This is a genomic window from Bradyrhizobium sp. BR14999 (assembly GCF_056106085.1).
Map to the genome: position 1 here is coordinate 7,794,633 of NZ_CM148536.1, position 111,667 is coordinate 7,906,299.

Here is a 111,667-nt window from a genome sequence, read left to right on the forward strand (position 1 = left end):
CCGCTGTTCGGAGTCGATATCAAGACGGGCAAGAAGAAATGGGAATTCTTCACCGTCGCCGGCACCGAGGACGCCAAGGCCACCTGGGGTAATGAATCCTGGCGCACCGGCGGGGGTGGCGCATGGATGCCCGGCACCTACGATCCTGAAACCAACACCGTCTGGTGGGGAACGGCCAATCCTGCACCGCTTTACGACTGGTCCGGCGCGGACTGGAAGAACAGCGGACCGCGGCCAGGCACAAACCTCTACACAACTTCGGTCATCGCGCTCGATCCCGACACCGGCAAGCTGAAATTCTATCATCAGGAGCTGCCCCATGATGCATGGGATTTCGACTCGGCAGTCGGTGAGTTCGTCATGATCGACCGCGACGGCCGCAAGCTCGTCGTGCATCCGAACAAGGGGGGTTTTGTGTTCGTCTACGACCGCGCCGATGGGAAGGTGCAGAACGTGTGGCGGATCGCGAAGAATATCAATTTCGTCAAGGATATCGATCCGAAAACCGGCGAACTGATCGGCCGGCGCGACTTGACTCTCGGGAAAGCGAGCGAGCCGCTTTGTCCGGCGATTGCCGGCGGCGTCAGCTGGAACTCGGGCGCCTACAGCCCGAAGACAGGCCTGTGGTACAAGCTCGCCCAGGAATGGTGCATGGATGTGGACGTGATAAAGACCACGCCAATCACCGAGCCGATGGCGCAGCTCAATATCGGCGCGAATTTCAAGCTCGTTCCGCCGCCGGACGGAGCGGCGCGCGGTCATCTTGATGCACGTGATCCCGTGACTGGTGCGAAGAAATGGGAGGTCAATTTCGACGAGCCTCCGCTGGCGAACGTGCTTGCGACGGCCGGCAATCTGGTGTTCGTGCCTGACTCGCGTGGTGTGCTGCGCGCTTACAATGCGGAGACCGGACAGGAACTGTGGTCGCATTTTAATGGCGTCGGTCACAATGGCGGCATCATCAGCTACAGCGCCGGCGACAAGCAATACATCGCAGTGCCGGCTGGTTGGGGCGGCATGGTGGCGGACGAGTTCCCGGCCCTTTTCGGCGAACCTTTTACGAGCATGCCGAAGGATGCCGGTGCGCTCGTTGTCTTCACGCTGAAGCAATAAGAATGGTGAGGAGAGCCAGGGTGCAGTCGCCCCCTGCCTCTCCGGTCCGGATGCCAATGTTGAAGTCGATTCTTCTCATCGCCGGCATTGCGTTGTCATTGCCCTTCGGCCTCTCCGCGCAGCAGAGCCAGGCTCCCAAGCAGGATCAATCGGCCCGCGAAACCGATATCGAGGGCGGGACGATGTTCGCGACCTCGTGTGGCTTCTGTCACGAGAACGGCGGCCGCGCCGCCGGCAAAGGGCCGAAGCTCGCGGGTACGGCGCGCAGCGACGATTTTATCGTGGAGCGGATCAAGAAGGGTAAGCCCGGAGCCATGCCCGCCTTCGGAGGCGCCTTTTCGGAGAGCCAGATCATGGCGATCCTGGCCTACATCCGAAGTCTGGAAGAATGAGGCCGGAGATGCGCCAAAGCGTTTTCGTAGGCCTTTTGATCCTGCTCGGAGCCACCGGTGCCAGCGCGCGCTCGCTGGAGGCGATTCGTACACGTGGGGCGCTCACGCTTTGCGCACACCCCAATGCGTTGCCGTTTGCCAGCAAGCGCAATGTCGACCCCGGATTCCAGGTCGAGATCGCCCGTGAACTGGCGAAGCAGTTGAAGGTCGCGCTGGAGCAGCACTGGGTCGTCAACAGCTTTCAGTACCGCCGTGCGGACTGCGACATCATCATGGATGCGATCGCGAACCCGGCGGCGCTGGCGGAGGTGGGATTGCGCATGTCGCGGCCCTATCAGCGCAGCGGGGTCGCGTTGGCCGTCCGGGCCGACTCTGGCGCGGCGTCACTGGCGGATTTGAGGCCTGGTCAGCGCGTCGGGGTGCAGGTCGGCTCGATCGCCTCCATGACACTCAGCAAGCGAGGCGTCCAAACCTCACCGTTTGTCTTTGAAGATGAAATCATGGACGCGCTTGCCAAGAACGAGATCGACGCCGCGGCAGTTACACCCGCCGCAATTGGTTGGTTCAACCAAGTTCATCCCGATGCGCACGTGCGCCGCATTCCTGCTTTCGAAGACGATCCCGACTTGAACTGGAATGTCGCTGTTGGGATGCTCAGCCCAGACGAGAAGCTCAGGGAAGGACTCGACGCAGCCCTTGAAGCATTGCTCGCCGACGGCACCCTCGCGCGGATCTACGCGCATTACAATGTCGAATTGCGGTCGCCAAAATGAGCAGGGCTCCCGGCGCAAGAACTGGCGGAGCAGCCGGAATTCATTGGATGATGTTCACCATATCTTGACGTTCAACTTCGTCTCAAACAGCCTCGTGCACAAAGGCGTGCCAGCCTTCGGCATCGCACCCCCGGGGATTTTGTTGGCCCGATTGCTCTGGCCTCGGCAGGTCGTCTCTGGGGCATTCGCGTCGGTTTGGCCGGTGCCGACGACTTCCGCCCTCCCCCTATAAACAGACATCGTTACCGCGCGTCGGCTCGTCTCAAACGGGCCATATTGCACTTGCCATTCCCAAGGATGGAAATTCACTGGCTTTCCGCTATTTTGTGTTGAGCCGCAGTTCTGTAGCGGCGATCTCGAAACGAGGTTCGCGATGACCTCCAGGTCCTCGATCAGGCGGCTCGGCGCGCCGCTCGTCGCTTTTTTTCTGACCATCTGGCCGTTGGTCCCTCCGGTACATGCGATTGAGGACGCTGCAAAGGTTGGCGTGGTGTCCTTTGGTCTGTACGGAGATCAAGGCGTGTTTAGATCCGAGGCGACCGGCGCGGCTGAGGTCGTGGCCGGCCGTTTCGAGACTGGACCGATCAACGTGGAGTACAATTCCAAGAAAGGGGGACGTGCAACGATCGAAGCTCTGACCAAGTCGTTGCAGTCGGCCGCCAACCGCTTGGATCCCGAGAAAGATGTTCTCTTCTTGATTCTCACCTCGCATGGCTCTCCTGATGGCCTTGCAATCAAGGCGGGGCGGCTCACAGAAACGCTCACACCATCTCGTCTCCGCGACATGCTCGCGAAGACAGGTGTGCGCCACAAGGTGGTGGTCATCTCGGCTTGTTATTCCGGGGTTTTTATCCCGCGCCTGGCGAGTCGCGATGTGCTGGTCATCACCGCGGCCGATGACAAGCATCCGTCGTTCGGCTGCCAGGACAAGGCCAAGTGGACCTATTTTGGCGACGCTTTTTTCAATGTCGCGCTCCGGAAAGCCGTCAGCCTGAAGGATGCGTTTCTTGATGCGCGCTCACTCGTCCGGAAGCGAGAATTGCGGGAACATTTCGAGCCGTCGAATCCGCTCATGGCGGGCGGTGCAGACGTGCTGCCATTGCTTGTCGGACGCCCTTGAACAACAGGCCGCGAGCGCAACGGCTATTGCTCGCGGGCGCATCGCCGTTTCCGGTCACCCCCGATAAGCAGACTGTTTGGCGGCCCCCTTAGACTTCGCATTCGGGCCGATTCCGTTGAAAAAGGCCGGCAGTATTTCGTTGTAATAGCTCCGTCGCGACGTGGCCGGAACTGCTCTTACTGACCCTATGCGAGCGTCGGGGTGGGCATCGGGATCAGCTTGGCCATCTTTCGAAGGTTTTGGGCGGTGGCTGCGAGGATGAACTCGTCGCGCGCGCCGTTTGGACCTCGTAAACGCAAACGGTCGAGCTTGAGAATGCGCTTGAGGTGCGCGAACAACATCTCGATTTTCTTGCGGAGCCGGCGCGAGGTGCCTCCCTCCCACGATCTCGCGATCTGGCGCGCCATGTCGCGAGCGCCCTCGTAGATCGAGCGGGGCACTCTCCGTGAAGCCTGCTTGGGGCAGCATCGGGGCTTCAATGCGCATCGATCACAATCGCGCTTGCTGGCGAGGTAAAGCATGGTAGCACCATCATTCACCAACGTTCCGGTCGTGGTAAGAATGTTGCCACCAGGGCAACGATAGATGTCCCCAGCATGGTCATAGGTGAAGTCGTCGCGCGAGAAGATCCCGTCTGTGCGGGCCGACTTGTCGAAGACTGTAACGTGCGGCTCGATCCCGTGCTCATAGACCAGCCAGGCGAGCATCTCGGCCGAGCCATAGCCGCTGTCACCGAGCAGCCGGCTCGGATAGAGATCAAACCGCTCCAGCGAGCGCTCAATCATGCGCTTGGCGGCCAATACCTCCGCCTGCCGGATTGCCGTCGTTGCCTCAACATCGACGATGATCGCGTTCTCGATGTCGACCAGATAGTTCGTCGAATAGGCGAAAAACGCTTGGCCGCCGTGCGCCCCCGTCCAGCGCGCCGCCGGATCGGAAGGCGATACGAACTTCGGGGTAACCTCGGTCGCGGCTCCGAAAGCGGCATCATCAAGGCCGGCCAGATACTCATCGATTGCTCGGCTGGCAGCCTCCGGCGGAAGTCCCTTATCGCCTTCGATCCCCTTCTGCCGATTGGCATCGGCCTTGATTAGGCTCGCATCGACTGCAAATCCCTCACCGCCGACCAGTCGTTCCTCGATGCAGCGGCGCAGCACGCTCTCGAACACGCGACGGAAGAGGTCGCTCTGCCGGAAGCGGCCGTGCCTGTTCTTGGAGAATGTCGAATGATCCGGCACCGTCCCGTCCAGACCGAGCCGGCAAAACCACCGGTAGGCCAAATTGAGGTGAACCTCATCGCACAGGCGCCGCTCCGATCGGATGCCGAAGCAGTAACCGATCAGGAGCATCCGGATCATCAACTCGGGATCGATCGAAGGCCGACCGATGCTGCTGTAGAAAGGCGCCAGGTCCCGCCGGACCTGTTCAAGATCGACAAACCTGTCAATCAACCGCAGCAAGTGATCAGTCGGGATATGTCTTTCGAGCGAGAACTCATAGAACAACGCGGTCTGTTCGACTTGCCGATGCCCCATCATGATCTTCAGTCCTGCCAATTAGACAGACTGAATCACTGATATCTCTGCGTCGCAACAGCCGTCTTTTTCAACAGAATCGGCCAATAACGGACTCCGTACCGCCGCATCAAATGGCACATCAATAACCCTCGTCAGCACGTAGCAAGAAGGGCTCGGGAATGGTTAGGCCAGCAGCCCCTCGCACTCGCCGGGCGTCATCGAAGCTGGTGACAGGGAGGTCACCAGTCCTGAGCGAACCGCCGGAATTGGCCAACTGCCGGCGTTAGATGGCCGCCTCGGTCTGCGCGTCGAAAACGTGAAGCCTGGAGGGCCGCATGGCAACGCGCGCCTTATCGCCCACCCTCACCCTCGCGGTCGGCTCGATGCTCGCCACCATGATGCTCTCGCCGACCTTCATATCGAGCAGGATTTCCGAGCCGAGTTGCTCGACCACCTCAATCACAGCATCGAAGCATGGGTGGCCGAGATCAACGCTACCCGCCACGGTGAGGTCCTCCGGCCGCACGCCGAGCATGACCTCGCGTCCGATATGGCCGCGCAGCCGCTGCGCGGTCTCGTCCGGTAGCTTGATGCGCAGGCCGGAGTTCTCGGCGATCAGCGATCCGTTCGCCTCGGTCACCGTAACGGCGGCGAAATTCATGGCCGGGGAGCCGATGAAGCCGGCGACGAACTTGTTGGCGGGCTGATTGTACAGCTCTAGCGGCTCCCCAACCTGCTGCACCACGCCGTCCTTCATGACCACGACCCGGTCACCCAGCGTCATGGCTTCGACCTGATCATGAGTAACGTAAATGGCTGTAGTGCCGAGTCGCAGATGCAACTTCTTCAGCTCAACGCGCATCTGCACCCGCAGCTTGGCATCGAGGTTCGACAGCGGCTCGTCGAACAGGAACACGCGAGGGTGGCGTACGATAGCACGGCCTAACGCCACGCGCTGGCGCTGGCCGCCTGAGAGCTGGCGAGGCCTGCGCTTTAGCAGTTCGCCGATGCCGAGGATGTCAGCCGCCTCCAGCACGCGCTTGTCTATCTCGGACTTTTCGAATTTGCGCATCTTCAGGCCGAACGCCATGTTGTCGTACACGCTCATGTGCGGGTACAGCGCGTAGTTCTGGAACACCATGGCGATGTCGCGGTCCATGGGCGCCAATTCATTGACCACGTTGCCGTCGATGGAAATGTCGCCGGAACTGATCGCTTCAAGGCCGGCGATCATCCTGAGCGTCGTCGTCTTGCCACAGCCGGAGGGGCCGACGAACACCACGAACTCCTTATCGCGGATCTGCAGATTGACGTCTTTGACAGCGTGCACGCTGTCAAAGAACTTGTTGATCCCCTTGAGGACGACCTGGCCCATTCACTTTCACCTGCCTCCTAACGACCTACGCGCAATCTGGATTCGCGCCTTCGAATCCCTATGATCCGTCGTGCTGTCAGCCCTTCACCGATCCGGTCAATCCTGCGACGTAGTGCTCGACGAAAAACGAATAGGCGATAGCAACCGGTATCGATCCAAGCAGGGCCCCAGCCATCAGCGGTCCCCAGTAGAATACATCGCCACGGATCAGCTCCGATGTGACGCCGACCGGCACAGTCTTCTGCTCAGGCGAGGACAGGAAGACAAGCGCATAGATGAACTCGTTCCACGACAGCGTGAAAGCGAAGATGCCGGCCGAGAGGATGCCCGGGATCGCCACCGGGATGACGATGTAGAGCATAGCCTGCCAGCGCGAGGCGCCATCAATGCGCGCGCATTCCTCGAGCTCCTTGGGTACCGCCTTGAAGTAGCCCATCATGAGCCAGGTGCAGAACGGAATAAGAAAGGTCGGATAGGTCAGAATCAGTGACCAAGGCGTGTCACCCAGCCGATAGTTGCGTATGATCTCTGCCAGCGGAATGAACAGCAGCGTTTGCGGTACCAGATAAGTAATGAAGATGCCGGTGCCCAGGCTGCCGGCAAATGGAAAGTTCAGCCGCGACAGAGCATAGCCGGCGAACACGCCGCACACGAGCGAGATAGCGGTTGACGCGAGCGCGATGAACGTCGTGTTCCACAGCCACGATGCGAACAGCGTTTCCTCGAACAAGTACCTGACATGGTCCCAGGTCGGTTTCCAAGTCCAGAACGGATTGTAGTTGATCGAATTCCAAGGCCGGTAAAGCTCGCCGTCCGGCCGCACCGAAGTGATCACCATCCAGTAGAACGGGAACAGCAGGAAAAGCAGGAACAGCGCCATGGGGACGTAGAAGAATATCCACTTTCGCCACCTTGCGCCTTCGATCATGGCTCAGCGGACCTCCACGCGGCGGATGTAGAGAAGTTGGATGATGACGACCAGAAACAGGACCGGAAACATTGCGAGCGATATTGCGGCGCCCTCGCTCAAGAGGCCGGTGCCGATACCAATCTGATAGGCGTAGGTGGCAAACAGGTGCGTTGCGTTGGCTGGTCCGCCGCCCGTCATCACATAGACGATCTGGAAGTCGGCGAACGTCTGAATCACTGAGAACAGCACCACGACCATGGTCACGGGCAGCAGCAGCGGCCAGGTGATGTGCCAGAACCGCTGCCACGGCTTGGCGCCGTCGATGGCAGCGGCCTCGTTGAGTTCGGGACTGATAGTCTGCAAGCCTGCGAGCAGGCTGATGGCAAAGAACGGCACCCCGCGCCAGATGTTGACGATGATAATCGAGATCATGGCGAGGTCGGGATCGCCCAGCCAATTGATCCGACCGGTGATCAAGCCGAAATGGTAGAGGAGCCAATTGAGAACGCTGAACGTCGGGTCGAACATCCACTTCCAGGCGAAAGTCGAGAGCACGGTCGGGATAATGAAAGGCAGCAGGATGAAAGCACGGGTAAAGGCCTTGCCGCGGAAATTACGGTTGAGCAGCATGGCCAGCCACAGCCCGAGCGCCAGCTTGAAGACGGTGGTCACGCCCGTATAGAGGAAGGTGTTGTAAACGGAGGTGCGAAATATTCCGTCATTGAAGATCTTGTAGAAGTTAGCGAGGCCGACGAAGTCGCCGGGCATACCGACGCGCGAGTTGGTGACCGACAGCAATATCCCTCGAATGAAGGGATAGGCAATGAACATGCCGAGCAGCGCGATGGTCGGCACCAGCAGCACGAATGCCAACCAGCGCTCGTCCTCGAGCAACCGCTGTCGCCGCGGAGGGGGCGCCTCGCGGAGCGTGGTGGCGGAAACCGCGCTTATCGCCATGTTCGATCCTCGTCGGCCGGAAGATGCCCTTCCCCCACGAAAACGGGAGAGGGACGGCTTAACCTCAGACGTAGACCTTCTTGAGCTCAGCCTCTGCCCACTTCACGGCATCCTCGGCGGGCATGCCTTGCACGGCCTTTGCGTACATATCAATGATGATGTACTTGGTAACGACCTCGGCTGCCTTGCGCGTAGAGGGGCCTTGGTAGCCAGCGAAGCGCCCTGTGCGCGCCGCTTGCTTGTAGGGCAGCATGATCGGGTCGTCGCCCCACAGCTTGTGCTTTTCCCAATCCGTGGTCGGGCCGACTGAGAAGCCCTTCTGGGAGACGAACCACTTGTCGTAGACGTCCTTGGAGTGAATCCAGCCAAGGAATTTCTTCGCCGCATCCTGGTTCTTCGAATAACCCATCAGGAGGTTCGAGAACGGGACGTGATAGCTGAACTGCCCGCCGGGGCCCTTGGGCAGCGCGGCGTGCAGGATGTCGTCCTTCAATTGCCCGCCTGCTTCCGTCTTGTAGGTATCCGGCTTACGCAGAGCCTCGATGTAGATCGAGGCGCCATTGAGCGTGGCGCTGCACGTCCCGGACAGAAAAGCGCGGTTGTTGTTGGAATCGTCCCAGGCGAGCCCGCCTTCATCGTGGGCGTCCTTCCAGAAGGCCACCATGAACTTTACCGACTCGACTGTCGCTGGGCTATTCAGCACAACCGTCTTGCCGTCTGCTTCGACCTCTTTGCCGCCCCAGGACCACAGATAGGGGTAAGCGAAGGCGGGCGCATCGCCGAACGTGTGACCCAGCGTTTGGCCGATCGGCCGTCCCTTTGCCTTCAGCTTCTTGCCGGCCTCGCGATACTCTTCCCAAGTCTGGGGAAATTTTCCATCCGTGTAGCCGATCTCGGCAAACCAGGACTTTCGGTATGCGATCTGCAGGCCGACGATGCACCACGGCACTGCGATCCATTTTTTTCCGTCATTGGCGACCGCGCGGGATGTTTCGTAGAAGCCGCCCTGGCTCTTGCCGAGTGCCTCAGCGAGATCGCTGACATCCGCGACGCTCTCGCCGTAAAGTTGCCCCCAATTGTTGAGGACACAGACGACGTCCGGGCCTGACCCCGACTGGATAGCCGAGGTGATGCGGGCCTGGATATCGTTGGCGTTGATGGTCTCGATATTGAGCTTTATGCCGAGCGCCTTCTCGCCCTCCTTGGCGATCTCGTTGCGCAGAAGCTGATCTGACGCCGGAACGAAGTCGGTCCAGCGCAGCCAGTGCACCGTGGCGGCTTGCGCATAGGCGGGCGCCCTGCCGGTCGCCAAGATGCCGGCCATGCCGCCCACAACCGCGGCACCGCCCTTGAGGACGTTACGTCGGGTTACCGTCGTCATGCATCCCTCCCTCGGTGTGTCTGAGCTGATGCCCTTCGGCCGGTCTTACGCCGGCTTGGACTCCCTTTCAGCCTATCGCGCCTCCGTGGCTCAACGCATGCCCACGCTGTCGCCTGCGCAATACGTTGGCTCGATGATCTTTTGTAGGTGTTCCACTTGCAGCGCCGTGGTGGCGAGTTCGCCGCGAAACATGGTGAATTCTTCGCAGAGCAGCGGCGCGACCACGTCGTTCCCAATCGTCGCGGCGATACGCCCGGCGGCCCGGATCGTGTCGGCGCTGCAGCATGAACCGCACCGTCATAACGGTCCCTCCCGCGCAGCGACGGTATTGCCGTGGCCAAGCGGGTTTTCCCCGTCTTATATGAAGTTCAGTACCGGAAGCTGGCGTGACGTCATTGTCGCCCGTCGCAGCAGGAAATCAAGTGCTAGCTTTGACGCGCCGGCCATGGTCTCACTTCGGCTCTCTTTGCGGGTTCGCGGCCAATTGACGAGTCTCCTTTGGGGCAATCGCGCCAGGTCGCCGGCGGGTCGAAAGGGCCGCTTCGCACCCTTCATTCCTTTCTTCTGGAGATCTGGTCCTTCACCAAGAGCAAGCCGACGGCAAAGGGCCTGCTGGCGCACCTGTCGCAGCCGAAGGCAATCGAAAGGATGGTGGCCGCAGGCGGAGGCCACGACCTTCGGGCCTTCGACAACCTGACGACGCTCAAGACCTGGGCCGACGAAGGACCGCCGAAGGGCACGCTCTACCACTACCCGAATCCCTACAACCACCAGATCCTATCGATTGCCGCGCAGCCAACACCGCTCAAGATCGCAGTGCAGATCTATTCCTAGGGCCTCATGACCCAGATGACAGTCCGCCACATGCAGGGCGAGCGGCTGGAGAAGACGCTCGCCTGGGCTGAGGGCGAGGTTGAAGGCTACTTGCGCATGTGAAGTCGCAGGTCACGTCGTTGTCCAACGAGCAGACGTTTGTCGGCCTCGCTTGCAGGTCCCTTCGGTGCAGATAGTGCGTCAATCGAATCGGGCGGTTATCGATGGCCACGGTCGAGAGTCCTGCCGACGTCTCATATGGGGTCAAAATCGGCAGTCTGCACCGATGTGAGCCCCTTCCGGTCTACACCCAACAGCCGACGCTTGGACCGGCATCGAGCTAGGCAGGATCGGGCCACAAGAGGACATCATTCAATTACCTCGTCGGCGCCGGCGAGGAGTGTCGGGGTCATTTCGAGGCTGAGCGCCTTGGCAGCCTTCAGATTGATGACCAACTGGAATTTGTTGGGCCGATAGATCGGGATGTCGCCGGCCTTGGTCCCGTTCAGGATCTGATGCACGTCGATGGCAAGGCGTTGGGCAAGTTCGCCCAGATCCGGCGCATAGCTCATCAGCCCACCTGAATCCACATAGTTGCGAAAGGGATAGATGATCGGAAGATGAAGTTTTCCGGCGAGTTCGGCAATGGAGGCGCGTCGTGAAGGGCCACCCCGCGGTGGCCCTTTTGATCATTTTTGAAGGTTTGCGGCGAAGAACTTGGCTGCTTCGGCCTTCGCTTCCTGATCAGCTTTGGCGTCGTATCTGAGCGGCAAATTGAACTTCTTGCCGAGTTCGGTCGCTTCGGGGTTCGTGAACGCGTGCACAGCGCCGGGATACTCGATGATCCGATAATCGGCCTTCGCTGCGCCGAAATCCTTCTTGAGCGCATCGTACTGCTCGCGCTTCACGAACGGGTCGTCCGCGCCGTTCAGAATGAGGATTTTAGCTTTGACGGTTCCCGGCGCCGGTGCAGGAGTGTTGAGACCAAGCGTTGCGTGAAAGGCCGCAACGGCGGCGAGATCAGCGCCGGCGCGTGCCATGTTCAGCACCACCGCGCCGCCGAAGCAGTAACCGACTGCGCCGATCCGCTGGGGATTGACCGAGCTCTGCTTGGCGAGTTGCTCCCGCGCGGCGTTGAAGCGCGCCTCCATCGCCTTCGGGTCCTTCATCACTGCCCCCGAGAGCGCGCCGGCGTCCTTAGGGTTGTCGGCGGTCTTGCCGTCGCCGTACATGTCCGCAATGAGCGCCGTGTAGCCCTGCTGTGCGAATTTCCGTGCCTCGTTATGGATATGCTTGGTGATGCCCCACCATTCGGGCACCATGACGATGCCGGTCCGCTTGGCCTGGGTCGCGTCGTCGTAGACAACGAAGCCCTTCATCGTGGTCTGACCATCCGTGTAGGTGACCGGTTCTTCCCTGACCGCTGCGTGTGCGCTCGCGACCATTGCGATGGCGCAAAGTGCTCCCACTATGTTCGTTCGCATGCTGACCTCCCGCGGGTTTGGCACAAGACTAACATTGGCATACCAGCGACTCCTGCGCTAGGCTTTGAGACCCGTGCAGGTGCCCTCTGTGGCTGCGCCTAAACTTCAAGTTTCCGGATCTCCAGCTTGAGGCGGAGCGCGCCGACATTGCGGTTGGTCGCTGGATGACGCAAAGGCGCGTTGCGCGGTCCGCCCAACCGGGCGCTGTGTCCCAGCGCGGAAGTAGGCACTGGTCCGACCGGGGGCGATATGCTTTGATGGGTTGGGGCGAGTGGCGCGTGGTGGCCTCATGTACATGGTCATTCGCAAGTACACCAAGGTTCGTTCGGTCGCGGACGCCGCCCGCCGCGCCAAGAGCGGCGTCGGCGAGATCCTAAGGCAATCGCACGGCTTCAGATCTTACCATGTGCTGGATGCCGGCGACGGTGTCGGTATCGCCGTGATGATATTTGACGACCGCGAAAGCGCCAATGCGGCGAACGCCAAGATACTGGCGTTTGTTCAAGCCAGTCTGCATGACCTCGATCTTGGAGTTCCCGAAATCGCTGCCGGTGAGGTTTTGGTGAACATCGAGCCTAATGGGTCCTCGGGCATCAAGTAGCCGCAAACCGCACCAGTTGCGTGGCGGGTGCCGTCCCTTGCTCATGTCGTCGACCTGATGTCCCCGTCGCGTTTGCGGCGATCACGCCCTGGGCATCTGCATGTCGTCGACCAGGAATATGCGACTGCACGCGCTTTTCGAGGAGCAGCAACGACATGAAGCTACACACACCCGAAACATTTTTCACCGCAGCGATCGACTGGATACCGCTCGTGCTTATGGGCACCGCGATGCCGCCACGAGATCCCGATGAAGACGAGGAGGAGGAAGACGACGAAGAGGACGATGACGGTGACGAACCGGCGGTCGTGCGCGAGCCGGACGAAGACTAGGCTAGCGCGTGCTCGACAGTCGGCGCTATAATATCTGCCATGGGCTGGGATGCGAAAGACATAGCGCTCCTCACTAGGCTCTGGTCCGCAGGACAGAGCGCAGCGCAGATCGCGCGCCGTCTCGGGTGCAGTCGTAACGCGGTCTGCGGCATGCTGACTCGTCAGGGCCTGAAGCGCGGCCACAAGCCGCCCACGGCGAGACCCAAGATAAGGCCGCCCCCGAAGCTGAGGCCGACGTCATCGGCAGCTTGCGTCCGTCCGGTCGCAAAGAAGGTGTCGCGGAACACAGCGGAGAGGCAGCAGCCCAAGGAATTCAGCAAGCAGCAGCTTTACGCCATGCTGGCTGAGGCGGTCAGAAACACCGGCTAAGAGCTCACCACGAACGTCGTTGCGCTTCCGTCACTGCCTGGCTCGGCTCGACGGGTTTGGCTGTCGCTTCCCAAGCCTTCGTCTGCTTTCAACTCAGATGGCAGCTCCGGCCAGCAAGAAAGCGCCGCCAAGCGCGACCATCACGAGCCCGGGCCAGTTCGATTTGATGCCGAAGCCGCTACCTGGCCTTTCAGGTTCCAGCGTGTCACGCCCGGAGCGAAGCCACTTTCCACCGCTGAATCGGCCTCGCCAGATGGGCTGAAACGCCATTTGGAGTATGCCGACGAAAACGAGGAGCACACCAAGCCATATGAGAGTCATGCTCACCTCCTCTACCTGCGAACGCCGATAGGTTGCTGCGCCGAGAACCGTGGTCCATTCAGCGCCTGCCCGCTGCTCTCGGAATCAGACCGACCTTGGAAGCCGCCGGACGCACCAGCGCGCCGCACGCAGGCTGGGGATCGCACTCACCGAAACTCAGGTGACGTCTAAGCGTCCTGCTTAGTCCTCGTCCGGCTCGCGCACGACCGGCGGTTCGTCGGTTTGGTTCTCTTCATCGTCCTGCTCTTCCTCCTCATCCTCTTCGTCGTCATCAGGATCTCGGGGCGGCATCGTGTCGGGCATGATCGCGAAGACGTGCCGGTCGATCTCGGCCGGAACCAGCTCGGGGAGTAGGGTCATGGTGTTGCTCCTCGGATGTGACCCTGGGGCACTCTACCCCTTTTCGGCGGGCCAGGCACGAAATTGGCGGCCGGCGCGGACGGTTGCGGAAGTGAAGGAGGAGGACGTGCATTGCCTCTGGATGGCATGGAAGGCGATCTGTTCCGCGAGACCAGCGCGAGGTGCTGCGCCGGTCGGGTGCAGCCAGATGCAGGGCGGGCTGTTCAGCCCCGGCGACCCGGTCCTCCGGGTTTGATCCAGCGCAAGATTCTAAATCGCTTTCAGGATAGCTTTGATCATTCAATGGTTCGTTGGAGGCAACAATGATCATTGAACGTCTATCCCAAGAACACCGCAATATTGAGACGCTGCTCGCCGTGCTTGAGCACGAGCTTGAGATTTTCGATCGCGGCGACCACCCCGACTATGAGGTTATTCGCGCAATCATCAGCTACTTCGAACTCTATCCCGAGATTTACCATCATCCCCTGGAGGAGCTGGTCCTTGCCAAGCTAGAGCTTCGGGATCCGGCTGCGGCGGCAAGCGTCGGCAACCTGAGACTTGAGCACCAAAAGGGGACCGATCGATTGCGCCGCGTTGCTCGGGCGATCGACGGTGTCCTGTCGGATCGGGAAATCCTTCGGCAAAACGTGGACAATATCGTTCGCGACTTCATAGAGAGCGAGCGGCGTCACATCATGATTGAAGACCGCGATTTCTTTCCTGCCGCTCTCAAGGCTCTAAAGCCTGCAGATTGGAGCGAAATCGCTTCGACCTCAATCGATCATGAGTATCCGCTGTTTAGCGAGGCTGCCGAAGAGACCTTCGGCGCGCTGCGACAGCGCATCTTGCAGATGGAGCACGAGTCTGAAGTCGGACGACGTTAGAAAGCGCTCCACTGGCAGCGCCGTCAATGCCTCGACCGTGTATCAGGTCAGCTGCCTCGCCACCGCCGAGATCATCACCAGCCCGCCGGTGATCACCGCGACGTCCAAGATCGCGGTGTGGATGTGCACCGGCATCCGCTCGACGAAGGCTTTTGCGAGGAACGCACCGGGGATCGCAATCGCGCCGATCAGCAGCGCGAAGGCGAGCACCTGCGCGGTCACAGCACCGGCAAGGCCGAACACCGAGATTTTGATCAGGCCGGTGCCGAGCGAGATCATCGCATCGGTTGCGATCACGGCTGCGCCTTCGAGGCCGGCGGCCATCAGCAGCGACAGCAGGATCACGCCGGAGCCCGAGGTGCCGCCGACCAGCACGCCATAACCGATCGAACCGGCGGCAAGGCCGGTGTCGCCGATCCTGACCTCGCGGCGGCGCAGCACGCGGCGCAGCGGCACGCTCAGGATCAGCATGGAGCCGATCACGAGCGCCGCGCCCGCATTGGTCAGCCGCGTATAGCCATAGGCGCCGAGCGCCGTCGTCAGCGCCGCACAGAGAAGCACGATCAGCGCGCGGCGGCGGTCGGCATGGCGCAGATAGGCGATGGCGCGGCTGCAATTGGTGAAGATGGCGGAGATCGCGATGATCGGCACCACGGGCTCGGCGCCGACCAGCGGCACCAGCACCAGCGGCATCAAGGCGCCGGTGCCGTAGCCGGCGAGACCACCGATGATCGAAGCCAACAACGCCATCAACGCGACCAGCAGGAGCTGCAGAATCGAGATGTCGGCGAAGCCTGAAACGATGGTCACGTTTTCTCATCGCGGCTGACGCGTGCCGCAGCTTGATCGGCGATGGAAGCGAGCGCCGCTTGCTCTAGTGGAAAATCCGCCGCAAGCCAAGCGTCCTCGGCGAGCGTCAACACGTGTCCGAGCGAAGGTCCTTCCGCCATGCCGCGCGCGATGAAATCGGCGGCCTTCAGCGGAAATTTCGGCGCAGTCCAGCGCTGCGGCAGCTCGGCGAGCGCACGCCATCGCGACGATCCGACGTCGCCGCCGGCCCGCGCCCAGGCCAGCAACACGCGATCGTGATAGCGCTCCGCGCCGAGCCGATAGAGCAGCCGGCGTGCATCGGCCTCATCCTTGGTGACCAAGCGCCACCAGCGATGCCCCATCGAATCCAGCGCCTTGGTCTCGGTATTGGAGAGCCGCAGGCGCGTGGCGACGCGCTTGGCATCCTCGGTCACGGCAACCGTCAGCGCGGCCAGGCGCCGCGTGGCATTCGCCGGCAGGCTGAGCTCGCGCTCGATCGCGATCATCGCCGACAGCGGACCTGTATAGACGACGCCCCCGGTCAGCGCCTGCAGCAATCCGCCCTCGGCCATCGCCAGCGCGGCCGCGGATGCACCGCCGGCGACCAGCAGCTTGAGCATCTCCATGCGCACCCGCTCGGCGGAGAGGTTAGCCAGGCCCGCGCGTCCCCGGATGCAGGCGAGATAGCCGTCGCGGTCTGGCTCGCCGGCGCCGAAGGCGGCGTGGATGCGGAAGAAGCGCAGGATGCGCAGAAAATCCTCGGCGATGCGCTGGCCGGGATCGCCGATGAAGCGCACGCGACGCGCTCTGGCGTCCGCGATCCCGCCGACATAGTCGTGCACGACGCCATCAGCATCGACCGACAGGCCGTTCATGGTGAAATCGCGCCGCTCGGCGTCCTTCACCCAGTCGCGGCCGAATGCGACCTTGGCCTTGCGGCCGAAGGTTTCGGTATCCTCGCGCAGCGTCGTCACTTCATAGGGATGCCCATCGATGACGAGCGTGACGGTGCCATGATCGATGCCGGTCGGCACGCTCTTGATGCCGGCGGCCTTGGCGCGCCGCATCACTTCGTCCGGCAACGCGGTGGTCGCGATGTCGATGTCACCGGGCTTAAGACCGAGCAGCGCGTTGCGTACCGCGCCGCCGACCACCCGCGCCTCCTCGCCGTCAGTGCTGAGCAGTTCCAGGACACGCGCAGTCCCGCCTGCGGTCAGCCAGGGCGCATGGACAAGTAAAGGCTCCGCGATCATCCGTCGGCCCCTATTTTTCCACGCCCGGCACGAGCTTGCCGTTCTCGATATGAGCGGGAACGTAGGTCGAATCCGGCGCCGCGCCGGAGAAATGCGCGAGGCCGATCAACCCCGCGATCACCAGCACGATCGCCGCCAGCGCAAGGCGCGCGACGATCGCAACCGGCCAGGAAGATCGCGCGAACAGGCCGGTCCGGGTGGCGGCCAGGAACAGCGCATAGACGGCAAAGGGGATGAGGAAGATTCCGATCTCGGTCAGAACCGGCCGGATCATGATGAATAGATCCGCTCATAAAGCACACGCAGCATACCCGCCGTCGCACCCCAGATGTAGCGTTCCGCGAACGGCATCGCGTAGTAGAACCGCTCCATGCCGCGGAATTCCTTGCTGTGCACCTGGTGGTTCACCGGGTTCATCAGGAAGGATAGCGGCACTTCGAACGCGTCATCAACCTCGGAATGGTTGATGGTGAGCGCAAAGCCCGGTCTGACCCTCGCGACCGTCGGCAGGATGCGAAAGCCGAAGGCGGTGCCGTAGAGATCGAGATAGCCGATCGGCTCGACGAAGTCGCGCGACAGCCCGACCTCTTCCTCGGCCTCGCGCAGCGCCGCATCGAGCGGGGAGGAGTCGGTCGCGTCGATCTTGCCGCCGGGAAAGGCGATCTGGCCGGCATGGTCGTTGAGATGCGCCGAGCGCTGCGTCAGCAGGATGGTCGGCTCGGGATGGTCGACCACCGCGATCAGGACCGCCGCCGGTCGCACCGGCTGCTCGCGCGCGATGATCTCCAGCATCTTGTCGGTGCCGGGATCGCCCGAGGCGGGAATGATGTTCGGATCATAGAGGCCGGGTGGGACGTCGAAGCCGAGCCTGGCCCTGGAGCGGGCGAAGAAATCCGCCGCGCTGAGCGCGACCGGATCGTTCTTCAGGATAGTTTTGTTCAAAGCGCGGCCCTCACCTGCTCCGCGTCGGCCATGGCGAAGAATTCGCCGGCCGACTCGACGCCGAACATCGGCTGGCCATCGACCATCCGCTCCTCGCCCATGTCAACCAGATCGTAATAGAGCGCGCGGGTGACCTTGGCCCAGAGATCGGCGCGGACATGTAGATAGGGCGTCAGCCCGCCGTCCTTCGCCTGCTCGAAGCGCAGCCGGTGCGCGGCATCGCAGGTGACCCAGTCGTCGACATTGGTGCGGAAGCTCAGCACGCGGTGGCTGCCCTCGCCGTGCTTCAGCATCTCGACCGCCATGAACGGCGCGTCGTCGACGCGAATGCCGACCTTCTCCACCGGCGTGACCAGGAAATGCTTGTCGCCCTCGCGCTTGAGGATGGTGGAGAACAGGCGGACCAGCGCGTGACGTCCGATTGGCGTCCCCATGTAGAACCAAGTACCATCGGAGGCGATTCGGATATCGAGATCCCCGCAAAACGGCGGATTCCACAGATGCACCGGAGGCAGGCCCTTTTTGGCGCCTTCGGCATTGGCAGCGCTTTTGGCGGCGGCAGTCAGCCCCTCGAGACCGCGATCGGCACTCTGCCCTTGGTTCGCCATGGTTTGCCCTGACTTTGTCATTTGGCACGATTGGTGCAGGTCTACGTTGTACCTCGGTGAGCGGTTCCACTCCGGATGAGTCCGGTGTGCGAGGTCGCCACTTCGTGATGCCGTACATAACCCGAAGCCGATAAGGTGGGGATAGGTTAATTCAACGAATACATGGCCTTCCTGCAAGTCTAGCATAGGGCCCATGATCCGACGGATGGCCTGACGTGATGTGCTGAGGTGAAGTGCTGACGTGACGACGCAGGCAAGCCGCGTGGCAGGCTGAAGGAGCGAGCGAATGGCGGAAAGTGTCGAGAAACTCGAGGACGGTATTGTCCGTTCGGCCGAGCAGGTGTCGGGCCAGATTCGCGCGGCGAAGGAAGCGATCGCATCCGTCATCTTCGGCCAGGATCGCGTGATCGAGAACACTCTCGTCACCATCCTCTCCGGCGGTCATGCGCTGCTGATCGGCGTCCCCGGCCTCGCCAAGACCAAGCTGGTCGAGACGCTCGGCGTCACGCTCGGCTTAGATGCCAAGCGCATCCAGTTCACGCCCGATTTGATGCCGTCAGACATTCTCGGCGCCGAGGTGCTAGACGAGAGCACCGCGGGCAGGCGTGCCTTCCGCTTCATTGCAGGCCCGGTGTTCGCGCAGCTCCTGATGGCCGACGAGATCAATCGCGCCAGCCCGCGCACGCAGTCGGCGCTGCTGCAGGCGATGCAGGAGCAGCACATCACGGTTGCGGGTGCACGCCATGACCTGCCGAAGCCGTTCCATGTGCTCGCCACGCAAAACCCGCTGGAGCAGGAAGGCACCTATCCGCTGCCCGAGGCGCAGCTCGACCGCTTCCTGATGGAGATCGACGTCGATTATCCCGATCGCGACGCCGAGCGCCGCATCCTGTTCGAGACCACCGGCGCCGAGGAGACGCTGGCCAGGGGATCGATGACCGCCGATGCGCTGATCGCCGCGCAGCGGCTGATCCGCCGCCTGCCGGTCGGCGACTCCGTGGTGGAGGCGATCCTGTCGCTGGTGCGCTCGGCCCGTCCGGGTCCCGACGCCGGCGAAGCCGGCAAGTTCATCGCGTGGGGACCCGGCCCGCGCGCCAGCCAATCGCTAATGCTGGCCGTGCGCGCGCGTGCGCTGATCGACGGCCGTCTCGCGCCCTCTGTCGACGACGTGCTCGACCTCGCCGAGCCCGTGCTGAAGCACCGCATGGCGCTGACGTTCCAGGCGCGCGCCGAAGGACGCACGATTCCGGACGTGATCCGGCAATTGAAGACACGGATCGGTTGATGGCGGCAGAGAACGGGCACACAGCAAAGGAGATCATAGCGATCCGACGTGCCGATGGCGAAAGCCGCACGCTCGCCGCTTCACTGCCGCGCCTGGTGCTCGAGGCCCGCCGTATCGCCGCCAACGTCATCCACGGCCTGCACGGAAGGCGCCGCGCCGGCTCCGGCGAAAGTTTCTGGCAGTATCGTCGCTTCGTCTCGGGCGAGCCGTCGCAGAACGTCGACTGGCGGCGTTCGGCGCGTGACGACCATCTTTACGTCCGCGAGCAGGAGTGGGAAGCCGCGCACACGGTCTGGATCTGGCCCGACCGGTCGCCCTCGATGGCCTTCGCCTCCAAGACCGCGCGCGAATCCAAGCTCGAACGCACACTGATCGTCGCCTTCGCGCTGGCCGAGCTGCTGGTGTCCGGCGGCGAACGCGTCGGCATTCCCGGGCTGATGGCGCCGACCGCGAGCCGCAGCGTGATCGACAAGATGGCGCAGGCGATGCTGCATGACGACGCCGAACGCCTCAGCCTGCCGCCGTCCTTCGTGCCCTCGGCGCTCGCCGAGACCATCGTGCTGTCGGATTTCTGGTCGCCAATCTCCGAGATCAGGGCCACGCTCGCAGGGCTCTCCGGCTCCGGCGCACATGGCACCATGGTGCAGATCGTCGATCCCGCCGAAGAGTCGTTTCCGTACTCCGGCCGCATCGAGTTCGTCGAGCCGGAAGGGTTCGGCGTGATCACCGCCGGCCGGGCCGAGAGCTGGGTGCAGGATTACACGACGCGGCTCACGCTGCACCGCGACCAGATCCGCGCCGAAACCAACAAGCTCGACTGGCTGTTCACCACGCACGCGACCGACCGCTCGGCCGCCGAACTGCTGTTGTTCCTGCATGCCGGCCTGCAGGTGAGCAAGTCGGGCACGCGCACCACGACGATCAAGGCGGGGCCGGCCGCATGACGGGATTGCCGCTCGCCTTCACCGAACCGCTGCTCCTGATCGGCCTCGTCAGCCTGCCCGTGCTGTGGTGGCTGCTGCGGGTGATGCCGCCGCGGCCGCGCCGGATCGAGTTTCCGCCGACGCGGCTGTTGTTCGACATCGCGCCGCGCGAAGAGACACCCTCGCGGACGCCATGGTGGCTGACCGCATTGCGCCTGCTCGCGGCCGCGCTGGTGATCTTCGCCGCCGCCGGCCCGATCTGGAATCCGCAGACGGGTCTTGCCGGCAGCAAGGCGCCGCTGATGATCATGTTCGACGACGGCTGGAGCGCGGCGTCGCATTGGGACGTCAGGATCAGGGCCGCCGACGAGCTGATCGCCAACGCCGACAATGACCGCCGCGCCATCGCGCTGGTGCCGCTGTCCGAGCCGAACCGCGACATCACCCTGATGCCGGCGGGTGCGGCGCGCGTCGCGCTGCGCCAGCTCGCGCCAAAGCCCTATTCGATCGACCGCGTCGAGACCCTGGCCGCGATCGATCGTTTCCTCAAAGCGACCGGCGACTGCGAGATCGCCTGGCTCTCCGACGGCGTCGACACCGGCCGCGGCGAGGAATTCGTAGCTGGCCTCGGCAAGACCATCGGCGATCGCAGCCTGACCGTGTTTGAAGGCGGCACCTCGGCGCCGCTAGCGCTGGTTGCGGCCGAGAACGCCGCCGCCAGGATGACGGTGAAGGTGCTGCGCACCGACAGCGGCATCGCCGTCGGCACCGTGCGCGCGCTGGACCAGAAGGCCTCGCCGATCGGCGAAGCCCGCTATTCGTTCGGCCCGCAGGACAAGGAGACCGACGCGGCGTTCGATCTGCCGGTCGAGCTGCGTAACGACATCACGCGGCTCGAGATCTCGGGCGAGCGCTCCGCCGGCGCGGTGCAGCTGCTGGACAAGCGCTGGCGCCGCCGCGCCATCGGCATCGTCTCGGGCTCGACCAGCGAAACCGCGCAGCCGCTGTTGGCGCCGACCTTCTATCTCACCCGCGCGCTGGCGCCGTTCGCCGACGTGCGGCTCGCCGACAAGGGCTCGCCGCAGCAGGGCATCACCCAGTTCCTCGACCAGAAGCTGCCGATGATCATCCTCGCCGATGTCGGCACCATCGCGCCTGAGCTGCGCGAGCGCCTCAATGCCTGGATCGACCAGGGCGGCGTGCTGGTGCGGTTCGCAGGGCCCCGGCTGGCGCAGGCCGAAGACGATCTCGTGCCGGTCAAGCTGCGCAAGGGCGGCCGCACGCTCGGCGGCAGCCTGACCTGGGAGAAGCCGCAGCATCTCGCCTCCTTCGCCGCCGACGGTCCGTTTGCCGGCGTCGTGGCCCCCAAGGACGTCACCGTGAGCCGCCAGGTGCTGGCCGAGCCCGACGCGGTGCTCGCCACCAAGAGCTGGGCCTCGCTGGAAGACGGCACGCCGCTGGTGACCGGCGAGCATCGCGGCAAGGGCCTGGTCAGCCTGTTCCACGTCAGCGCCGACATGCGCTGGTCGGATCTGCCGATGTCAGGCACTTTCGTCGAAATGCTGCGGCGGGTGGTCGACATGTCCGGCTACACCGCCAAGCCCGGCGCCGGGGTCGCGGCCGAGACGACCGCCGAGACGGTGGCGCCGCTGCACATCCTCGACGGCTTCGGCGCCTTCGGCCCGCCGCCGGCCACCGCAAAACCGCTGCCCGCGGATTATCGCGACCGCGCCACACCCGATCATCCGCCGGGCTTCTATGGTCCGGCCGAAGGACCGCTCGCTGTGAACACGCTTGCCGCCGCCGACCGCATCGCAGCCCTGAACACCGCGAGCCTGCGCGCCCGGCACGCCACCTACACCAACGCCGAGCCGCGCGATTTGCGCGGCTGGCTGTTGTCGACGGCGCTGGCATTGTTCCTGATCGACGCCATCATCGTCGCGCTGCTCGGCGGCGGGATCGCCGCGCTGCTGCGCCGCCGCGCTGCGCCAGCGATGATCGTCTTCGCGCTGGTGCTCGCGGGCGTCGCGGCGTTCTCGCCGACGCCAGCGCGCGCCGACGGCGCCGCCGACGAGTTCGCGATGAAGGCGGTGTCGCAGACCCGCCTCGCTTATGTCGTGACCGGCAATGCCGACGTCGATTCCATCGTCAGGGCGGGGATGAACGGGCTGACGCTGTTCCTGGCGCAGCGCACCGCGCTCGAGGCCGGCGACCCCGTCGGCGTCAATCCCGCGCGCGACGAGCTCGCCTTCTTCCCGCTGATCTACTGGCCAATCGTGCCCGGGGCGCCCAAGCCGCCGCAGGATGCCATCAACAAGATCGACGCCTACATGAAGCAGGGCGGCACCGTGCTGTTCGACACCCGCGATGCGATCGAAGCACCGCCCGGCGCGAACGGCGCGGCGCAAACGCCGGCCATGCAGACGCTGCGCGAGATCCTGTCCTCGCTCGACGTGCCCGAGCTCGAGCCGGTGCCGCGCGAGCACGTGCTGACCAAGACCTTCTACCTGCTGCGCGACTTCCCCGGCCGCTTCGTCACCGGCCAGACCTGGGTCGAGACCCTGCCGCGCGACGAGGACGAGGACAGCGCGCAGCGGCCGGCGCGCGGCGGCGACGGCGTCTCGCCGATCATCATCACCTCGAACGACCTCGCCGGCGCCTGGGCGGTGCGGCCCGACGGCCAGGCCATGCTGCCGGTGACCGGCGGCGATACCCGCCAGCGCGAATTCGCCTACCGCGCCGGCGCCAACATCGTGATGTACACCCTGACCGGCAACTACAAGGCCGACCAGGTGCACGCACCCGCCCTGATCGAACGGCTCGGGCAATAGGATAGATATGAATTACGGCATCGCGTTCACGCCGCTTGTTCCCGCGATCGTCCTCTGGCTTGCGCTGGCGGCGATCGTCATCGTCGCGCTGGTGCTGCTGCTGGCGCGCGCACGCGGCGCGGCCGTGCGCGTCGCCGCGCTGGCGCTGTTCCTGCTGGCGCTCGCCAATCCCTCCTTCACCCGCGAGGACCGCGATCCCCTCACCTCGGTCGCCGCCGTCGTCGTCGACAAGAGCCCGAGCCAGAACTTTGGCAACCGCAATCGCGAGGCCGCGCAAGCGCAGGAAGCGCTGGTCGACGGCCTGAAGAAGATCAAGGGCCTCGAAGTCCGCGTCGTCGATGCCGGACAGGCCGACGGCGAGACCGACGGCACGAAACTGTTCGGCGCCCTCGCCTCGGCCTTGTCGGACGTGCCGGTCGACCGCGTCGCCGGCGCGTTCCTGATCACCGACGGCCGCGTCCACGACATTCCGGCGAACGCCGCCGCGCTCGGCTTCCAGGCGCCGGTGCAAGCGCTGGTCACCGGGCAGAAGGACGAGCGCGACCGCCGCATCGCGATCACGGCAGCGCCGCGCTTCGGCATCGTCGGGCAGACCCAGACCATCAGCTACCGCCTCGACGACCAAGGCGTCTCCGGCGAGCGCGCCAAGGTCACGGTCCGCCGCGACGGCGAGGTCATCAACGAGCGCACGCTATCGAGCGGCCAGGCCGCAAGCGTCGACGTCGACATCAAGCATGCCGGCCCGAACATCGTCGAGATCGAGGCTTCGCCGCTCGAACGCGAATTGACGCCGGTGAACAACCGCGCGGTCGTCGCCATCGACGGCGTGCGCGACAAGCTGCGCGTGCTCTTGGTCTCGGGCGAGCCGCATTCCGGCGAGCGCACCTGGCGCAATCTGCTCAAATCCGACGCCAGCGTCGACCTCGTGCATTTCACCATTCTGCGTCCGCCGGAGAAGCAGGACGGCACGCCGATCAACGAATTGTCGCTGATCGCGTTTCCGACCCGCGAGCTGTTCCAGCAGAAAATCAACGAATTCCAGCTGATCATCTTCGACCGCTACGCCCGCCAGGGCGTGCTGCCGATCGCCTATTTCGACAACATCGCGCGTTATGTGCGCTCCGGCGGCGCGGTGCTGGTCTCGGCCGGCCCCGACTACGCCTCCAACACCAGCATCTGGCGCACGCCGCTGGATTCGGTGTTGCCGGCCGAACCCGTCGGCGTGACGGAAAAGCCGTTCTATGCACATCTGTCCGACATCGGCAAACGCCATCCCGTCACGCGCGGGCTGGAGGGCTCGGGATCCGAGCCGCCGCACTGGAGCCGGTTCTTCCGCACCGTCGACACCCGCAATGCGGTCAACCCGCCGGTCATGACCGGCGTCGACGGCAAGCCGTTGTTGTTCCTGTCGCGCTTCGGCGAGGGCCGCGTTGCGCTGCTGCTGTCCGATCACATCTGGCTATGGGCGCGCGGCTATGAGGGCGGCGGCCCGCATCTCGACCTGCTCAGGCGGATGTCGCACTGGCTGATGAAGCAGCCGGATCTCGATGAAGAAGCGCTGCGCCTCCAGGTGCAGGGCAAGGATCTCGTGGTGGTGCGCCAGACCATGTCGGACAGCGTCCAGCCGGTGAACGTGACCTCGCCGTCGGGCGTGTCGCACGACCTGACGCTCAGCCCCGGCGATCCCGGCGAGTGGCGCGCCAGCCTGCCGGCGAACGAGCTCGGCCTGTGGCAGGCGACAGACGGCACGCTGAAGGCGCTGATCAATGTCGGCCCGACCAATCCGAAGGAGTTTTCGGAAGTCACCTCCACCACCGAGACATTGAGGCCGCTGACGCAGGCAACCGGCGGCAATGCCGTGCGCGTCGTCGACGGCAACAGCGTCGAGCTGCCACGCATTCTGCCAGTGCGCTCCACCAGTGTCTTCCATGGCGACGGCTGGATGGGCGTGCGGATGCGCGACGCCAGCGTCGTGAAGGGCGTCGGCGTGCTGCCGATCTTCGCCGGCCTGATCGGCCTGTTGCTGCTGCTCGGTGCCTTCGCCGCGACCTGGGTCCGCGAAGGGCGCTGATCTCTTGGTCGCGGGCTCGTTCAACCTCTCCCGCTTGCGGGAGAGGTCGGCGCGAAGCGCCGGGTGAGGGTTCTCTCCAAACAGGGGTTCTCGCCTTTCGGAGACCCCCTCTCCCCAGCCCTCTCCCGCAAGCGGGAGAGGGAGCGCACCTTCTTCGTTGCTGCATCAGGCCTAATCTCAATCCACTCTAGTTGCCGGAACGACACATCGGGTCGGCGGCCTGCGCGCGCCGGTCCGCCTGCCGTTGACATCCCCTGACCGATCGGGCGATGTTACATTGTAACGCCGCGATGCCAGGGGATTGGCCGCGCGGTGTGGGGCACTTTCGGATGAAATGGGTTCGGTCAAATGTGAGGCACGCCGCCCGGCTCGCGCTGTTCGCGATGCTGGTGCAGTTCGCGCTGACGTTCGGCCACAGCCACTGGTTCGCGCAGGCCGCGCCCCTCGCCCAATCCTCGCTGCAGCAGGCGGACAGCGCCAAGGGCGTTGCTGCGATCGATCGCGCCGCGGTCCAGAAGCAATGGCCCGCCCGTCCTGACCGCGAGCATTCGGGCGAGGACAATTGCGCCATCTGCGCCATCATTGCGATGGCGGGCACCGTTTTATCGGCAACGCCGCCCGTGCTGCTGCTGCCGCAGGCGATCGAACTGCTCCACCGCACCACCGATGCCGAATTCATCCATCTGAAATCGGCCGGCACGGCGTTCCAGCCCCGTGCCCCTCCCGCCTCCTGACCTCCAACGCTTGATCACGCCCAGCCTCGCCGCATGGCGGCGAATGCCCGGGAGAAGTTGAAGTCGAATTCCGTCGCGCCGCGACGGCAGGCCGCCTCCGATCAACGGACCATCACGCGGACGGCCTGACTGGAATCAGGACCATGTCATTTCAATTGCGACGCGCGCAGCGCCTTGGCGGAGCAAGCTTGCTCCTGCTCGGCGTCGCCGCCACGCCCGCCTTCGCCCAAGAGCCGGCACAACAGCCTGCGCAAGACAAATCGTCGACCGAGATCCCGGCCGTGACCGTGACGGCGCCGAGCCCGATCGTGCGCCGAGCGGTGGTACCGTCCCGCAGCGCAGGTCGCGGCACGCGGACCGCGCGGGTGCGCAGCCGCCACCAAACGGCGGAAGCCCCGCCCGCAGCCCCCGCGCCCGCCGCGCCTCAGCAGGGCGTGCTGCCTGTTGTGACCAACCAGTTCGCGACCGTCACGGTGGTGCCGAACGAGGAGATCCGCCGCGAGGGCGGCGGTCAGCTCGGCGATCTCCTGTTCTCCAAGCCCGGCATCACCGGCTCGAGCTTCGCGCCCGGCGCCTCCAGCCGGCCGATCATCCGCGGCCTCGACGTCAACCGCGTCGGCATCGTCGAGAACGGCACCAATTCCGGCGGCGCGTCCGATCTCGGTGAGGATCATTTCGTCCCGATCGATCCGCTCGCCACCAACCAGGTCGAAGTGGTGCGCGGGCCGGCGGCGCTGCGCTACGGCTCGACCTCGATCGGCGGCGTCGTCAGCGCCACCAACAACCGGATTCCGGATGCACTGCCGTCCTGTGCGCCGTCATTCCAGACCTACGGCCTGCCGACCAAGGCCCCGCTCGCGAGCGCCGCGACCTCGCCTTGCGTCACCGCCGAGACGCGCACTGCCTTCAGCTCGGTCGATCGCGGTGTCGAAAGCGGCGTGCTGCTCGATACCGGCGGCGGCAATTTTGCGTTCCATGCCGACGCCTATGGCCGCACGACCTCCGACTATTACATCCCGAGCTATCCCTATCTGACCGATCAGTCGCGCCCCGTGAACGGTCGCCAGCCCAACACGGCGACGCGCTCCGACGGCGCCTCGATCGGCGGCTCCTACTTCTTCCAGGGCGGCTATATCGGCGCGTCGATCACGCAGAACGACTCGCTCTACCACATCCCCGGCATCGACGGCGCCGACCACAACACGCGGATCGACGGCCACCAGACCAAGATCAACGTCAAGGGCGAATACCATCCCGACGCGGCCGCGATCGACGCTGTCCGCTTCTGGGCCGGCGCGACCGACTACCGACACAACGAGATCGGTCTTGCCGATCCCGCTGACCTGAGCAGCGACGGCATCAGGCAGACCTTCACCAACAAGGAGCAGGAGATCCGCACCGAGGTGCAGCTGATGCCGTTCAACGCCCGCTTCGCCGAGGTGACGACGGCGCTGGGCTTCCAGGTCGGGCATCAGGAATTGAGCGCGCCGAGCCCCGACAATCCCGGCACGCTGTTCAACGGCCTGTGGGACCCCAACAACAGCACGCGCGTTGCCGGTTACGCCTTCAACGAGTTCAAGTTCACGGAGGCGACGCGGGCGCAGATCGCCGGCCGCATCGAACATGTCGAGCTGCACGGCACGACGCCGGACTTCCCCGCCGATTACCTGCCCGACGGCACGCCGCAGACGGCGATCTCGCGCAATCCGTCCTTCACGCCGAAGAGCGGCAGCATCGGTCTGTTGCAGGACCTGCCGGGCGGCATGGTCGGCAGCATCACCGCACAATATGTCGAACGCGCACCGAAGGCGGCCGAGCTGTTTTCCCGCGGCGGCCACGACGCGACCGCGACCTTCGACATCGGCAATCCGAACCTCACCATCGAGACCGCGAAATCGGTCGAGCTCGGCGTGCGCAAGGCGACGGGGCCGTTCCGCTTCGAGGCGACGGTCTACTACACGCATTTCGACAATTTCATCTTCCGCCGTCTCACCGGCGTGTCCTGCGACGACGACTTTGCGTCTTGCGGCACGCCGGGCGCCGAGCTGAACCAGGCGGTCTACTCGCAACGCAATGCGAATTTCCGCGGCGGCGAATTCCAGTCGCAGCTCGACGTCGGCGCGTTCCAGGGCGGCATCTGGGGCATCGAGAACCAGCTCGATTTCGTCCGCGCCACCTTCAGCGACGGCACCAACGTGCCGCGGATTCCGCCGCTCAGAATGGGCGGCGGCGTGTTCTGGCGCGACGACAACTGGCTGATGCGCGTCAACCTGCTGCATGCCTTCGCGCAGAACAACGTCGCGGTGATCGCGGAGACGCCGACGGCGGGCTACAATCTGCTGAAGGCCGAGGTCAGCTACAAGACCAAGCTCGACCGCAATTGGTTCGGCGCACGCGAGATGATAGCCGGCATCGTCGGCAACAATCTGCTCAACGAGAACATCCGCAACTCGGTGTCCTACACCAAGGACGAGGTGTTGATGCCCGGCATCGGTGTCAGGGCATTCGCGAACTTCAAGTTCTGATCTCGCGTCAGTCGGGGCCTACGGGCCCCGACTGGCACACCGCCTCCACATCGTCATTGCGAGCGCAGCGAAGCAATCCAGACTGCCTCTGCGGAAAGATTCTGGATTGCTTCGCTGCGCTCGCAATGACGGTGCACGAGGCAACACCGCGCGTAGCCCCTACCCCCGCGCCTTGCTCCAGTCGGGACCGACCGCCCCCGACACGCCCTCGAAAGCGCCGTCGACGAGCTCGAACACCAGGATACGGGCGGCGTCGACCGGGCCCGGCATGGTGACGCGGCCCTTGGGGACCGGCTTGAAGCCGACCCGGCTGTAATAGGGCTCGTCGCCGACCAGGAGCACGATGGCGTGGCCTTTTTCCTTGGCATCCTTCAGCGCGCGCTCCATCAACAGACGGCCGATGCCGCGGTCGCGGAACGGCGGCTCGACGGTGAGCGGCCCCAGCAGCAGCGCTGGCGTGTCGCCGATCAGGATCGGCAATTGCCTGACCGAGCCAACCAGCAGCGTGCCGATGCGCGCGGTGAAGGACAGTTCGAGCAGATGGTCGACGTGCTCGCGAATCCGGTAGGCGCTGAGCACGAAGCGGCCGGGACCAAAGGTGCGCTCATGCAGCCGTTCGATCGCCTGGGCGTCGCCGGCGGCCTCGGGAAGGATGGTGAGTGAGAGATCGGTCATGTCAGTTGGCGGGATAGCACCTGAACGCAGCGCGGTCCATCGGGCAGCAAGGATGCTCAGTTCCTTTTCAGCGCCGACGGGAGAGGTGTTCTGACTCGCCGGCTTGCATCCGTTGATCGACAATCCTCATGCACGGGCCGCCTCAGCGCCACGTCGCAATCAGGGGCGTGCCGCCCAGCACTTCCGCGATCCGCAGCCGTGTGCCGGGCGTGGTCCCCTCGGGCAGCGCTGTGATCGCGAAGAACCCGCATTCGACGATCTCGTGGTTGGGCGCGGGCAGGCGGTCCTGGCTGAACTGCCTGACCACGTAGACCGCGACATGGTCGCGGCGGGAGACGTGGCTGTTGAGGAAGATGCCGTGCAGCACGGCGTCTCCGATCAGATCGATGTCGCCCTCCTCCTTGAGCTCGCGCCGTAGCGCGTGCGCCATGGTCTCGCCGAAATCGACGCCGCCGCCGGGCAGATACCAGCCGCTGACGTAGCTGTGCCTGACCAGGAACACCCGGTTCTCCGCATCCAGCACCACGGCGCGGACGCCGAGCGTCATGCCGCGGACCAGCAGGAAATAGACATGGAAGATGCGCCGCAGCAGCGGCTCGAATTTTCGTCGAATGGTGTTCAGACGTTCTCCCATCAGGTTTTCCTTGACGCCCCCTTTTGAGGCCCTGCTTGCGCGCCGGCTGCGACCTTGCCATTACAGCGGAGCAATAGCGAGGCAATCGCGCGCCATGGCCCCCTTTACGCTCGCCCATCTGTCCGATCCGCATCTGCCGCCACTGCCGAAGCCGCGGCTGATCGAGCTCGCGGGCAAGCGCGCGCTCGGCTACGTCAACTGGACGCGCAACCGGCACAAATACCAGCGCCGCGAGGTGCTTGACGCGCTGGTTGCCGACATGAAGGCGCAGGCGCCCGACCACATCGCGGTGACGGGCGATCTCGTCAACCTGGCGCTGGAAGCCGAATTCGCGCCGGCCCTGGCCTGGCTCGAAAGCGTCGGCACGCCCGACCGCGTCACCGCGATTCCCGGCAATCACGACGCCTATGTCAGCGCAACGAGTCATCGCTTCGGCGAGACGTTCCTGCACTACATCGCCGCGGACACGCCCGATACCGTGGCTTTCCCAGCCGTCCGCCGGCGCGGACCGCTGGCGCTGATCAGCCTGTCGACGGCGGTGCCGACCCTGCCGCTGATGGCGACGGGCACGCTCGGGCGCGATCAGCTCGCGTCGCTCGAACAGGTTCTCGACCGGCTCGCCGCGGAAGACGTCTTCCGCGTGCTGCTGGTGCATCATCCGCTGAAATCCGTCGCGCGCCAGAAGCGGATGACGGACGCGGCCGAGCTGCTGGCCCTGTTGAAGCGCCACGGCGTCGAGCTGATCCTGCACGGCCACGACCACATTCATTCGACGATGTGGTTCGAAGGCCCGAACGGCAACATTCCCGCGCTCGGCGTGCCATCCGCCTCCGCGCTCGCGCACGGACGCTACCCGGCGGCGGCGTATAATCTGTTCACGATCGAGAAGGACAATGCCGGCTGGCGCTGCGAGCATACGGTGCGGAGCCTGGGGGCTGGATTCCAGATCGAGCAGATCAAGCATGCGCGGTTGATCTAGTTCACCGTCATTGCGAGCGCAGCGAAGCAATCCAGAGTCCCGCCGCGGAAAGATTCCTGGATTGCTTCGTCGCAAGGGCTCCTCGCAATGACGATGGAGAGAGCCTCACCAGCTCCGCAGCGCCGCCAGCACGGCGACGCCGAACAAGGCGGCGGCGCCGAGGATGAAGCCAAACACGAACGGCCACAGGCGCGAGCGGCGCGGCGGCTCGGTGGCCGGTGCTTGCGGTTCGGGCGGGACCACCATCGCATGCTCGCGCTCGATCATGCGGCGCGCCACATAGTCGGTGACGGCCTCGACGATAACAGCGGTGTCGTGCGATTCGGCGAGCACGATGCGGCCGAAGCGGGTGTCCTGGACGAAGCGGTACATCCGCTTGTCACGCCCCATCATGATATGGGCGACGACGTCGATCCAGAGCCTGGGCGTATCGCCCTGGCTGATGCCGCGGTCGAACAGGTCGATCTTATCTGGCACCTGCGCGAACAGGGGATCGAGCGCATCGTTGAGGATTTCGAGCCGGGCCACCTCGGCGTCCCTGAGATCGACGACCACGCCGGTCCGGTCGGCGGCCTCGATCCGGGCGCGCAACAGCGCATCGCGCAGCCGCACCGGGCGCGGCTGGCTGGGATGGATTCCGCTGGTTTCGGGCTCTGACATTGTCGGCCTCGTCCTCAAACACCATGGTTAACCTATCAGCAACCACAGCGCCCGCAAAGGGCCCACAATTCCAGATACTTACGGCACCCACAGACGTTTCACCTGTGCCAAAACAGACGATCCCACCCAGGCAGGGCCTGGATGGGACCATCCGTCCTTGGACGTCTTCTTAGTTCAGTGCGTCAGGCCGGGACCCGCGACGGCTCTTCCACGATGGAGAAGCGGACGCCGGCCTTGTGGCGGCTCTCCTCCGACACCTCGCGCCAGCAGTCCTCGGCTTCCTTGCGGGTCTTGAACGGACCTTTGACCTGGGCCGAGCCTTCCACGAGCTTGTGGAAGTTCATCGAACCGAACTCGCCGCCGATCACCCAGAAATTGCTGCCTGTGGTCATTGTCAGTCTCCTGTCCAATAGCGTGATGCGTTAGCCGAACTGGTTCATGGTGTTGTGGGCGCCGCCCGCCTTCAGGGCAGCCTCGCCGGCGAAGTACTCCTTGTGGTCGTCGCCGATGTCGGAGCCGGCCATGTTCTGATGCTTCACGCAGGCGATGCCCTGACGGATCTCGGCGCGCTGGACATTCTTGACGTAGCCGAGCATGCCCTGCTCGCCGAAATACTCGCGTGCGAGATTGTCGGTCGACAGCGCCGCCGTGTGATAGGTCGGCAACGTGATCAGGTGGTGGAAGATGCCGGCACGCTTGGCCGAATCCGCCTGGAAGGTGCGGATGCGCTCGTCGGCTTCCTTCGCCAGCGGCGTGTCGTCATACTCCGCCTTCATCAGCTCGGCACGGTTGTACTGGCTGACGTCCTTGCCGGCTTCCTTCATCGCGTCGTAGACCTGCCAACGGAAGTTGAGGGTCCAGTTGAACGACGGCGAGTTGTTGTAGGCCAGCTTCGCATTCGGAACGACCTTGCGGATGCGGTCGACCATCTTGGCGATCTGCTCGATATGCGGCTTCTCGGTCTCGATCCAGAGCAGGTCGGCGCCGTTCTGGAGCGAGGTGATGCAGTCCAGCACGCAGCGGTCTTCGCCGGTGCCGGGGCGGAACTGGTAGAGGTTGGAAGGCAGCCGCTTCGGACGCATCATCTTGCCGTTGCGGTTGATGATCACGTCGCCATTGCGGGCGTTCTCCGCCGTCACTTCCTCGCAATCCAGGAAGCTGTTGTACTGGTCGCCGATGTCGCCGGGCTTGTGGCTGACGGCGATCTGCTGCGTCAGGCCGGCGCCGAGCGAGTCGGTGCGGGTCACGACGACGCCGTCTTCGACGCCGAGCTCGAGGAAGGCGTGGCGGCAGGCCCGGATCTTCGCGAGGAAGACTTCATGCGGCACGGTGACCTTGCCGTCCTGGTGGCCGCACTGCTTCTCATCTGAGACCTGGTTCTCGATCTGGAGCGCGCAGGCGCCCGCCTCGATCATCTTCTTGGCGAGCAGATAGGTCGCCTCCGCATTGCCGAAGCCGGCATCGATGTCGGCGATGACGGGCACGACATGGGTCTGGAAGTTGTCGATCTTCCCGATCAGCTCCTTCTCCCTGGTCTTGTCGCCTTCCTTGCGCGCCTTGTCGAGCGCGCGGAAGATGTCGTTGAGCTCGCGCGAGTCGGCCTGACGCAGGAAGGTGTAGAGCTCCTCGATCAGCGCGGGCACCGAGGTCTTCTCGTGCATCGACTGGTCGGGCAGCGGGCCGAATTCGGAGCGCAGCGCGGCGATCATCCAGCCCGAGAGATACAGGTAGGTGCGATCGGTCTTGCCAAAATGCTTCTTGACCGAGATCAGCTTCTGCTGGGCGATGAAGCCGTGCCAGCAGCCCAGCGACTGGGTGTACTTGGTGGGGTCGCCGTCATAGGCGGCCATGTCGGCGCGCATCAGCGCCGCGGTGTAGCGGGCGACGTCGAGGCCGGTCTTGAAGCGGTTCTGCAGGCGCATGCGTGCGACCGCCTCGGCCGTCACCCCGTTCCAGGTCGGCTGGGTCTTAAGAAGCGTCTGAGCCGCCTCGACCTCGCTCTGATACGAAGCCGGGCGCAGAAGGGGGCTGATGCCGCGGGGTTGATAATTCATGGCCTGATCCTTTTCGCTGACGACGGCCGTTTTGCCATCGACATTTTTGACAGTGCATTGCGAAATGCGTCTCAGGAGCTAAACGCGAAAACGGAAACTTCGTACAGATGCCTTGTTTCTTATTGGTGATGTCATGTAACATCGGAACATGTAGTAGATGTTATTTTGTAAATCTTGTAAATTATAGGTCAGCGACACTGTCCTTAATGCGCACCTGAGAGGAGACCTGAGAAATGGCCGCCGATTCCGGCAAGAAACTCTTCGTCGGTCCGCGCTTCCGGCGGATCCGGCAGCAATTGGGGCTGTCGCAGACCCAGATCGCCGAAGGGCTCGGGATCTCGCCGAGCTATGTCAACCTGATCGAGCGCAACCAGCGCCCCGTGACGGCGCAGATCCTGCTGCGGCTGGCCGAGACCTATGACCTCGACCTGCGCGACCTCGCCACCGCCGACGAGGACCGCTTCTTCGCCGAGCTCAACGAGATCTTCTCCGATCCCTTGTTCCGCCAGATAGATGTTCCCAAGCAGGAGCTGCGCGACCTCGCCGAGCTCTGCCCGGGCGTGACCCATGCACTGCAACGGCTCTATGCCGCCTATACCGAGGCGCGCCAGGGCGAGACGCTGGCGGCCGCGCAAATGGCCGATCGCGACGTCGGCACGCGTTATGAGGCCAATCCGGTCGAGCGCGTGCGCGAGCTGATCGAGGCCAATCGCAACTATTTCCCGGAACTGGAGCAAGCCGCCGAGAATTTGCGCGATGAACTGAACGTGCCGGCCGAAGGGCTCTATGCAGCGCTCGCTGCGCGGCTGCGTGAAAAACATTCGATCCAGACCCGCATCATGCCCGTCGACGTGATGCGCGAGACGCTGCGGCGGTTCGACCGCCACCGTCGCCAGCTCCTGATTTCCGAGCTGGTCGACCCGCCCGGCCGCGCGTTCCAGCTCGCCTTCCAGCTCGGCCTCGGTGAATGCGCGCAGCATCTGGAGACCATCATCGGTCGATCCGGGCCGCTCGACGACGCGCCGCGGCGGCTGTTCCGCATCACGCTCGGCAATTACTTTGCAGCCGCTGTCATGATGCCCTATCCGGCATTCCTGGCCGCGGCCGAGGCGCTGAACTACGACATCCACGTGCTGGCGCAGCGCTTCAATTCCGGCTTCGAGCAGGTCTGCCATCGCCTCACGACATTGCAGCGGCCGAACGCGCGCGGCATTCCGTTCTTCCTGCTCCGTGTCGACAATGCCGGCAACGTCTCGAAGCGCTTCTCGTCAGGCACGTTCCCGTTTTCGAAATTCGGCGGCACCTGCCCCTTGTGGAACGTGCACTCGACCTTCGATACACCGGACCGCCTGCTCAAGCAGGTGATCGAGCTTCCCGACGGCACGCGCTATTTTTCCATCGCGCAGATGGTGCGCCGCCCGGTCGCGCCACATCCGCTGCCGCAACCGCGCTTCGCCATCGGCCTCGGCTGCGAGATCCGTCACGCCGCGCGCCTGACCTACGCCGCGGGCATCGACCTGGAGAAGACCGAGGGCACGCCGATCGGCGTCAACTGCCGTCTCTGCGAGCGCGAAAACTGCGCCCAGCGCGCCGAGCCGCCGATCACGCGCACGCTGATCCTGGACGAGACCACACGGCGGGTGTCGAGTTTCGCATTCTCGAATGCCAGGGAGTTGTGAGCGCGGCTGCTTCCACGTCATTGCGAGCGAAGCGAAGCAATCCAGACTGTCTCCGCGGTGACAGCCTGGATTGCTTCGTCGCCAGCGCAAAATTGCTTCGCAATTTTGTCGCGGGCTCCTCGCAATGACGAAGGGCCTACGCCAGCGTGTGCACGATCACCGGCCCGGCCGCAGCACTCGCATGGCCCGCCAGCAGCGGCCCCAGATCCTTCTCGATCCAGGCGATCGCGCGCCGGTTCGCCTCCTCCGCCTGCTCGAACTTATCGAAGATCGAGATCGCGGTTACCGTGTCGTCGCCGGCATAGACGACGTAATAGGCGCGGAAACCGTCGACGTCGCTGATGATCGGAACGGCGCCGTCCTTGATGCGGCGCGCCAGCTCTTCCGCACTCCCGCTTTTCGCCTTGGCCTGACGGATGGCGGCATACATGGCATCCTCCTTCCGGCTACTGATGTGAGGGCCTGGTGCCCGGAGCGGATGTTACGCCGAAGCGCGCCGCCAATCCACGCTTGGTTAACCCCGCACTAATCGGCCGCCGCGATCTGCAACCAAGGATTAAGCACGCCTCAACATCGGTGCCTTAGTCTTGCCCCACTCACTTTTCGCAAACAACGGTGGCCTATCCTGCCGGCGAAGTGAGATCAGGGGGTTCATCATGCGCATTGCGTTGCTGCTGACCGCAACCATCGTCGGCGCGCTCTTCGCCAATCCATCCATTGCCGGATCGCTCGATGCGTCCACTGACGCAGCGCAGCCGCTGCCGCCGGGCTTCCAGAGCTACCGCGGCTACATGTTCGACTTGTCCGAGAATCGCGACCGCAAAGATGTCGACAAGCTCACCGACAATCTGAAGAGTCAGATTGACGTCGTCGAAGGCGTCGGCCTGTCGCCGCGCGTGCTGCGCTTCTTCCACACCGTTCCGATCGTCGCGAGCGAGCTGGCCTGCCTCGACGAAGGTGCCGCGACCGCGTGCTACGGCCGGGTCACGCCGGACATCCAGCGCAGCGCTCCCCGGACGCTGACGGTCTGGGACCCCAGCAAGCAGCGCTGGACCAATCCCAATGCCATCGACCTCGCGGTCGATTCGGGCCTCGGCGTGATCATGCTGCGGCCCGACATGATGCGTTACGAGAAGGAGGCCGTGCTGCTGCACGAGCTTCTGCACGCCTATCACGCGCGGCTGTTGCCGGACGGCTATGCCAACAAGGGCGTGATCGCCTACTATGCCCTGGCCAAGTCCAAGGACCTGCTGCCCAAGGAATCCTATGCGCTGAAGAATCCCATGGAGTTCTTTGCCGTGACCGCGAGCATCTTCCTCTCCGGAAAGAGCGAATTCCACGATCCGAAGTCGCGCGAGACGCTCAAGGAGAAGATGCCGGACTATTACAAATACCTGGTCGGCGTGTTCGGCTTCGATCCCGACCCGGCAGCCTCGAGCGGTCCGGTCGCCTCGCTGAAGTGAGGCAGACGTCGCGCTTCCACATCAGAGCCGCGCGAAATGCGCGGCTTTTTTGTTTTGTCAGCCGGAAGCTGCGGATGACGCCTCGGCGGCAATTGCCAAGGCAGGGCCCGATCTGCATAGTCCCGCCCGCATCGATACCGTTTTCGAAGGGGATAGAACAACATGGCGGACGCCGACCTGGATGTCGTGATCCGGCAACTGGCCAGACAGCTGCATACGGGCCTGATGACCCGCGCCAAGGAGCGGCGGGATCGCTTCAACGGCCTTGCGGCCAAGGCCAAGGGCAAGGAGACCAGCGACCGCTTCAAGATGATGGCCAAGGCCACCCTGGAGCAGGCCACCGCCGCCGCCAAGCGCCTGCAGATGTCCGCCGACAACGTCGCCGACAGCTACGCCCGCGCCATGCGCCTCGCCGCCAGCACGCCGGTTGCGGCCAAGGTGGAGAAGAAGGCGAAGGAGAAGCCTGAGAAGAAGGCCGCGAAGGCGAAGAAGGCAAAAGCCAAGAAGGCGAAGTAAGGCGCGGAGCTCGCACTTCACCTCGCCCCGCTTGCGGTCCGCTTGCGGGGAGAGGGAGAGAACTCCTATCACCTTCTCGGCGCGGCGAGCCGGGTCGGCTCGACATTCGAAAGCTCGGTGAGCTTGGCGCGGGCCGCCTCGCGGGTGCGGCCGTCCTTGCCGGGCGGCAGTGCCAGCGTGGCTTCGAAATCGGCACGTGCATCGTCGGTCTGGCCATGGGCGAGGAATGCGAAGCCCCGGTCGAGGCGGGCCTGCGCGTCCGAGGGATCGAGGCGGACCGCGGTGCTGTAGCTCAGGATGGCGCGGTCGAGATCGCCCTTGGCGGCGAGCGCGAGACCGCGCTGGTGATAGGGCGCGGCGAGCTTGGGATCATGCGCGATCGCCTCGTCATAATCCGCAATCGCAAGCTCCAGATCGCCGTTCTGCCGGCGCGCCAGCGCCCGGTCGCGATAGAGCGAGGCGCGGTTGGGATTGAGGTGTATGGCCTCGTCGAAATCGGCGATCGCCCGCCTGAAGTCGCCGTGGCGCAGTGCAATCCGCCCGCGGCCCTCATAGGCGAAGGCGATCAGCGAGCCGCGCAGCGGCGAGAAGCCGATCACGGCCGAGCAGATGTCGGGATCGTCCTCGTCGCCGCAATTGACGACCATGTGCGTGGACAGCCCAATGAGCACGCAAAGGACGATCAGCAATGGTACGGCAGCTCTGGTCATCTTCGACGCTGGCCGGCTGAGGTCCGGCCACGCATCCCCTTTCGAAGAAATGGTCTCGCCGGGGTGTTAACACCGGCGCCGGGGAATTTGTGTGCGCCAGGTCACAAAGCCTGGCGCAAATTCCAGCCGGTTCCGCGTCAGCCCCAAGGACCACGTGAAGGACCGCGTGAAGGACCTCGCGAAGAGGAGCGGCCCCACGGGCTTCGCGGCGGATAGTTCTCGTTGGCGCCGACCGACGGTGCCTGCGCGCCGAGCTCGGCCGCGAGCTGTTGAAGCGCGGCGATGCGGTTCTGGGTCGAGGGATGGGTGGCGAACAGATTGTCGACGCCGTAGCCCGACAGCGGATTGATGATGAACATGTGCGCGGTTGCGGGATTTCGCTCCGCTTCCAAGTTCGGCACCTGATGCGCGGCGCCCTCGATCTTCACCAGCGCGGACGCCAGCCACATCGGTTGTCCCGCAATGCGCGCGCCGAGATTGTCGGCGGCATATTCGCGCGTGCGGCTGATCGCCATCTGCACCAGCATGGCGGCGAGCGGGGCGAGGATCATCATCAGGATCGAGCCGACGATGCCCAGACCATTGTTGTTGTCGCGATTGCCGCCGAAGAACATGCCGAACTGCGCCAGCATGGAGATCGCGCCGGCGATGGTCGCGGTAACAGTCATAAGAAGCGTGTCGTGATGCTTGATATGCGCGAGCTCATGCGCGATCACGCCGGCGAGCTCCTCGCGGCTGAGCTGGTTCATCAGGCCGGTGGTGACGGCAACCGCGGCGTTCTCGGGGTTGCGTCCGGTCGCGAACGCGTTGGGCTGCGGCTCGTCCATCAGGAACACGCGCGGCATCGGCAAGCCGGCGCGGCCGGCAAGCTCGGCGACGAGACCGACCAGCTCGGGCGCGCTGGCACGGTCGACCTCATGGGCGCCGTACATCGAGAGCACCATGCGATCGGAGTTCCAGTAGGTGAAGAGATTGGTCGCGGCGGCAATGACAAGCGCGATTATGGCGCCCGAGGCACCGCCGATCAGATAGCCCACGCCCATGAACAGGGCAGTGAGGCCTGCGAGCAGCATTGCGGTACGAAGATAGTTCATGGCCGTCTCCTGGCGCGGCCGCGCCGCTGGAGGCATTGCAGGCCGGCAAGCCTGAGGTAGGGATGACCCCGGCCCGGGTGCAAGGTTTCAAGGTGCGTCGCGGGGCCGCGGCTATTGTAGGAAGAGGTCATTCGGGGTCACCCAATGGGCCCGGAATGACGAAGGGAATGGCTCGGCCGCTTTCATTCCTTTAGACTGCGGCAGATTCCTCCTCCCCTCCGGAAACCTCATGCTCCTGACCCGATGTGCGATCGCGACCATTGCTCTCGTCGCGTGCTCCTTTGCTGCCTCCGCCCAGTTCGCGCCAACGCCCGTCAAGCCCGCAGCTCCGAAACCCGCTTCCTCGCCGCGCGCGGCATCGTGCCACAATGGCGCGAGCTTCGATCGCTTCCTGGCCGACGTGAAGCAACAGGCGGTGGCCGCCGGCGTGTCGCAGCGCACGATCGCGGAGGCCTCGCCGTATCTCGTCTACGACCAGGGCATCGTCAACCGCGACCGCGGCCAGCGCGTGTTCGGTCAGCTCTTCACCGAATTTGCCGGCCGCATGGCCGCGCCCTATCGCATGCAGAACGGGCAGCAGCACATCAAGCAATACGCTGCCGCATTCGCGCGCGCCGAAAAGGAATATGGCGTGCCGCCCGCCGTGATCGCCGCCTTCTGGGGGCTCGAGAGCGACTTCGGCGCCAACATGGGCAATCTGCCGACGCTGAAATCGCTGGTGTCGCTCGCCTATGATTGTCGCCGCTCCGAGATGTTCGTGAACGAGACCATCGCCGCGCTGAAGATCATCGACCGCGGCGATCTGCATCCCGAGGAGATGATCGGCTCCTGGGCCGGCGAGCTCGGGCAGACGCAATTCCTGCCCGTGCATTATGTCAACTACGCGGTCGACTATGACGGCGACGGACGGCGCGACCTGCTGCGCTCGGGTCCCGACGTGATCGGCTCGACCGCGAATTACATCGCCAATGGATTGAAGTGGCGGCGCGGCGAGCCGTGGTTGGAAGAGATCAAGGTGCCGCAAAACCTGCCGTGGGATAAGACCGATCTCACGGTGCGAGAGCCACGCTCGACATGGGCCCAGCTCGGCGTGACCTATCCCGACGGACGGCCGCTGCCGAATGACAATCTCGCGGGGTCCGTGCTGCTGCCGATGGGACGCTTTGGACCAGCCTTCATGGCCTATGCGAATTTCGCGGCCTACACCGAGTGGAATAACTCGCTGATCTATTCGACCACCGCGGGCTATCTCGCCTCGCGCATTGCCGGTGCCGCGCCAATGCGCAAGCCAACGACGCCGGTGGCGCAGCTGCCGTTCAACGAGCTCAAGGAATTGCAGCAATTACTGGTGCGTGCCGGCTTCAATGTCGGCAAGGTCGACGGCGTGCTGGGCCAGCAGAGCCGTGCCGCGGTGAAGGCGATGCAGATCAAGTACGGCCTGCCGGCCGATTCCTGGCCGACCGCGGAGCTCTTGGCACGCATGCGCGGCGGCACGGCGCAGGCGCAGCCGGCGAGCGTGTTGCGATAGCGGTCCATCCGCTGTCATGCCCCGCCACCGGGTCTCGCCTTCGGCGAGCCCGATGACAGGCTCCGGCGGGGCATCCAGTACGCCGCGGCCCATCGGTTCAGCCACAGCCGTCTCGGCGTACTGGATCGCCCGGTCCCGGCTCCGCCAAAGGCTTCGCCGGGCATTCGGTATTGGGCCGGCGAAGGTTCAGCGAAGACGGCAAGCCGGGCGATGACAGCGCGATAGAATTTTCGCATTGCACAAGCCGCTTCCGCGATTGTATTTTTCCATGATGCTCCCATGTGAGTGGCTCAGGTTTTCTCCTGAGGTTTCCCACCATCACAGCGAGCATCACATGTCCTTCTACGACGCCGTCGTCCCCGCCTATTTGCAAATGCTGAACAGCCTCACCGGCCTGCTCACCAAGGCGGAGGCGCATTGCGCGGCCAAAAAGATCGACCCCGGCGTCCTGCTCGGATCACGCCTCTTTCCGGACATGCTGCCGCTGTCGAAGCAGGTCCAGCTCGTCAGCGATTTCGCCGCCAAGGGCTGTGCGCGGCTGACCCATAGCGAGGTGCCCGCGACGCCTGACACCGAGACGAGCTTTGCGGAATTGAAGCAGCGCCTGGCCAAGACCATCGACTACGTGAAATCGTTCAAGCCCGAGCAGTTCGAAGGTGCCGACGTCAAGGACGTCACCTTCCCGGCCGGTCCGGACAAATCCATCACCATGAAGGGCCAGCAATTCCTGAGCGCGTTCTCGCTGCCGAACTTCTATTTCCACGCCACGACCGCCCACGGCATCCTGCGCCACAACGGGGTCGAGATCGGCAAGCGCGATTTCCTCGGCGCGAACTGATTTGCCAAATCGCACGGCCGCGTAGCGGAATTCCCCTATCGCGGCCGAAATTGCACATGAATCATGCTACGCGGCCTTGCCGCGTAGCTCGCCTGCAGTTTGAGTATGGCTCCGCCCTTGCGCCTGATGTCGCGATGCACAAGTGTTCGTGACCTCTCATTGCCTGGAAGCATTCCCCATGAGCCGTCCGACCAAATTGTTTGAGACCTACAAGCTCGGCCCGATCACGCTGGCCAATCGCCTGGTGATGGCGCCGCTGACGCGCAACCGTGCCGTATCAGGCACGTTCGTGCCCAGCCCTCTCGCCGCCGATTATTACAGCCAGCGCGCCTCCGCCGGGCTTCTGATCACCGAAGCGAGCCAGGTCTCGCAGCAAGGTCAGGGCTACCAGGACACGCCGGGCATCTATTCCAAGGACCAGGTCGCCGGCTGGCGCAAGGTCACCGATCGCGTGCACGAACGCGGCGGCAAGATCTTCATCCAGCTCTGGCATGTCGGCCGCATCTCGCATGTCGATCTCCAGGCGAATGGCGCGTCCCCGGTGGCGCCGAGCGCGATCCGCGCCAAGGGCAAGACTTTTGTGAACGGCACCTTCGCCGACGTCTCCGAGCCGCGGGCGCTCGAGCTCTCCGAAATCCCTGGGATCATCGACGACTTCAAGCGCGCGACGAAGAATGCGCTCGAGGCCGGCTTCGACGGCGTCGAGATCCATGGCGCCAACGGCTATCTGCTCGATCAGTTCGCCCGGGACGGCGCCAACAAGCGCACCGATGCCTATGGCGGCTCGATCGAGAACCGCGCGCGGCTGATGCTCGAGATCTCCAAGGCGGTTGCCACTGAAGCCGGCGCCGACCGCACCGGCATCCGCATCTCGCCGGTGACGCCGGCCAACGACCTCTCCGACTCCAACCCACAAGCCTTGTTCGATCACATCGTCGATGGTCTCAGCGCGCTCAAGCTGGTCTATCTCCACGTCGTCGAGGGCGCCACCGGCGGTCCGCGCGACATCGCGCCGTTCGACTATGCGTCCTTGCGCAAGCGCTTTGCCGGCACCTATGTCGCCAACAACGGCTACGATTTCGATCTCGCCACCAAGGTGCTGGACGCGAACGCGGCCGACCTGATCGCCTTCGGCAAGCCCTTCATCTCCAACCCCGACCTGGTCGAGCGGCTGAAGCAGGGCACGGGCCTGAACGATTGGGACAAGGCCACGTTCTACGGCGGCGGCGCCGAGGGGTACACGGATTACCCGACGCTGGCGGCCGAGCCGGCGGAATAAGGCTGCTTCTTCCGTCATTGCGAGGAGCTCGCGACAAAATTGCGAAGCAATTTTGCGCTGGCGACGAAGCAATCCAGACTGGCTCCGTTGAAAGACTCTGGATTGCTTCGCTACGCTCGCAATGACGGCGCGGTTGCAGGGTGCGCTCACCAACAAGGAAGGCCGGGACTGCTCCCGGCCTGTACCTGCCTATAGGCCTCACGCCAATGCGCGTGTCTCGGCGTCTGCAGCGACCATGCGTTCCACGATGCGACGCATGCGCTGCGGGGCGGCATCGATGGCGAGGCGGATGGTCTTGGCATTGGGGCGGGCCTGCGCGACCATCTCGATGCGCTCAAGAATCTCCTTGTCCTCATTAAAAGCGATACGGAAATCGGCGTGCAGGCGCTGATCGACACCGGCATCGTCAAGCGCAAAATTGCGCACATGAAGCCAGTGATCGATGCAGATGTGATCGTCGACCGGCGTGATGAAGTGGCATGCGAAGATGCGCAATCCCCTGCCCCGGTCCGCGGCATCGACGATCTTGCCGGCGTCCGCGCTGCCGAAATCGATCACCGCGATACAGGGCGCGATATAGTCATAGTAGTGCCAGCGATCGACATTGCCGGCGAAATTGCCGTACTTGGCGAACAGCGGGATCGGCGGCGCGTTCCTGATCCACCGCCACACCAGCACGCCATCCTCGGAAAAAGTGTGCTCCACCGGAATGTCTTCGCTGGCCGAATTGCCGAGCGTCGACAGGTGGACGAAGCTGACATGCGCGGGATCGCAGAGATTGTCCGCGAGGTTGAGATAGTTGGTTTCGATTCGAAGAGCGTCTCCTTCCGCCGCATGCCAGTCGTTCTGACCGTATTGCGGCAGATCATAAATCCGCGACGGGTCGGCGAGCGCGGGATCGCCGGGCCAGATCCAGACCAGTCCCATCTTCTCCCTGAGCGGATAGGACGACACCCGTGCATTCGGCGGGATCATCGGCTGACCCGGAATCCGGACACAGCGCCCGTCGGACCCGAAAGTCATGCCGTGATAGCCGCACTCGATTGCATCGCCCTTGAGCTTGCCCATCGACAGCGGCGCCAACCGATGTGGACATGCGTCGTCGAGCGCAACGACGCCGCCCGCTTCGCTGCGGTAGACGACAAGGTCCATGCCGAGAATGCGGTGGCGCGACAGCGTGCGCGTGACGTTGCGCGACCACGTCAGCGGGTACCAGGTGTTGCGGGGAGCAAGCAGGTTCATGCGGCACCTCTAGTTCTTGAGCTTGGCCATCACCTCGGCGTCGGCGGGCTGGTAGTCGGCGCCGTCGACATAGCGCCAGTCGGTCATCACGCCCTGGCCGTCCCGTACTGCGAGCCTGCCGACATAAACGCCCATGGTGGATTGATGGTCGATCGCACGGAAGGCGATCGGCCCCACCGGCGTGTCGACCTTCAGATGCTCCATCGCCTTGATCAGATCATCGGTCTTGGTGGAGCCGGCCATCTCGATCGCCTTCGCGAGAACCAGCGTGTTGGTGTAGCCGATGAGTGCGCCGATGTTGGGCGGCTCTTTGAAACGAGCGACATAAGCTTGCAGGAACGCATCATGGGCCGGAGTCTTGATCTCGCTCCAGGGATATCCGGTGACCAGCCAACCGGGCGGCGCCTCGTCCCTCAGCGGCGCGAGATATTCCGGCTCCCCGGAGAGGATGCTGACGACAGCGCGGTTTGCGAACGCCTTGCGCGTCGACCCCTCGCGCACGAACTTGGCGAGGTCGGCCCCGAATGTCGCGTTGAAGATGGCATCCGGGCTCTCCGCCAACATCGCCTGCACCACTGCGCCCGCGTCGATCTTGCCGAGAGGCGGCCATTGTTCGGAGACGAATTCGACGTCGGGCTTCAATCGCTTCAGTTCGCGCTTGAAGCTCGCCACCGCCGCCTGACCGAACTCGTAGTTCGGTGCAATCGTCGCCCAGCGCCGCGCGGGGAACTTGGCCGCCTCCTTTGCGAGGATGGACGCCTGGGTATACGTGCTCGGCCGCAGCCTGAACGTATAGCGATTGCCCTTCTCCCAGATGAGGGCGTCAGTCAGAGGCTGTGAGGCGAGGAAGAATGTCCGCTTCTGCTTGGCGAAATCGGCGACGGCGAGGCCAACATGGGAGAGGATCGTGCCCGTCAGGAGGTCGACCTGCTCACCGTCGACGAGCTGACCGGCTGCGGTGATGGCGACGTCCGGTTTGCCGGCGTCGTCACGGGCGATGATCTCGAGCTTGCGGCCGAGCACGCCGCCTTTGCCGTTGATCTCGTCGCGCGCGAGCTCCCAGCCCTGGCGATAGCCGCGGGTCCCCAGCGGGAGGGCCGAATAGCTTGAGATCTCTCCGATCCTGATCGGCGGCGGCTCTGCGGCCCGACCTGCGCCGCAGGCCACCGCCAGGACAAGTCCGACGAACTTCGCAACAGCCGAAATGCGCATATCAGCCTCCCGTCATTGGGACCAGCTTATGTATGTAGTACTTACTACATAGCGAATACCAAGAGCTAATGATTGTCAATGGCGAAGAAATCGGCGGGCTTGCCAAAAAAACGGCAAGCCCCATCCTGCTGGTTGTGATTCCCTGGGATACGCGATGCCCAACGATACAGAGCTGCCAGCCCGTACACTGGCCGGCCCGCGCCTCAAGCGGGCAGCCAAGCGGAAAAAGGCTTCAACGGTTCGACGGACGCGAGCGCCCGATCAGACCCGCGAGGCCATTCTGCGTGCGGCCGTCGCCGAGTTCGCCCGCGAAGGCTATGGCGGCGCGCGGGTCGATCGCATCAGCAAGGCCGCCAAGAGCAACGACCGGATGCTCTATTACTACTTCAAGAGCAAGGAGAAGCTCTTTCATCAGGTCATCGAGCATTGCTATGCCGATCTGGTCGCGTCGGAAGAGGCGCTCGATCTCGACTTTTCCAGCCCGCGCCAGGCGCTGGCGGCACTCGTCGCCTTCAATTGGAACTACTATTGGGCCCACCCGGAGCTATTGAGCATTCTCGCTACGGAGAATCTCTTCAAGGGTCGTCACGTCAAGAACAACATCCGCCGCAGCTTCGCAAATACCCAACTGGGCATGCTGGAGCGCGTGCTCCAGAGCGGCATCGAGCGGCGTGAGTTCAGGCCGGACTGTGACCGCCTCCACCTTTATCTGTCGATCCTATCGCTGACCTATTTCTACCGTGCCAACCTCTATACGCTGTCGAGCTACATGCAGACCGACCTCGCCGATCAGGAGATGCGGAGCGCGTGGCTTGCACATGTGCAGGCCATGATCGAGGATCTGGTGAGACGGAAGGAGTGAAGGCGCGCGCCACAGGCTCGTCATGACGAGAGCAGCGAAGCAAACCAGAATCCTTCCGCGGCGACAGTCTGGATTGCTTCCGCCTACGCCAAGGCTTCGGCGGACAAGTCGCTGCGCTCGCAATGACGGTGTGGAGATAGCGCGCCGAACTCCAGAAAAAAAGAGAAAGGCCGGGATCGCTCCCGGCCTTTCGTGCTTGATGATGCTTTACGCGCCGCTCACTTGGCTTCCGCGCGCTTGGGCGGGGTGGCCGGCCACGACTTGATCAGCGTGTCGTAGTCGACCGTCTCGCCCTTCGGCTTCTCGTTGGCGAGCTTGCGCTGCGGAGCAATCGTGCCGTCCTTCTGGGCCTTGGCGAACCAGTATTCGGCCGATTCCTTCTTGTGCAGCTTCGGGCCGCAGGCCCCCTGCACGCCGGACTTCTCCAGGCGCTCCATAACGGAGTCCTGGGCGGCCGCAAGGGCATCCATCGCGGCTTGCGGCGTCTTCGCACCGGACGACGCATCGCCGATGTTCTGCCACCAGAGCTGCGCGAGCTTCGGATAGTCCGGCACGTTGTTGCCGGTCGGGGTCCACTGCACGCGGGCGGGCGAACGGTAGAACTCGATCAGGCCGCCGAGCTTCGGCGCACGTTCCGTGAAGGACTTATCCCAGATGTCGGATTCACGGATGAAGGTGAGACCGACATGGCTCTTCTTCAAGCTCACCGACTTGGAGATGATGAACTGGAGATAGAGCCAGGCCGCCTTGCGGCGATCTGCCGGGGTCGACTTCAGCAGCGTCACGGAGCCGGCGTCCTGATAACCGAGCTTCATGCCTTCCTTCCAGTACGAGCCGTGCGGCGACGGAGCCATACGCCATTTCGGCGTACCGTCCGCGTTCATCACGGCGATGCCCGGCTTCACCATGTCGGCGGTGAAGGCGGTGTACCAGAACATCTGCTGGGCGATGTTGCCCTGCGCCGGCACCGGGCCCGCCTCCGAGAAGGTCATGCCCTGCGCCTGCGGGGGCGCGTACTTCTTCAGCCACTCGAGATACTTGGTGATCGAGTAGACCGCGGCCGGGCCGTTGGTGTCGCCACCACGCTCCACCGAGGAGCCGACCGGACGGCAGCCTTCCATACGGATGCCCCACTCGTCGACCGGCAGGCCGTTCGGAATGCCCTTGTCACCGTTGCCGGCCATCGACAGCCAGGCGTCGGTGAAACGCCATCCGAGCGAGGGGTCCTTCTTGCCATAATCCATATGGCCGTAGACCTTGACGCCGTTGATCTCCTTGATGTCGTTGGTGAAGAACTCGGCGATGTCCTCATAGGCGGACCAGTTCACGGGCACGCCGAGCTCGTAGCCATACTTGGCCTTGAACTTGGCCTTGTAGTCGGGATTGGTGAACCAGTCGTAGCGGAACCAGTAGAGGTTGGCGAACTGCTGGTCGGGAAGCTGATATAGCTTGCCGTCCGGCCCCGTGGTGAACGACTTGCCGATGAAGTCGTTGACGTCGAGCATGGGATCGGTGACGTCCTTGCCCTCGCCGGTCATGTAATCCGACAGCACGATGGTCTGGCCGTAGCGGAAGTGCGTACCGATCAGGTCGGAATCGTTGATCCAGCCGTCATAGACGTTCTTGCCCGACTGCATCTGGGTCTGGAGCTTCTCGACGACGTCACCTTCCTGGATGAGGTCGTGCTTGAGCTTGATGCCGGTGAGCTCGGAGAACGCCTTGGCCAGCGTCTGCGATTCATATTCGTGGGTCGTGATGGTCTCGGAGACGACGTTGATCTCCATGCCCTTGAAGGGTTCGGCGGCCTTGGCGAACCACTCCAGCTCCTTCTTCTGGTCTTCCTTCGACAGCGTCGAGGGCTGGAATTCCGCGATCCACTTCTGGATCACGGCGTCGTCGGCGGCGCGAACCGGCGCCGAGACGGCGAACGACACCGCAACAATCGCGGCGACGCTGGACATGGTCAGAAAGCTATTCTTGGTCAATGGACCTTTCCTTCTCCTAAACTGTCGCATGTTATTCCTCCGTTGCAGCGACAAACTTTTATACAGGCCCGGGTTGGTCCCGGATCTGGCCGTCCCTTCGCGAGCTTCAGACCGTGCGGAAAATGAGCACGGCCGTGGCCAGCGAAATTCCTGACGCGAGCCACAGGCTCGAGATCTCAAAACCCTCCTCACCGATCGGCAGCGTGGCGATCGCATCGGTGCCGACGAGGCCGATCCACACGAGGTGAATGACGGCGGCCGCGATCAGCGAGATGAATAGGCGGTCGCCGCGCGTGGTCGGAATACTGAGCACGCCGACGCGCTCGGCCTCCGGGTAGACCGCGGCGAGCCACGTCATCACCGCGAGCGTGCAGGCCAGCCCAGCGAAGAAGATCGCGGTCGGCAATGTCCAGGCCATCCATGCGATGGATTCCATGCTCGCCTCCTTACACGCGACCGAGCGCAAAGCCGCGCGCGATATAGTTGCGGACGAACCAGATCACGAGCGCGCCCGGGATGATGGTGAGCACGCCGGCGGCGGCGAGCAGGCCCCAGTCCATGCCGGCGGCCGACACCGTGCGCGTCATGATCGCGGCGATCGGCTTGGCCTGCACCGAGGTCAGCGTGCGCGCGAGCAGGAGCTCGACCCAGGAGAACATAAAGCAGAAGAAGGCGGCGACGCCGATGCCGCTCGCGATCAGCGGCACCAGGATCCTGATGAAGAAGCGCGGGAACGAATAGCCGTCGAGGAAAGCGGTCTCGTCGATCTCGCGCGGCACGCCGGAGACGAAGCCTTCGAGGATCCACACCGCCAGCGGAACGTTGAAGATGCAGTGCGCCAGCGCGACCGCCCAGGGCGTATCGAACAGGCCGATCGCCGAATAGAGGTTGAAGAACGGCAGCGCATAGACCGCGGCCGGGGCCATGCGGTTCGACAAGAGCCAGAAGAACAGGTGCTTGTCGCCGAGGAAGCGGTAACGCGAGAACGCGTAGGCCGCCGGCAGCGCCACCGCGATCGAGATGATGGTATTGAGGACGACATATTCCAGCGAGTTGATATAGCCGGAATACCAGCTTTCGTCGGTGAAGATGCGCTTGTAGTGCTGCAGCGTCGGGGTGTGCGGCCACAGCGTCATCGTCGAGACGATCTCGCTGTTGGTCTTGAAGCTCATGTTGACGAGCCAATAGATCGGCAACAACAGGAAGATCAGGAACAGCCCCATGACGAGGCGGCGGCCGGGGATCGAATGCATCAGGCCACTCCTTCCTTTGGCTTGAGCGCGGGCACGGGCTTGAGCGCGGCCGCAGGCTTGGGCTCCACCGCCGGCTCGCTCTCCGCCTGGACTTTGCGTTCGACGCCGGCATTGGTCATGACGGTGTAGAAGATCCAGCAGACGATCAGGATGATCAGATTGTAGACCAGCGACAGCGCGGCGGCCTTGCCGAGGTCGAACTGGCCGAGCGCGATCTTGACGAGCTCAATCGACACGAAGGTCGTGGAGTTGCCGGGCCCGCCGCCGGTGACGACGAAGGGCTCGGTGTAGATCATGAAACTGTCCATGAAGCGCAGCAGCACCGCGATCAAGAGCACGCGATTCATCTTCGGCAGCTGGATCGCCTTGAACACCGCCCAGCGCGAGGCACCGTCGATTTGGGCGGCCTGGTAATACGCTTCGGGAATCGACTTCAGGCCGGCATAGCAGAGCAGCGCGACGAGGCTGGTCCAGTGCCAGACATCCATCACGATGACCGTGACCCAGGCGTCGATGTCGTTGGAGACGTAATTGTAGTCGAAGCCCATCGCGTTGAGGACATAGCCGAGCAGGCCGATGTCCGGGCGGCCGAAGATCTGCCAGATCGTGCCGACCACGTTCCACGGAATCAATAGCGGCAGCGCGAGGATGACGAGGCAGGCCGCGACGGTCCAGCCCTCGCGCGGCATCGACAGCGCGACGACGATGCCGAGCGGCACCTCGATGGCGAGGATCACCAGCGAGAAAAACAGATTACGGCCGAGCGAGGCGAGGAAGCGGCCGCCGAGATCGGTCGAGGGATCGAGCAGCTCCTTGAACCAGCCGACGCCGTTCCAGAAGAACTGGTTGTTGCCGAAGGTGTCCTGCATCGAATAGTTCACCACCGTCATCAGCGGCAGCACCGCCGAGAAGGCGACGACCAGGAACACCGGCAGCACCAGGAACCAGGCTTTTTGGTTGACGGTCTTGTCCATCAGGCGGCTCCCTCCACCAGAAGGCTGTCGGCATAGACGTGGACGTGCGACGGATCGAATTGCAGCCCGGCGTTGCCGTCCGGGCTGGTGAATCCGCCAGGGGCGCGCGCCGCGAGCTTTGCGTCGCCGAGCCGCGCCCGCGCGAAACGGATGCGGCCGAGATCGTCGATGCGCTCGATCTTCGCGGTGAGCAGGTCGGGCGCGGGCGCGACGACCTCGACGAATTCGGGACGGACGCCGATCTCGATCTTGGCGCCCGAAGGCAAATTGTCGTAGCTGCGGTTGAGCGCGATGACATGGCCGCCGATCCGCGCCTCGCGTCCCCTCACCTCCGCGGGCAGGATGTTCATGCCAGGCGAGCCGATGAAATAGCCGACGAAGGTGTGTGCCGGCTTGTCGAACAGTTCGGCCGGGGTGCCGCTCTGCACCACGCGGCCGTCATGCATGACGACCACTGTGTCGGCGAAAGTCAGCGCCTCGGTCTGGTCATGGGTGACGTAGATCATCGTGAGGTCGAGCTCGCGATGCAGCGCCTTCAGCTTGGAACGAAGCTGCCATTTCAGCTCGGGGTCGATCACCGTCAGCGGCTCGTCGAACAGCACGGCGGCGACGTCGGAGCGGACCAGGCCGCGGCCGAGCGAGATCTTCTGCTTGGCGTCGGCCGTAAGCCGCGTCGCCTTGCGGTTCAGATAGGGTTCGAGATCGAGCAGGCGGCCGATCTCGGCAACGCGCTTGTCGATCTCGGCCTTCGGCACGCCGCGGTTTTTCAGTGGAAACGCCAGGTTCTGCCCCACCGTCATGGTGTCGTAGATCACCGGAAACTGGAATACCTGGGCGATGTTGCGCTTCTGGGTTGACAGCGGTGTGATGTCCACCCCGTCGAACATGATCCTTCCGCGCGAGGGCGTGATGATGCCGGAGATGACGTTGAGCAGCGTGGTCTTGCCGCAGCCGGACGGCCCGAGCAGCGCATAGGCGCCGCCCTGCCGCCACGTCATGGTGACGGGCTTCAGCGCAAAGCTTTCCGGCGAGGCATCGTTGCCGCCGTAGGAGTGCGCGAGATCGACGAGGTCAATGCGGGCCATGTCGCACCTCCCTCAAGAGCTTTTTCTGTTTGACGCGTTTTCTTCACGCGAACCGCTACGCACTTCGCTTGAAAACGCTATGCCAGGAGCCGCGACGAGCCGGTCGGCCGCGTCGAAGACAAAGACATCATTGGGGTCGAGCACGGCATCGATGGTCTGGCCCGGCTCGAACTCGTGCACGCCGTGCAGCACCGCCACCCAATTCAATCCGTCGCGGGTCAGATGCACGAAACTCTCCGAACCGGTGATCTCGGTCACCGTCACCGTGGCGTGGAAGGCGTGGCGGTCGGCCTCGCCATTGGCAAGGGCGAGCTGATGCGCGCGGAAGCCGACGCGATAGGCGCCGTCGGCAAGGCCGGCATAGAGCCCCGAGGCCGGTGAGGTCGTGCCGCCGGCATATTGCACGGAGCCGTTCTTCTTCTCGAGACCGACGAGATTCAGCGGCGGATCCGAAAACACCTGCGCGACGCGCAGCGTCTGCGGGCGGCGGTAGACGTTGGCGGTCTCGCCCATCTGGAGCGCCCGGCCCTCCCACATGCACACCGTGTTGCCGCCGAGCAGCAGCGCTTCGGTCGGCTCGGTCGTGGCATAGACGAAGATCGCGCCGGAAGCTTCGAAGATGCGCGGCAGCTCGGCGCGCAGCTCCTCGCGCAGCTTGTAATCGAGATTGGCGAGCGGCTCGTCGAGCAGCACGAGATCGGCGCCCTTGACCAGCGCGCGCGCGATCGCGGTACGCTGCTGCTGGCCGCCGGAGAGCTGGAGCGGCGTGCGCTTCAGGAACGGCTCGAGGCGGAGCAGTCTTGCAGCCTCCGCGACACGCGCCTCGATCTCGTCGCGCGGCTTGCCCTGCACGCGCAGGGGCGATGCGATGTTCTCGTAGACCGTGAGCGAGGGATAATTGATGAATTGCTGATAGACCATCGCGACCGAACGCTGGCGCACATCGGCGCCGGTGACGTCCTTGCCATTGACCAGCACCTTGCCCGTGGTCGGCTTGTCGAGGCCGGCGAGCAACCGCATGATCGAGGTCTTGCCCGACAGCGTCGGCCCGAGCAGCACGTTGAGGGTTCCGCTCTCGAGTGTCAGTGAGACGTCGCGGATGTGCGGGATCCCCTCGACAGTCCGGGTCACGTGATCGAGCGTCACGGTCATGAGCGTCCTCCCGCTTCCAGCAGGGGAGTTTGCGGCACAGCGTGGGTCCTGATCCAGTCGTCAAGCGCCGCGATCTCGTCGGCAGATAGTCGCAGGCCGAGCTTGGACCGGCGCCAGACGATGTCCTCGGCGGTAACGGCCCATTCATTGGCCATGAGATAACGGACCTCGCGCTCGGTCAGCGTCGCGCCAAAGGCCTGGCCGAGATCGGCCGCCGATTTCGCATCGCCGAGCAGCTTGATCGCCCTTGTGCCGTAGGCGCGGGCGAGGCGCCGCGCATGCTCGTGGCTGAGGAAGGGATAGCCGCGCTGGAGCTCGGCGATCAGGCCGTCGATGTCGGATACGTTCATGTCCCCGCCGGGCAGCGGCCATTTGCCGGTCCAGCCCTCGCGCGCTTTGGCGCTGCGAAGATAAGGCGCGAGCCGTTCCAGCGCCTCTTCGGCGAGTCGGCGGTAGGTCGTGATCTTGCCGCCATAGATCGACAGCAGCGGCACGCCGCCGGGTGTGTCGAGCTCGAACACATAGTCGCGGGTCGCGGCCTTGGCTTCGCTGGCGCCATCGTCATAGAGCGGGCGCACCCCGGAATAGGTCCAGACCACGTCCTCTGGCGTGACCGGCTTGGCCAGATATTCGCTGGCGGCGGCGCAAAGATACTGGATCTCCTCAGGTGTCGTCTTCACCTTGGCAGGATCGCCGTCATAGTCGCGGTCGGTGGTTCCGATCAGCGTGAAATCGTCCTGGTACGGGATCACGAAGATGATGCGGCCGTCGGCGTTCTGGAACATGTAGGCGCGGTCGTGGTCGTAGAGCTTCTTGACCACGATGTGCGAGCCCTGGACCAGGCGTACCTTGGCCTTCGCGTTGACGCCGGCGCCGCGGCCGAGCACGTCCTCGACCCAGGGACCACCGGCATTGACCAGCGCGCGCGCCTGGATCGACGAGCGCGCGCCAGTCAGCGTGTCGACCATGCTCACGGTCCAGACGCCGTCGGACTGACGGATCTCGGTGGCGCGGGTGCGGGTGCGGATTTCGGCGCCCTTGTCAGCGGCATCGCGCGCGTTCAGCACGACGAGGCGGGCGTCATCGACGAAGCAGTCGGAATATTCGAACGCGCGGGAGTAGCGGTTCGGGATCAGCGGGCGGCCGACCTCGTCGCGTCGGAGATCGATCGTGCGCGTGGCGGGCAACAGGTGGCGGCCGCCGATGTGATCATAGAGGAAAAGGCCGAGGCGCAGCAGCCAGGCCGGGCGCAGGCCGGCGTGATGCGGCAGGACGAACCTCAGGGGGCGGATGATGTGGGGCGCGATGCCCCAGAGTATCTCGCGCTCGATCAGCGCCTCGCGGACCAGGCGGAACTCGTAATATTCGAGATAGCGCAGGCCGCCATGCACCAGCTTGGTCGACCAGGACGACGTCCCGCTCGCCAGATCGTTCATTTCGCACAGGAAAACCGTGTTGCCGCGGCCCACCGCATCACGCGCGATGCCGCAGCCATTCACACCGCCTCCGATGATGGCGAGGTCGAAAATACGCTCCAACAGACGCATCCCCCGAAGACCGCCCATTCCATCGAGCGGCTACTTTCGCTTTTGATTAGATCACACCGCAAAACGAAAGCAAGATGAAAGAGAGGCGAAAGGAAGTGAAAGCGGAACATTTTTTGTGGACGTTGCGACGGACAAGTCGCAGACCCAAAGCAGGACTCACTGAGTGGAGCGGGGAATCGAGCTACCAGTAAATGCGTTGACGGCTTGAATGTAGTAACATGCCTACATAAGATTTGTACCGGCGAAGCCCCGGCCAGGAGGTGCAAGCAATGGTGACCACTCTCACCAGCCGAGAGTTCAATCACGATACCAGCGGCGCAAAAAAAGCGGCTTCGCGGGGACCGGTCTTTATTACGGACCGCGGCCGCCCGGCCCATGTCCTGCTGACGATCGAAGATTATTTGCGCCTAACTGGCGGGCACATGAGCCTTGCCGAAGCCTTGGCGCAGGCCGGAACGGACTTCGATTTCGATCCGCCGCGCATTGCCGGCGGGATCTTCAAGCCGGCCGATCTCGACTGATGTTTCTGCTGGACACCAATGTCATTTCCGAACTGAGGCGACCAGACAAAGCTCATCGCAACGTCGCCGCCTGGGCCAGCACAATTCCGGCGGCAAGCTTCTTCATATCCGTCATCTCGATACTCGAAATCGAACTTGGCGCACGCCTTATCGAGCGCAAAGATACCACGCAAGGAGCCATTCTGCGCGCTTGGATCGACAATCATATTCTGGCTCGTTTTGAAGACCGAATCCTGGCCATCGACACGGCCGTGGCGCAGCGCTGCGCACAACTTCACGTTCCCAACCCGCGGGCCGAACGCGACGCTCTTATTGCGGCAACCGCGTTTGTTCACGGCTTGACGATCGTTACGCGCAACGTCGGGGATTTCGAACCTACCGGCGTGCCGCTACTCAACCCGTGGGGCGACGCCTAAGGTACTATCGCAGCCTGACCACCGGCGCCGCTTCAGGCGCGGCGTCTTGTGCATCGGCCTGGGCCTCATCGATCTCCCTCACCTCCTTCGGCATTGCTTCGACCACCTCGATGCCCTTGCTGTGGCAGATGGTGGCGAGGCGCTCGGGCAGCTCCTGGTCGGTGACGAAGGTCTGGATCTGGGTGATGTGGGCGATGCGCACCGGCGCGCTGCGGCGCAGCTTTGTGGAATCGGCGACCAGCATGACGCTGCGGGCATTGGCGATGATGGCCTGCGCCACCTGCACCTCGCGATAGTCGAAGTCGAGCAAAGCGCCCTCTTCATCGATCGCGGACGCACCGATGATGGCATAGTCGACCTTGAACTGGCCGATCAGCTGCGTCGCGGTCGAGCCGACCACCGCGCCGTCGGCGCGCCGCACCGTGCCGCCGGCGACCACCACCTCGATGCGGGGATGGCGGTAGAGCAGCATGGCGACGTTGAGATTGTTGGTGATGACGAGCAGGTCCTCGTGCGAGGTCAGCGCGCTCGCGACCTCCTCGGTCGTGGTGCCGATGTTGATGAACAGCGAGCAGCCGTTCGGGATCAGCGAGGCCGCGGCGGCGCCAATCGCCTTCTTCTCGTCGGCGGCGACGAAGCGGCGCGCCTCATAGGCGAGGTTTTCGACGCCCGAGGCGATGATGGCGCCGCCATGGATGCGGGTCAGCGATCTCCGCTCGCAGAGATCGTTGAGATCTTTCCGGATGGTCTGCGCGGAGACCTCGAACCGGCGCGCGAGTTCCTCGACCATGACGCGGCCCGAGGCGCGCGCGATGTTGAGGATTTCGGCTTGGCGATGGGTCAATCCGGTCACGGCAAGGGCCTCACATCAGGAAGCTGCATGGTGCGGCGGTTCACGCGTCCGGTCAATGCGTGATCACGGTTAACGGACAAGGATCTTCACCACGCCATCGCGGCTGCGAGGTGCGCAAGCAGCTCCGGATCGTCGAACGCACTGGCGGAAGCGACCGCGCCGGCCGCAACGAGGTCAGCATGGCTGAGCGTGGTGCGCAGCCCGATGGTGGGAATGCCGGCCGCCGCGGCCGATTGCACGCCCGAGCGTGAATCCTCGAACGCGATCGAGGCTGGCGCGCTGGCGCCGACGAAACGCAGCCCCTCCTGATAGGGCAGCGGATGCGGCTTGCCGTGCGGCAGCTCGTCGCCGATCACGATGGCCTTGAACCGCTCGGTGATGCCGAGGCCCGAGAGCAGCAGCTCGGCGTTGAGGCGTGGCGCGTTGGTCACGGCGACCATGGGGATGCCGGCGCCATCTGCACGGTCGAGCAGCGCCATCAGCCCCGGTATCGGCGCGATCTGCCCGACCACCAGATCACGAAAGATCGCCTCCTTCTCGCCGAGGATCGCGAGCCGCCGTTCCGGCGATTCGTCCGGCAGAAATCGCTCCCCGATCGACACATTGGAAAAGCCCTGAAGCTCGCGCTTGAAGCGCTCATCATCCACGACGTGCCCGCGCGGAGCGAACACGCGGTGAAAGGCCTCGCGATGAAGCGGATCCGTATCGGCCAGCGTACCGTCGATGTCGAACAGCAACGCCCTGCCCATCGCTTGCCTTTTGGCCTCGATCATTTCCGTACTTTCCCACATGCGCAGCGCATCAATGCGAAAGACGTATCAATACGACCTCGCACGCGCAATGACGTATCCACATGACGACAATGCGACACTCGACAAAGTCGCGCGCGGCTGCAACACTCGTCGCAAGATCAAAAAGGAGGAAACGATGACGATCAACCGACGCGATCTGGCTCTCTCGACTCTCGCCGTCTCCGCGCTCGCTCTCACCGCGCCGGCGTTCGCTGCCTCGGCAGACGAAGAGGCCGTGGCGAAGAAGGTGGAGGCCTTCCGCCTCGCCCAGATCGCGGCCGACCCGAAGGCGCTCGGCGCGCTGTGCTGGGACGATCTCAGCTACAGCCATTCCAGCGGCAAGGTCGAGGACAAGGCGACCTTCATCGCCAACGCCACCGACGGCAAGTCGAAATTCCTGTCGATCGAATACAAGGACCCGACCATCAAGGTCGTCGGCCCTGCGGCGATCGTCCGTTTCCACTGGCTCGGCGAGCAGGAGATGGCAGCCGATGGGAAAAAAGTGTCGACCAACCTTCACATCCTGATGAACTGGCAGAAACAGGGCGACGACTGGAAGCTGCTCTCGCGGGCTGCGACGAAGTTGTGATGACAGTTCTTACCCTCTCCCCTTGCGCGGAAGAGGGTGGCATAGGCGGCCTTCGGCGGCCGTTCTTAGAACGCCGAAGCCTTGCTTCGGCGTTTTCTTAAGAACGGCCACTGAAGGCAGCCTATGCCACCTTCGCCCGCAAGGGGAGAAGGAACGGCAGCTGTGTGCTCGGCAAAAAATTCCGACCTCGCGCTTCGCGCGCCGCAGAATGACGAGTGCGGCGCTTACGCCGCCTCCTTCTCATCGCCGTTAATCAGCTTGCGCGCGGCGCGCTCGGCTTCGCGGGCGTTACGGAAGAGTTGACCTTCGAGGCGGTTGAAGCGGTGGGATGAAGCGAAGAAGCAGTAGCCTCCGGAAGAACGAACGACGATACCTGCGGTCTGCGAGTCGACTTCGATGATGTAGCTATCCGGCATGGTCCGTGGATTCCTCAGTGCGGGCAAATAACGGTGCTCCTGCCCAAAGGTTCCTCAGGCATTTGAGGCCGTTTCCACCCCGAATCGACACGCAATTGAGTACGCTGGGACCTCATCCGTTTTATGACTGGTTCTTGACTGGTTCTTGGCGAGGGCGCGACGCGATGACTTAGTCGCGCCGCGTTTGGCGGTGCTGCACATCTTCGTGAGATGAGGCAGAGCGTCGCGCGCGATTACGTCGCGATCCTCGTGTCGGTCGCGCGAACCGCCTGCGGGCGGCCGTGCTCGTCGATCGAGACGTAGGTGAAGTTGCCGTCGGTGACGAGGAACGGATGCTCCTCGCCGCGCCGCAGCGCCCAGGCTTCCAGATGCACGGTGAGCGAGGTGCGGCCGACGCGCACGAGATTGGCGTAGACGGACACGAGATCGCCGACATAGACCGCCTTGCGAAAATTCATCGCTTCGATCGCGACAGTCACCGTGCGCGACTTCGCGACCTTCGAGGCGAACACACCGCCGCCAACATCCATCTGGCTGAGCAGCCAGCCGCCGAAGATATCACCATTGGCGTTGGTGTCGGCGGGCATCGCCAGCGTGCGGATGCAGAGATCGCCGCTCGGCCCGGTCATGGCTTGTTCGTTCATGCCTGTCTCACTTGAAATTGTCCCAGCCCGGATCGGGCGCGAAGCGCTCGCCGAATCGCTCGGCCAGTGCGCGCAAGGTGGATACGACATTCTCCACACCGCGCGTGCGCGCGTAGTTGAGTGGACCGCCACGGAACGGTGCATAACCGGTGCCGAAGATCATGGCACCATCGACCGCGTCGGCATTGTCGACGATGCCTTCGCGCAGCGCCGCGACGCAGACATTGGACATCGGCAGCACTAGGCGATCGATCATCTGGTCGGTGACGCGCGGACCGGTCTCCGGAAGCTTTGCCTTCTCCGCCTTGCCGTCCTTCCAAACATAAAAACCCTTTCCGCTCTTGCGGCCGAGCTCGCCCTTGGTGACCTTCTCGCGCAGCCAGGCGGGCGTCGGCGGCAAGAGATCGCCGAACTTGGTGCGCAGCATGTCGCCGACGTCGAGACAGATGTCGAGCCCGACCTGGTCGGCCAGCTCGATCGGTCCCATCGGCATGCCGAACTGCTCGGCCGCGGCGTCGATCAGCCGCTGATCGATTTTCTCGTCCAGCATCACCATCGCTTCCAGCATGTACGGCGTCAGCGCGCGGTTGACGAGGAAGCCGGGCGAGCTCTTCACGGCGAGCGGCAGGCGGTCAATCGCGCCGACGAAGGCGAGCGCTTCCTTCAGCACTTGCGGGTCGTTGCCGTCATGGCTGACGATCTCGACCAGTTGCAGCCGCGACACCGGATTGAAGAAGTGCAGGCCGACCAGCCGCTCCGGCCGCGCCAGCGTCGTTCGCAGATCCTGGAGCGGAATGCTCGACGTGTTGGTCGCAAGGATCGCCCCTAGCTTCATCCGCGGCTCGAGGCCGGCATAGACCTTCTGCTTCAGTTCTAACTTTTCCGGCACGGCCTCGATGATGAGATCGGCGTTGCGCACGCCTTCCCCGTCCATGTCAGGGATGAGACGATCGAGTGCGTCGCGCACGTCGGTCGGCTTGCGGATGATCTTGCCGTAGAGCTCGTTGGCGCGCTTCACCGCGCCGGCGATCGGCTCCGCCTTCATGTCGGCGAGCGAGACGCGCAGCCCCTGCCCCGCGCACCAGGCCGCGATGTCGCCGCCCATGGCGCCGGCGCCGATGACATGAACATGCTTGACGGCGTTGCCGCTGCCCGCCGCCTTCTTCATCTGCTCGCGCAGGAAGAACACGCGGATCAGGTTCTGTGCGGTCGGCGTCACCATCAGCTTGGCAAATGACGCCTGCTCGGCCCTCAGCATCGCGATCTTGCTGCCGCCATGGGTCTCCCAGAGATCGATCAGCGCGTAAGGCGCGGGATAGTGCTCGCGGGGTGCGGCCTTCGCCGCCTCCGAGCGCATGCGCTTGGCGAGCAGCCCGCGCACGAAGCCGAAACCCGCCGCGCGCGTCAGCAAGCCCGGCCGCGCACGCTTCAGGCGTCCGAACAGCGCGTCCTTCACAGCGTTGTGGACGTGGCGCTCCTGCGTGACGGTGTCGACGAGGCCGAGTGATCTGGCGCGGCGCGCATCGATGGTGCGCCCGGTCAGCATCAGGGCCATCGACTGCGTCGGATTGACCAGCGCGGTGAAGCGCGCGGTACCGCCGAGGCCGGGATGCAGGCCCAGCATCACCTCCGGGAAGCCGAACCGCGCTCCCTCGATGGCGATGCGCGCCTGGCAGGCGAGCGCAACCTCGAGGCCGCCGCCGAGGCAGAAGCCGTGGATGACCGCCACCGTCGGCAACCTCAGGGCTTCCAGATGGTCGACCACCGCATGCGCGGCGCGGATGCGCGTCTCCACCATGTCGGGATCGCTGGCGCCGCGGAATTCATTGACGTCGGCGCCGGCAATGAAGCCGGAGGGCTTTGCCGAGCGGATCACGAGGCCGGCGGGGCGCTCGGTCTCGATCGCCGCGAGCACAGCGTCGAACTCCTCCATCAGATCCGAGGAGAGCGTGTTGGCGCTTGTCTCGGCGCGGTCGAACAGCAGCCAGGCGACACCATCGGCATCGCGCGTCAGCTTGAAGTGCTTGTAAGGACTGTCGATCGCAGGCTTGGGCCCGAGCACCAGCACGCGGTCGCCAAGCGCGGTCATGATCTTGGAATCCATGGTCACACCGCCTCGATCAGCATGGCGCCGCCGAGCCCGCCGCCGATGCATTCGGTGGCAACGCCGCGCCGCGTGCCAAGCCGCTTCATCGCATTGACGAGATGCAGCACGATCCGGTTGCCGGAGGTGCCGACGGGATGGCCGAGCGAGATCGCGCCGCCGTCGACATTCAGTCTTTCGTGGTCGATCTCGCCGGCTGCGCCGTCGAGGCCGAGAATCTCACGGCAGAATTTATCGTCCTTCCACGCGGCGAGGCAGCCGAGCACTTGCGTCGCAAAAGCCTCGTTCAGCTCCCAGGTCTCGACGTCCTTGATGGTGAGGTCGTTGCGCTGGAGCAGCGGCGTCGCCGACATCACCGGACCCAGGCCCATGATGCTGGGATCGAGCGCAGCCCAATGGCTGTCGACGATGACGGCTTTCGGCGCCAGCTTGTGCTTGGCGACGGCGGCGTCGGACGCCAGGATCACCCAGGAGGCGCCATCGGTGATCTGCGAGGAATTTCCGGCGGTGACCTGTCCCCAGGGGCGCTCGAACACCGGCCGGAGCTTTGCCAGCGTCTCGGCCGTCGAGTCCTTGCGCACGCCGTCGTCATGGTCGAAGAACTTGCCGTCGCGGGAAAACGCGGTCTCGACCTCGCCCTTGAGAAAACCCGCGTCTTGCGCATGCGCGAGCCGGCGATGGCTCTCGGCGGCATAGGCATCGGACTGCGCGCGGGTGATGCCGAAGAGATGGCCGACGACCTCGGCGGTCTGGCCCATATTCAGATCGGTGACCGGATCGGTCAGTCCGCGCTCGAGGCCGATGATCGGCTTGAGATAACGCGGGCGCAGCTTGAAGGCCGCGCCGAGCTTCGCAGCCACGCCCTTGGCGTTGGCAAGGCCGGCAAACCAGCGCACGCCGGAATTCGGCCAGACCAGCGGCGCGTGGCTCAGCGCCTCGGTGCCGCCGGCCAGGATCATGTCGGCATGACCCTCGCGGATGTAGCGATAGGCGGTGTCGATCGACTGCATCCCGGAGCCGCAATTGATCTGCACGGTGAAGGCGACCATGTCCTCGCCCATGCCGAGCCGCAGCGCCGCGACGCGGGCCGGGTTCATCTCGTCCGCGATCACGTTGACGCAGCCGAGGATGACCTGGTCGAAGTCAGTCGGGGCGAACGGCTGGCGCGCCAGCAGCGGCCGGCCGCATTGCACGGCAAGATCGACCGGCGTGAACGGCCCTGGTCCCGAACGCGCCTTCAGAAACGGCGTCCGGCTGCCGTCGACGATGAAAACCGGTCGTGCCATCAGCTCGCCGCCCTCTGTTCACCGAGTTCCTGGAAGAATTGATGCACGTCGCTGGATTTCTTGTAAATCGGCGACAGCACCTCCGGCGCAAAATCGTCCACCTCGATCACCTCAGTGACGGCTTCGCGGGCCGCGGCAAGCTGCTCGCCCTCGGCTTGCGTGATCACGCCTTTGGTGACCGCTTCCTTCCAATCGCGGACATGCGCCGCGCGCATGCGCTTGGCGATGGCCTCCGTGCCTGCGACCAGCTTGAACGCGCGCTCCAGCCGGGCAAAGCCGCCGTTGTCATCGACTTGGGCCAGATCCGGCGTCAGACGCTCGCGCGCCGCCGAGGGCTCCAGCACGAGGCTCGCGCATTGGTGCACGACACGGTCGGAGGGGCCGAGCACGCGGGCACCGAACGGCTGGACCACGAGCTTGAGGAAGATTGCGACAAAGCGGTTCGGCAGATTGGCGAGGATTTCGGCGAGCCGGTTCTCGATAGTCCGGAAGCCCGTTGCCATGCACCATTCCAGCGCGGCGAAATCCTCCTTCTGCCGGCCCTCGTCCTGCCAGCGTTTCAGTACCGCCGAGAGCAGATAGAGCTCGGACAGGATGTCGCCGAACCGCGCCGACAGCATCTCCTTGCGCTTGAGCGCACCGCCGAGCGTCAGCAGCGCCATGTCGGCGCAGAGCGCGAAGGCGGCGGAGTAACGCGAGAGCTGGCGATAGAATGGCGTGGCATCGCCCGCGTCAGGCGCAAGCGCGAAGGCGCCAAAGGTCCAGCTCCGGCCGAAGGCGCGGAACAGGGTCCGGAAGCTGTGGCCGACGTGCTTCCAGAACGCCTTGTCGAACGCGGCGAGGCCACGCTCGCGGTCGGTGTCGGCGAGCGCGTTCATCTCGTCGAGCAGATGGGGATGGGCGCGGATGGCGCCCTGCCCGAACACGATGAGATTGCGGGTCAGGATGTTGGCGCCTTCCACCGTGATGCCAACCGGCACAGCGCGATGAAGGTTGCCGAGATAGTTTTGCGGACCGTCGATCACGGCCTTGCCGCCGTGGATGTCCATGGCATCGTCGATCGCGACCCGCATCCGCTCGGTCGCATGCAGCTTCATGATGCCGGAGATGACGGCAGGATGAACGCCGGCATTCAGCGCCGCGCAGGTCAGCCGCCGCGCGGCGTCGAGCTGATAGGCGGTCGCGACGATGCGCGCGAGCGGCTCCTCGACGCCTTCGAACTTGGAGATGGAGATGCCAAACTGCTCGCGGATTCGGGCATAGGCACCTGTGGTGCGCGCCGCAAAGGCAGCGCCGGCGGCCGAGAGTGACGGCAGCGAGATGCCGCGGCCGGCGGCGAGCGCCGTCATCAGCATCTTCCAGCCCTGCCCCAGCCGCTCCTTGCCGCCGATGACATAGTCGAGCGGAATGAAAACGTCGCGGCCCCGGTTCGGGCCGTTCTGGAACACCTGCATCGACGGCAGATGACGGTGACCGATCTCGACGCCGGGCAGATTGGTCGGGATCAGTGCCACGGTAATGCCGAGCTCTTCCTGATCGCCGACGAGATGATCGGGATCATAGGCCTTGAAGGCGAGGCCAAGCAGCGTAGCAACGGGGCCGAGCGTAATGTAGCGCTTGTGCCAGTTGAGCCTGAGGCCGAGGACTTCGCGGCCCTCGAAATCGCCCTTGCAGATGATGCCGGTATCGACCATCGAGGCGGCGTCGGAGCCGGCCTCGGGGCTGGTGAGGCCGAAGCAGGGAATGTCGCGGCCGTCGGCGAGGCGCGGCAGCCAGCGCTGCTGCTGCTCTTTCGTGCCGAAGCGCATCAGCAGTTCGCCGGGGCCGAGCGAGTTCGGCACCATCACCGTGACCGCGGCCGCGATCGAGCGCGTCGAGATTTTCCGCACGACTTCGGAATGCGCATAGGGCGAGAAGCCGAGGCCGCCAAACTCCTTCGGAATGATCATGCCGAAGAACTTTTCGCGCTTGACGAAGTGCCAGACGTCCTGCGGCAGGTCGCGCCATTCCCAGAAGATCTTCCACTCGTCGAGCATGGCGCAGAGTTCGTCGACGGGGCCATTGAGGAAAGCCTGCTCCTCCGCGGTCAACCTCGCCTGCGGGACCTTCAGCAGCTTCGACCAATCAGGGTTTCCGGTGAAGAGATCGGCGTCCCACCAGACGTCACCGGCCTCCAGCGCCTCGCGCTCGGTATCGGACATCGCCGGCAGCACGCCGCGCGCGAGAGTGAAGATCGGCTTCGTCAGAGTGTCGCGGCGGAAGCTCATGGCGGACCTCATGCATCGGCGCGGTATCGGGCATTTTAGCGGAAACTGGCTGGCGGAAGCGAACACTTCGCCTGCAAAATTGACGCGGCCGGGTGGCCCCCAAGGTCATAACGGCCGGGGCGTGGGGGCAGTTCCGGGAGGGGGAATGGGGCTGAATGCCTCCCCGAGTCATTCCGGGGCGCGCGAAGCGTGAACTATGGTGCGCAATTGCGCACCTGAGAATCCATCGTCCGGCAGCGTCGGTGGATGAATGGATTCTCTGATGCGCAATTGCGCATCATAGTTCGCGCCTGGCGGCGCGCCCCGGAATGACGGCATAGGGAGAGGCGCCTGCCTAATCCGGCCGGACCATCTCGAACATATTTTCCGGCTTGATCTCGAAATAATCGCCGCGGCGGCCGGCGCGGACGATCGGGCGGGCGGCGGCGGTCTGGTAGATGCCGTCCTTGATCATGGCCTTGTCGATGTGGACGGCGACGACCTCGCCCAGCGTCAGCCAGGCGTCGGCTTCCTTGCCGTCAGCGCCCTTGAGGCGGACGATGTCGGAGACCTTGCATTCGAAGGCGACGGGGCTCTCAGCCACGCGAGGCACGTTGACGAGCCGACCGGGCACGGCGGTGAGGCCCGCGACCTCGAACTCGTCGACCTCGGGGGCGACATGCGCGGCGGTCGCGTTCATGTGCTTCGCCAGATCCATCGTGGCGAGATTCCAGACGAACTCGCCGGTCTGCTGGATGTTCTCGACCGTGTCCTTCCAGTTGGTGGAGGAGAAACCGATGATCGGCGGCACGTAGCAGAACGCGTTGAAGAAGCTGTAGGGAGCGAGATTGACGTGGCCCCTGGCGTCGCGCGAGGAGATCCAGCCGATCGGCCGCGGCGCGATGATGGCGTTGAAGGGATCGTGCTTGAGGCCGTGCCCCTTGGAGGGCTCGTAGAAGTACAGGTCTTTGTCGGTCACGCTGACTTTCCCCTGATCGTCATTGCGAGCGCAGCGAAGCAATCCAGAATCCCTCCGGGGAGACGGTCTGGATTGCTTCGCTGCGCTCGCAATGACGGAATTTGTTGATCCGTCCTGGCCCGCCACCAACCGGTCTGCCGCGGGGCGATCGGCTTGCTTATAGGAAGAAACGGCTTCGGCCGTCAGTGGCGCGGCGACAGACCCGCGATGACGAAATCGATCATCTGGTCGATGGTCGGGCCCGGCTTGGTGGCGCACTGGGCGATCATCTGGGGGTGGAAGAAGCGTATCATCGCGGTGCAGGCGCAGAGCGAGGCGAGCTGCAGGTCGGGCGCCTCGAACTCGCCGGAGGCAACGCCTTGCGCGATCATCTGGCCGATCACGCCCGCAATGCACTCCATGTGGGCGACGCAGACGTCCCAGTCCTCCTCCATCGCGATCGCGACCATCTCGTGCAGCTTGTTGTCACCGACATAGCGCTCGGTGTTCATTCGATGGATGGTGGTGAGCAGCTCGCGGAAGCGCGGGAGCACCGGGCCGGGCCGGGTCACGATCCGCTGCGCCTCCAGCTCGACCTCGCCCATCAAGCCCCGCGCCACCGCCTGATGGATCGCCTTCTTCGATTCGAAGAAGCGATAGACATTGGCGGGGCTCATCCTGAGCTCCTTGGCGATGTCCCCGACCGTGGTCTTCTGATAGCCGATCTGGCGGAACAGCCGCTCGGCCACCTCAAGGATACGATCCCGGGTGTCGCCTTCGATATGTTCCGCAACCAGTGTCATCTGTCAGGACTCGTCATTCAGCACTACTTCTCACTTATTCAGCCGCTTCAGCAAGCGGAATTGCGTGCTGGTCATCGCTCCCATGCTGCGGCGCGGCAGGCTGCTCGGGGGTGCCCGCCTCGTCCAGGCTCTTCCTGAACCAGAGCGCATAGAGGCCCGGCAGGTACAAGAGTGTCAGGAAGGTCGCGACGAACAGGCCGCCCATGATGGTGATCGCCATCGGGCCCCAGAAGGCCGAGCGCGACAGCGGGATCATGGCGAGGATCGCGGCCAGCGCCGTCAGCACCACCGGACGGGCGCGGCGGACGGTCGCCTCCACGATCGCCTCGCGCCGGGTCAGACCGTGCGAGACGTCGGTCTCGATCTGGTCGACCAGGATGACGGTGTTGCGCATGATCATGCCGGCAAGCGCGATCAGGCCGAGCAGCGCCACGAAGCCGAACGGGGCATTGGCGACGTTGAGCCCGAGCGAGGCACCGACGATGCCGAGCGGCGCGGTCAGGAACACCAGGATCAGGCGCGAGAAGCTCTGCAGCTGGATCATCAGCAGCGTCAGCATCACCATGACCATCACCGGGAAGAGGATGAAAATCGAGGCGTTACCCTTGGCGGATTCCTCGAACGCGCCGCCCGGCTCGATCCGGTAAGCCGGCTCGAGGTGGTCCTTGATCGCCTTCAGCTTCGGCGTGATCTGGTTGGTGACGTCGGGCGCCTGCACGCCGTCGACCACGTCGGAGCGCACGGTGATCGCCATGTCGCGGTTGCGCCGCCACATGATCGGTTCCTCGTGGGCATATTCGATCTTCGCAATCTGCTGCAGCGGCACGGCCACACCGTTGCGTGAGGTGATGGTGAGATCGCCGACGCCGCCGAGGTCGAGGCGTTCGGACGGGATCGCACGGGCGACCACGCCGACCTTCTCGATGCCGTCACGTACCGTCGTGACCTGCGAACCCGAGATCAGCATCGCCAGCGCCTGCGAGACCTCCTGCGGGGTCAGGCCCATCGCACGAGCGCGGTCCTGATCGACGACGAGCTTGAGGTACGGGGACTGCTCGTTCCAGTCGAGTTGCACGTCCTTGACGCTCTTGTTCTGGCGCATGACGTCGCGGACCTGGTAGGCGATCTCGCGCACCTTGTTGGCGTCGGGGCCGATCACGCGGAACTGGACGGGGAAGCCGACCGGCGGACCGAAATTGAAGCGGTCGACGCGGACGCGCGCCTCCGTCAGCACGCCCTCGGCAGCGGCGTTCTCGATCTTGGCCTTGATCCGCTCGCGCGCCTCGACGCCCTTGGCGACGATGACGATCTCGGCAAAGGCCTCGTTCGGGAGCTGCGGGTTGAGGCCGAGCCAGAAGCGTGGCGAGCCCTGGCCGACATAGGACGTATAGGTCTCGATGTCCTTGTCGTCCTTGAGCAACGTCTCGGCCTTCTTCACAGCCTTCTCGGTGACGTTGAAGGCGGTGCCCTCCGGCAGACGGAGCTGGAGGAATAGCTCGGGCCGCTCCGACAGCGGGAAGAACTGCTGCTGGACATGGCCGAAGCCGACGATCGAGGCAACGAAGACGCCGACGGTCGCGACCACCACGGTGATGCGGTGGTTGACGCACCATTGCACGATGGCACGCAGGCCGCGGTACATGCGGGTCTCGTACACCGCATGCGGATCGTGGTTGTGGTGGGCCTTCATCTCCGGCAGCAGCTTGACCCCGATATAGGGCGTGAAGATCACCGCCACGAACCAGGAGGCGACCAGCGCGATCGCCACGATCCAGAAGATGCTGCCGGCATATTCGCCGACCGCGGAATTGGCAAAGCCGATGGGGAGGAAGCCAGCGGCCGTGACCAGCGTTCCCGTGAGCATCGGAAACGCAGTTGATTCCCAGGCAAAGGACGCCGCACGCATGCGGTCCCAGCCCTGCTCCATTTTCACCACCATCATCTCGACCGCGATGATGGCGTCGTCGACAAGCAGGCCGAGCGCGATGATCAGCGCCCCCAGCGTGATGCGGTGCAAGTCGAGCGACATCGTGTTCATGACGACGAAGACGATGCCGAGCACGAGCGGCACCGACAGCGCGACCACGATGCCGGTGCGCCAGCCGAGCGCCAGGAACGAGACGAACAGCACGATGACGAGCGCCTCCATGAAGGAGTGCACGAATTCGCCGACGGCGTGCTCGACCACCTTGGGCTGGTCGGCGATGAGCTTGATGTCGATGCCCTGCGGCACCGCCTTCATGAATTCGCTCGTCGCCTTCTCGACCTCCTTGCCGAGATCAAGGATGTTGGCGCCCTTGGCGGTGACGACGCCGATGCCGATCGCGGGCTTGCCTTCCTGGCGGACGACGAAGCTCGGCGGATCGACATAGCCATGGGTGACGGTGGCAATGTCGCCGAGGCGGAAGACGCGGCCGTTGCTCTCGACCGGCGTCTCGGCCACGGCCTTGGCGCCGTCGAGCGCGCCGGTGACGCGCAGCGGCACGCGCTGCGACGAGGTCTCGACCGTGCCGGCCGGCGTCACGTTGTTCTGCTTCGCGAGCGAATCGAACAGTGCCTGCGGCGTGATGCCGAGGGTGGCGAGCTTGGCGTGGCTGAACTCGACGAAGATGCGTTCGTCCTGATTGCCGTAGACGTCGACCTTGGTCACGCCAGGCACCTTCAACAGGCGCTGACGGAAGCCTTCCGAAACTTTCTTGAGCTGGGCGTAGTCGGCCCCGTCGCCGGTCATCATGTAGAGGATGGAATCGACGTCGGAGAACTCGTCGTTGACGACGGGTCCCAGGATGCCGGACGGCAACTGGCCCTGCACGTCGACCAGCTTCTTGCGCAGCAGATAGAAGAGATAGGGCACGTCCTTCGGCGGGGTGTTGTCGCGGAAGGTCACCTGCAGCGCGGTGAAGGCGGGCTTTGAATAGGTCTGCACCTTCTCGAAATAGGGCAGCTCCTGGATCTTCTTCTCGATGGGATCGGCGACCTGGGTCTGCATCTCCTGCGCGGTCGCGCCCGGCCACATCACGGAGACGTTGACCACCTTCACCGTGAAGAACGGATCCTCGGCGCGGCCGAGCTTCTCATACGAGAAGAAGCCGGCGACGCCGAGCACGATCATCAGGAAGAGCACCAGCGTCGGATGGCTGACGGCCCAGGCCGAAAGGTTGAAGCGCTTCATCGCACTCTCCGAAAGACGATCCAATTGCCAAAAACGACAGCCACTCTGTTCAAGGCGTCATCGCGAGGCAGCGAAGCAATCCAGGGGGCTGGGCAGGTTCTGGATCGCTTCGCCGCTTCAGCCTTCGCATTTGCGCTCGGGCCGAAACTCGCCTTGCAACGACGGAACTCGTAAACGCTTAGAAAGACAGCGACGACACGATCCGCACCCTCTGGCTCGGATCGAGCTTCTGCACGCCGAGGGCGACGATCTTGGCGCCCTCCTCCACGCCGCCGGTAATGACGACGTCGTTGCTCTCGTAGGACTTCACCACGACCGGCTTCAGCGTGATCGCGCCGTTGTCGTCGACGACGTAGAACGAGGGCTTGCCGCCTTCATTGAACAGCGCCGACAGCGGCAGCCGCGCGACGCGCTCGGTGGCCGCGTCCGACAGCGTCAGCGTCGCGGTCATGCCGAGCGCGACCTTGTCGTCGGCCTCGGGCAGCGAGAATTTTGCCAGATAGGTGCGGGTGGCCGGATCGGCCGCCGGCGCGATCTCGCGCAGCTTGGCCGTGTACTTCTTGTCCGGTTCGGACCAAAGAGTGACGCTGGCGACGCCCGACTTGGCGCGTCCAACCAGCGTCTCAGGGATCGCGACGACCGCTTCCTTCTCGGCAAAGCGGGCGACACGGATCGAAGCCTGGCCCGCGGCGACCACCTGGCCGGGCTCGATCAGCGTTGCGGTGACGACGCCACGGGCGTCGGCAACGAGCGTCGCGTAGGAAAGGGAATTCTTGCTCAATTCGAGCGCGCGTTCGGCGCGGTTCAGGCGGGCGCGGGCTTCATCCGCGGCGGCGCGGCTCGAATCCATCTGCGCGTCCGTGGTCCAGCCCTTGGCCTTCAGGTCCTTGGCGCGCTGCTCGGCGGCGGCGGCCTGCGCCAGCACGCCGGTCGCGGCGGTCTGCTCGGCCAGCGCCTGCTCGGCCTGCAGCTTCAAATCGACCTCGTCGAGAGTTGCCAGCGGCTGACCGATCTCGACGGTCTGGCCGACCTCGACCAGGCGCTTTGCGACCTTGCCGGCGACTCGGAAGCCGAGGTCGCTCTCGATCCGCGGCCGGATGGTGCCAACGAAGCTGCGCTCCGGCGTCTCGGCATCATAATGGGCGGCCGCAACCAGAACCGGCCGCGGCGGCTCGGCCTTCTCGGCGACGGTATCATTGCACCCGGCCAGTGCAGCGGCCATCAGCGCCAGCGAGACACCCGCCAAGAGCCTGGAATAGCTGGACAAAACCGACCGGACGAACATCGAAGGACACTCCTGCATCTCGAATGAGAGGAATGTCGACTAATCACTGATAAAAGTCAATAATCGTCAGTCATCAGGAAAGCGTGATCGTTAAGGTGTGGTAAGGTCGACCTTCGATTGGCTCGACGCCTTCTTTTGTGGTAGGGTTACATGTAACCGAAATGAGAGACCCTATGCCCTCTTCTTCCAGGCCAAAGTTGTCACGGGTGAAGGTACGCGAGCATCGAGAGCGCCTCCGCGCGCAAGGACTTCGGCCGATCCAGATATGGGTACCCGATGTCCGCTCGCCCTCATTCAAGTCAGAAGCACATCGTCAGTCGCTGGCCGTCGCGGCGAGCCCGCATGCATCCGAGGATCAGGCCTTCGTTGATGCGATCTCCGATTGGCCTGACGAGACAGAATAATCTGTGAATAGACCCAACCGCATGCGGTCTACGGGTCTCAGACTGGAACACTTTCTCACCCCGCTTCAGCGCAGGCTGGCGTCCCTTGAAACCCGTCCGAGAGCGGACGGATTCGCAGCAGTGGAGCAAGCCTAGGATGGCTGTTCATCAGCGAATGGAGCGCGGCGAAATCTGGACTGTAGCCGGCGGAAAGGACTACGCGGGAAAGCCGCGTCCGGCTGTAATCGTGCAGGACGACAATTTTGACGCAACGGAATCGATCACGGTTTGCCCATTAACGACTGCCGAAACTGAGGCACCTCTCTTCCGATTGCAGATTGAGCCGAACGAACGCAACGGCCTCCGAGCACCATCACGGCTGATGGTCGACAAGATCACCACGGTGGCGAAAGCCAAGATGGGAACGCTTGTCGGGCGGCTCGACGATGAAGACGTCTTGCGCCTCAACCGCGCTATGCTGGTATTTCTGGGGCTGGCAGGCTCGCAAAGAACCGCCGAAGCGGATTAGCGAGCCGTACCGAGCCGTCGTTCCGAGATAGCCCGAAGGACTACCCCGGAATCGCGAGGTTAGCGGCCCCCTTACCGCCCCTGTTCCGCAAACTCGTGCTTGCTGTCGTGGCCGCCGATGAAGACCAGGATGCCGGCGATCAGCGGCAGGACGGCGAGCACGAGCAGGCCGGTCGAGGTCTGGCCGGTGGCTTCCTTGACCCAACCGATCAGATAGGGCCCACCGAAGCCGGCGAGATTGCCGATCGAGTTGATCAGGGCGATGGCGCCGGCCGCCGCCGTGCCGGACAGCCAGGCGGTCGGCAGGGTCCAGAACACGCCGAAGCAGCAGAACACGCCGATCGCGGCCACCGTCAGCACCACCATCGTGAGGGTGGGATCGGTGAGATAGGAGGAGATGCCGAGCGCGACCGCGGTGAGCAGCAGCGGCGCACCGACATGCATCACGCGCTCGCGGCTTGCATCCGAATGCCGCGCCCACAGGATCATGGCGATGGTGCCGAACAGATAGGGGATCGCGGTGACGAAGCCGGTCTGCGCGTTGGTGAGGCCGAACGCCTTGACGATCTGCGGCAGCCAGAACTGCATGCCATAGAGCGCGCCGACGAAGCCGAAATAGATCAGGCTGAGCGCGATCACCTTCGGCGACGACAGCGCCTGGCCGAGCGAGGGATGCTTCACCGCCTGCTTGGCGGCGATCTCGGAATCGAGCTTGGCCTTGAGCCAGGCCTTCTGCTCGGCCGAGAGCCAATTCGCCTTCTCCGGTCTGTCGGTGAGATAGAACCAGGTGACGAGGCCGAGCAGCACCGAAGGGATGCCCTCGATGATGAACAACCACTGCCAGCCCTTCAGCCCCATGATGCCGTCGAGCCCGAGCAAGAGGCCCGAGACCGGCGCGCCGATCACGGTCGAGACCGGCACGGCGATGGCGAACGCTGCCAGGAATCGCGCGCGGTATTCGGCCGGGTACCAATAGGTCAGATACAGGATGATGCCCGGGAAGAAGCCGGCCTCGGCGACGCCGAGCAGGAAGCGCAGGACATAGAAGCTCGTGACACCACTGACCAGCGCCATCAGCGCCGAGATGATGCCCCAGGTCACCATGATGCGGGCGATCCAGCGGCTGGCGCCGAATTTCTCCAGCGCGAGGTTGCTCGGCACCTCGAAGATGAAGTAGCCGATGAAGAAGATGCCGGCGCCCCAGGAGAAGATCAGCGGCGTGAACTTCAGCTCCGCATTCATGGTCAGCGCGGCGAAGCCGAGATTGACGCGGTCGAGATAGGAGAAGAAGTAGGCCAGCACCAGGAACGGAATCAGGCGCCAGGAGATGGCGCGGATGGTCGAGGTCTCGATGGTGCTCTTGCTGGCGTTCCTGGCACCGCCGGCGGAACCGGCATAGGTGGTGGTCTGGCTCATGGCTTCCCCCCGGGTTGTTGCTTTTGTGGGCTGGTTGGCGGTTTTCAGCATCGCGGGCAAAGAGTCAATGGAGCGAGCAATGCATGGAGCGCAGCCGGATAAACCTGTTGCGCTGCTACGGACATCGCTGATCCGCGCCGCCCTCACGCTCGGGGTGATCGTCAGCGGACTCTCCTTGCGCTGGTACGGCTTTCCGCTCGGGCTGCCCGCCTTCGTCGTGAAGTACGGCGGCTCGCTGTTGTGGGCGACGATGGTGTTTCTGCTGGTCGGCGTTTTGCTGCCGCGGCTTACTCGGACGCAGATCGCGGCGATCGCGGTGATGATCGCCATCGTGGTCGAGTTCTCACGGCTGGTGCATACGCCCTGGCTCGATGCATTCCGGCTGACGACGGCCGGCGCGCTGCTGCTGGGGCGGATTTTTTCGCTGTGGAATTTAGTGGCCTATGCGGTGGGGATTTTGCTTGGCGTTTGGCTCGATCGAATTGTCGCAGTGCGTGGTCTACAAGGATGGGCAAAGGCGCCATAGCGCCGTGCCCACCATCCGCATCACCTATGACGATGGTGGGCACGCTTCGCTTTGCCCACGCTACGAGCCCGACACCGTGGCGAGCTGCCTCACTCCCCTAATTGAAACCTCTCGAAGCGATCGAGCTCGTCCTCGATCTTGCGCTTGAGCTCCTTACGGCCTGCGGTCTTCTTGCCCTCGCCGACCCAGGTCCATTTCTGCATCAAGAGCTTCTTGGCCTGCCGGTTCGTCTTGAGGTCGAGCGCGGCAACGATCTCGTCGCCGACCAGGACCGGCAGCGCGAAATAGCCGAGCTTGCGCTTGGCCTTCGGCACATAGGCTTCGAAGAGATGGTTGTAGCCGAAGATGAGATTGGTGCGTTTGCGCTGGATGATCAGCGGATCGAACGGCGACAGGATATGGACGAGATCCGGCGATGCCCGCTCACCCAGCTCCAGCGCGCCCGGCGCCGCCCAATGCTCCTGCTTGCCCGCGCCGTCGATCGCGACGGGCACGAGCTCGCCGCGGCGGACGCGCGAGGCGATCAGGCCCGCCACCGCCTTCTTGCGCGGCGCATCGAGATGGCAGATCGACTCCAGGCTCACCACGCCCTGCGAGCGCAGCGCGCGCTCGAGCAGATAGGCCGTGATCTCCTTCGCTGACGCGGGCTTCGGCAGCTTGTCCCAGCCGAAATGCCGCGTCATCAGTTCATAGGTCTTGAGCATGCCCTGACGCTCGCTGATGGTCACGGTGCCGGTATAGAAGGCGAGCTGCAAGGCCCGCTTCGACGGCTTGCGGCTCTGCCACAAATGCTCCTTCTCGACGAGCACGTCGTCCTCGATGTCGCGGATCGTCAGCGGACCGGCGCGCAGCAGCCGCATCACCTTGCGTGTGTCTGCCGGCTGCACCGAAGCGAACCATTTATGGCCCTCGCGCCGGTGCTCGCGCATCGCCGGCAGGAAGAAGCGGAAGTCGCTCGCCGGCACATAGGACAGCGCATGCGTCCAGTATTCGAACACACTTCGCTCGACGCTCTGGGCATGGCGAAGGTCGGCGCGGCGGTAGGATGGGATCCGGCTGAACAGGATGTGGTGGTGGCAGCGCTCGATCACGTTGATGGTGTCGATCTGCACATAGCCGAGATGAGCGACCGCGTCCGCGACGGCCTGCGCGCCATCGCCGAACGGCGCGCGCCCGTCCAGCCGCTGGGCATGTAGCCAGATCTGCCGGGCCTGTGTCGTGGTGATCGGAAGCGGTTTGGGCGGGCGGGACATTGCAGCAGGCAATGTAGCGGGATTCGCGCGAACAAGACGAGAGGAAGACGATTCAGAAGCGGCCAATGAGAAACCGCGCTGCCATCTGCTGACAGCGCGGCCGGATGACGCGCCGAGGCCTACTTGGCCATCATCGCCTTCTGCGATTTCATGTAGTGCATGCAGGCGCTCTTCATCTTGCCATTGCTCATGTCGGTGTTGGCCATGGCCATTTCCTTGTTCGCCGCCATCTTGGCCGGGGTGTCGGGCGTGCCACCCATCGCGGCGGCGGACTTCATCATGTTGTCCTTGGTGCAGGCCATCATCGCGGAAGCGGGCGACAGCGAAAGCGTGAACGCGATAAAGGCTGCGGCCGTGAGCAAGGTCTTCATCGAAACGTCTCCTCAAGTAAAACGAAACCGGCGTCATGCCGGCCTTCGCAACTACGTATTTTCCAGCAGAGACGTTTCGTGGAGAAGACAATTTTCTTGCTGCGGTGCGAAGGCAGGAAGGCTCAGCGGCCTCCCTTCGGGGTCGTGGACCGCTCCCCGATGCTACCCGTGGCGACGTCCGGCTCGCACGAGGCCTTGCCGCGCCCCTCCGACTGGCAGCGATAAACGCTGCCGGTAAGACGATCGACCAGCCACATGTTATCCTCGGCCGGCCCTTCCAGGCCGACATAGCGGGAGGTCAGCCCCGTGATCAACGTCGACAGCAGGATCGCCACCGCGATCATCGCCGCGCCGATATAGATGGGCATTGAGCTCAGGGATACTGTCCGATCCGGCGGGCCGCTGCGATAGAACTGGTAGTCACGCTGGTAATCGCTCGGCCTCGGCACTGGATGGAACTCGGCTCACTCGCGGACGAATTGTTGAATGATCAAAGCCTGCTAGGCGCGCATCTGGACGAATTCTTGTTCGTAGGCGGGCCGTGGGGCGACGCCTTTGCGACGATCGGTGAACGCGGATTTCCGGGAACGGTCGGGGAGCTTGGTTCGGCGCAACCCACGAACGAACACAATGACCTCCGGCTCGTGGCTTCGAATGTGACAAGGATCACATCCGGGCCTTTGAACCTTCCCTAAGCTCGCAACATCAAATCGCCATCAGGCGTAACAGCGAGGACACGACAATGACCCGTTTTGATAAATTTTTTGGACTGAAGGCGATTACTCTCTCCGCGGCCCTGTCGATGACAGCGAGCCTTGCACTGGCCGGCGACAACAACGTCTCCGCGGGCCAGATCCTGGATGCACTGAAGCCGAAGCCGGTAACCCGTGGCCTCTCCGTGGGGCCGCAGGTCGATACCGCCGCGCAGGCCAAGGAATCGACCTTCCTCAACACCGTGCGCAACCGCTCGACCCGGTCGTTATCGACGGGCGAACGCGAGCAGATCGCAGAGCTCGCGGCGACCAAGCCGAAGATCGATCTGGAGATTCAGTTCGACTACAACTCGGCTGAGATCGCCAAGACGTCGGTGGCATCGGTGCAAGCGCTCGGCAAGGCGCTGTCCGATCCGGCGCTCAAGGGCTCGACCTTCGTGGTCGCCGGCCACACCGACGCGATCGGCGGCGAACAGTACAACCAGGGCCTCTCCGAACGGCGCGCCGACACCATCAAGAAGTACCTGGTGCAGAACTACGGCCTGAACGGCGCTGATCTCGTCACCGTCGGTTACGGCGAGACCAAGCTGAAGGACGCCGCCAACGGCGCCGACCCGATCAACCGCCGCGTCCAGGTCGTGAACATGGACACCAAGACCGCGTCGAAGTGATCTCCAAGTTACGCCTGACGAAACGCGCCGCCTGCTCTAATCCGGCAGGCGGCGATGTCATATCCAGCTCTGGAACAGCATCAGCCGGCCGAAGGTTCGCATGGAGGTGCCGACGAAGGCCGCGGAGATCGGCAACAGAACCGCAAAGCCGGCCGCGGCGACGCCGACATAGGCCCACAGCAGCCAGCGCGGCAGCCCCTCCCGGCGCAGCACATAGACCAGCGCAAGCGACGCCGCGGTCGCGGCCGGCAAATAGTAATAGATGAAACCCAGCGTGCGCGGCAGCAACGCCCAGGCGAGCCAGGGACCGAAATAGAACGCCGCAATCAGGAATGCATCCCAGCGCCGCGCCATGATGAAATCGCGCAGCACCACGGCGAGCGCCAGCAGCGCCGGCCACAACACCAGCGGATTGCCGAGGAAGACGATCGCGGCAACGTGGTCCTCCGCCGTCTTGTCGAACAGGAACCAGACCGGGCGGGCGAGCAACGGCCAGGATGGCCACGCGCTCATATAGGTGTGGCCGGCGATCGCCGTCGTGGTGTTGTCGGTGAAGATCCGCCGCTGCGCCTCGATCAAATCCGGCAACGACAATCCGTAGAGCGGAACGAAAGCGGCAAGATACGTCAAGGCCGGCAGGACGGCGAAGCAGAGCGCGGCATGCTGCGCCCGAAAACCGTCCCAGAGATCGGGCCGGTACCAGTCGCTCGGCCTGGCGTCGGCAAACAGCGTGCGCCAGCCCTGCATCAGGCGGATAACCGCAACGATGACGATGCAGACGCCCAGTGGAAACAGGCCGCTCCATTTACAGGCCGCAGCACAGCCGAACAGGCTGCCCGTGAGCGCGAACAGGGCATGCGGCCGCTCTTTTCGAAAGCCATGCATGAAGGCGGCGGTCGCGAGCAGGCCGAAGCCGAGCGCAAAGATGTCGAGCATGGCGATACGCGCCTGCACGAAGAGCATCTGGTTGCTGCCAGCGATGAGCGCGGCTGCGATCGCGGGCCCTTGCGCGGAGAACAGCGCGAGGCCGCACAGATAGATCGCGACGACCGCGAGTGCGCCGAACAAGGTCGCCGGATAGCGCCAGCCAAACGCGTTGTCGCCAAAGGCTGCGATCGATGCCGCGATCAGCTCCTTGCCCAGCGGCGGGTGCATCGGATTGAGCATCGGCTCCGACATCACGGGCGTCAGCATCTGCCGCGCCGCCGGCACATAATGCACCTCGTCGAAGACGAACTTCTCCGGCGTCGCGAGACCGATCAGGAGTGCGAGATGAGCAACCAGGAAAATCGCGACGGCAATCACTGCGCTCCGCGACACCTTTGGAACCGCGGACAATTCGAGCGTCGGCTGTGGAGATGTTTTGCGTGGCAAATTGGCGTCACCGCGGACAAAAAAGGAGATCGCGATCTTCATTGAACGCATTCTGCCGCAACTGTCACTAAGCATCACGCACGTCCCGCGCCGCTTGTGATAATTCCGCCACATCGCAAGTGCGCGCGATCCGGTACGATCAGGGACATATCGATCGGTTGCAGAATGAATTTGCGTTTCTGGCTTTTCCCCTCTCTGTTGTCGGCCGCATTGTGCGCAGGCCCTTGCGCGCAGGCGCAGACGCGCGTCGGCGAAGCCGTCGTGATCCAGAACGAAGTGGTGCGCGTGGCCGCGACCGCCACGCCGATCAATGTCGGCGACAGCATGCTGCGCGACGAGACCGTGCGCACCGGCGCCGACAGCGCGGCGCGCTTCGTCATGGCCGACAGCACCAACCTGTCGCTGGGCCCGAGCGCCACGCTGAAGCTCGACCGCACCGTCTTCAACGACGAGCACAGCTATCGCGACGTCGCGATCCGCATGACCACCGGCGCATTCCGCTTCGTCACCGGGCACTCCGACAAGGCCGCCTACAAGATCACGACCCCGCTCGCGACCATCGGCGTGCGCGGCACCACGCTCGATATCCTCTCGCAGCGCGGCCGCTCCGTCGTCGTGCTTCAGGAGGGCGCAGCCAACGTCTGCACGAAGAGCTCTCAGTGCGTGCAGCTCACCCAGCCCGGCGACACCGCGATCATCACCTCGACCGGTGGCAAGGTCGGCATCACCAAGACCAACACGCCGCCCTGGACGTTCGCCGCCAACTGCGCAGCAAGCGCTGGGCTTTGCGCCGTCAACCAATATGCCGCCGCCTCGCCGACCATCACGCCTGCCGTCCAAGACGACGGCATGCTGTGCGGGCGGTGACAATGGTGAAACTCCGCTTCAAGCGCTGGGTTCTCGCTGGCGCGCTGGCCGGCTTGGCTGCGCTTGCCTTTGCGCTGGATATTCGACCGGCTGCAGCCCATGCGACGTGCGGATCCGGATGCGATGAGCCGACGCCTGACCCGACCTATTCGCCGTCCCCAACGCCGACCTATTCTCCGTCACCCTCGCCGACCCCGGATCCTGCGTCCGCGCCGAGCCCGGATCCATCGCCAAGCCCGACGCCGACCGGCGCGGATTCCAGCGGCAATTCGATCAGCGGCCTCGCCAATCAGCGCTTCAACCAGATGATCACCAACCGCGTGCTCGGCACGGTGCTGCTCGGCGTCAACGAGCAGATCAATTGCAGCGACTGCATCAGCGCGTTCGGCTCGGCCGGCTCGTTCTCCGCCGGCATCCACGGCCGCAAGGAGCTGACCAGCAATCTGTCGCTGCTCGCCGGCATCGCCTACACGCACTACAACGAGGGCGGCTACAAGATCACGAGCGCACCGATCGGCGCCTTCGCGCTGCGTTATGACTTCACCGACTGGGGCTCGTCGCGCCCGTTCTTCGACGTCGGCACGATCCTGACGCCGTGGGAGAAGGCACGCTACACGCGCAGCTACAATACCAGCCTCGGCCCTGTGAGCGTGACCAGCTCGACCAACGCGTCGAACTACGCGGTCTACGGCCGCGCCGGCTGGATCAGCCGCCTGTCGCCGCGCGACGAGGTCGCGGCCTCCATCGAGGTCTGGCAGCTCTGGCAGCGCGTGTCGGGCTACACCGACAGCGCAGTGGCCTTCAATCCGTTCGATGCCACGATCGCGACCGGTACCGACCGCACCAGCCTGGTCAAGATCGGCGGCCAGTGGACGCATCTCTACGGCAGCAACATCGAGGCCAACATCAACGGCGGCTGGGTGCAGTCGTTTGCTGGGCACAGCGGCATCGTGGCGACCGTGACCGGCAACGGCGTGGTGGTCCCGACCACGGGCAACCAGGGCTGGTTCGAATATGGCGGCCGCCTCGGCTTCCGCGTGCAAAAAGGCTGGATCGTGGATCTCTTCGCCAACGGCACGCTGGGCCCGCAGCCGGTCGGCAACACCATCCATGGCGGCGTGGGGCTTAGGATTAGTTATTAGGGTGATGGCTTGCCGCACATTCAGCTGTCATGCCCCGCGAAGGCGGGGCATCCAGTACGCCGCGGCCCATCATTGAACCACGACCGTCTCGGAGTACTGGATCGCCCGGTCAAAGCCGGGCGATGACAGTGAGTGTGTGGCGTGACCATGCCGCGGCTCACGCCGCCGACTTGCCCTCGAACGCGCGACGCAACGCATCGACATCCAGCTTGACCATCTTCATCATCGCTTGCATCGCGCGCGCGGCCGCGGCCTTGTCCGGGCTCGACAGGAATTCGAACATCACTTTCGGCACCACCTGCCAGGCCACGCCCCAGCGATCCCTGAGCCAGCCGCACTGCTCTTCCTTTCCGCCATGGGCGAGGAAAGCGTTCCAGACGCTGTCGACCTGGGCCTGGTCGTCGCAATTGATCATCAGCGACAGCGCGTGGGTGTACTCCATCTTCATTCCGCCATTCAGCGCGACCAGGCGCTGCCCGCCGAGCGCGAACTCGACGACGAGCACCGAACCCTGCTTGCCGGAGGGGCCATCGGAGACGTTGCGCTGGACGTGCACGATCTTGGAGTCGGGCAGCAGCGAGACGTAGAAGTTGGCGGCTTCTTCAGCATCGCCGTTGAACCATAGGCAGGGCGTGACCTTGGACATTTGAATACTCCTGCTCTGGGCCGCGATCAGGCGTTCGCCATCTCGGGCTGCAGAGGGGCCGCCGCGAGATCCATCCAGTTCACACCCCACATGTGGCCATCCGGATCCTCGAAGCTGCGGCCGTACATGAAGCTGTATTCGTCCTTCGGACTGGGATCGGCCACCCCGCCCGCAGCCGCGGCCTTGCCGACGATATCGTCGACATCGCTGCGACTGTCCGCGGACAGGCAGAACAGCACCTGGTTCGAGGTCCTGGCATCCGCGATCGGCTTCGGCGTGAACTGACGGAACTTGTCGTGGGTCAGCAGCATGGCGAAAATGGTCTCGGAAAAGACCATGCAGCTCGCTGTCTCATCGCTGAATTGCGGGTTCTTGACCGCGCCAATCGCCTCGTAGAAGGCAGTGGCGCGCTTGAGGTCGGTCACCGGCAGATTGACGAAGATCATCTTGGGCATCGGAAGCTCCTTGGCGGGGGTTCTGCCCAAGGACGGACCAGCCGGCGGCCATCCGACACGGCTTCCGAATATCTTTTGACCTTCCCCCAGCGAGATTCTGTCGCACCGAACCTCGCTCCTCGGACGGCCTTACTTCTTCTCGTTGGGATCGCGGTGAACGGGGTCGATCCACAGCACCGTCTCGGGCTTCTCGACCGGCTCGATATCGAGATTGATCGCGACCGCCTCGCCGTCGCTGCGCACCAGCACGCATTCCAGCACCTCGTCGGGGCTGGCGTTGATCTCCTGATGCGGCACGTAGGGCGGGACGAAAATGAAATCGCCGGGCCCGGCCTCCGCGGTGAATTGCAGACGCTCGCCCCAGCGCATCCGCGCCTTACCCTTCACCACATAGATGACGCTTTCGAGATGGCCGTGGTGATGCGCGCCGGTCTTGGCGTCGGGCTTGATGCTGACCGTACCCGCCCACAATTTCTGCGCGCCGACGCGCGCGAAATTGATCGCGGCCGCACGGTCCATGCCTGCCGTCGACGGCACGTTCGTATCGAGCTGGTCGCCGGGAATGACGCGCACGCCGTCATGTTTCCAGCGATCTTCGTGATCGTGTGCATGGTGCGAATGCGTGTGGTCATGGCCGGTCATGGGACTTGCTTTCTGTTGGTTCCTTGGGCGGCAAACTAACCCAAAGCCGCGCCCACGAGCCACAGCAAAATCGAAACCCTCATAGTCACGAGACCTTGCTTTCGCGAGCAAACCCGTATGGCTCAGTCATCTGGCTCAGTCATCCCGGGGCGATGCGCAGCACGAACCCGGGATGACGGCGCAAACTATTTTACCGCGAGCAGTTCCACGTCGAACATCAGCGTCGCGTTCGGCGGGATCACGCCGCCGGCACCGCGGGCGCCGTAGCCGAGCTGCGGCGGGATGATCAGCGTGCGCTTGCCGCCGACCTTCATCGAGGCAACGCCCTCGTCCCAGCCGGCGATGACGCGGCCCTTGCCGATCGGGAATTCGAACGGCTCGTTGCGATCGACGGACGAGTCGAATTTCTTGCCCTTCTGGCCGTTCTCGTAGAGCCAGCCGGTGTAGTGCATCACGCAGATCTGGCCCGGCTTTGGCGAAGCGCCAGTGCCGGCGACGCTGTCGATGATCTGCAAGCCTGAAGCTGTGGTCATGGTCTTTCCTGCAGTCTGGGCCGAGGCCGTGGTGGAAACGAAATGCGACACGCCGGCGATCACGGTGATCGCGACTGCCGACATCAGGGCGAGGAGTGCGCGCTGGAAACGCTGCATTAGGCACCTTCCGTTTGAAGCGGGAGGTGTCTAGCGCAACGCGGGTGAGGTTTCCACCCCTCACACCTCGATATTTTCCAGCCGGACTGGCAGCTTGCGGATGCGCTGGCCCGTGGCGTGATAGATCGCATTGCAGACCGCCGCATTGGTGCCGACATTGGCAAGCTCGCCGAGGCCCTTCGCACCTGCCGGATTGATGTGATCGTCCTGCTCGGAGAGCATGATGACCTCGACGCTGGGCACGTCCGCATTCACGGGCACGAGGTAGTCCGCGAAGTTGTCGTTGACGTAGCGCGCATTGCGTTCGTCGATCTCGGTGGCCTCGAGCAGCGCCGACGACATGCCCCAGATCAGCCCGCCCATCAGCTGGCTCCGCGCGGTGCGCGGGTTCATGATGCGGCCTGCCGCGAACGCGCCGACCAGACGGGACGCACGGATTTCGTGCGTGAAGCGGTTGACGCGGACCTCGACGAACTCCGCACCGAAGGCATAGGCGATCTGGTCTTTCATGGCGTGGCCACCGACCAGCCGCACCTGCCCGCTGTGCATGGCGCGGAAGGAATCCAGCGGCGCGTCTTCCGGCTTCCACTCGCCATATTCCTCGACGACGCCGACACCAAGCGCGTCGAAGGCTTTCTCCAGGTCGAGCGCGCGGTCGCCCTTCGCCGCCTGCGTGGCCGGTGTCTGGCCGATACCCACGGTCTCCTTGGCCTTGTCCGTCAGGCTTTGGCTCGGCATCACCGCCTTGAACAGGCGCTGCCGGATCTGGTCGCACACCATCATCACCACGGAGCAGGTGCTGGCCGTCGAATTCGAGCCTCCGGCAACCGGCGCCGGTGGCAGATCGCTGTCGCCGATGAAGACGGCGACCTTCTCAAGCGGCACGCCGAGCCGCTCAGCGGCTGTCTGGGCGATGACGGTGTAGGCGCCGGTCCCGATCTCGTGGCCGGCGATCTCCACACGGGTGCGGCCGTCACGCTGGAGGCGCACGCGCGCGGCGGACGGCCCCATGTGCGTCGGATAGCAGGTGGTGGCACAGCCATAACCGATCAGCCAGTCGCCATCCGACATCGATTTCGGCTGAGGCGAGCGCTGCGCCCAGCCGAACGCCTTGGCGGCCTCGTCGAAGCAGGCCATCAGCGAGCGCGACGTATAGGGCTTGCCGCTGATCGGCTCAATGGTGGTGTCGTTGATGCGGCGGAGCTCGATCGGATCCATGTTCAGCTTCACCGCCAGCTCGTCCATCGCGCTCTCCAGCGCGAACAGATACGGCACCTCCGGTGGCGAGCGCATGAAGCCAGGCGTGTTGCGATCGGCGCGCACGATCGAGACGAGGCTGTCGACATTCGGACAGGCATAGAGCCGCGTCGTCGTCTTGGTGCCGCCGACGCAATAGGGATCGGGGCGCGAAGAGACCTCGGCGCCCTCGTGCCTGAGCGCGACCAGCTTGCCGTCGCGACGCGCACCAAGCTTGATCTCGTGGCGGGTCTCGGCGCGATAGGTGGTGATGGTAAAGCCCTGATCGCGGGTCGGGACCAGCTTGATCGGCCGATTCAGGCGCTTTGCGATAGCGGCGATGATGGCGGTGCGCGGCGTCATCGATCCGCGCGAGCCGAAGCCGCCGCCGACATAGGGGTTGACCACGCGGACCTTGTCTGCGTCGATGCCGAGCTGTTCGGCGACGCCGTTCTTCAGGCCGTAGACGAACTGACTCGGCTCGTAGATGACGAGGTTGTCACCCATCCAGACGCAGCTCGTCGAGAACAGCTCCATCGGATTGTGATGCTGCGTCGGTGTGTCGTAGGACGCCGTCAGCTTGACCTCGGCCTCGTCGAACGCCTTGGCGAAATCGCCGACCTTCGGGTCTTCCTTGAACTGGGCATTCTGCCCCTTCGCTGCCGCCGTGGTCGTTCCGGGCGAGTCGAAGGTCGCGCTTGGCGTGGTGGCCGTGTAGCTGACCTTGACGCGGTTGGCGGCCTCGCGGGCCGCCTCGTAGCTCTCGGCAACGACCACCGCAATGATCTGGCCGTCATGGGCAATGTCGGCCGATTTCAACGGCTGGATCGTCGTGCCCGCATAGCCGCCATTGCTGAAGAGCTTCGAGTCCTTCAGCTTCGGTGCGTTCTCGTGGGTGACGATGTCGATCACGCCGCGCACACGTCCGGCCTCATCGAGATCGAAACGATCGACCCGTCCCTTGGCGATGGCGCTGGTGACGAGGAACGCATAGGCGGGGTCGGCGAGCGGCATGTCGGACGCATAGGTCGCGCGTCCAGTCACCTTTACGGCCGCGTCATAGCGCGGCACGGGCTGGCCCATGTTCGTCTTCGGCTCGGGAGCAGCAGCGGTCATGATCAGATCTCCATCGTTACGGCCTGCTGGAGCGCGCGTGCCACCACGCGCTTGCCGAGCGCGATCTTGAAGCTGTTGTGCCGCCGCCCCCTGGCATCTGCGAAAGCGGCATCGGCGACGCGCTGCGCAAGGGCTTCGTCGAACTTTTGCCCCTTGAGCAGCGCCTCCGCTTCGCGCGCCCGCCAGGGCACAGTGGCGACACCGCCGAGCGCGACGCGCGCGTCCCTGATCGTGCCGTCCTGCACGTCGAGCGCGACCGCAGCCGAGGACAGCGCGAACTCGTAGGATTGCCGGTCGCGCGCCTTGAGATACACCGAGCGCGGCCAGCGTCCTGGCACCGCGAAGGCCGAGATCAGCTCACCGGGCTGAAGCGTGGTTTCGATGTCGGGCGTACTGCCCGGCGTCTTGTGAAGCTGGGCAAACGGCATGTTGCGCGTGCCGGCCTTGCCCGTGATCTCGACCATGGCATCGAGAGCGATCAGCGCCTGGGCGAAATCGCCTGGATAGGTCGCGATGCACTGGTCGGAGACGCCGAGCACGGCATGCATGCGGTTGACGCCGTCCATCGCGGCGCAACCGGAGCCGGGATGGCGCTTGTTGCAGTTCTCATAGGAAACATCGCGGAAATAGCTGCAACGCGTTCGCTGCATCACGTTGCCGCCGAGCGTCGCCATATTGCGCAGCTGGGCGCTCGCCGCGAGCTTCAGCGAATTGGCAATCACCGGATAGTTGCGCTGGATGCCGTCATGCGCGGCGACGTCGGACATCTTCGCGAGCGCGCCGAGCCGCAGGCCGTCATCCTTCGGCTCGATCGCCGACCAGTCGCGCGCGAGCGGATTGATATCGACGATCGCGGCCGGCCGCATCACATCCAGCTTCATCAGATCGATCAGCGTGGTGCCGCCGGCGAGCGGCTGCGCAGGGGCCTGTGTCAGCGGATTGTTCGCGGCCGCGGCGGCGCTGAGCGCCTGCACGGCCATGTCAGGGTCTGTTGCCCTCTGATACGAAAACGGTCGCATGCGCCTAGCCTTTCATGATCTCGGGCGCGGCCTGCTTCACGGCGGCGACGATGTTGGGATAGGCGGCACAGCGGCAGATATTGCCGCTCATATATTCGCGGATGTCCGCCTCGTTGTTTGCATGCCCCTCCTTGACGCAGGCGACGGCAGACATGATCTGGCCGGGCGTGCAATAGCCGCACTGGAACGCGTCGTTGTCGATGAAGGCCTGCTGCATCGGATGCAGGCGGTCGTCGGTGGCGAGGCCTTCGATCGTCGTGATCTCCTGCCCCTCGGCGGCGAGCGCGAGCGTCAGACACGACACCACGCGCCGGTCACCGATCAGCACCGTGCAGGCGCCGCACTGGCCGTGATCGCATCCCTTCTTGCTGCCGGTGAGCTTGAGCTGTTCGCGCAGCGCGTCGAGCACAGTGGTTCGCGCATCGATGCTCAGGCGCTTGTCCTTGCCGTTCACGTGGAGGGTGACCTCGACAGGAAGCGCCGGATCTTGTGCGACCGGCGCATTTGCGTCCTGCGCGGCGGCACGCGCCGTCATCGGCACGAGCGCGCTCCCAGCGACGCCGGCCATGAAGGCGCGCCGATCGAATGCGGATGCTCTGGAACTTGATTTATCGGACATGGACGGCCTCCACTGCTTCAAACCAAGCAGCGCACGCCTGCACCGCTCATCGCCCCTTAACCTGAAGCAATGGGCTCCGTTCCGAACGAGAAAGGGCGACGCAGCAAATGCCGCGTCGCCCTTCGTCAACTTTTCCTGATCTTGCGCGGGGAACCGCGCGGGCGCTCAATAGCCCAGCGCGCAGCCGTCCTTGCGCGGATCGGAACCGCCGGTGAGCGTGCCCTTCTCCCAGTCGATCCAGATCGCCTGGGCGCCGCCGAGCGGACCGACCACGCTGGTGGTCTTGTGGCCGAGCTTCTTCAGGCCCTCGACGATCGCGGCGGGCACGCTGTCCTCGAGCTGATACTGGCCCTCGTAGTGCAGGCCGCGCGGCATGTCGATCGCCTCCTGCACGTCGCAGCCATAGTCGAGGATGTTGGTCAGCACATGCGTCTGGCCGGTCGGTTGATACTGTCCGCCCATCACGGCGAACGGCATCACGGAACGGCCACCCTTGGTGAGCAGGCTCGGCATGATCGTGTGCAGCGGGCGCTTGCCGCCTGCGATGCAGTTGGGATGGCCCGGCTGGATGCGGAATCCGCCGGCTCGGTTCTGGAACAGGACGCCGGTCTTGTTGGAGACGATCGCCGAACCGAAGGAATGGGCGATCGAGTTGATGAACGAGCAGACGTTGCGGTCCTTGTCCACCACCGTGATGTAGATGGTCGACGGATTCATCGGCGGCGCGACATTCGGCAGCTCGAGCATGCCGTCCATCCGGATCTTGCTGATGTACTCGTCGGCAAAGCCCTTGGCGAGCATCTCGGCGACGTTGATCTTCATATGATCGGGGGCGGCGACATGCATCTCGCGATTCATGTAGGCGATGCGCGCGGCCTCCGCCTCGAGGTGGAAGCGCTCGACGCTGAGCGGTGCGAACTTGGTCAGATCGAACCGCGACAGGATGTTCAGCATCAGCAGCATGGTGACGCCGGGCCCGTTCGGCGGGCACTGCCAGACGTCATAGCCCTTGTACATGGTGCCGATCGGCGTGGTCACTTCCGTCGTGTGCGCGGCGAAATCATCGAGCGTGTGCAGGCCGCCGATCCCGCGCAGGGTCTCGACCATGTCCTCCGCGATCGGGCCTTTGTAGAAGGCGTCGCGGCCGCCCTTGGCGATCGCGCGCAGGGTGTTGCCGAGCTCTGCCTGGCGGATGACGTCGCCGGCCACCGGCGGCTTGCCGCCCGGCAACAGGTAACGCACGGTGTTGGTGCCGCCCTTCAGCTTCTCGAACTGGTTCTTCCAATCGAAGGCGATGCGCGGCGCGACGACGTAGCCCTCTTCCGCCGCCTTGATCGCGGGCTGCAGCAGCCGGTCGAAGCCGAACTTGCCGTGATCGCGCAGCACGGTGGCGAAGGCGTCGACCACACCGGGGATCGAGACTGCATGGGCCGAGGTCAGCGGGACGGAATTGATCTTGCGCTCGAGATACCAGTCGGCGTTCGCCGCCTTCGGCGCGCGGCCGGAGCCGTTATAGGCGATGATCTTGCCCTCGCCCCGCGGCTGGATCAGCGCAAAACAGTCGCCGCCGATGCCGGTCGATTGCGGCTCGATCACGCCGAGCACGGCCGAGCCGGCGACCGCTGCGTCCACCGCCGTGCCGCCCTCGCGCAGCACCTCGATCGCGGCGAGCGAAGCCTGCGGATGCGAGGTCGCCACCATCGCATTGGTGGCGTGGACCGTGGACCTGCCGGGGAAATGGAAGTTTCTCATGCGATTCTTGCTTTCTTGGACATCCGGCGCGACGGCGCGCCATCTCGGAAAAACCCGGCCTACATGACATATTCCGGCCAGCCGGAGCAATGCTGGCATACCAATGAAATGGCTGCCATCCGCTGGGCGTATGGACCACTCGCGGCTTTCAGCCATGGCGGGTTTTCCGGGCGGCCGTCGCCTGCTAAACGAGCCGCCATGTCTGACAACAATTCGGTCACCAAGGTCGCCGCCTTCTACCAATTCGCCGCCCTCCCGGATTACCGCGAGCTGCGCGAGCCGTTGCGTGCGTTCTGCGCTCGCCTGGCGCTGAAGGGGAGCGTGCTGCTGGCCCAGGAGGGCATCAACGGCACTGTCGCGGGCACCCCGGAGGCGATCGGCGCCTTCGCTCACGAGCTCGCGCACGGCGACATGTTCGGCGGCCGGCTCGACAATCTCGAGCTCAAATTCTCGACCGCCGCGGCGATGCCGTTCGGCCGGCTCAAGGTGCGGCTGAAGAAGGAGATCGTCACGCTCGGCGATGCGGCCGCCGATCCGACAAAGCAGGTCGGCACCTATGTCGACGCCGCCGAATGGAATGCGCTGATTGCGGCACCCGATACGCTGCTGCTCGACACCCGCAATGCCTTCGAGGTGGCGATGGGCACGTTCGAGGGCGCGGTCGATCCCGGCATCAAGAGTTTTGGCCAGTTCAAGGATTTTGCCGCCGCGCAGCTCGATCCGGCAAAGCACCGCAGGATCGCGATGTTCTGCACCGGCGGCATCCGCTGCGAGAAGGCCAGCGCGCATCTGCTCGCGCGCGGCTTTGCCGAGGTCTATCACCTCAAAGGCGGCATCCTCAAATATCTGGAACAGGTGCCGGAGACGCAGAGCCGCTGGCGCGGCGAATGCTTCGTGTTCGACGAGCGCGTCGCGCTCGGCCATGGATTGCGAGAACTTGGCTTGCGAGAACTTGGCCTGCGAGAACTGGACAAGGGCCACGGCCGTGACGAATGAGATCAAGACGCTGAGCGAGCGCATCGACACGCTGGAGATGCGCCTTGCCTATCAGGACGACACGATCGAGACGCTGAACCAGACCATCACGGCGCAGTGGAAGCAGATCGATGCGCTGACGCGGCAGATCGCACAGCTGAGCGAACGGCTCCAGGAGGCCGAGGCGAATGCGCCGGGGCCTGCCAACGAGCGCCCGCCGCATTATTGAAAAAGATGAGCTACTGGCCGGACGCCTTGAGCATCAGGCTGGCAACTTCGCCCGACATCATCAATCGGTTGCGCCCGGCTTCCTTCGCGGCGTAGAGCGCCTGATCGGCCGCCTCGACGAGCGAGGCCACGCCCGCCGTGCGCTCCAGCACCGGCCGGCACGCCGCGCCTCCGAGCGAAGCGGTGACGCAACCGGTCGCATGGTTGGTGGTGTGGACGAGGCCTGCCTCGCGGATCGCCCGCCTGATCCGGTCGCCGACCCGGGCGCAGCCTTCGGCATCGGTGTTCGGCAGCAGCATGGCGAATTCCTCGCCGCCATAGCGCGCCGCCAGATCGCCGGGACGCTGCATTTCGGTCGCGATGATCTGTGCCACCAGGCGGAGGCAGGCGTCGCCCGCGGGATGGCCGTATTCGTCGTTGTAGGCCTTGAAGTGGTCGACGTCGATCATCAGCAAGGCGAGGCTGGAGCGGTCGCGGTAGGCACGCGCCCATTCCTCCATCAGCCGTTCGTCGAAGCGACGGCGGTTGGCAAGACCCGTGAGGCTGTCCTCGATCGCGAGCGTCTCGAGCCTGGTCTCCAGCTTCTTGTGTTCGGTGATGTCGCGCGAGATCGCCACCACGCCGTCGACGCGGCCATTGTCCTTGCGCGTCACCCGCATGGTCGATTCGAGCCAGACTTCGCCGTTCTCCCGGTGCGCGTTGCGATAGACGAGGCGCGCCTCCTCCGTCTCGCCGCGCTTCATGGCGTCGACGATCGCCTGGACCTGCGGCAGATCCTCCGGATTGATGCCAGCGAGCGCAGGCGTGCCGATGAGTTGATTGGCGCGCCAGCCGACGAGGCGCACCGACGCGGGCGAGACATAACGCAGCCGCTCGTCGAGCCCGATGCGGGTCACCATGTCGCTGGAGCCTTCCGCGAGCAAGCGGAAGTGCGCCTCCTTCTCGATCAGGGCCGCGGCCATGCGCTGGCCCCGCTGCAACTGCCGCACCAGCATGGCACCGATGATCGCGATCAGCATCACCAGGGCGACCACGTAGAGCATGCGGGAGATTGCGGCTGCGCGCCAGGGCGCCAGCAGTTCGTCCTTGTCGACGGTAGCGAGCAGGACCAGCGGGTAGCGGCTGCTGCGCTTGAAGAAGCTGACGCGCTGGGCGCCGTCCAGCGGCGACTTGAAATGATAGGCGCCGCCCGGCCGCTGCAGGCTGGCGTCGCGGAACAGCGGCTTGTCGGCAACACTGTGTCCGACGAACTTTTCGTTGTTCGGGTTGCGCGCGACGATCAGGCCGTCGCCATGCGTCAGCGCCACCGAGCTGTTGCGGCCGATCTCGAACTGCTCGTAGAAATGCGAAAGATATTTCGAGCTGATGGTCGCGAGCACCACGCCGCCGAAGCTGCCATCCGCCTTGTTGAAGCGGCGCGACAGGGTGACGACCCATTCGCCGTCCAGGAGGCTCTTCACGGGACGGCCGACATGGGGCTCGCGTTTCGGAGAGAGCTGGTGATGGCGGAAGAACGCGTCGTCGCTGAAGGTCGAGCCGATCGTGCCGGGCAAGGTCAGCCAATTGCCCTGATCGTCGATGATGCCGAGGCTGTGAATGCGCTCGATGGCCTTCTTGCGCGCTTCCAGCAGGGTACGCAGCTTCGCGATCGTGGCAGGGCCGGCGCCGTCCATCTCCAGCCGGCTGACGACGCCGACGACGCCGGAATCCAGGAGATCGAGGCTGTCCTCTGCATGCTGTGTCAGCGAGCGGGCAACGTTGGCCATCTCGGCCTCGGCACCCTTGAGCACGGCATCGCGCGCGGCCCATTCGCGCCAGGCGCTGATCCCAAGGATGGTCGCGCAGGTGAGCGCGACGAACGCGGCCGCGCGCAGCGGCAGACGGCTCCATCCGGCTCTTTGGGTCACAGCACTCATGCGGCAGAATTCTCCGATCGTTCGGAAACTCTGCCGCTTCTGTTATTGAACTCTGAAATTACCGCAGCAATGCGCGGCGATCCCGTAGTCGTACGGACGCAAGCATCGGCCCATCGCTAACAGAACATTAGCGTGCTTATCGGAATCCGGCTCCCGCCGGCTAGCTGAAGATGGCCTTAACTTTGTTCCAGACCGAGGGGTGCTCGGCATCCGCATCCGCCTTCGAGGGTGTCGGTTGCGCGGCGCTCACGGGATCGGAGGCCGGGAACGTATCCTTCAGACCGTCATCGAGCTTGGCGTTGCGATCGGCGGCGAGCGCTTCGCGCAGATCGTCGGCGTGCTTGTCGTGCGGCGCAGGGTTGAATGTCTGAGCCATGAGATCCTCCTCGATTGGCTGGTCAACGCGGCGCATTTGCGCCGGTTCCCCTGTTCCGCTCAGGCCTCTCACGGTGTATCAGGAACCTCAATCTGCATCAGGACAGCTCGTGCCCCAATCTGCGACAAAGCCCTTCATCGACGTGCTCTCCGGCCAGCGCCAGGCCATCCCGCCCATGTGGATGATGCGGCAGGCCGGCCGCTACCTGCCGGAATATCGCGAGGTGCGCGCCAAGGCAGGCGGCTTCCTCGATCTCTGCTTCAACCCGGAGCTTGCCGCCGAGGTGACGCTGCAACCGATCCGGCGGTTCGGCTTCAATGCTGCGATCATCTTCTCGGACATCCTGGTGATCCCCTATGCGCTCGGCCGCTCCGTGCGTTTCGAGGTCGGCGAAGGCCCGCGGCTCGAACCGCTGGATGATCCGGCGAAGGTTGCGACGCTGGCCGCGCGCGCCGATTTCTCCAAGCTCGCGCCGGTGTTCGAGGCGCTGCGGATCGTGCGCGGCGCGCTCGCTCCCGAGGTTGCCCTGATCGGCTTCTGCGGCGCGCCGTGGACGGTGGCGACCTACATGGTCGCCGGCCAGGGCACGCCCGACCAGGCGCCGGCGCGAATGATGGCCTACCGGCATGCGGAGGCCTTTGCGCAAATCATCGATGCGCTGGTCGACAACTCGGTCGAATATCTGCTGGCGCAACTCGCCGCCGGCGCCGATGCCTTGCAGATCTTCGACACCTGGGCCGGCGTGCTGCCGCCCGCCGAGTTCGCGCGCTGGTCGATCGAGCCGACGCGGCGCATCGTCGAAGGCGTGCGCGCAAAGGTGCCGGATGCGAAGATCATCGGCTTCCCGCGCGGTGCCGGCGCGCAGCTGCCGGCCTATGTCGAGGCAACCGGCGTCAACGCGGTGAGCATCGACTGGACCGCGGAGCCGGCCTTCATCCGCGAGCGCGTTCAGAGCAAGGTCGCCGTGCAGGGTAATCTCGACCCGCTGGTGTTGATCACTGGTGGCGCAGCGCTCGACCGCGCCGTCGACGACGTGCTGGCGAATTTTGCGAAAGGGCGCCTGATCTTCAATCTCGGCCACGGCATCCAGCCGGAAACGCCGATCGCCCATGTCGAGCAGATGCTGAGGCGCGTGCGGGGCTGATTTATTTCGCCCAAAGGGGCGCGGCAAAACAAAAAGTGCGAAAACAACCCCATGCACAGTAGACAAGTCATTGAAAAATCTAGGCCGGCATGACTCACCCCGCGCGTTTGACACGTCGGGCAAAACAGGCGCAGGATGACACCATCGCCGATTGTGATTTCGCGGGCAGGCTCAGCGCGGCCGGCTGCGTTCGATGATCTCGGCGGCCCCCCTGGCCAACAGATCCAACGCCACAGCACGGCCGAGCTCGCGCGGACGATTGGCGGGGCCTGAGCGCGAGGCCTCGATGATGGTATTGCCGGAGAGGTCGAGCACAGATGCGGACAGCGACATCTGATCGCCGGCAATGGTCGAGAACCCCGCCACCGGCGAATTGCAGTGGCCATTGAGCACCCACAGCACTTCGCGCTCGGCATCGGCACAGGCATGCGCGGCGGGATCGTCGATCGATGAAAGGATCTGCCGCGTCTGCCAGTCCTGCGCGGCGCATTCGACCGCGACGATGCCCTGGCCCGCCGCAGGCAGCATCTCCGCCGCGGTGAATTCGTAGGCGATGCGGCTGGAAAGACCGACGCGGTCGAGGCCCGACCGCGCCATGATCAGCGCATCGGCCGGTCCCACCGCACCGCCATCCGGCAGGCGCTGCTTCTCGCCGTTGTCGAGCTTGCGCACGCGCGTGTCGGCGGCGCCGCGGAAGTGGATCACCTCCACCTCCGGAAACAGGCGCCGCGCATAGGCGGCCCGGCGGACAGCGTTGGTCCCGATCTTGAAACCCTTGCCGCGGGACTGGCGCAGCGCCTCCAGCGTCACGCCGTCGCGCAGCACCAGCGCGTCACTGGGCGGATCGCGCGACAAGGTGGCGCCGATGACAAGGCCGGGCGTGTCCTCGTTGCCCGGCATGTCCTTGAGCGAGTGCATCGCCGCCTGGAGCTCGCCTGACAGCACGGCGGCGCGGATCTGCGCCACGAAGGCGCCGCCCTTGCCGCCGTGGGGCAGGAGCTTGCTGGTCTGGTCGAGATCGCCCGTGGTGTCGAACTTGACGATCTCGACGTCGAGATCGGGCACGGCGGCGGTCAGGCGGCGTGCAATCTCTTCCGTCTGTGCCAGCGCCATCGCGCTCTTGCGGGTGCCGATCTTGAATCGCGTAGCCAAGTCCTGATCCTTTCGAGACGCGTCATTTTGTTTGAGCATGATCTTATCGGAAAACCGGTTCCCACTTTGCGCCAACGCGGCCCTTCGGGTCCGGATCATGCTCTAACGCGCATCCTCCAATATCATGTCGGAGGCCTTTTCGGCGATCATGATGATCGGCGCGTTGGTGTTCCCCGACACGAGGTCCGGCATGACCGAGCCGTCGACGACGCGAAGGCCGACGAGCCCCCTCACCTTCAGCCGCTGGTCGACCACCGCGAGCGCGTCATTGCCCATACGACAGGTCGAGGTCGGATGGTAGATGGTGCTGCCGCGCTCGCGGCAATAATCGAGCAACTCGGCGTCCGTGGATACCTTCGCGCCGGGATCGTACTCATTGACCACGAACGGCTTCATCGCCGGCGCGTTCAATATCTTGCGCAGGATCTTCAGGCCCTCGACATTGGTGCTGCGGTCGGTTTCGGTCGACATGTAGTTGATGCGGATCTCCGGCGGCACGGTCGGGTCGGCACTTTTGATGCGCAAGGTTCCGCGGCTTTCGGGCCGGAGCTGGCACACGGAGGCGGTGAAGCCCGAGAAATCGTGCAGCTTCTCCCCCATCTTGTCGGTCGAGAACGGCAGGAAATGCACCTGGATGTCGGGTGACGCCAGCCGCGGGCTGGTCTTGAAGAACGCGCCCGCCGTGCCCGCCGCGATCGTCAGCCAGCCCTTCCGGAACAGCGCATAGCGCGCCCCAGCCATCGTGCGGCGGAGCGGATGATTGATGGTGTCGTTCAGCGTGATCTTCTGCGAGCAACGCATCACGATGCGGACCTGCATGTGGTCCTGGAGGTCATGGCCGACACCGAGAGCATCGAGCACGATGTCTATGCCGTGCTTGCGCAAGAGATCGGCGGGACCGACGCCGGAGAGCTGAAGCAGCTGCGGCGAGTTGTAGGCTCCGCTCGACAGCACGATTTCCTTGCGGGCCCGCGCGCGGCGCAAGGCCGCGCCTTGCCGGTATTCGACGCCGACGGCGCGGCGCCCTTCGAACAGGACGCGCTGGGCGAGTGCGGAGGTCTCGATCTTGAGATTGCTGCGGGTCTTCGCCGGGCCGAGATAGGCCACCGACGTCGAGGCGCGCCGGCCGTTGCGCGTCGTGGTCTGGAATAGGCCGACACCTTCCTGCGTGGCGCCGTTGAAGTCAGGGTTGTAGGGCAAACCGGTCTCGACCGCGGCGTCGATGAAAGCTTTCGACAGCGGATCGGTCACGATCATATTGGAGACCGGCAGCGGCCCGCCGCTGCCGTGATATTGATCGGAGCCGCGGGATTGGTTCTCGGCCTTCTTGAAGTAGGGCAACACGTCGTCATAGCCCCAGCCGGTGTTGCCGAGCTGGCGCCAGCGGTCGTAGTCCTCGTGCTGGCCGCGGACATAGAGCAGGCCGTTGATCGAGCTCGAGCCGCCCAGCGTCTTGCCGCGCGGCTGGAACACCTGCCGTCCCTTCAGCTCGGGCTCCGGCTCGGTCTGATACATCCAGTTGACCGTCTTCTCCTTGAACAGCTTGCCGTAGCCGAGCGGGACGTGGATCCAGATGTTGGAATCCTTCGGGCCGGCCTCGAGCAGCAGCACGCTGTGCTTGCCATTCGCAGAGAGCCTGTTGGCGAGCACGCAGCCGGCGGAGCCGGCACCGACGATGATGTAGTCGAATTCGGGATCGGACGGCGCGAGCGAGGAATTTGCGTTCATGCGCTACTGTTCTTTTTGTTGGTGTTGGCGTTTCCAGTTTCGTCACTTAGAGCAGGCTAAATTCGATCAGCGATGCGAGCTTCACCTCTCCCCGACGGGGAGAGGTCGGATTGCGCTCGGCGATGCGAAGCATCGTCCGTAGCAATCCGGGTGAGGGGCCGCAACGGCGAGTGAGACTGTAACCCCTCACCCGGATTGCATCTTCGATGCAATCCGACCTCTCCCTACAGGAGAGGTGAATCCGAGTTCTTGGCTCGCATCGCCTACAAAACTGATCTCGCATTAGCACAATCATGCACGCAGGCGCAGCGCCTCGACCAGCGACCTGAACGCACGGGCATATTCCGCACCCGCCCTTGCGATATCGGCGCGCCCGGCGCAGGCGACCGCGGCTTCCGTGACGGCGCCGAGCAGCAGCCGGGCCAGGGGCTCGACCGGCTGGCGCGCGATCAGGCCGGCCTCCATCGCCGCCGCGATCGCGCGCGGCAGCTTGCCGCCAAAGTGCTTGGCGTCGATCTCGCGCCAGCGTTCCCAGCCGAGCACGGCGGGCCCATCACGCAGGATGATCTGGCCGGTGGGGCCCTTTGCCGTCGCCGCAAAGTAGTGCTGGGTACCGGCAACCATGGCTGCGAGAACATCCTTCTCGGCGCGCGCGGCGCTATCGATCTCGACAACGAGGTCGCGCGAGACCTGGTCGAACACGGCTTCGAACACCGCCTCCTTGGTCTTGAAGTGATGATAGACCGCGCCCTTGGCAATGCGGGCGGCGTCCGCGATCTCGTCCATGGTGGTGGCGGCGAATCCTCGGCTCCCGAACAGGCGGCGTGCCGCCGTCAGGATCGCTTCCATCGTCGCCGCGCGCCGTTCCGCCTGCTTCGCCATGTGCCTCGTCGAGGTCCACCTCTCCCCGACGGGGAGAGGTGGATTGTGCCTGGCGATGCGAAGCATCGTCCAGTGCAATCCGGGTGAGGGGCCGCGGGCACACAGTGGAGACCCTAACCCCTCACCCGGATCGCATCTTTCGATGCGATCCGACCTCTCCCTACGGGAGAGGTGTTCTGAGTTCTCGGCTCGCATCGCTTCAACTCACTCTCGCTTTAATCCAATCGAGCACCGGCGGCCAGTTGACTTTTCGACCATCGGTCGGTATTTACCGACTATCAGTCGGTTTTGATTGTGAGGTGTTCGATGCCGAGCCGTGACATTGTCGAGGCGTTTGCGCAGCGGCTGGAAGCCGGAGACTTCATCGGCGCCATCGAACAGTTCTGCACGCCTGATGCCGTGACCTACGAGAACAACGCTGCCCCGACGGTTGGCCGCGACAAGCTCGTCGCCAAGGAGCGTGGCGTGCTGGCGGCATCCAAGGACGTCAAGGCCGTGCGTGTCGGGCCGAGCCTGATCGAGGGCGACCACGTCGCGACCCGCTGGCTCTTCAGCTTCACCAACGCCGAGGGCGTCACGCGGACACTGGACGAGATCGCGTGGCAGACCTGGCGGGGCGACCAGCTGGTCGAGGAACGGTTTTACTACGATCCGAAACAGCTGGGGCGGTGACCGCGCCTGCCTCTCGCCCTGCCACCGCTGTCATCGCCCGCGAAGGCGGGCGATCCAGTACTCCGCGGCGGCTGTGATAAGTCGGGGGGCCGCGGCGTACTGGATGCCCCGCCTGCGCGGGGCATGACAGCGGAGTTAGGGGCGAACATTTCCTGCCATCACGCATTTGTATCGATTTGTTATCGATACCTTCGTTTGAACACGTAGAAGTGCTCACTCCCATTGCGGCAGCTAGGGATAATTCATAGTTCGTCAAAGGTTTGCAGCGAATTTTCCGCTTCTAGCCGGACAATCGGCCGATGCTGCTAGGCTCTGGAATGCGGACTCAAACGACCAGCTATTTCGCACGGCTGTTCGCCGGCGATCTGTCGGCCTTTGGCGGTCCCACAACCGACGAGGCGGTGGCCGGCCATATCCGGGCCGAGCAGATGTCGCTGGTGCTCGGCTATTCGGTCGGCATCATGCTTGCCAACGCCTGCAACGCCATCGTGCTGGCCATCGCGTTGTGGCAGTCGCCGGACAGGATGCCCGCCCTGATCTGGGCGGCCGCCGTCGCCAGCGCCGCGATCGGGTTCGGCGTGCAATCCCACGCCGCGCGCCGCATCACCAAACCGCAATTCGTCTCGCGCCGCGCCATGCACCGGCTGGTGCGCAACGCCTTCATCCTTGGCGCGGCCTGGGGCATCGTCCCGGTCGCCTTCTTCGCCGATGCTTCGACCGGCGGCCAGCTCGTCATCACCTGCCTGTGCTCGGGCATGCTAGCCGGCGGCGCGCTGGCGTTCGCCACGATTCCGATCGCGGCCATCGCCTTCACCGCGCCCATCTTCCTCGGCATCGCCATCTGCCTCGGCAGGAACGGCGATCTCGCCTTCCTGCTGATCGCCTTCCTCGTCGTGGTCTACGGCAGCGTGCTGCTGCGCGGCGTGTTCGTCAATTCGTTCGCGTTCGCGCGGCGCGTGATGCGGCAGATCGAGGCGGAGCGCACGGTGCGGCAGGATCCCCTCACCCATTTGCCCAACCGCGTCGCCTTCAACGAAACGCTCGATGCCGCGCTCAAACGACTGGCATTGTCCGGTGAGGAATTCGCGGTGCTGCTGCTCGACCTCGATCGCTTCAAGGAGGTCAACGACCAGTTCGGTCATCCCGCCGGCGACGAATTCCTGGTCCAGGTCGCCAGCCGCCTGCAACGCTGCACGCGCGCGGCCGAGCATGTCGCGCGCATCGGCGGCGACGAATTCGCGCTGGTCATGAACAATCTGGCGCGGCCGGAAGATGCGCTCGAGATCGCCGAGCGCTTCGTCGCGGCCTTCACCGAGCCGTTCCAGATCGAGGGCCGCCAGATCGTCGGCGCGACCAGCGTCGGCATCGTGCTGGCACCGCGCGACGGCACCTCGCCGCTCGACGTCATGAAGAATGCCGATGCCGCGCTCTATCGCGCCAAGAAGGCGGGAGCCGGCACGATCTGCTTTTTCGAGACCAGCGACGACAGGGTGTCGCGCGACCGCAAGGCGCTGCAATCGGACCTCGCGGGCGCGATCGCGAGGGACGAGCTGTTCCTGGTGTTCCAGCCGTTCCTCGACCTCGGCGACAACCGCATCACCGGCTTCGAGGCGCTGCTGCGCTGGCAGCATCCCGCGCGGGGGCTGGTGCCCCCGAGCGAATTCATCCCAATCGCAGAGGAGACCGGGCTGATCCACGAGATCGGCGAATGGGTCATCCGCCGCGCCTGCGCGACGGTGGCGCAATGGCCGGACGAGATCAGGGTCGCCGTGAATTTCTCCGCGGCGCAATTTCACAACACCGGCGTCCTCCAGACCATCGTGCAGGCGCTTGCCGATGCGAAGGTCTCTCCCAGCCGGCTCGAAATCGAGATTACGGAATCGATGCTGCTGTCGAAATACGGCTCGGCCGAATCAGTCCTGAATGCGCTGCTGGAGCTCGGCGTCACCGTGGCGCTCGACGATTTCGGGACGGGCTTCTCCTCGCTCACCTATTTGCGCAAGCTGCCGTTCAGCCGCATCAAGATCGACCAGTCTTTCATCAGCGACGTCTTGGTGCAGCCGGACTGCGCCGCCATCGTGAAGTCGGTGATCTCGCTCGCGCGGGACCTGCGCATCGGCGTCGTCGCCGAAGGCGTCGAGACCGCCGACCAGCTCGAATATCTGCGTCAGATCAGTTGCGACGAGGTGCAGGGCTATCTGATCAGCCGGCCGGTCGCGGCCGATGCCGTGCTGGCGCTGCTGGACGCGAAGAAGTATCGGGCGATTTACGCGGCGTAGGCCTCGATCGGATTAGGATCGGTGCGGCCACGAAGGAGGTGCGCTCCCTCCCCCGCTTGCGGGGGAGGGCTGGGGAGAGGGTGTCTCCGCAGAGGGACTCCCCAAGAGGAGAGAACCCTCACCCGGCGCTTCGCGCCGACCTCTCCCGCAGGCGGGAGAGGTGGAGGTCGCGGCGCTATCCATTTCTCCTAACGGAATGCCGCTTCGGGCTCGGTCAGACCGCGTCCGCGCGCAGCAGCGTGTCGACCGTAATCGTGCCTCTCGCGCGGGAGACGCAGGCGCAGATCTTCTGGTTGTTTTGCTTCTGATGGTCGCTGAAAAAGACGTCGCGATGGTCGATCTCGCCGTCGACCGCAACCACGTCGATGGCGCAGAGACCGCACTCGCCGCGCTTGCAGTCGTACATCACGTCGTGGCCGCTGGCGTTGAGCACGTCAAGCATCGAGCGTTCGCGTGGAATCTCGAGCTCGACATTCGAGCCCTTCAAGCGCACCCGGAACGTCTCGGTCGGCAGCGTGCCGCTGGAGCCGAACGTCTCGTAGCGGAGATCTGAAAGCGGATGGCCGGCGCCGATCCAGGCGTGGCGCGCGGCATCGAGCATGCGCATCGGGCCGCAGAACAGCGCGAGCGTGCCTTGAGGAAGCGAGGCGAACAGCGCGTCGAGATCGAGGCGCTTGCCTTCGTCGCTGGCATGAACGACCAGACGATCGCCGAGCAGCGCGGCGAGATCGTCGAGATAGGCGGCTTCGCTGCGCGAACGCACGGCATAGTGCAGCGTGACGTCAGCGCCGCGGCGGGCTAGCGCCTGCGCGGCACCGAGGATCGGCGTGATGCCGATGCCGCCGGCGATCAGGCAATAATTTTCGCGCGCCCAGTCCACCGCGAGCAGCGAGGCGGGCTGCGTGATGTCGAGCCGCGCGCCTGGCGCTAATTGCCACATATAGCGCGAGCCGCCGCGGGAATCCTCGGCGCGGCGCACCGCGATCTTGAAGCCGTGGGACGAAGCTTCGCCGACCAGCGAATAGGACCGCGTCTCCGGCAGGCCGTCGATGCTGACGCTGACATTGATGTGGCTGCCGACCGGATAGGCTGTGACGTCGAACTGATCGGGCCGGATCAGGAATTCGCGGATGCCGGGCGCAAGGTCGCGCGTCGAGACGAGCGTCGCCGGAATCCAGGTTTCGATGAAGCGCATGGCGATTGCCTCAATCGGTTGCGGTCTTGATCAGCGCGAGCGCCGGCAAGAGGTCGAGATGGGTCCGGTTGCGCAGCGCGAGCCGCAGGTTTCGTACCGCGAGCCGCGCATGCTCGCGCATGACGGCTTCGGCGCGCGCGCCTTCGCGGTTCTCGATGGCGTCGATCACCACCCGATGATGCTCCTGGGCGATGATCAGGATCTGTTGGGCCTCGGGCAGCGCCGACTGCGCCATCACGAAGCCGCTCGGCGAGGCGAACGGCAGCGCCGAGGCGCGGTCGATCTGCCGGATCAAGGGCGGGCTGCGCGACAATTCCGTAAGCAGGGCGTGGAAGCGCGCGTTCAGCGTGACGTAAGACGAAAATGCGTCGACCGAGATCGGCACCTGGCGCAGCAATTCGTCGATCGCGGCGAGACACTCCTTGAGCGGCTCGAGCTCGCGCGCGGAGACGCCGCGCTCGGCGGCAAAGCGCGCGGCGAGGCCTTCCAGCGTGCCGCGCAGCTCGATGGAGTCGGAGATATCGCGCTCCGAGAACGCCTTCACCATGAAGCCGCCGGAGGGGATCGCCTCCAACAGGCCCTCCTCCTCCAGCCGCACCAGCGCCATGCGCACCGGCGTGCGCGAGACGCCTGTCGTCTCCACCGCCTGGAGCTCGGAGATGCGCTCGCCCGGACGCAATGAGCCCGACAGGATTTGGTCGCGCAGCGCGAGCTGTGCCTTCACGGTCTGCGAGACGGAGCGGTCAACCTCACGTTCGGCCATCGTCTACTCCGCGGCCTGGAGATGTGTTGGTGCGTTTTCCTTCGCCACCATGCGATCAATCAGCTTGCGCGACCACATCGCGCCGGCATCGATGTTGAGGTTGTAGAAGATGCGATCCGGGTTCTCGTCCATTGCGCGCTGCTGCGCTTCGAGGATCAGCTCGTCCTCGTGGAAGATGCCGGACACGCCCTCGCGGATCTCGGTGGTGATGCGCTGCTCGCCGAGCTGGTAGTTGCGCACGAACGCCCAGAAATAATGGCAGGTCTTCTCGGTCTCCGGCGTGATGGTGTTGAGCACGAAGCCGTTGACGCCCTGCGAGCGGTCGCCTTCCGGCGCGCCGGTGCCGGTCGGCGCCACGCCGACGTCGATGGCGATGGTGCACGGGGCCTCGAAACGGATGATCTGCCAGCGGTCGACGAGACCGGGCTTGCCGAGCTGCTTGGCCCAGAACGGCGGCGGCTCGATGCCGCGCATCCAGCGCGTCACCGTCACCGTCTTCTCGCCATGGGTGACGTCGAACGGCGCCTCGGCCACCGCATCGTTACCGATCGAAGAGCCGTGCACGAAGGTCTCGTGGGTGAGATCCATGAGATTGTCGAGCACCAGGCGATAGTCGCATTTGACGTGGATGGTCTTGCCGTCGCCGGCCCAGGCCGGATCGTGATTCCAGTGCATGTCCGGAACCAGCGCGGGATCGGCCAGCGCGGGATCGCCCATCCAGAGCCAGATGTAGCGGTGACGCTCGACCACGGGATAGGCGCGGACACAGGCGGAGGGATTGATGGTCTCCTGCGAGGGCATGAAGGTGCAACGCCCTTGCGCGTTGTACTTCAGGCCGTGATAGCCGCAGACGACGGTGTCGCCTTCGAGCCGGCCCTTGGACAGCGGCACCAGGCGGTGCCAGCAGGCATCCTCCAGCGCGGCCACCGAGCCATCGGCCTTGCGGTACATCACGATGTGCTTGCCGCAGATCGTCCGCGGCAACAGCACCGGCTTCACCTCGGCATCCCAGGCGGCAGCGTACCAGGCGTTCATGGGGAAGGGTTTTGTCATCGGCTCGCTCCCACGGCTTATGCATACGTTTTGTATACAGTAGCGGCGGCAAGGAGATCATTCAAGGCTCAAAGGTGGCGCATCTAATTACCGTATCCATCTATTCTGTATACAAACCTATCCACCGTCATTCCCCGCGAAGGCGGGGAATCCAGTACTCCGCGGCGGACATTGGGTTCACACAACTCCTGCCGCGGCGTACTGGATCGCCCGCCTGCGCGGGCGATGACACCGGAGGATACGGCGACCGCTCCGCTGGAGGGGCCCCCTGCGGCGCCGGCCCCGCGCCCTACGCCCCGAACACCTTCGCAAGCCCCGCCTTGGCTTCTTCCTGAATCCGCGTCAGGTGCTCGGTGCTGCGGAAGCTTTCCGCGTAGATCTTGTAGACGTCCTCCGTCCCCGACGGCCTGGCCGCGAACCAGCCGAAATCGGTCTCGACCTTGATGCCGCCAAAAGGCTGGCCGTTGCCGGGCGCCTTGCTCAGGGTGGCGCGGACGGGATCACCGGCGAGGTCCTTGAGGCCGAGCTGCTCGGGCGTCACGGATTTCAAAATGTTCTTCTGCGGCCCGGTGGCGGCAACATCGATCCGCGCGTAATGGGGCACGCCGAACTCGGCGGTGAGGTCATTGAAGAGTTGGCTGGGATCACGGCCAGTCCTGGCCATGATCTCGGCGGCGAGCAGGCCGAGGATGACGCCGTCCTTGTCGGTGGTCCATACCGTGCCGTCGCGGCGCAGGAATGAGGCGCCCGCGCTCTCCTCGCCGCCGAAGCCGAAAGAGCCCGTGAGGAGGCCGTCGACGAACCATTTGAAGCCGACCGGCGTCTCGACCAGCTTGCGGCCGAGCTTTTTCGCAACGCGGTCGATGATCGAGCTCGACACCACGGTCTTGCCGATCGCGGCATCCTTGCCCCAGTCCGGGCGATGCGCGAACAGATAGGAGATCGCGGTCGCAAGATAATGATTCGGATTCATCAGGCCGCCGGTGCGCGTCACGATGCCGTGGCGATCGGCGTCGGTGTCGTTGGCAAAGGCGACGTCGAAGCGGTCGCGCATCCCGATCAGGCTCGCCATCGCATAGGGCGAGGAGCAGTCCATGCGGATCTTGCCGTCCCAGTCGACCGTCATGAAGCGGAAGGTCGGATCGATCGCCTCGTTCACGACGGTGGCCTTGAGGCCGTAGCGCTCGATGATCGGATGCCAGTAATGCACGGCGGCACCGCCGAGCGGATCGATGCCGATCGTGACGCCGGCGGATTTGACCAGGTCGAGATCGACGACATTGCCGAGATCGGCCACGTAAGGCGTGATGAAGTCGTAGGCGTGAACGTTCGAAGACTTGCGCGCCTTGTCGTAGTCGATGCGCTTCACGCCCTTCAGGGCATCGGCGAGATAAGCATTGGCGCGCTTCTCGACCACGCCGGTGACGTCGGTGTCGGCGGGGCCGCCATGCGGCGGATTGTATTTATAGCCGCCGTCTTCGGGGGGATTGTGCGAGGGCGTGATCACGACGCCATCGGCGAGGCCCGAGCTACGGCCCTTGTTGTAGGTCAGGATCGCATGCGAGATCACCGGCGTCGGCGTGTAGCCGCCGTCCTTGTCGATCATGACGTCGACGCCGTTGGCCGCGAACACCTCGACGGCGCTGACCAACGCGGGCTCTGCCAGCGCATGGGTATCGATGCCGATGAAGAGCGGGCCAGTCAGCCCCTTTTCTCTTCTGTAGTCACAAATCGCCTGCGTGGTCGCGAGGATGTGGCCCTCGTTGAAGGTGTTCTTGAACGAGGTGCCGCGATGACCCGAGGTGCCGAACGCAACCCGTTGCGCGGGGTCGGCCGCATCAGGCTTGCCGGCGAAATATTCCGTAACCAGCCGCGGAATATTGGTGAGCGCGTCCGGCGAGGCCTGCTTGCCCGCCGCGGGATGAACATCAGCCACTGAAATACCTCGTCCTTGTCAAATTGAGGCCTGCCGCACCATAGCATTGGGCTTGCACGCGCCAACTCAAAAGCCATTGGCCGACACCGGCAACAAATGGCCGCATTTGGGCCCATGAATAGTGATATGACCATTTTCGCAACGACCCTGCTGCTCGCCAGTTCCTTGGCGCTATCGTCTCCGGCACACGTCGGGCGAACCGACGTCGAACTCAACCCGATGCTGCGCAACGCGGCCGTGGATCATGACCTCGCCAAGGTGAAGCAGCAGTTCGAACGGGAGCTCCACAGCGACGCTGCAGACCGCTCCGCGGCATCCAGCCAGCGCTAGCGCCGCGGGCCGGGCGCATCCAAAGGGCATTCCTGACGGCCGCACATGGCGTTTACTTCCCTGGGGCCGCCTCGAAAGAGGCAGGCACCACAATGCAAATTGCGGGACCATGCTATGGTTGATGCGTCCCCGCTGCCGCGCCGCAAGGCCGGTTTGTTAACTCGGAAGCTCTATCACAGACCCATGCTGTGGGATCGAACACGCTTCAATCTTGGCGCGACGTGGGGACGCGTGGCGGTCGCCCTGCTTTTGTCGGCTCCGATCTGCGCGCAGGCCAAGGACGGCGGTCCGGACGAGCCGCGCACGACGGCGGCGCTGCCGGACGGCGGGACCGAGCTCGGCGCCGGAGAAACGCCGGCATCCCGCGCCGCGATCCGGAAGATCATCGAGAGAGAGATCGCAAACACCCATTTGCCTGCCGACATCGCCGAAGCGGTGGTCTTCGTCGAGAGCGGGTACAACCCGGCCGTGATCGGCAGCGTCGGCGAGATCGGGCTGATGCAGGTGCGGCCCGAGACCGCGGCGATGCTGGGATTCCGCGGAAGCAATGCCGAACTGGCAGAGCCGGACATCAACATCCATTACGGGGTGATTTATCTCAGCGAGGCTTGGCGCCTGGCGGCCGGGGATCTCTGCCGTGCGCTCATGAAATATCGGGCGGGTCATGGCGAGGAGACGATGACCCCGCGGTCACAAGTCTATTGCAACCGGGCTCGTAACCGGCTTCTCGCGATGAACTCGGCATCGCTGAACGTCGAAGCCGCGGCCGTTCCGGCTCCGGCGCCCCCGGCCATTCCCGCGGCGCCGGCAAAACTGGCAAGTGCACCGAAGATGTCGACGCAGCCCAAAGCCGTCTATGCCCGCTATCGTCAGGGCACGGCCGCCGCCAGCCGCGCCTATTGGGCCGCCCATGAGGCCCGGATCAGCCAAATCAAGGCTCGCATCGAAGCAAGATGGAAGCGCGTCGCATCGCGTTGACGGCGATGCCCCGATCTGCCGCTAGAGCCGTTCGCTTAATGCGAGCTTGTAGCCGACGCCGGTGACGGTCCCGATCACGGGCGTGCCGCTGCCGGTGAGCTTGCGGCGCAGCCGCGCCACCAGCGCATCGACCGTGCGGATGTCGACTTCCGCTTGGCGGTTGCTGACCACCTCGATCAGATAGTCGCGGCTGAGCGGCCTGCCGTCGGCGCCGACCAGCGCGGCGAGCAGGTCGAATTCGGCGCGGGTCAACGCCACCGGCTTGCCGTCGCTGCCAAGCAGCTCGCGCCGGGTCAGGTCGATGATCCAATCACCGAACGCGATCGAATTGTGGTTGCGCGCCGCCTTGCGATCGAGCGAGCGCCGCCGCAGCACGCTGCGCACGCGTGCGAGCAAGTCGCGTAAGTTGATCGGCTTGGTGACGTAATGGTCGCCGGCGATCTCGAGGCCGAGGATGCGATCGACGTCGGTGTCGCGGCGCGTCACGAAGATGATGCCGGCGTTGCTGGTCGCCTGGATTTCCTTGGCAAGCTCGAAGCCGTCACCGTCGGGCAGCTGCACGTCGAGGAAGACGAGATCGGTACGCGCGCGCAGTGCCTGGCGGCATTCCGCGCAGGAGCCGGCGCCGACCACGTCGAAATTGTTCTCGTTGAAATAGCCGACCAGCATCGTCCGCGTCACCGGATCGTCTTCGACGACGATCAGCCGCTCGCGGCCGGCGGGGCGCAATTCCGGACGGGCGGAATCGGCCACGATCTTGGATGTCCTGTGTGTCTGCGGCACGGCCTGGAAATTCAGGTCCTCGCGCAACGCGCTGTCCTGTGAACGACCATTCACGACCTGTTCGAGCCCCCGAAATTGCCTGCCGCGATACTAGGCGTGTTGTGATGCCCAAACAATATTGGTCATGGTCTTGACGTATTAAGTATGAATTGGCCCACAATTCTCATCCCGCGCATGATCATGCCAGCATGATCCGCACGGCCGTCGCCGAGCCGACACCGCCAATTCGGCACATCCGGCTCCGGACAACCGCCGTTAACGTAAAGGACGCCTTCGGCTTCGGAAACGCCGGCCCCGCCTCTATGGTCCCCACTCGCAGACACGAGGCCATGGAGAAGGCGTGATGCAGGGGCAGGCCCGCTTGGCAGCCGGTCGAACCAAAGAAGGCGCAACGTCCTTCGGCCGTTCGCACACGCTCGACTTGCTGCGCGGTCTCGCCATTGCCGGCGTGATGGCGATCCACGTCTCGCAGTCGTTCCCGTCGCACATCGGCGCCGTCGACTTCGCCTTCATGTGCGGCTGGACCGGCGTCAACGTGTTCTACTTCGTCAGCGCCATGACGATGTGCCTGATGTGGACGCAGCGCAGCGAAACGAATCCGGCGCGCAAGTTCTATATCCGCCGTTTCCTGCGCATCGCGTCGCTGTTCTGGCTCGCGATCCCGGTCTACCTGCTCGTCAACGGCACGGGGCCGAGCGCCAACGCTCCCAACGGCATCGGACCGCTTCAGGTGATCCTGACCGCGACGTTCCTGCACGGCTTCTGGCCGGACAGCGTCAACAGCGTCGTGCCGGGCGACTGGTCGATCGCGGCGGAGATGACGTTCTATCTCGTCTTTCCGCTTCTGATCATCGCGTTCGGAGCACGCCGTCATCTCTATCTCGCGCTCGCGATCGTGCTGCATCTCGTCAATGTCTGCCTGTTCAAGCCGTTCGCCTTCGCGCTGTTCTCGGCCTATTACGGATCGGGCAACGAAGCCTTCGTCTGGACCACGCTGCACATCAGCTTCCTCAACCAGCTTCCGGTCTTCCTCGTCGGCTGCGCGCTGTTCTTCTCCCTGCGCGACGGCTTTGCGAAATCGGATGCCGCGGTCTTCGCCGTCTTCATCGCACTGTCCTTCATCGCCGACCGCGCCACCGGCTCGCATGAATTCAATTATCTGATGATCAATCTCGTGCTCGGTGCGCTGGTCGCCGGCTGCATCCGTCTCGCGATCCGCTGGCGGCCGCTCGAGGCGCTCGGCCGCGATTCCTACTCGATGTATTTGTCGCACTTCGCGGTGATCTATGGCCTGCGCCAGATCTGGCCGCTCGCGGACGGGCTGGTCTCGCTGCTCATCGCCTATGCCGTCACCGCCGCGCTCAGCTATCTCGTCGCCCGCGCGACCTGGCATCTGGTCGAGCGGCATGCGCAAGATCTGGCGCATCGCCTGACGTCCGCGAGAGTGGACCGATCAACCATCCGGCCGACCCTCGCCGCCACCGCGGCCGGCATGCGCTGAGCGGCCTGCTCCGTTCCGGCGCTGGTCCTTGATGCGGCTTGCTTAGCTTGCCGTGTTCAAATCTACTGTGAAAAATCTTCACGCTGGAGGTGGCGCCATGGAGGTCATACTGCTCGGCACCGGCGGCCCACGCCCGGATCCACGCCGGATGGCGACGACCACGCTGATCAGGCTCGGCGACGAGAACATCCTGATCGACGCCGGCCGCGGCGTCACGCTGCAGCTCAGCAAGGCCGGCGTGCCGCTCGGCGCCATCAACACGGTCTTTCTCACCCATCACCATTTCGACCACATCGGCGACCTCTACGATGTGATGCTGAATTCATGGATGCATGGCCGCAAGGACGAGCTGCGCATCTATGGCCCTCCGGATACCGAACGGCTGGTCAATACGCTGATCACGCAGGTCTACGACAAGGACATCACCTGGCGGGATCGCGGCGAGCCGGCCTTCGGCGGCTGGAAACCGGTGGTCGCAACGGACATCGTGCCCGGTCCCGTTCTCGACACCGGCCGCTGGAAGGTCAGCGCCGAGCTCGTCTCGCATGGCGACGGCCTCGACATGCCGCGGGCCTTCCTCCAACGCTGGATGTGTCTCGGCTACCGCTTCGAGGCGGAGGGCAAGGTCATTGCGATTTCCGGCGACACGGTCCCCTGCCCCGGTCTCGAGCGACTGGCTGAGGGCGCCGACCTGCTCGTTCAGTGCTGCTTCCTCGCAACGCCAGAAATCAACAATGAGCACTTGCGCCGGCTTGCGAAATTCACGATCGCCTGCGGCGATACGGTCGGCAAGGTCGCGGCCAAGGCCGGCGTCAAGAAGCTCGCCCTGACCCATCACCGGCCGCGCACCGACGATTCCATGCTGAACGCGCTGCTCAACGATGTCCGGCGGGACTACTCAGGTCCTGTCGTGCTCGGTGAGGACCTGACGCGCATCGAGGTCTGAAGGCATCGCTCTAGGACGATCCGACTTCGATCCGGAACGACAAGCGTTCTTCCGCTCCCGGCTCGATATGCATCAGGCCGGGCTTGTCGGTGAACTCGCCGTCGAAGCCGGCGGGACTGGCATGGCCGCGCCAGGGCTCGATGCAAAGGAACGGCGCGCCCGACGGTTTCGACCAGACGCCGAGCTCGCGAAAACCGCGCCAGGACATTTTCAGCCACGGCCCGGTTGATGCGCCCTGCCCCGCGGCATAGCGGACCGAGCTGCTCTCGATGCGGTCGAAGATGATGGCGTCATCCACGAACAAGGCTTCGGACAAGGGCAGCGATTTATCTTTGACCGGACTTGGTGCCGTTGTCGCGCGCAGCAAGCCGCCGTCGAGACGGCGGACGGGAGACGATTCCGCGTTCGCAAAGGTCAGCGCATAGCTCTCCTTTGCCAGTCCGGATTGCAGCGGCCAGTTGAAGGCGGGATGACCGCCGAGCGACGCCGGCAATATCTCCTTGTCGGTGTTGGCGATCGTGAACGTCAGATCAAGGCCGGAATCGTCGATCGCATAGGCAGCGGTGAGCCGGAACGCGAACGGATAGAGCGCACGCGTCGCCTCGCTGTCTTCGAGCACCAGGGTGCAGCGGCTCTCGCCGCGCTCCGTCCACGCAAAGCGGTTGTCGCGCGCAAAGCCGTGCTGGGTCATCCGATACGTCTTGCCCCGGTGCCGCAATTCGTCATTGGCGAGGCGCCCGACGATCGGAAACAACAGCGGCGCGTGGCGCGGCCATTCCGGCCCCGCCTGCCAGACGAATTCGATGCCGCCTCCGTCCTTGAGCGAGCACAGCTCGGCTCCGTGCGCCTTGATGGCCGCGCTGAGCCAGCCGCTTCGAATGGAGTGGGTTTCATCGCTCATGCGCGACATCTACACCGCGATCTGATACGCAGCAAGGCGGCGCCAGCGGAGACGTGACGGTCATCGATGGCGCTTGCTTATACAGAGCGTTGAAACGTAAAAGAGAATTTGGTGTGGACCATCGCCAGCTCGACACCGCGGCTACGCGCAGCAACTCGCATGATCAGCGCCCAGGTTGTCACACCGCCGGACCTTCGGAGCAGTCGCGCTAGGCCGAATACAACAGTAAGCCGCCGAGGTCCGCAACGCCCTCGCCACAGGACTGAGGCGCAGCCGCGAACTCGGGCACCGACCATACCTTCGACCCGCAGTCCCAGATGTCCCAGCAGGGCGTCCTCTCAGGACGATGCGACCGGTTTAGACTCAGCACGACGGGATACCCCAGCGCCGGTGAGCTCGTCGGAATTGGAGTTACGCAACAGGAACAACGACCTCCAATCGCCTTGATGGCCAAATTCAATATAACGATAGCTCAGCGCACTTAGCAGGATCGTTATTGCAAGATACGGAAACGAAAGTCGAAGCGTGGCTTGCAACGAAGACGTATCGGGTGGAATCATTTCAACCATGATGATCGAATGCCACGCATAGATACTGTAGCACATGCATCCGACGACTTGAATTGGCCACGCCTCGAACAAGCGATTTGCGGACCATGCCCCGCACAACACCGCCAGCAGCACCATGGAAAACCCGGCGCAAAAGATCGTGGCGTAGAGAATGCTCACAGCCCAGGGGCCGTTATCCTTGAGATATATGGCGGCAATCATCAGCAGCAGTCCGGGCAGCAGCCCGCGCGACTGAAATCTCCTTAGTGAAACGCTGTCCCTGGACTTGACGTAGAGATCGCAAACCAACATTCCGAAAATGAATTGGTAACACGACCCAAATATTCCGCCCACAAACGGGCGAAACATCCCAATCCGATCCACCACGATAAGATGCCCAGCCACCACGAAAGCTGAGCAGATGACGACGCTCAACAGCAACAGTCTTCCAAGGCCGAAGCGCGCGATCAGAAGAATCAGCAGCGGAAACAAAAGGCTGAACCAGATTTCAACGCCTACGGACCACAATACGGGATTGGAGGGGGGCATAAACCCGTGCGGCACAAAAATGAAAAGCGTAGATAACAGTCCGCCGAGCTCCAGATACCACGCATGCGATCCAGCGGGCGACTTGGCATGGAGTGCAACCGTCACGAGGACAACCGTATAGTAAAGTGGAAGCAACCGGGCTGCGCGATGCCAATAGAAATGCGGGAAGTCGGCGAGCCGATCGATGACTCGCTTCTTTGTGCGATAGGGCAGGTACAGAACGAATCCGGAGAGCACAAAAAAGATATTTACGCCCAAGAAGCCATGCTTCGCGACAATGGCCAGGAGACCATTCGGATCAAGTTCGCCGGGAAATGCCGGCGCGCTGGATGTAAACGGAACAAGCAAGTGAAAAAGGATCACCATCAAGATGGCGAGTCCGCGAAAACCGTTGACGGCCCCGATCTTCTGCGCGCGGCTGTCGGTTATGATGGCGGAACCTGGGGATTGTAACGACAAGACGGCGATCTCGGTATTCGTGGTTTCCTGTTTGCGATGTTCGCTACGTTGAGCGAGCTGTCAATCGATGGCTGTCGCATCACCCACGAAACGTGCGATGCCAAATCGAAGGCGCATTGACCAGCAAATAGGCAAGTCACCGGATCGCGGGGATGCAGCGAATATCTCGTATCGCTCACGACGCGTCAGAAGCGCTCCTGAGGCGAGCGCAGCCCGACACGGATACGGCGAACGACGTGCCTTCAAATCGTCAATTACGGCATCTATCAACTACAGGATATAGACGGTAGCAGGTTAACTCTGAGGCAGAATTATGAGTGGGCGCGTATAGTTTGATGGTTGGGCTTCTCATCATATTTGTTCTGCTCGCGATTGGCTTCGCGGCCGGCTACGGCACACGTGAGCTGATCTCTCGTAAGCGGCACGCCGAGTACTTGAACTTGCAGCCCTACGTTTCGCCCGCGCTCAGAACCAGGCGACCAGCTTCGGACGAAAGCACCAGGGCGCGATACGCCACACCTCAACCCGCAATGACTGAGCAGACGAACCATGACATGCCTCAGTCGTTTAAACCCGTATCCATTCGGGAGCCGAAGCCAGTGAAATCCGGGCCTTCCGGCGCAAGCTTGCGTCTGATCGAGCCGCGTTCCTCTGAGCCCGATACCAGATCTTTGCAGTCCGCGGACATTGAGCAGAGCCTCGAAGAACTGGTCGGGCTCCTGCTGCGTAAAAGCCAGGGGAGCTAGGACTGGTCTCCTCCGGGGCGTCTTGATCACAAGCCTCTTGCCGCATTTGCGTGTCGGCCTGTTGCCGAGGTCGACCA

The 111,667-nt window shown here is 64.1% G+C and carries 108 protein-coding genes and 1 pseudogene (1 of these 109 running past the window's edge); 41 read left to right on the top strand and 68 right to left on the bottom strand.

Features of this window, described 5'->3' with window-relative positions; translation table 11 throughout:
- The 4 genes from ACR9YP_RS36445 to ACR9YP_RS36460 form a co-directional block, all read left to right on the top strand.
- On the top strand, positions 1–1,113 hold the 3' portion of the coding sequence (locus tag ACR9YP_RS36445; RefSeq protein ID WP_474221175.1) for a PQQ-dependent dehydrogenase, methanol/ethanol family. The gene continues 573 nt to the left of window position 1, outside the view; 1,113 of the gene's 1,686 nt are visible here — the last part of the coding sequence; the start codon falls outside the window, past its left edge; its stop codon occupies positions 1,111–1,113.
- Between the two features lie 56 nt (positions 1,114–1,169).
- Complete coding sequence (locus ACR9YP_RS36450; protein ID WP_130214330.1) at positions 1,170–1,505, top strand: c-type cytochrome; 336 nt, start codon at positions 1,170–1,172, stop codon at positions 1,503–1,505.
- Positions 1,506–1,513: 8 nt separating this feature from the next.
- Positions 1,514–2,278 (top strand): substrate-binding periplasmic protein, encoded by a 765-nt coding sequence (locus tag ACR9YP_RS36455; protein WP_474218312.1) that lies wholly within the window; start codon positions 1,514–1,516, stop codon positions 2,276–2,278.
- Between the two features lie 373 nt (positions 2,279–2,651).
- Positions 2,652–3,398 (top strand): C13 family peptidase, encoded by a 747-nt coding sequence (locus ACR9YP_RS36460; RefSeq protein ID WP_438111486.1) that lies wholly within the window; start codon positions 2,652–2,654, stop codon positions 3,396–3,398.
- A gap of 185 nt (positions 3,399–3,583) precedes the next feature.
- On the opposite strand, the gene ACR9YP_RS36465 is transcribed toward ACR9YP_RS36460, so the two are convergent.
- The 6 genes from ACR9YP_RS36465 to ACR9YP_RS36490 form a co-directional block, all read right to left on the bottom strand.
- Positions 3,584–4,936 (bottom strand): transposase, encoded by a 1,353-nt coding sequence (locus ACR9YP_RS36465; RefSeq protein WP_091880269.1) that lies wholly within the window; start codon positions 4,934–4,936, stop codon positions 3,584–3,586.
- Positions 4,937–5,198: 262 nt separating this feature from the next.
- Positions 5,199–6,290, bottom strand: coding sequence for an ABC transporter ATP-binding protein (locus ACR9YP_RS36470; protein ID WP_438111484.1), 1,092 nt, complete (start codon positions 6,288–6,290; stop codon positions 5,199–5,201).
- Positions 6,291–6,366: 76 nt separating this feature from the next.
- The gene (locus tag ACR9YP_RS36475; RefSeq protein ID WP_370991009.1) at positions 6,367–7,218 is read right to left on the bottom strand and encodes a carbohydrate ABC transporter permease; all 852 of its coding nucleotides are present in this window, start codon (positions 7,216–7,218) and stop codon (positions 6,367–6,369) included.
- Positions 7,219–7,221: 3 nt separating this feature from the next.
- Positions 7,222–8,157 (bottom strand): carbohydrate ABC transporter permease, encoded by a 936-nt coding sequence (locus tag ACR9YP_RS36480; RefSeq protein ID WP_128938047.1) that lies wholly within the window; start codon positions 8,155–8,157, stop codon positions 7,222–7,224.
- 64 nt (positions 8,158–8,221) lie between these two features.
- A complete protein-coding gene (locus tag ACR9YP_RS36485) occupies positions 8,222–9,538 on the bottom strand; it encodes an ABC transporter substrate-binding protein (protein ID WP_438111482.1) in 1,317 nt (438 codons plus the stop codon).
- 90 nt (positions 9,539–9,628) lie between these two features.
- The gene (locus ACR9YP_RS36490; RefSeq protein ID WP_370991007.1) at positions 9,629–9,763 is read right to left on the bottom strand and encodes a hypothetical protein; all 135 of its coding nucleotides are present in this window, start codon (positions 9,761–9,763) and stop codon (positions 9,629–9,631) included.
- A gap of 295 nt (positions 9,764–10,058) precedes the next feature.
- Here ACR9YP_RS36490 and ACR9YP_RS36495 point away from each other — a divergent pair.
- A pseudogene (locus ACR9YP_RS36495) lies at positions 10,059–10,474 on the top strand (ABC transporter substrate-binding protein); the annotation flags it as partial.
- A gap of 245 nt (positions 10,475–10,719) precedes the next feature.
- On the opposite strand, the gene ACR9YP_RS36500 reads toward ACR9YP_RS36495, so the two are convergent.
- Both ACR9YP_RS36500 and ACR9YP_RS36505 read right to left on the bottom strand, forming a co-directional pair.
- Positions 10,720–10,998, bottom strand: a complete 279-nt coding sequence (locus tag ACR9YP_RS36500; protein ID WP_438111791.1) for an ABC transporter substrate binding protein — start codon at positions 10,996–10,998, stop codon at positions 10,720–10,722.
- A 42-nt stretch (positions 10,999–11,040) separates the two neighbouring features.
- The gene (locus tag ACR9YP_RS36505) at positions 11,041–11,835 is read right to left on the bottom strand and encodes a dienelactone hydrolase family protein (protein WP_438111480.1); all 795 of its coding nucleotides are present in this window, start codon (positions 11,833–11,835) and stop codon (positions 11,041–11,043) included.
- Positions 11,836–12,124: 289 nt separating this feature from the next.
- On the opposite strand from ACR9YP_RS36505, the gene ACR9YP_RS36510 reads away from it, so the two are divergent.
- From ACR9YP_RS36510 to ACR9YP_RS36520, 3 genes are all read left to right on the top strand, one after another.
- Entirely contained in the window at positions 12,125–12,436 is a 312-nt protein-coding gene (locus ACR9YP_RS36510) for a hypothetical protein (protein WP_370991012.1), read from the top strand.
- 155 nt (positions 12,437–12,591) lie between these two features.
- Positions 12,592–12,768 carry a hypothetical protein gene (locus ACR9YP_RS36515; protein WP_438111478.1) on the top strand — a complete coding sequence of 59 codons (177 nt, stop codon included), beginning with the start codon at positions 12,592–12,594 and terminating at the stop codon, positions 12,766–12,768.
- Between the two features lie 39 nt (positions 12,769–12,807).
- A complete protein-coding gene (locus ACR9YP_RS36520) occupies positions 12,808–13,137 on the top strand; it encodes a GcrA family cell cycle regulator (protein ID WP_474218313.1) in 330 nt (109 codons plus the stop codon).
- Between the two features lie 93 nt (positions 13,138–13,230).
- Here ACR9YP_RS36520 and ACR9YP_RS36525 read toward each other — a convergent pair whose 3' ends face one another.
- Both ACR9YP_RS36525 and ACR9YP_RS36530 read right to left on the bottom strand, forming a co-directional pair.
- Entirely contained in the window at positions 13,231–13,458 is a 228-nt protein-coding gene (locus ACR9YP_RS36525) for a hypothetical protein (protein ID WP_438111474.1), read from the bottom strand.
- Between the two features lie 180 nt (positions 13,459–13,638).
- A complete protein-coding gene (locus tag ACR9YP_RS36530; RefSeq protein ID WP_438111806.1) occupies positions 13,639–13,818 on the bottom strand; it encodes a hypothetical protein in 180 nt (59 codons plus the stop codon).
- 302 nt (positions 13,819–14,120) lie between these two features.
- Between ACR9YP_RS36530 and ACR9YP_RS36535 the strand changes: the two genes are divergently transcribed.
- On the top strand, positions 14,121–14,684 hold the full coding sequence (locus ACR9YP_RS36535) for a hemerythrin domain-containing protein (protein WP_474218314.1): 564 nt from the start codon (positions 14,121–14,123) through the stop codon (positions 14,682–14,684).
- Positions 14,685–14,726: 42 nt separating this feature from the next.
- On the opposite strand, the gene ACR9YP_RS36540 is transcribed toward ACR9YP_RS36535, so the two are convergent.
- The 5 genes from ACR9YP_RS36540 to ACR9YP_RS36560 are packed head-to-tail and all read right to left on the bottom strand — an operon-like array spanning position 14,727 to position 18,297.
- The gene (locus tag ACR9YP_RS36540; RefSeq protein ID WP_438111471.1) at positions 14,727–15,494 is read right to left on the bottom strand and encodes a sulfite exporter TauE/SafE family protein; all 768 of its coding nucleotides are present in this window, start codon (positions 15,492–15,494) and stop codon (positions 14,727–14,729) included.
- A complete protein-coding gene (locus ACR9YP_RS36545; RefSeq protein WP_438111469.1) occupies positions 15,491–16,747 on the bottom strand; it encodes a CCA tRNA nucleotidyltransferase in 1,257 nt (418 codons plus the stop codon). Before ACR9YP_RS36545 ends, ACR9YP_RS36540 begins: the two co-directional genes overlap by 4 nt.
- 10 nt (positions 16,748–16,757) lie before the next feature.
- Positions 16,758–17,021: a DUF6111 family protein gene (locus ACR9YP_RS36550; RefSeq protein WP_128935618.1), complete on the bottom strand. Its 264-nt coding sequence runs from the start codon at positions 17,019–17,021 to the stop codon at positions 16,758–16,760.
- Complete coding sequence (locus ACR9YP_RS36555; protein ID WP_091894319.1) at positions 17,018–17,689, bottom strand: CoA pyrophosphatase; 672 nt, start codon at positions 17,687–17,689, stop codon at positions 17,018–17,020. The genes ACR9YP_RS36550 and ACR9YP_RS36555 overlap by 4 nt, the downstream gene beginning before the upstream one ends.
- Positions 17,686–18,297, bottom strand: a complete 612-nt coding sequence (locus ACR9YP_RS36560) for a DUF1285 domain-containing protein (RefSeq protein WP_128935620.1) — start codon at positions 18,295–18,297, stop codon at positions 17,686–17,688. The genes ACR9YP_RS36555 and ACR9YP_RS36560 overlap by 4 nt, the downstream gene beginning before the upstream one ends.
- 286 nt (positions 18,298–18,583) lie before the next feature.
- Between ACR9YP_RS36560 and ACR9YP_RS36565 the strand changes: the two genes are divergently transcribed.
- From ACR9YP_RS36565 to ACR9YP_RS36590, 6 genes are all read left to right on the top strand, one after another.
- Positions 18,584–19,582, top strand: coding sequence for an AAA family ATPase (locus tag ACR9YP_RS36565; RefSeq protein ID WP_128935621.1), 999 nt, complete (start codon positions 18,584–18,586; stop codon positions 19,580–19,582).
- Positions 19,582–20,526 carry a DUF58 domain-containing protein gene (locus ACR9YP_RS36570; RefSeq protein ID WP_474218315.1) on the top strand — a complete coding sequence of 315 codons (945 nt, stop codon included), beginning with the start codon at positions 19,582–19,584 and terminating at the stop codon, positions 20,524–20,526. The genes ACR9YP_RS36565 and ACR9YP_RS36570 overlap by 1 nt, the downstream gene beginning before the upstream one ends.
- Positions 20,523–23,336, top strand: a complete 2,814-nt coding sequence (locus ACR9YP_RS36575) for a DUF4159 domain-containing protein (RefSeq protein ID WP_474218316.1) — start codon at positions 20,523–20,525, stop codon at positions 23,334–23,336. Before ACR9YP_RS36570 ends, ACR9YP_RS36575 begins: the two co-directional genes overlap by 4 nt.
- 7 nt (positions 23,337–23,343) lie before the next feature.
- Positions 23,344–25,407, top strand: coding sequence for a hypothetical protein (locus ACR9YP_RS36580; protein WP_474218317.1), 2,064 nt, complete (start codon positions 23,344–23,346; stop codon positions 25,405–25,407).
- 329 nt (positions 25,408–25,736) lie between these two features.
- A complete protein-coding gene (locus ACR9YP_RS36585) occupies positions 25,737–26,141 on the top strand; it encodes a DUF2946 family protein (RefSeq protein WP_474218318.1) in 405 nt (134 codons plus the stop codon).
- A 143-nt stretch (positions 26,142–26,284) separates the two neighbouring features.
- The gene (locus ACR9YP_RS36590) at positions 26,285–28,666 is read left to right on the top strand and encodes a TonB-dependent receptor (protein WP_474218319.1); all 2,382 of its coding nucleotides are present in this window, start codon (positions 26,285–26,287) and stop codon (positions 28,664–28,666) included.
- A gap of 159 nt (positions 28,667–28,825) precedes the next feature.
- Here the strand turns inward: ACR9YP_RS36590 and ACR9YP_RS36595 are convergent, their stop codons facing one another.
- Both ACR9YP_RS36595 and ACR9YP_RS36600 read right to left on the bottom strand, forming a co-directional pair.
- A complete protein-coding gene (locus ACR9YP_RS36595; RefSeq protein WP_128935627.1) occupies positions 28,826–29,341 on the bottom strand; it encodes a GNAT family N-acetyltransferase in 516 nt (171 codons plus the stop codon).
- Positions 29,342–29,483: 142 nt separating this feature from the next.
- Positions 29,484–29,975, bottom strand: a complete 492-nt coding sequence (locus ACR9YP_RS36600; protein WP_438111459.1) for an NUDIX domain-containing protein — start codon at positions 29,973–29,975, stop codon at positions 29,484–29,486.
- A 94-nt stretch (positions 29,976–30,069) separates the two neighbouring features.
- Between ACR9YP_RS36600 and ACR9YP_RS36605 the strand changes: the two genes are divergently transcribed.
- Complete coding sequence (locus ACR9YP_RS36605) at positions 30,070–30,954, top strand: metallophosphoesterase family protein (RefSeq protein WP_474218321.1); 885 nt, start codon at positions 30,070–30,072, stop codon at positions 30,952–30,954.
- Between the two features lie 105 nt (positions 30,955–31,059).
- Here ACR9YP_RS36605 and ACR9YP_RS36610 read toward each other — a convergent pair whose 3' ends face one another.
- From ACR9YP_RS36610 to ACR9YP_RS36620, 3 genes are all read right to left on the bottom strand, one after another.
- Entirely contained in the window at positions 31,060–31,614 is a 555-nt protein-coding gene (locus tag ACR9YP_RS36610; protein WP_474218323.1) for a hypothetical protein, read from the bottom strand.
- Between the two features lie 182 nt (positions 31,615–31,796).
- Positions 31,797–32,006 carry a DUF4170 domain-containing protein gene (locus ACR9YP_RS36615; protein ID WP_128935631.1) on the bottom strand — a complete coding sequence of 70 codons (210 nt, stop codon included), beginning with the start codon at positions 32,004–32,006 and terminating at the stop codon, positions 31,797–31,799.
- A gap of 30 nt (positions 32,007–32,036) precedes the next feature.
- Entirely contained in the window at positions 32,037–33,668 is a 1,632-nt protein-coding gene (locus tag ACR9YP_RS36620) for an isocitrate lyase (protein WP_474218324.1), read from the bottom strand.
- 233 nt (positions 33,669–33,901) lie between these two features.
- Here ACR9YP_RS36620 and ACR9YP_RS36625 point away from each other — a divergent pair, with 233 nt between their 5' ends.
- On the top strand, positions 33,902–35,347 hold the full coding sequence (locus tag ACR9YP_RS36625) for a helix-turn-helix domain-containing protein (protein ID WP_370990684.1): 1,446 nt from the start codon (positions 33,902–33,904) through the stop codon (positions 35,345–35,347).
- Positions 35,348–35,483: 136 nt separating this feature from the next.
- Here the strand turns inward: ACR9YP_RS36625 and ACR9YP_RS36630 are convergent, their stop codons facing one another.
- The gene (locus ACR9YP_RS36630) at positions 35,484–35,777 is read right to left on the bottom strand and encodes an antibiotic biosynthesis monooxygenase (RefSeq protein ID WP_014497428.1); all 294 of its coding nucleotides are present in this window, start codon (positions 35,775–35,777) and stop codon (positions 35,484–35,486) included.
- A 226-nt stretch (positions 35,778–36,003) separates the two neighbouring features.
- Between ACR9YP_RS36630 and ACR9YP_RS36635 the strand changes: the two genes are divergently transcribed.
- Together ACR9YP_RS36635 and ACR9YP_RS36640 are read left to right on the top strand one after the other, a co-directional pair.
- Positions 36,004–36,810: a hypothetical protein gene (locus ACR9YP_RS36635; protein WP_474218325.1), complete on the top strand. Its 807-nt coding sequence runs from the start codon at positions 36,004–36,006 to the stop codon at positions 36,808–36,810.
- 162 nt (positions 36,811–36,972) lie between these two features.
- Positions 36,973–37,326, top strand: coding sequence for a hypothetical protein (locus ACR9YP_RS36640; protein ID WP_128955373.1), 354 nt, complete (start codon positions 36,973–36,975; stop codon positions 37,324–37,326).
- Between the two features lie 68 nt (positions 37,327–37,394).
- Here ACR9YP_RS36640 and ACR9YP_RS36645 read toward each other — a convergent pair whose 3' ends face one another.
- Together ACR9YP_RS36645 and htpX are read right to left on the bottom strand one after the other, a co-directional pair.
- Positions 37,395–38,036: a tetratricopeptide repeat protein gene (locus ACR9YP_RS36645; protein WP_474218326.1), complete on the bottom strand. Its 642-nt coding sequence runs from the start codon at positions 38,034–38,036 to the stop codon at positions 37,395–37,397.
- Positions 38,037–38,173: 137 nt separating this feature from the next.
- Positions 38,174–39,130: a zinc metalloprotease HtpX gene (gene htpX, locus ACR9YP_RS36650; RefSeq protein WP_474218327.1), complete on the bottom strand. Its 957-nt coding sequence runs from the start codon at positions 39,128–39,130 to the stop codon at positions 38,174–38,176.
- Between the two features lie 229 nt (positions 39,131–39,359).
- On the opposite strand from htpX, the gene ACR9YP_RS36655 reads away from it, so the two are divergent.
- From ACR9YP_RS36655 to ACR9YP_RS36665, 3 genes are all read left to right on the top strand, one after another.
- Entirely contained in the window at positions 39,360–40,658 is a 1,299-nt protein-coding gene (locus ACR9YP_RS36655; protein WP_474218328.1) for a lytic murein transglycosylase, read from the top strand.
- Between the two features lie 334 nt (positions 40,659–40,992).
- Complete coding sequence (locus ACR9YP_RS36660; protein ID WP_091898086.1) at positions 40,993–41,496, top strand: DUF1993 domain-containing protein; 504 nt, start codon at positions 40,993–40,995, stop codon at positions 41,494–41,496.
- A gap of 178 nt (positions 41,497–41,674) precedes the next feature.
- Positions 41,675–42,775, top strand: coding sequence for an alkene reductase (locus ACR9YP_RS36665; protein WP_474218329.1), 1,101 nt, complete (start codon positions 41,675–41,677; stop codon positions 42,773–42,775).
- Between the two features lie 198 nt (positions 42,776–42,973).
- Here the strand turns inward: ACR9YP_RS36665 and ACR9YP_RS36670 are convergent, their stop codons facing one another.
- Positions 42,974–44,017 (bottom strand): aromatic ring-hydroxylating dioxygenase subunit alpha, encoded by a 1,044-nt coding sequence (locus ACR9YP_RS36670; RefSeq protein ID WP_474218330.1) that lies wholly within the window; start codon positions 44,015–44,017, stop codon positions 42,974–42,976.
- A 9-nt stretch (positions 44,018–44,026) separates the two neighbouring features.
- A complete protein-coding gene (locus ACR9YP_RS36675; RefSeq protein WP_474218331.1) occupies positions 44,027–45,229 on the bottom strand; it encodes an ABC transporter substrate-binding protein in 1,203 nt (400 codons plus the stop codon).
- Between the two features lie 154 nt (positions 45,230–45,383).
- Between ACR9YP_RS36675 and ACR9YP_RS36680 the strand changes: the two genes are divergently transcribed.
- Positions 45,384–46,091, top strand: coding sequence for a TetR/AcrR family transcriptional regulator (locus ACR9YP_RS36680; RefSeq protein ID WP_128938078.1), 708 nt, complete (start codon positions 45,384–45,386; stop codon positions 46,089–46,091).
- Between the two features lie 218 nt (positions 46,092–46,309).
- Here the strand turns inward: ACR9YP_RS36680 and ACR9YP_RS36685 are convergent, their stop codons facing one another.
- From ACR9YP_RS36685 to glpD, 7 genes are all read right to left on the bottom strand, one after another.
- A complete protein-coding gene (locus ACR9YP_RS36685) occupies positions 46,310–48,052 on the bottom strand; it encodes an ABC transporter substrate-binding protein (RefSeq protein WP_176946108.1) in 1,743 nt (580 codons plus the stop codon).
- Between the two features lie 130 nt (positions 48,053–48,182).
- Positions 48,183–48,512, bottom strand: coding sequence for a DUF2160 domain-containing protein (locus ACR9YP_RS36690; RefSeq protein ID WP_091898074.1), 330 nt, complete (start codon positions 48,510–48,512; stop codon positions 48,183–48,185).
- 10 nt (positions 48,513–48,522) lie between these two features.
- The gene (locus ACR9YP_RS36695; RefSeq protein WP_128935647.1) at positions 48,523–49,329 is read right to left on the bottom strand and encodes a carbohydrate ABC transporter permease; all 807 of its coding nucleotides are present in this window, start codon (positions 49,327–49,329) and stop codon (positions 48,523–48,525) included.
- The gene (locus tag ACR9YP_RS36700; RefSeq protein WP_438111440.1) at positions 49,329–50,303 is read right to left on the bottom strand and encodes a carbohydrate ABC transporter permease; all 975 of its coding nucleotides are present in this window, start codon (positions 50,301–50,303) and stop codon (positions 49,329–49,331) included. Before ACR9YP_RS36700 ends, ACR9YP_RS36695 begins: the two co-directional genes overlap by 1 nt.
- On the bottom strand, positions 50,303–51,388 hold the full coding sequence (locus ACR9YP_RS36705; RefSeq protein WP_438111438.1) for an ABC transporter ATP-binding protein: 1,086 nt from the start codon (positions 51,386–51,388) through the stop codon (positions 50,303–50,305). The genes ACR9YP_RS36700 and ACR9YP_RS36705 overlap by 1 nt, the downstream gene beginning before the upstream one ends.
- A gap of 12 nt (positions 51,389–51,400) precedes the next feature.
- Positions 51,401–52,540: an ABC transporter ATP-binding protein gene (locus ACR9YP_RS36710; RefSeq protein ID WP_438111437.1), complete on the bottom strand. Its 1,140-nt coding sequence runs from the start codon at positions 52,538–52,540 to the stop codon at positions 51,401–51,403.
- Positions 52,537–54,087, bottom strand: coding sequence for a glycerol-3-phosphate dehydrogenase (gene glpD / locus ACR9YP_RS36715; protein WP_474218333.1), 1,551 nt, complete (start codon positions 54,085–54,087; stop codon positions 52,537–52,539). The genes ACR9YP_RS36710 and glpD overlap by 4 nt, the downstream gene beginning before the upstream one ends.
- Before the next feature lie 269 nt (positions 54,088–54,356).
- Between glpD and ACR9YP_RS36720 the strand changes: the two genes are divergently transcribed.
- Positions 54,357–54,608, top strand: coding sequence for a type II toxin-antitoxin system prevent-host-death family antitoxin (locus ACR9YP_RS36720; RefSeq protein WP_091898062.1), 252 nt, complete (start codon positions 54,357–54,359; stop codon positions 54,606–54,608).
- Complete coding sequence (locus tag ACR9YP_RS36725) at positions 54,608–55,024, top strand: type II toxin-antitoxin system VapC family toxin (RefSeq protein WP_438111433.1); 417 nt, start codon at positions 54,608–54,610, stop codon at positions 55,022–55,024. Before ACR9YP_RS36720 ends, ACR9YP_RS36725 begins: the two co-directional genes overlap by 1 nt.
- A 4-nt stretch (positions 55,025–55,028) precedes the next feature.
- Here the strand turns inward: ACR9YP_RS36725 and ACR9YP_RS36730 are convergent, their stop codons facing one another.
- Complete coding sequence (locus tag ACR9YP_RS36730) at positions 55,029–55,877, bottom strand: DeoR/GlpR family DNA-binding transcription regulator (RefSeq protein ID WP_091898058.1); 849 nt, start codon at positions 55,875–55,877, stop codon at positions 55,029–55,031.
- An 86-nt stretch (positions 55,878–55,963) separates the two neighbouring features.
- Positions 55,964–56,650 carry an HAD family hydrolase gene (locus ACR9YP_RS36735; protein WP_370990670.1) on the bottom strand — a complete coding sequence of 229 codons (687 nt, stop codon included), beginning with the start codon at positions 56,648–56,650 and terminating at the stop codon, positions 55,964–55,966.
- 154 nt (positions 56,651–56,804) lie between these two features.
- Here ACR9YP_RS36735 and ACR9YP_RS36740 point away from each other — a divergent pair, with 154 nt between their 5' ends.
- Positions 56,805–57,257, top strand: coding sequence for a nuclear transport factor 2 family protein (locus ACR9YP_RS36740; protein ID WP_474218335.1), 453 nt, complete (start codon positions 56,805–56,807; stop codon positions 57,255–57,257).
- A gap of 224 nt (positions 57,258–57,481) precedes the next feature.
- On the opposite strand, the gene ACR9YP_RS36745 is transcribed toward ACR9YP_RS36740, so the two are convergent.
- From ACR9YP_RS36745 to ACR9YP_RS36785, 9 genes are all read right to left on the bottom strand, one after another.
- Positions 57,482–57,673 (bottom strand): hypothetical protein, encoded by a 192-nt coding sequence (locus tag ACR9YP_RS36745; protein WP_091898053.1) that lies wholly within the window; start codon positions 57,671–57,673, stop codon positions 57,482–57,484.
- Between the two features lie 233 nt (positions 57,674–57,906).
- On the bottom strand, positions 57,907–58,317 hold the full coding sequence (locus ACR9YP_RS36750) for an acyl-CoA thioesterase (protein WP_091898051.1): 411 nt from the start codon (positions 58,315–58,317) through the stop codon (positions 57,907–57,909).
- A 7-nt stretch (positions 58,318–58,324) separates the two neighbouring features.
- Positions 58,325–60,421 (bottom strand): 3-hydroxyacyl-CoA dehydrogenase NAD-binding domain-containing protein, encoded by a 2,097-nt coding sequence (locus ACR9YP_RS36755; RefSeq protein ID WP_474218336.1) that lies wholly within the window; start codon positions 60,419–60,421, stop codon positions 58,325–58,327.
- 2 nt (positions 60,422–60,423) lie between these two features.
- The gene (locus ACR9YP_RS36760) at positions 60,424–61,707 is read right to left on the bottom strand and encodes an acetyl-CoA C-acetyltransferase (protein WP_474218337.1); all 1,284 of its coding nucleotides are present in this window, start codon (positions 61,705–61,707) and stop codon (positions 60,424–60,426) included.
- The gene (locus tag ACR9YP_RS36765) at positions 61,707–63,974 is read right to left on the bottom strand and encodes an acyl-CoA dehydrogenase (protein WP_474218338.1); all 2,268 of its coding nucleotides are present in this window, start codon (positions 63,972–63,974) and stop codon (positions 61,707–61,709) included. The genes ACR9YP_RS36760 and ACR9YP_RS36765 overlap by 1 nt, the downstream gene beginning before the upstream one ends.
- 334 nt (positions 63,975–64,308) lie before the next feature.
- Positions 64,309–64,932 (bottom strand): flavin reductase family protein, encoded by a 624-nt coding sequence (locus ACR9YP_RS36770; RefSeq protein ID WP_091898115.1) that lies wholly within the window; start codon positions 64,930–64,932, stop codon positions 64,309–64,311.
- 182 nt (positions 64,933–65,114) lie between these two features.
- Complete coding sequence (locus tag ACR9YP_RS36775) at positions 65,115–65,714, bottom strand: TetR/AcrR family transcriptional regulator (RefSeq protein WP_028160320.1); 600 nt, start codon at positions 65,712–65,714, stop codon at positions 65,115–65,117.
- Between the two features lie 34 nt (positions 65,715–65,748).
- The gene (locus tag ACR9YP_RS36780) at positions 65,749–68,886 is read right to left on the bottom strand and encodes an efflux RND transporter permease subunit (RefSeq protein WP_370990662.1); all 3,138 of its coding nucleotides are present in this window, start codon (positions 68,884–68,886) and stop codon (positions 65,749–65,751) included.
- A 178-nt stretch (positions 68,887–69,064) separates the two neighbouring features.
- Positions 69,065–70,171, bottom strand: coding sequence for an efflux RND transporter periplasmic adaptor subunit (locus ACR9YP_RS36785; protein WP_474218339.1), 1,107 nt, complete (start codon positions 70,169–70,171; stop codon positions 69,065–69,067).
- A gap of 173 nt (positions 70,172–70,344) precedes the next feature.
- Here ACR9YP_RS36785 and ACR9YP_RS36790 point away from each other — a divergent pair, with 173 nt between their 5' ends.
- Both ACR9YP_RS36790 and ACR9YP_RS36795 read left to right on the top strand, forming a co-directional pair.
- On the top strand, positions 70,345–70,575 hold the full coding sequence (locus ACR9YP_RS36790; RefSeq protein WP_474218341.1) for an antitoxin MazE family protein: 231 nt from the start codon (positions 70,345–70,347) through the stop codon (positions 70,573–70,575).
- 154 nt (positions 70,576–70,729) lie between these two features.
- Positions 70,730–71,083 carry a type II toxin-antitoxin system PemK/MazF family toxin gene (locus ACR9YP_RS36795; protein WP_091899088.1) on the top strand — a complete coding sequence of 118 codons (354 nt, stop codon included), beginning with the start codon at positions 70,730–70,732 and terminating at the stop codon, positions 71,081–71,083.
- Positions 71,084–71,154: 71 nt separating this feature from the next.
- Here ACR9YP_RS36795 and ACR9YP_RS36800 read toward each other — a convergent pair whose 3' ends face one another.
- Positions 71,155–72,498, bottom strand: a complete 1,344-nt coding sequence (locus tag ACR9YP_RS36800) for an MFS transporter (RefSeq protein ID WP_474218344.1) — start codon at positions 72,496–72,498, stop codon at positions 71,155–71,157.
- 79 nt (positions 72,499–72,577) lie between these two features.
- On the opposite strand from ACR9YP_RS36800, the gene ACR9YP_RS36805 reads away from it, so the two are divergent.
- Complete coding sequence (locus ACR9YP_RS36805) at positions 72,578–73,024, top strand: ribosomal maturation YjgA family protein (protein ID WP_438111790.1); 447 nt, start codon at positions 72,578–72,580, stop codon at positions 73,022–73,024.
- 89 nt (positions 73,025–73,113) lie between these two features.
- Here the strand turns inward: ACR9YP_RS36805 and ACR9YP_RS36810 are convergent, their stop codons facing one another.
- The 3 genes from ACR9YP_RS36810 to ACR9YP_RS36820 all read right to left on the bottom strand — a co-directional run bounded on the left by ACR9YP_RS36810 (position 73,114) and on the right by ACR9YP_RS36820 (position 75,016).
- Positions 73,114–74,277 carry a winged helix-turn-helix domain-containing protein gene (locus ACR9YP_RS36810; RefSeq protein ID WP_474218345.1) on the bottom strand — a complete coding sequence of 388 codons (1,164 nt, stop codon included), beginning with the start codon at positions 74,275–74,277 and terminating at the stop codon, positions 73,114–73,116.
- A gap of 119 nt (positions 74,278–74,396) precedes the next feature.
- A complete protein-coding gene (locus ACR9YP_RS36815; protein ID WP_438111421.1) occupies positions 74,397–74,648 on the bottom strand; it encodes a hypothetical protein in 252 nt (83 codons plus the stop codon).
- 122 nt (positions 74,649–74,770) lie between these two features.
- A complete protein-coding gene (locus ACR9YP_RS36820; RefSeq protein WP_438111419.1) occupies positions 74,771–75,016 on the bottom strand; it encodes a hypothetical protein in 246 nt (81 codons plus the stop codon).
- A gap of 374 nt (positions 75,017–75,390) precedes the next feature.
- On the opposite strand from ACR9YP_RS36820, the gene ACR9YP_RS36825 reads away from it, so the two are divergent.
- Complete coding sequence (locus ACR9YP_RS36825; RefSeq protein WP_474218346.1) at positions 75,391–76,032, top strand: OmpA family protein; 642 nt, start codon at positions 75,391–75,393, stop codon at positions 76,030–76,032.
- 57 nt (positions 76,033–76,089) lie between these two features.
- On the opposite strand, the gene ACR9YP_RS36830 is transcribed toward ACR9YP_RS36825, so the two are convergent.
- Complete coding sequence (locus ACR9YP_RS36830) at positions 76,090–77,520, bottom strand: phospholipid carrier-dependent glycosyltransferase (RefSeq protein WP_438111415.1); 1,431 nt, start codon at positions 77,518–77,520, stop codon at positions 76,090–76,092.
- 51 nt (positions 77,521–77,571) lie between these two features.
- Between ACR9YP_RS36830 and ACR9YP_RS36835 the strand changes: the two genes are divergently transcribed.
- On the top strand, positions 77,572–78,273 hold the full coding sequence (locus ACR9YP_RS36835; RefSeq protein ID WP_438111414.1) for a FecR family protein: 702 nt from the start codon (positions 77,572–77,574) through the stop codon (positions 78,271–78,273).
- A gap of 2 nt (positions 78,274–78,275) precedes the next feature.
- Positions 78,276–79,415, top strand: coding sequence for a hypothetical protein (locus ACR9YP_RS36840; RefSeq protein ID WP_438111412.1), 1,140 nt, complete (start codon positions 78,276–78,278; stop codon positions 79,413–79,415).
- Positions 79,416–79,572: 157 nt separating this feature from the next.
- Here the strand turns inward: ACR9YP_RS36840 and ACR9YP_RS36845 are convergent, their stop codons facing one another.
- From ACR9YP_RS36845 to ggt, 8 genes are all read right to left on the bottom strand, one after another.
- Positions 79,573–80,061 carry a VOC family protein gene (locus ACR9YP_RS36845; protein ID WP_438111410.1) on the bottom strand — a complete coding sequence of 163 codons (489 nt, stop codon included), beginning with the start codon at positions 80,059–80,061 and terminating at the stop codon, positions 79,573–79,575.
- Between the two features lie 26 nt (positions 80,062–80,087).
- Positions 80,088–80,516 (bottom strand): VOC family protein, encoded by a 429-nt coding sequence (locus tag ACR9YP_RS36850; RefSeq protein WP_438111408.1) that lies wholly within the window; start codon positions 80,514–80,516, stop codon positions 80,088–80,090.
- Between the two features lie 129 nt (positions 80,517–80,645).
- Positions 80,646–81,158 carry a cupin domain-containing protein gene (locus ACR9YP_RS36855; protein ID WP_438111406.1) on the bottom strand — a complete coding sequence of 171 codons (513 nt, stop codon included), beginning with the start codon at positions 81,156–81,158 and terminating at the stop codon, positions 80,646–80,648.
- A 185-nt stretch (positions 81,159–81,343) separates the two neighbouring features.
- Positions 81,344–81,808, bottom strand: coding sequence for an FKBP-type peptidyl-prolyl cis-trans isomerase (locus tag ACR9YP_RS36860; RefSeq protein ID WP_438111405.1), 465 nt, complete (start codon positions 81,806–81,808; stop codon positions 81,344–81,346).
- A 60-nt stretch (positions 81,809–81,868) separates the two neighbouring features.
- Positions 81,869–84,160: a xanthine dehydrogenase family protein molybdopterin-binding subunit gene (locus tag ACR9YP_RS36865; protein WP_438111403.1), complete on the bottom strand. Its 2,292-nt coding sequence runs from the start codon at positions 84,158–84,160 to the stop codon at positions 81,869–81,871.
- Positions 84,161–84,162: 2 nt separating this feature from the next.
- On the bottom strand, positions 84,163–85,179 hold the full coding sequence (locus ACR9YP_RS36870) for an FAD binding domain-containing protein (protein ID WP_438111401.1): 1,017 nt from the start codon (positions 85,177–85,179) through the stop codon (positions 84,163–84,165).
- A gap of 4 nt (positions 85,180–85,183) precedes the next feature.
- Positions 85,184–85,798, bottom strand: a complete 615-nt coding sequence (locus tag ACR9YP_RS36875; RefSeq protein ID WP_438111399.1) for a (2Fe-2S)-binding protein — start codon at positions 85,796–85,798, stop codon at positions 85,184–85,186.
- Positions 85,799–85,963: 165 nt separating this feature from the next.
- On the bottom strand, positions 85,964–87,550 hold the full coding sequence (ggt, locus tag ACR9YP_RS36880; RefSeq protein ID WP_438111397.1) for a gamma-glutamyltransferase: 1,587 nt from the start codon (positions 87,548–87,550) through the stop codon (positions 85,964–85,966).
- Positions 87,551–87,748: 198 nt separating this feature from the next.
- On the opposite strand from ggt, the gene trhO reads away from it, so the two are divergent.
- The gene (trhO, locus tag ACR9YP_RS36885; protein WP_438111395.1) at positions 87,749–88,546 is read left to right on the top strand and encodes an oxygen-dependent tRNA uridine(34) hydroxylase TrhO; all 798 of its coding nucleotides are present in this window, start codon (positions 87,749–87,751) and stop codon (positions 88,544–88,546) included.
- Positions 88,536–88,754 (top strand): SlyX family protein, encoded by a 219-nt coding sequence (locus tag ACR9YP_RS36890; protein ID WP_091898967.1) that lies wholly within the window; start codon positions 88,536–88,538, stop codon positions 88,752–88,754. The genes trhO and ACR9YP_RS36890 overlap by 11 nt, the downstream gene beginning before the upstream one ends.
- Positions 88,755–88,764: 10 nt before the next feature.
- On the opposite strand, the gene ACR9YP_RS36895 is transcribed toward ACR9YP_RS36890, so the two are convergent.
- Complete coding sequence (locus tag ACR9YP_RS36895; RefSeq protein WP_474218347.1) at positions 88,765–90,669, bottom strand: diguanylate cyclase domain-containing protein; 1,905 nt, start codon at positions 90,667–90,669, stop codon at positions 88,765–88,767.
- Between the two features lie 160 nt (positions 90,670–90,829).
- Entirely contained in the window at positions 90,830–91,045 is a 216-nt protein-coding gene (locus ACR9YP_RS36900; RefSeq protein WP_438111391.1) for a hypothetical protein, read from the bottom strand.
- A 109-nt stretch (positions 91,046–91,154) separates the two neighbouring features.
- On the opposite strand from ACR9YP_RS36900, the gene hemE reads away from it, so the two are divergent.
- Positions 91,155–92,189 (top strand): uroporphyrinogen decarboxylase, encoded by a 1,035-nt coding sequence (gene hemE / locus ACR9YP_RS36905; protein WP_438111390.1) that lies wholly within the window; start codon positions 91,155–91,157, stop codon positions 92,187–92,189.
- Between the two features lie 171 nt (positions 92,190–92,360).
- Here the strand turns inward: hemE and hemC are convergent, their stop codons facing one another.
- From hemC to ACR9YP_RS36920, 3 genes are all read right to left on the bottom strand, one after another.
- Complete coding sequence (hemC, locus tag ACR9YP_RS36910) at positions 92,361–93,341, bottom strand: hydroxymethylbilane synthase (RefSeq protein ID WP_438111388.1); 981 nt, start codon at positions 93,339–93,341, stop codon at positions 92,361–92,363.
- Between the two features lie 102 nt (positions 93,342–93,443).
- Entirely contained in the window at positions 93,444–95,069 is a 1,626-nt protein-coding gene (locus ACR9YP_RS36915) for a GMC family oxidoreductase (protein ID WP_438111386.1), read from the bottom strand.
- Positions 95,070–95,360: 291 nt separating this feature from the next.
- Positions 95,361–95,951: a TetR/AcrR family transcriptional regulator gene (locus tag ACR9YP_RS36920; RefSeq protein WP_438111384.1), complete on the bottom strand. Its 591-nt coding sequence runs from the start codon at positions 95,949–95,951 to the stop codon at positions 95,361–95,363.
- A gap of 306 nt (positions 95,952–96,257) precedes the next feature.
- On the opposite strand from ACR9YP_RS36920, the gene ACR9YP_RS36925 reads away from it, so the two are divergent.
- Together ACR9YP_RS36925 and ACR9YP_RS36930 are read left to right on the top strand one after the other, a co-directional pair.
- The gene (locus ACR9YP_RS36925) at positions 96,258–96,623 is read left to right on the top strand and encodes a nuclear transport factor 2 family protein (RefSeq protein ID WP_438111382.1); all 366 of its coding nucleotides are present in this window, start codon (positions 96,258–96,260) and stop codon (positions 96,621–96,623) included.
- Positions 96,624–96,940: 317 nt separating this feature from the next.
- A complete protein-coding gene (locus ACR9YP_RS36930; protein WP_438111380.1) occupies positions 96,941–98,902 on the top strand; it encodes a putative bifunctional diguanylate cyclase/phosphodiesterase in 1,962 nt (653 codons plus the stop codon).
- 214 nt (positions 98,903–99,116) lie between these two features.
- Here the strand turns inward: ACR9YP_RS36930 and ACR9YP_RS36935 are convergent, their stop codons facing one another.
- The 4 genes from ACR9YP_RS36935 to pgm all read right to left on the bottom strand — a co-directional run bounded on the left by ACR9YP_RS36935 (position 99,117) and on the right by pgm (position 103,849).
- On the bottom strand, positions 99,117–100,097 hold the full coding sequence (locus ACR9YP_RS36935; RefSeq protein ID WP_438111378.1) for a PDR/VanB family oxidoreductase: 981 nt from the start codon (positions 100,095–100,097) through the stop codon (positions 99,117–99,119).
- A gap of 10 nt (positions 100,098–100,107) precedes the next feature.
- On the bottom strand, positions 100,108–100,860 hold the full coding sequence (locus tag ACR9YP_RS36940; RefSeq protein ID WP_474218349.1) for a GntR family transcriptional regulator: 753 nt from the start codon (positions 100,858–100,860) through the stop codon (positions 100,108–100,110).
- Positions 100,861–100,863: 3 nt separating this feature from the next.
- On the bottom strand, positions 100,864–101,913 hold the full coding sequence (locus tag ACR9YP_RS36945; RefSeq protein WP_438111375.1) for an aromatic ring-hydroxylating dioxygenase subunit alpha: 1,050 nt from the start codon (positions 101,911–101,913) through the stop codon (positions 100,864–100,866).
- 289 nt (positions 101,914–102,202) lie between these two features.
- Positions 102,203–103,849 carry a phosphoglucomutase (alpha-D-glucose-1,6-bisphosphate-dependent) gene (pgm, locus tag ACR9YP_RS36950; RefSeq protein ID WP_474218351.1) on the bottom strand — a complete coding sequence of 549 codons (1,647 nt, stop codon included), beginning with the start codon at positions 103,847–103,849 and terminating at the stop codon, positions 102,203–102,205.
- Positions 103,850–103,975: 126 nt separating this feature from the next.
- Between pgm and ACR9YP_RS36955 the strand changes: the two genes are divergently transcribed.
- Both ACR9YP_RS36955 and ACR9YP_RS36960 read left to right on the top strand, forming a co-directional pair.
- A complete protein-coding gene (locus ACR9YP_RS36955) occupies positions 103,976–104,179 on the top strand; it encodes a hypothetical protein (RefSeq protein ID WP_091894083.1) in 204 nt (67 codons plus the stop codon).
- Positions 104,180–104,362: 183 nt separating this feature from the next.
- Positions 104,363–105,157, top strand: coding sequence for a transglycosylase SLT domain-containing protein (locus ACR9YP_RS36960; protein WP_438111371.1), 795 nt, complete (start codon positions 104,363–104,365; stop codon positions 105,155–105,157).
- A 21-nt stretch (positions 105,158–105,178) separates the two neighbouring features.
- On the opposite strand, the gene ACR9YP_RS36965 is transcribed toward ACR9YP_RS36960, so the two are convergent.
- The gene (locus ACR9YP_RS36965; RefSeq protein WP_438111369.1) at positions 105,179–105,994 is read right to left on the bottom strand and encodes a response regulator; all 816 of its coding nucleotides are present in this window, start codon (positions 105,992–105,994) and stop codon (positions 105,179–105,181) included.
- A gap of 289 nt (positions 105,995–106,283) precedes the next feature.
- Between ACR9YP_RS36965 and ACR9YP_RS36970 the strand changes: the two genes are divergently transcribed.
- Both ACR9YP_RS36970 and ACR9YP_RS36975 read left to right on the top strand, forming a co-directional pair.
- Complete coding sequence (locus tag ACR9YP_RS36970; protein WP_474218353.1) at positions 106,284–107,441, top strand: acyltransferase family protein; 1,158 nt, start codon at positions 106,284–106,286, stop codon at positions 107,439–107,441.
- A 97-nt stretch (positions 107,442–107,538) separates the two neighbouring features.
- Positions 107,539–108,387 (top strand): MBL fold metallo-hydrolase, encoded by an 849-nt coding sequence (locus tag ACR9YP_RS36975; RefSeq protein WP_438111366.1) that lies wholly within the window; start codon positions 107,539–107,541, stop codon positions 108,385–108,387.
- A 10-nt stretch (positions 108,388–108,397) separates the two neighbouring features.
- Here the strand turns inward: ACR9YP_RS36975 and ACR9YP_RS36980 are convergent, their stop codons facing one another.
- Positions 108,398–109,288 (bottom strand): aldose 1-epimerase family protein, encoded by an 891-nt coding sequence (locus tag ACR9YP_RS36980; protein WP_438111364.1) that lies wholly within the window; start codon positions 109,286–109,288, stop codon positions 108,398–108,400.
- A 338-nt stretch (positions 109,289–109,626) separates the two neighbouring features.
- Complete coding sequence (locus tag ACR9YP_RS36985) at positions 109,627–110,844, bottom strand: acyltransferase family protein (RefSeq protein WP_474218354.1); 1,218 nt, start codon at positions 110,842–110,844, stop codon at positions 109,627–109,629.
- Positions 110,845–111,667: the final 823 nt, after the last annotated feature.

Excerpts from the sequence above, each read along its gene's own strand:
- ACR9YP_RS36450 (WP_130214330.1), top strand. The coding sequence starts at position 1,170 with ATGTTGAAGTCGATTCTTCTCATCGCCGGCATTGCGTTGTCATTGCCC.
- ACR9YP_RS36455 (WP_474218312.1), top strand. The coding sequence starts at position 1,514 with ATGCGCCAAAGCGTTTTCGTAGGCCTTTTGATCCTGCTCGGAGCCACC.
- ACR9YP_RS36460 (WP_438111486.1), top strand. The coding sequence starts at position 2,652 with ATGACCTCCAGGTCCTCGATCAGGCGGCTCGGCGCGCCGCTCGTCGCT.
- ACR9YP_RS36465 (WP_091880269.1), bottom strand. The coding sequence starts at position 4,936 with ATGATGGGGCATCGGCAAGTCGAACAGACCGCGTTGTTCTATGAGTTC.
- ACR9YP_RS36470 (WP_438111484.1), bottom strand. The coding sequence starts at position 6,290 with ATGGGCCAGGTCGTCCTCAAGGGGATCAACAAGTTCTTTGACAGCGTG.
- ACR9YP_RS36475 (WP_370991009.1), bottom strand. The coding sequence starts at position 7,218 with ATGATCGAAGGCGCAAGGTGGCGAAAGTGGATATTCTTCTACGTCCCC.
- ACR9YP_RS36480 (WP_128938047.1), bottom strand. The coding sequence starts at position 8,157 with ATGGCGATAAGCGCGGTTTCCGCCACCACGCTCCGCGAGGCGCCCCCT.
- ACR9YP_RS36485 (WP_438111482.1), bottom strand. The coding sequence starts at position 9,538 with ATGACGACGGTAACCCGACGTAACGTCCTCAAGGGCGGTGCCGCGGTT.
- ACR9YP_RS36505 (WP_438111480.1), bottom strand. The coding sequence starts at position 11,835 with ATGCGAACGAACATAGTGGGAGCACTTTGCGCCATCGCAATGGTCGCG.
- ACR9YP_RS36510 (WP_370991012.1), top strand. The coding sequence starts at position 12,125 with ATGTACATGGTCATTCGCAAGTACACCAAGGTTCGTTCGGTCGCGGAC.
- ACR9YP_RS36515 (WP_438111478.1), top strand. The coding sequence starts at position 12,592 with ATGAAGCTACACACACCCGAAACATTTTTCACCGCAGCGATCGACTGG.
- ACR9YP_RS36520 (WP_474218313.1), top strand. The coding sequence starts at position 12,808 with ATGGGCTGGGATGCGAAAGACATAGCGCTCCTCACTAGGCTCTGGTCC.
- ACR9YP_RS36525 (WP_438111474.1), bottom strand. The coding sequence starts at position 13,458 with ATGACTCTCATATGGCTTGGTGTGCTCCTCGTTTTCGTCGGCATACTC.
- ACR9YP_RS36530 (WP_438111806.1), bottom strand. The coding sequence starts at position 13,818 with ATGACCCTACTCCCCGAGCTGGTTCCGGCCGAGATCGACCGGCACGTC.
- ACR9YP_RS36535 (WP_474218314.1), top strand. The coding sequence starts at position 14,121 with ATGATCATTGAACGTCTATCCCAAGAACACCGCAATATTGAGACGCTG.
- ACR9YP_RS36545 (WP_438111469.1), bottom strand. The coding sequence starts at position 16,747 with ATGATCGCGGAGCCTTTACTTGTCCATGCGCCCTGGCTGACCGCAGGC.
- ACR9YP_RS36550 (WP_128935618.1), bottom strand. The coding sequence starts at position 17,021 with ATGATCCGGCCGGTTCTGACCGAGATCGGAATCTTCCTCATCCCCTTT.
- ACR9YP_RS36560 (WP_128935620.1), bottom strand. The coding sequence starts at position 18,297 with ATGGCGAACCAAGGGCAGAGTGCCGATCGCGGTCTCGAGGGGCTGACT.
- ACR9YP_RS36565 (WP_128935621.1), top strand. The coding sequence starts at position 18,584 with ATGGCGGAAAGTGTCGAGAAACTCGAGGACGGTATTGTCCGTTCGGCC.
- ACR9YP_RS36570 (WP_474218315.1), top strand. The coding sequence starts at position 19,582 with ATGGCGGCAGAGAACGGGCACACAGCAAAGGAGATCATAGCGATCCGA.
- ACR9YP_RS36575 (WP_474218316.1), top strand. The coding sequence starts at position 20,523 with ATGACGGGATTGCCGCTCGCCTTCACCGAACCGCTGCTCCTGATCGGC.
- ACR9YP_RS36580 (WP_474218317.1), top strand. The coding sequence starts at position 23,344 with ATGAATTACGGCATCGCGTTCACGCCGCTTGTTCCCGCGATCGTCCTC.
- ACR9YP_RS36585 (WP_474218318.1), top strand. The coding sequence starts at position 25,737 with ATGAAATGGGTTCGGTCAAATGTGAGGCACGCCGCCCGGCTCGCGCTG.
- ACR9YP_RS36590 (WP_474218319.1), top strand. The coding sequence starts at position 26,285 with ATGTCATTTCAATTGCGACGCGCGCAGCGCCTTGGCGGAGCAAGCTTG.
- ACR9YP_RS36595 (WP_128935627.1), bottom strand. The coding sequence starts at position 29,341 with ATGACCGATCTCTCACTCACCATCCTTCCCGAGGCCGCCGGCGACGCC.
- ACR9YP_RS36600 (WP_438111459.1), bottom strand. The coding sequence starts at position 29,975 with ATGGGAGAACGTCTGAACACCATTCGACGAAAATTCGAGCCGCTGCTG.
- ACR9YP_RS36605 (WP_474218321.1), top strand. The coding sequence starts at position 30,070 with ATGGCCCCCTTTACGCTCGCCCATCTGTCCGATCCGCATCTGCCGCCA.
- ACR9YP_RS36610 (WP_474218323.1), bottom strand. The coding sequence starts at position 31,614 with ATGTCAGAGCCCGAAACCAGCGGAATCCATCCCAGCCAGCCGCGCCCG.
- ACR9YP_RS36615 (WP_128935631.1), bottom strand. The coding sequence starts at position 32,006 with ATGACCACAGGCAGCAATTTCTGGGTGATCGGCGGCGAGTTCGGTTCG.
- ACR9YP_RS36620 (WP_474218324.1), bottom strand. The coding sequence starts at position 33,668 with ATGAATTATCAACCCCGCGGCATCAGCCCCCTTCTGCGCCCGGCTTCG.
- ACR9YP_RS36625 (WP_370990684.1), top strand. The coding sequence starts at position 33,902 with ATGGCCGCCGATTCCGGCAAGAAACTCTTCGTCGGTCCGCGCTTCCGG.
- ACR9YP_RS36630 (WP_014497428.1), bottom strand. The coding sequence starts at position 35,777 with ATGTATGCCGCCATCCGTCAGGCCAAGGCGAAAAGCGGGAGTGCGGAA.
- ACR9YP_RS36635 (WP_474218325.1), top strand. The coding sequence starts at position 36,004 with ATGCGCATTGCGTTGCTGCTGACCGCAACCATCGTCGGCGCGCTCTTC.
- ACR9YP_RS36640 (WP_128955373.1), top strand. The coding sequence starts at position 36,973 with ATGGCGGACGCCGACCTGGATGTCGTGATCCGGCAACTGGCCAGACAG.
- ACR9YP_RS36645 (WP_474218326.1), bottom strand. The coding sequence starts at position 38,036 with ATGACCAGAGCTGCCGTACCATTGCTGATCGTCCTTTGCGTGCTCATT.
- htpX (WP_474218327.1), bottom strand. The coding sequence starts at position 39,130 with ATGAACTATCTTCGTACCGCAATGCTGCTCGCAGGCCTCACTGCCCTG.
- ACR9YP_RS36655 (WP_474218328.1), top strand. The coding sequence starts at position 39,360 with ATGCTCCTGACCCGATGTGCGATCGCGACCATTGCTCTCGTCGCGTGC.
- ACR9YP_RS36660 (WP_091898086.1), top strand. The coding sequence starts at position 40,993 with ATGTCCTTCTACGACGCCGTCGTCCCCGCCTATTTGCAAATGCTGAAC.
- ACR9YP_RS36665 (WP_474218329.1), top strand. The coding sequence starts at position 41,675 with ATGAGCCGTCCGACCAAATTGTTTGAGACCTACAAGCTCGGCCCGATC.
- ACR9YP_RS36670 (WP_474218330.1), bottom strand. The coding sequence starts at position 44,017 with ATGAACCTGCTTGCTCCCCGCAACACCTGGTACCCGCTGACGTGGTCG.
- ACR9YP_RS36675 (WP_474218331.1), bottom strand. The coding sequence starts at position 45,229 with ATGCGCATTTCGGCTGTTGCGAAGTTCGTCGGACTTGTCCTGGCGGTG.
- ACR9YP_RS36680 (WP_128938078.1), top strand. The coding sequence starts at position 45,384 with ATGCCCAACGATACAGAGCTGCCAGCCCGTACACTGGCCGGCCCGCGC.
- ACR9YP_RS36685 (WP_176946108.1), bottom strand. The coding sequence starts at position 48,052 with ATGTCCAGCGTCGCCGCGATTGTTGCGGTGTCGTTCGCCGTCTCGGCG.
- ACR9YP_RS36690 (WP_091898074.1), bottom strand. The coding sequence starts at position 48,512 with ATGGAATCCATCGCATGGATGGCCTGGACATTGCCGACCGCGATCTTC.
- ACR9YP_RS36695 (WP_128935647.1), bottom strand. The coding sequence starts at position 49,329 with ATGCATTCGATCCCCGGCCGCCGCCTCGTCATGGGGCTGTTCCTGATC.
- ACR9YP_RS36700 (WP_438111440.1), bottom strand. The coding sequence starts at position 50,303 with ATGGACAAGACCGTCAACCAAAAAGCCTGGTTCCTGGTGCTGCCGGTG.
- ACR9YP_RS36705 (WP_438111438.1), bottom strand. The coding sequence starts at position 51,388 with ATGGCCCGCATTGACCTCGTCGATCTCGCGCACTCCTACGGCGGCAAC.
- ACR9YP_RS36710 (WP_438111437.1), bottom strand. The coding sequence starts at position 52,540 with ATGACCGTGACGCTCGATCACGTGACCCGGACTGTCGAGGGGATCCCG.
- glpD (WP_474218333.1), bottom strand. The coding sequence starts at position 54,087 with ATGCGTCTGTTGGAGCGTATTTTCGACCTCGCCATCATCGGAGGCGGT.
- ACR9YP_RS36720 (WP_091898062.1), top strand. The coding sequence starts at position 54,357 with ATGGTGACCACTCTCACCAGCCGAGAGTTCAATCACGATACCAGCGGC.
- ACR9YP_RS36725 (WP_438111433.1), top strand. The coding sequence starts at position 54,608 with ATGTTTCTGCTGGACACCAATGTCATTTCCGAACTGAGGCGACCAGAC.
- ACR9YP_RS36735 (WP_370990670.1), bottom strand. The coding sequence starts at position 56,650 with ATGATCGAGGCCAAAAGGCAAGCGATGGGCAGGGCGTTGCTGTTCGAC.
- ACR9YP_RS36740 (WP_474218335.1), top strand. The coding sequence starts at position 56,805 with ATGACGATCAACCGACGCGATCTGGCTCTCTCGACTCTCGCCGTCTCC.
- ACR9YP_RS36745 (WP_091898053.1), bottom strand. The coding sequence starts at position 57,673 with ATGCCGGATAGCTACATCATCGAAGTCGACTCGCAGACCGCAGGTATC.
- ACR9YP_RS36750 (WP_091898051.1), bottom strand. The coding sequence starts at position 58,317 with ATGAACGAACAAGCCATGACCGGGCCGAGCGGCGATCTCTGCATCCGC.
- ACR9YP_RS36755 (WP_474218336.1), bottom strand. The coding sequence starts at position 60,421 with ATGGATTCCAAGATCATGACCGCGCTTGGCGACCGCGTGCTGGTGCTC.
- ACR9YP_RS36760 (WP_474218337.1), bottom strand. The coding sequence starts at position 61,707 with ATGGCACGACCGGTTTTCATCGTCGACGGCAGCCGGACGCCGTTTCTG.
- ACR9YP_RS36765 (WP_474218338.1), bottom strand. The coding sequence starts at position 63,974 with ATGAGCTTCCGCCGCGACACTCTGACGAAGCCGATCTTCACTCTCGCG.
- ACR9YP_RS36775 (WP_028160320.1), bottom strand. The coding sequence starts at position 65,714 with ATGACACTGGTTGCGGAACATATCGAAGGCGACACCCGGGATCGTATC.
- ACR9YP_RS36780 (WP_370990662.1), bottom strand. The coding sequence starts at position 68,886 with ATGAAGCGCTTCAACCTTTCGGCCTGGGCCGTCAGCCATCCGACGCTG.
- ACR9YP_RS36785 (WP_474218339.1), bottom strand. The coding sequence starts at position 70,171 with ATGTTCGTCCGGTCGGTTTTGTCCAGCTATTCCAGGCTCTTGGCGGGT.
- ACR9YP_RS36790 (WP_474218341.1), top strand. The coding sequence starts at position 70,345 with ATGCCCTCTTCTTCCAGGCCAAAGTTGTCACGGGTGAAGGTACGCGAG.
- ACR9YP_RS36795 (WP_091899088.1), top strand. The coding sequence starts at position 70,730 with ATGGAGCGCGGCGAAATCTGGACTGTAGCCGGCGGAAAGGACTACGCG.
- ACR9YP_RS36800 (WP_474218344.1), bottom strand. The coding sequence starts at position 72,498 with ATGAGCCAGACCACCACCTATGCCGGTTCCGCCGGCGGTGCCAGGAAC.
- ACR9YP_RS36805 (WP_438111790.1), top strand. The coding sequence starts at position 72,578 with ATGCATGGAGCGCAGCCGGATAAACCTGTTGCGCTGCTACGGACATCG.
- ACR9YP_RS36810 (WP_474218345.1), bottom strand. The coding sequence starts at position 74,277 with ATGTCCCGCCCGCCCAAACCGCTTCCGATCACCACGACACAGGCCCGG.
- ACR9YP_RS36815 (WP_438111421.1), bottom strand. The coding sequence starts at position 74,648 with ATGAAGACCTTGCTCACGGCCGCAGCCTTTATCGCGTTCACGCTTTCG.
- ACR9YP_RS36820 (WP_438111419.1), bottom strand. The coding sequence starts at position 75,016 with ATGCCCATCTATATCGGCGCGGCGATGATCGCGGTGGCGATCCTGCTG.
- ACR9YP_RS36825 (WP_474218346.1), top strand. The coding sequence starts at position 75,391 with ATGACCCGTTTTGATAAATTTTTTGGACTGAAGGCGATTACTCTCTCC.
- ACR9YP_RS36830 (WP_438111415.1), bottom strand. The coding sequence starts at position 77,520 with ATGTGGCGGAATTATCACAAGCGGCGCGGGACGTGCGTGATGCTTAGT.
- ACR9YP_RS36835 (WP_438111414.1), top strand. The coding sequence starts at position 77,572 with ATGAATTTGCGTTTCTGGCTTTTCCCCTCTCTGTTGTCGGCCGCATTG.
- ACR9YP_RS36840 (WP_438111412.1), top strand. The coding sequence starts at position 78,276 with ATGGTGAAACTCCGCTTCAAGCGCTGGGTTCTCGCTGGCGCGCTGGCC.
- ACR9YP_RS36845 (WP_438111410.1), bottom strand. The coding sequence starts at position 80,061 with ATGTCCAAGGTCACGCCCTGCCTATGGTTCAACGGCGATGCTGAAGAA.
- ACR9YP_RS36850 (WP_438111408.1), bottom strand. The coding sequence starts at position 80,516 with ATGCCCAAGATGATCTTCGTCAATCTGCCGGTGACCGACCTCAAGCGC.
- ACR9YP_RS36855 (WP_438111406.1), bottom strand. The coding sequence starts at position 81,158 with ATGACCGGCCATGACCACACGCATTCGCACCATGCACACGATCACGAA.
- ACR9YP_RS36860 (WP_438111405.1), bottom strand. The coding sequence starts at position 81,808 with ATGCAGCGTTTCCAGCGCGCACTCCTCGCCCTGATGTCGGCAGTCGCG.
- ACR9YP_RS36865 (WP_438111403.1), bottom strand. The coding sequence starts at position 84,160 with ATGACCGCTGCTGCTCCCGAGCCGAAGACGAACATGGGCCAGCCCGTG.
- ACR9YP_RS36870 (WP_438111401.1), bottom strand. The coding sequence starts at position 85,179 with ATGCGACCGTTTTCGTATCAGAGGGCAACAGACCCTGACATGGCCGTG.
- ACR9YP_RS36875 (WP_438111399.1), bottom strand. The coding sequence starts at position 85,798 with ATGTCCGATAAATCAAGTTCCAGAGCATCCGCATTCGATCGGCGCGCC.
- ggt (WP_438111397.1), bottom strand. The coding sequence starts at position 87,550 with ATGAGAAACTTCCATTTCCCCGGCAGGTCCACGGTCCACGCCACCAAT.
- trhO (WP_438111395.1), top strand. The coding sequence starts at position 87,749 with ATGTCTGACAACAATTCGGTCACCAAGGTCGCCGCCTTCTACCAATTC.
- ACR9YP_RS36895 (WP_474218347.1), bottom strand. The coding sequence starts at position 90,669 with ATGAGTGCTGTGACCCAAAGAGCCGGATGGAGCCGTCTGCCGCTGCGC.
- ACR9YP_RS36900 (WP_438111391.1), bottom strand. The coding sequence starts at position 91,045 with ATGGCTCAGACATTCAACCCTGCGCCGCACGACAAGCACGCCGACGAT.
- ACR9YP_RS36915 (WP_438111386.1), bottom strand. The coding sequence starts at position 95,069 with ATGAACGCAAATTCCTCGCTCGCGCCGTCCGATCCCGAATTCGACTAC.
- ACR9YP_RS36920 (WP_438111384.1), bottom strand. The coding sequence starts at position 95,951 with ATGGCGAAGCAGGCGGAACGGCGCGCGGCGACGATGGAAGCGATCCTG.
- ACR9YP_RS36925 (WP_438111382.1), top strand. The coding sequence starts at position 96,258 with ATGCCGAGCCGTGACATTGTCGAGGCGTTTGCGCAGCGGCTGGAAGCC.
- ACR9YP_RS36930 (WP_438111380.1), top strand. The coding sequence starts at position 96,941 with ATGCGGACTCAAACGACCAGCTATTTCGCACGGCTGTTCGCCGGCGAT.
- ACR9YP_RS36935 (WP_438111378.1), bottom strand. The coding sequence starts at position 100,097 with ATGCGCTTCATCGAAACCTGGATTCCGGCGACGCTCGTCTCGACGCGC.
- ACR9YP_RS36940 (WP_474218349.1), bottom strand. The coding sequence starts at position 100,860 with ATGGCCGAACGTGAGGTTGACCGCTCCGTCTCGCAGACCGTGAAGGCA.
- ACR9YP_RS36945 (WP_438111375.1), bottom strand. The coding sequence starts at position 101,913 with ATGACAAAACCCTTCCCCATGAACGCCTGGTACGCTGCCGCCTGGGAT.
- ACR9YP_RS36955 (WP_091894083.1), top strand. The coding sequence starts at position 103,976 with ATGACCATTTTCGCAACGACCCTGCTGCTCGCCAGTTCCTTGGCGCTA.
- ACR9YP_RS36960 (WP_438111371.1), top strand. The coding sequence starts at position 104,363 with ATGCTGTGGGATCGAACACGCTTCAATCTTGGCGCGACGTGGGGACGC.
- ACR9YP_RS36970 (WP_474218353.1), top strand. The coding sequence starts at position 106,284 with ATGCAGGGGCAGGCCCGCTTGGCAGCCGGTCGAACCAAAGAAGGCGCA.
- ACR9YP_RS36975 (WP_438111366.1), top strand. The coding sequence starts at position 107,539 with ATGGAGGTCATACTGCTCGGCACCGGCGGCCCACGCCCGGATCCACGC.
- ACR9YP_RS36980 (WP_438111364.1), bottom strand. The coding sequence starts at position 109,288 with ATGAGCGATGAAACCCACTCCATTCGAAGCGGCTGGCTCAGCGCGGCC.